Here is a 107,751-nt window from a genome sequence, read left to right as displayed (position 1 = left end):
GTGGTGTAGATCACAAGCTTCGGCGAGTGGTGAGCCAGCCTTTACTAATAGACCAACACATCGGTTCAGCCACTTACATAGAGACTATGCGCGATGAATTCATTTTCATCACTTTGAAATACACGACATGTACGATGATTTTCTCATTTTGAAATACTCCTAGTGTAAACTAGGTTTTTCATTTTTACAAAATAATTACACGACTATAGTTAACGAAATAGGACAACTGAAGTTACAACAAAAAAAGAAGCAACTAGAACATAACTCAAGGTAGGCACAAAAATCTGTTTTGTTGCTTGTCTTACTTCAGCCATTGATAATACTATATCAAAAAAATATATCAATAATTTTGATGACAAATTTTCTTTGAAATTTGCTATTTTTTCCTTATTTGTTCGTGAAATTAGTAGACATTATCTCACTCTGTTATTGAAAAATACACACAACCGCTTGTATTATATCAAATTAGAAATTCAATAGAGATTATGAGTATTAGTGACAAAAAAGAAAAAGAACTCAAGGACCGTCTTTTAGAATTAGAAGAAAAACTACTTGATCAGAACGAATCACTAAGAACTCAAGTTGAGCAAAAAAGTGCTGAATTGGTAAAATCTGAAAGATTGGCAACTATTGGTACAATGGCAAGCCGTGTTGCTCATGACTTGAAAAACCCCCTAACTATTATGCAAACATATGCTGATATGCTAACTCCTGAAATTATTGCAAAACTTGATGCTAAAGATAAAGAAAAGTGGTTTAGATTACAAAATTCAATTTTGGATATGAATAGAATCATTGAAGATGTACTTGATTTTGCAAGAACAACCGAAATCAAAAAAACATCAAATTCGTTATTGAGAATTTTCAAACTTTCATTAAATCATGTAAAATCCACATATGGAATTCAAATTCATCTTCCTGAACATGACATGAAAGTTAATTGCGATTCTAGAAAACTAGAAGGTGTATTCTCTAATATTCTAAATAATGCTGTTCATGCTATTGATGGTCAGGGGGAAATTGATATTTCACTTACATCTGATTCTGAATTTGCAATAATTGAAATCAAAGATTCAGGACATGGAATTCCTGAAGAAAATTTGGAAAAAATATTTGAGCCAATGTTTACTACTAAAAAAACTGGTACTGGCCTAGGATTAGTAATTTGTAAAAGTATCATTGAACAACATGGTGGAACCATTACTGTATCAAACAAACCAACCACATTCACTATTACTTTGCCTCTGAAATAAATTCAGATTATTCTACTGTGGTTGGAATTGGAAATGATCCTAAGAAATTACAAAGAAATTCTGAACCTCCAATTGTATCTGGCATCCAGAATGCCATATAGTAATCCCCAGGTGGTCCTGTAAATTCAAAATCTCCTTCCCACCCCATTTGGTTATCTAAGATGGATAATGGTTCTGGATTTAATGTGAACGAGCTTTCTCCAGTAACCTCATTTGTTTGGATAAAATCATCTCCTGTGTCAGGATAGCCACCCCACCAAGTTTTTCTTTCTTCAATAATTACTGGATCAATTTCTTGGTCAGGATCATTTGTCAAAAACCAGTCATTAGTCATATGGAATTCTTCATGAAATGAAACATCAGAAAATCTCTCTTGAGTTGAGAATCCAATTTTCATTCCTGCTAAATCATAGGTATTACCTTTAACACATTCCTGTGTGATTTTCAACTCCACTTTGTACGGGTTACCTTGTTTTTTTGGTTTTAGAATTTTGATATAGATGTCTTGTAATTCATCATCATCATTATCTAAATCATCAGTTCCTTCAAGATGAATTAATTTTAATTGTTTAAAGTGAGGATCTTTAAGTGATTTTTTTACTTGTTCCCAAGCCTTTTTGAATTTTTTTAATGCTTTGGTGTAATCTTCATTTTCTAAAAACTCGTTTCCTTTTTCAAGATTAGATGTAGCCTTTTCAATTTTTTTTAAACCTTTTTCACCCATAATTAATTCAGATAAATTACCAATGGTATTTTCTAATAGATTTTTGTTAATTTCTGTAATTCTTAAATTAATTTGAAACACCTGATCTTTTACCTCCTTGCTTGTTTTTTTATCTTTGAGGACTTTATCTAATTTTGAAATAGCATTAATGTCTAGATTGACAACTTTAATTCCATTTTTGTACTTTAAAGATGATTCGTCTTTCCAGAATTTTTCATTTAGACTTCTTTCAAGTTTGTGAATTGCATTGCTGATTTTTTTCTTTGATTTTTTACTTGTTTCAGAATTTTGTTCTAATAGTTTTAATTCATCAATTATTTCTTGAATTTGAGCCTGTGGTGTAATTGCAAAACTTTCAGAATTGCCAGAAAAACCCATTGATAGTAACAAGACCGAAAGTAGAATTGCTGAAGATTCTTTAATTCTAATTTTTTTTGTCATCTTAATCCGCTTATGTACTTACATCTGTTGACAGTATTACAACATTTTCTATTTTTCCCATTTTTGGGATTTTATTCTTCAAACTCAATATCTGCTTGGAGTTCTTCAGGTAACCCCAGCCACCATTGTTTGGAATTGTCTGACATCTTTTTGTGATGATCAAATCTTGCTAATAGATCTGTTGGTAAAATCTTCAAAGTAATTGTCTAACAAAATCTGACAAAATTCTAGTCTTTTTCATACTTGAATTCTGAAACTGTAGATTCTTTTTTTATTTTGATTACTATCGTATCGCCTAATTTGTTAAACACTCTTTGACGATGTTCATTAGTAAGAATCCAACCTAAAATGATGTCTAATGGTAGTAAAAACGCCTTTCCAAAACAACTAATCAAAACTCCTTTCAAAGTTGGTGAATGTCCCTCTAGATTTGTTACTCGTAAATTTAGAATTTTTTTTCCAATGGTTTGGCCTGTTTTATATTCTAGAATTGCCCAATAAACAAAAAATATGATGCTAGTTGGAATGTATGTACTATTTTCAGCCCAAAACCACTCATCCTCAAAATCATAATCAATGGAACCAACTGACGCAAAAATTATTGATGTGGTGATGATGGAAATAATTACAAAATCAATCAACCATGCCAAGAATCTATCTGTCCATTTTGCAAGTATGATTTTTGATGATAGATCTGATTCTGTCATAATGATTATGTGTATTTCAAATAATTAAAACATGTTAATCAATGGTCAACCATTATTCCAACCAAGAAATTTTATCATTAATCTATCAATACTTTGTATGAAAGCAAAATTTGCAACAGTATGCATAGCATGTGGAGATAAAATCCAACCTGGAAAAGAAATCTCCAAAAACCAGGATGAAAAATGGGTTCACAAACACTGTGCTGAAGATTCTGATGGGTTGCCTTAGAGATTAAATGTCTCCACCTCTAACTTATTTTGAAAATATTTTTGACTTCAATTAACCCTCTTGATGTATTATTATGGACTCTTCGTCGAAATGAAAAAGATGTAATCAATCTTTACAGTACAATGTCTCCAATGATGCAAACTGCTACTGGTGGTGAGATGTTAAATTTTGGTTATTGGGATGACGATCACAATACTCCTATTACTGCACAAGAAAATCTTTGTAATTATTTTGGCATTGTTTCTGAATTAGAAAATGCAAAAAATGTAATTGATGTTGGAAGTGGATTGTCTGCTCCTGCCAAATATTGGAAAAAACAATATGATAATTTATCAATTTACTGTGTAAACATCAATTATTCACAACTACACTCAGGAAAATCCTCAAACCATAATTCATTTAATTCATCTTCTACAATGATGCCTTTTTCAAGCAAATCTGTTGATAGAATTTTAGCTTTAGAATCATCACAACATTTCAAACCCTATTCTGATTTTCTTTCAGAATCAAAAAGAATTTTATCTGAAGATGGATTGCTTGTACTTGCTGTACCCATCACAATAAACTCCCCATCTGCAAATAAACTTGGAATTTTAAAATTTACTTGGTCCTCAGAACATTATTCATTAAAACAAATTCATGAGTTTCTAAATGATGCAGGATTTTCAATTTCAGAAGAAAAATTGATAGGCCCTTCTGTTTATGATCCTCTGGCTGATTATTATGTTGCAAATAGAGACAGGCTTCAAAAATTAATTATTAAAGAATACTCTCCGATGATTGAAAAAATATTATTCAAATCAATTCAAAAAATGAAGCAAGCATCAGAATCTAGAATAATTGATTATGTTTTGCTAAAATGCCATCTATGACACACATGAATTTCTAGGCTAGGTTTTTATTTTTGATATCTTGATTTGATATATGTCAAGTTCAGATGCTGGAATGAAATTGTATGGTGATAAATGTGCCCAATTACAAGAAGAGCCTGAAATTAGATTTGCAGGTATTGTTGACAAAGAAGGACAACTCATAGCAGGAGGCTTCAAAGAAGGATTAACCCCTCATGAAGGTGATGAAACCCGATTACAGGCTTTCTTGGAATTTGTCTCAAAGGCCTCTATCAGAAAGGAATATGATGAAAGTCTTGGACCGATAAACTATCTTGCTGCAAGACGAGATAAAGCTGTATTGGTTAGTTTCCCATTCCCAATCACCAAAATCCTACTTCTAATCTCTGCAGAACCAACGGCTAACATTGAAAATTTGGCAAAAAAAGTTGTTGAAATTTTCACTGATGTCAATTAAACATAATTGAACAATCTGGCGAATTCTTTAATTATCCACTCTTAAAATTTTGAATATGATATTGTATTATGCATTTTTCCTTTCTGTTCTTTTTGGATTATCTGTTCTTCCAATGATAAATGCAGAAATTGAAAATTTATCTACTGACAAATCTGTTTATTTTGAAGGTGAATTAATTACAATCTCTGGGACTGTTGTTTCTGAATCCTCTTCCCCTGCTGTAAATGTGGTTGTCTGGGATCCTCCTAGATATCAAATTGTTACTATTGTCTTTCCTCCTCCAACTCTGAATTCTAATGGAGATTTTTCAACAACCATCTTAGTTGGAGGTCCTACATGGAACACTTATGGTCATTATCCTGTTCAGGTGACATCTGAGGGTATTACTGAGGAAGTATTAATTGAATTCAAAAATTCTGAACCAACACCAGAACCAGAACCAACACCAGAACCACAACCAACACCAGAACCAACACCAGAACCAACACCAGAACCAACACCAGAAACTCAATTTGAAACTTTGAAATTCACCATTCCAAATTTCCCTTCTTTAGACAAATCTCCCCAATACTATATTGATAGATACAACAATGAGTATTCTTACAAATCCTGGTTTGATTCTCAATTCCCAAATTATTCTATTGTAGATGTTGTTGGATATTCTCTAACGAATATTGACGGTTTCCCTTCTTTAGACAAATCTCCCCAATACTATATTGATAGATACAACAATGAGTATTCTTACAAATCCTGGTTTGATTCTCAATTCCCAAATCAATCAATCTACAATGTTCTTGGATATGCAGATCCTATTTCTGTGCCTGAATGGGTAAAAAATAATGCAGAATGGTGGGCAATTGGAGAAATCGATGATTCTGCATTTGTAGCTGGAATTGAATTTATGATTGAAAATAATATAATAATGATTTCAAATATTTCCCCCTCTTCAAATATTTCAGATGAAGAAATTCCAGATTGGATAAAAAATTCTGCACATTGGTGGTCCCAAGAAAAAATTTCTGAAGATGAATTCATTAACGCATTAAGATTCTTAATTAGTGAAGGAATTATTGTCATAAAATAATGAGAATAGTTTTTAATTTGGTTTGTTCAAAGTATAATTGATTTGAAAGCAACATTTGGCGCAGGATGCTTTTGGCATGTTGAAGATTTACTTGCTAAAACAAAAGGTGTGAAATCTACCAAAGTAGGATACACTGGAGGTCAATTACCAAATCCTACATATGAGGAAGTTTGTACTGACAGAACTGGTCATGCTGAAGCAGTAGAAGTAGAGTTTGATCCTGAAGAAATTTCATTTGAAGAATTACTGGATGTTTTTTGGAATAATCATAATCCAACAACATTAAACCGCCAAGGACCTGATGTGGGAATTCAATATCGTTCGGCAATTTTTTACCATGACGAAAAACAAAAAGAAATTGCAGAAAAATCAAAACAATCCCTATCTGAATCAGGAAGATTTGATATTCCTGTGGTAACAGAAATTGTTCCAGCACCTACATTTTATGATGCTGAAGAATATCATCAAAAATATTTCAAAAAACACGGATTGTCCTAGTTATTTTACAATAACTACTGGAATCTTTGCAGCATGAATAACATAATTTGATACACTGCCAAAGAACATCTCTTTTGCTGCACTTCTTCCTCTTGATCCCATGACAATCATATCGAATTTGTCTTTACCTTGGGCTACTTTTACAATGTTATATCCAACATCTCCTCTCATTTTCTTTTCTTTGAAAACAATCCCATTTTGGGCTGCCAATACTTTAGCTGCACTTAACATTTTTTCAATTTCTTTATTCATCTTGTCCGTAACTGCTGCTACGCTCCTAAATTCTGAGCGTGGTTGTACATTTATTGAGTAAACTCCTGTGATTGTTGCTCCGCATTGTCTTGCGAGAGTGATTGCCATTTCTAATCCTCTCTGAGAATTTTTTGAGCCATCTAGAGGAACTAGAATCTTTGATATCTTCTTCTTAATCATATACTAGAGCAAACGTTTTGAGATTAAAAAATGTAGTTACTTGATTTGATCGTTTGAAAATCATCAAAAACCATAAATGCATTTGATCGCTAAATTAACTAAAACTTATCTAGTGAGGAGAATTGACGCAAAATGGTGGAAGAAAAATTCCTTCAAATTGATGGTAACAAGATTCGTTATCTAGAGTCTGGTAGTTCAAAAAACTCTCTTGTTCTAATTCATGGATTGGGTGCATCAGCTGAAAGATGGAATCAAGTGATTCCGCTGTTTGAAGAAGATTTCAAAGTAGTTGTCCCTGACCTTGTTGGATTTGGATATAGTGATAAACCTCTAGTTGATTATACTCCGGAATTTTTCTCTGATTTTTTAGAAAAATTTTTTCTAGCTGCAAATCTTAAAAGACCTAACATTATTGGCTCTTCTTTAGGAGGTCAAATTGCGGCAGAATTTGCAGCATCTCATTCTCAACATTTTGAAAAATTAATCCTTGTTTCTCCTGCAGGAATTATGAAGCAATCTACCCCTGCTCTTGATGCATACATTATGGCTGCAATGTATCCTAACGAGGAAAGCGCAAAAAATGCATTTGAAATGATGGAGGGCTCTGGCAGAAGTGTAAATGAAAATATCGTTAATGGTTTTATTGAAAGAATGCGTTTGCCAAATGCAAAATTAGCATTCATGTCAACTCTTCTTGGATTAAAAAATTCTGAAATAATCACTTCAAAATTGCAAACAATTTCTGCACCTACTTTGATAGTGTGGGGTTCCAATGATCCTGTAATTCCAATTACTCATGCAGATAGCTTTGTTTCATCAATCCAAGATTGCAGATTTTATCGTATGGATGGTTGTGGACATACTCCATATGTTCAAGACCCTCATACTTTTGCAGGCAAAGTACTTGAATTTCTAAATGGTACTTAGGTGCACTTAAATACCTCTATATGACATCAATTACCAATGAGTGGTAATAGCAACCAATATGATCCTTCTGTAATGTTCAAAGATTGGATTCAAAAAAGTGGTCGAGCTCAAGCTGAATTTATGAAAAATTTTGGCGCATTGATGGGCAACCAATCAAACCAGACTTTCAATCCTTTAGAGACTCTTAGAGAAGTTTCTGATAGTACCAGACAAACTCAATCAAACATGATGCAAAACATTTCTTCGATGCAAAACAAAAGCATGGATACAATGTTCAATATCGGTCAAATGCTTCCATCTTTCATGAATTGGGGTGCATACAAAACTACCATTAGTAGCAATGGACGAATTTCAATTCCTGAAGCTGAACGTAATGCCCTTGGTTTGGGTGAAGGTGACTTGGTTCAAGTCATTATCCTACCAATTGCAAAAAAATCAAAAAATAAGGAGGTGAAAAATTGAGTAAGAACGAAACAACACAAGGAAATTCTAAAGATGTATTTTCTGTATATCAAGAGAATGTAGACAAACTCTTCGATGGTATTAAACAATCAGTACCACAGTATCATCAATCAATTACTAATGTACAACAGGAATACTTGCAAGCATATGAAAATGTCGTAGATTCATCTATCACATTACAAAAAGAATTTGCAAAGAAAGCAGGTATTGCAACAAACATTCCTGAAGCAACATTAAAAGTAGTACGTGATACAACCGAAGAATGTGTAAAAGCAGCATCACTACAAAATCAAATTGCACTAGCAACTATTGATGCAACACAACAAAATATCAAAACATTCAACGATAATGCAAAATCTTTTGCTGATTTAAACAAAAACATCCTACAATCCTGGATTTCTGCATTCACAAACAAAAACAACTAAGTAATTTTTTTACTTTATTTTTCTTTTTTATGATCTTTCGGCTAACCATTCGCCTAATTCTGGTAATACTTTCTTTTGTGATAATCCACTAGCAATCATGCCTACATGTCCTGTTGGATACATACGTAAGGTCTTGTCTTCACTCCCAATGGCATAGTGTAATGGCATACTGCACTCTGGAGATACGAGATGATCTCCTACTGCGACCTGTGTGAAAATTGGCATGTCTATTTTTTTCAAATCTACATGTTCTCCTTCAATGTACATTTTGTTTTGAATTAGTAAATTATCTTGATAGATGTCCTTAATCCACTGTCTGAATAATTCTCCAGGAATAGGTGGAGTGTCTCCTAGCCATTTTTCAACTCGGAGGAAATTATCTACAAATCTCTTATTGTCTATATTTTTGAAAAAATTCACGTACTTTTCAATTCCCTGCTCAAATGGCTTTAGAACTGAAAAACAATAATACATGAACTCTGGAGGCATATTTCCAATTATTTGGACCATCTTGTCTACATCCATGTGTTTAGCGAGATTGCTAATCACTGTTGTATCTCTCCATCCGTCAATTACTGGTGCAGTTGCAATGTAGTTTTTCACACTTTCTGGATGCAATGAAGTGTATGCTGTTGCAATTGTTGCACCTGTACAATATCCTTGCAATGTAATTTTATCATTGGATGATTCATTTTTTACATACTCTACATATGTGTCAAGATACCCATTAACATAATCGTCAAAATCCAAATACTTGTCCATGCTAGTTGGAGTTCCCCAATCTAACATGTAGACATCAAATCCCTGTTCAAGTAAATTACGAACCCAGCTTTTTTCTGGATGAATATCTAAAATATGAAATCTGTTAATTAATGCATATGAAATTAACAATGGTGTTTTTTTCTGTTTGTCAGTTAATGGACGATAATGCAGTAATCTGGTTTTATCAATTTCTTGAACAACGTCATGAGGTGTAACTTCTAAACTAATTTCATCTGGGGCTGAAACAAGTTTTGGTGCATCAATTACGTTTTTACTAAATTTTAAAACTTCTTCAATAATTTTTGGATCTACTCTTGATTCACTTTGTATTTTTTTTCAACTCCTTTTTCTTTAATTGCAGCTCTAGCTTTCCAACTCGTTTTTTCAAAGAATGAATTTCTTTGTAAACTTCATCAATCTCTTCCTTGCTAGGGAGATTAACTGATTGTAAAATTACGTTTGTAATATTGTTCCAGTGTTTTGTTAATTCTAATTCTTTAGAAACTAATTTTCCATAATTTTCTCCAAATTTTTCTGAATCAAATAATTCTGTAAAGTCATTATCAAAAATATCAATCCAAATTCTCTTGAATGCCTCAATTTGTTCAATATCTTGAGGAACTTCTGGAGCTTTAAGATTAACTTTCTTTTGTGCTGTTGTCCATGTTTCTGTTAATTGTTTGTAATATTCACCAAGATGTTGGTTGAACTCCATCATGATTTCATTAATTTCAATCATTTCAGTTGAGATTTTCTTTGAATTTGCAGCAAATGCTCTCATAGGACCAATTGATGCAAGTGCCTGAGGCTTACTTGACATTAAATGAATAATATCTGTCCAAAATAGGGACAAATGTTTGTAATAATCGGAAATTTCTTTAGGTGATTCTGATTGCACAGATACCTATTCACACAGATCGCAATAAATAGATCGCTTGTTAAATTAGACCAATGGACAATGTTGAAGAGCTTGAAAAAATGTGTCAGGACATTATAGCCCTTGATTCTAAGATGCGCTCTGCTAGATTGATCAATAGTAGAGGACATCTTATTGCAGGAGGGATGAAGGAAGGATTGTTGTCATTAGAGGCACAAAAACAAGATGAAATGATGTTCATGGAACTTGCTTTACGTGTTAGAATGCGTCATGAATTTGATAAGGAATTTGGTGAAGTTCATTTTTCAATGTCTTATAGAGAAAAAGTGATTGTGATGAGTTTTCCACTAAACAATGATGATGTTATTTTAATTTCATGTGAAAAAGATGCTGATTTTGGAAAAATCCCATTTGATATTCTAAAAATTATTGCCCCTTTGAAATCGTCTCCAATGAAAACCTTCTAATTAAAATTTCTAAAAACTAGAACCATGAATTCTCAAGAAATAGATTGGAACGAAATTGAATCTCTAGTTTTTATATTATCTAAAAAACTAAAAAAATTACCTAGAACATTTTCTAGTATTACGACAATTAGTAGGGGCGGATTAATTCCTGCTAGATTAATTGCAGATCAATTAGATATTAAAAAAATCTATGTTGATAAAAGAAAAATCTCTTCAGATTCCTTGTTTGTAGATGATATTTTTGATTCGGGAAAAACATTTGAGAAAATAATTTCTTCTGTGGATAATCCTTCTAATTTTGTATTTGCTACTTTATTTGCACGACGAGGAAAAAAGTATCCTTTACAATTAGTTTATGCCAAAAAAACTCTAAATCAAACCTATGTTGTTTTTCCTTGGGATAAAATAGAATTTTTAAAAAATAATTAATCAGTTAAGATTTTTCTTAATCCTGCACATCTATTTCTAATTGTAACCTCTGTTACTCCTGATGCAATAGAGATGTCTTTTTGAGATTTTACTTCTCCTGTGCTTATACATGCAAGATAAAGTGCAGCAGCTGCAATTCCCATTGGGTCTTTTCCTGCAACCATTCCTAATTTTTTAGCTTTATCCAAAATTTGAATTGCCTTTCTTTTGCTTTTTTCACTCAACTCTGCAATACTTGCAATTCTAGAAACTCCTTTGACGGGATCAACTACTGGCATCTTTAACTCTAATTCTCTGAAAATTAATCTATAGCATCTTGCTACATCTTTTCTTCTAATATTGATGCCTTTTGCAATATCATCTAATGTTCTAGGCGTTTCTGTATTTCTACATGAAGCATAAAGACATGCTGCTACTAAGCCTTGAATGGAGCGGCCTCTTACGAGTTTTTTCTCCATAGCTTTTCTGTAAATGTATGCTGCTTTTTCAATAACTGCGTCAGTTAGTGCAAGTTTGTCTTTTAATTTGTCCATTTCATTTAGTGCTTGTCTTAGATTTCTATCAGCTGATGAATGAGCTTGTGTTCTACTATCCCATGTTCTTAATCTTTCAATGGAACTTTTTACACTTGCTGAAAGTGGTTTTCCAGTAGAATCCTTGTTTACTGCACCAATCACTGTTGATAATCCCATATCATGCATTGTTAGAGATGTACCGGCACCAACTCTGGTTCGATTTGTTTCATCATTTGAAAATGATCTCCATTCAGCACCAGTGTCTGCAATTTTATCAGTAACTACAAAACCACATTTTCCACAAAATAACTCTCCTGTATTTTCATCTGTGACCATTTTTTTGTCACCACAGGATGGACACTTTGGACCTGACATCATTGAATTTTTGAGCATAACTAAGAGAATTTTCTTATTTGCCTTATTATCCATTTTACCAAATTTCTGAAGGTTAATTGTGTGTAGGTTAAGCTAAGTCTTATTCTAAGTTCTTAGAATTTGTTTTGATTTTAGCTTAGTAGACAATATGCGTATGATGGAGTGTATGATGGATACATAATGCTAGTTTTGTCATCTGTATGTTGTAATCCAATTGAATGCCCTAACTCATGTGTCATGATTGTTTCAACACTGTTTACATCATACAATTGAAAACTTCCATCACAACTGTAATCTCCTAAAGCAACTTCAACAACTCCTTTTCCTAAATGAGCATGACCTAAAACTCCCTCTCCTAAGTTTCTAACAACCCATGTTACCCAAACATTTGCCTCATGTTTTAGATTTGTAACTTCGAATTTTATTTTGGCATTTTGGTTATTTGTGTTAAGAACTTGTGATTCCCAATATTGAAATGAATTTTGCAATGTACTTACATGATCTAATGGCAAACCTGATGGTTGTTCGTTAATGTATACTTTGTAATAGATAATGTACTCATTATCTACAATTTCATAAGTAGGATCAGGGAAATTCCCTGAAGCCTTTTTTACTTCTTCCTCAAAATTCCATTTTACATAATCTCTAAGGAATTTTTTGATAACATCCTGACTTGGATTGGGAAATTCAATGTATCTTTTTTCATTGGAAATATTTTTTGTAATATCTTTCAAGTATCTATCAAAATAGTAACTTTCACGGTCTAATTCCTCTTGGGTTTTCTCATTTGATTGAGCACTGACATTGACAAAACCATTATCAATTAACCATTGAATACTTTTGAAAAATTCTTCATCAGAAAGAAGATCTTCTGCCCACCAACCCGCATTATTTCTTAACCATGATGGTAATTCTGATTCAGATGTCTCTTCTGAACTACTATTCTGTGGAATTTCAATTATCTCATTTGCAATGAGATATTCAATTCCCTTTGCAAAGTCATCATCTGTAATTTGTGATGCAGCCCACCAATTAGCAGAATTACGTATCCAATCTGGAATTGGTTTTACTTTTGGATTGTCTAGCTCTAGAGGTTTTTGAGTTGACGTGTATGGGTATTTTGAAATGACATCGTTCACAAATTCTTTGTAATTTGCAAGAACTACACTGTTGGGCCTCTGTTCTATGGCTCTGTCAAAATATCTAAGTGATTCTTGATATTCTCCAAGATTCCCAAAGCCCAACCCCATTCCTGATAATGCAATAACATCATTTGGCCTGTGTTGTAAAATTGTGAAGAACTGTTTTAGTGATTTCTGATGTTCATCAGTATTGCTTTGAGCAATTCCTTTCATTTTTAGAGTTGAAATATTGTTTGGCGAAATTTCCAAAATATTATCATAAATTCTAATGGCTTCATCATAATCTCCATTAACAAAATGCCCATTTGCAAGATTGAACATCTCTTCAGCTTCTTTTTCTGTCTGTGCATAAACAGAACCTGTCAAAACTGTAACACTAAACAAAAAAACCAGTAAAATCTGAATTCCGTACATGATACATTTTCTCCATTTATTTTAGATATAGTTTGTTTCTATTTTCTACTAACTTGCGCACAAAGTTTACAATTTAAATCAATTAGAAAATCTTTAATTCATTCATGATGGGGGATTTTATATGACAAATATTGGTGCAGGAGAAATTGTCTATGAACTTCGAAAACGAATCCAACAAGTTCAAAATGAATTAAATGAAATAGGCTCTACTTCAGAAATTCCTGAATTAATTACTTCTGCTAATTTGATTCGTTCTAACGAGTATTTGTCAAAATCAAATGAAAAGAAAACTGAACTTCTTGAAGCCTATGAACAATATTCTCATGCTTTAGAAGAATTATTATCTTCTGTATTTGAAATTCAGGAGGATCTTAAAGAAATTGTAAAAGAACAATCATCCATGATTGCTGATTCAAAACCCAAAAAAACTAAAACAAAAGCTAAATCTAAAAAGTAATTATTTTGATAGATGAATGACATCTCCTGCAATAATTCTTGAATTACCATTCTTGCTTGAAACAACTAGGGCTCCGTCTTCATCAATTCTTTGTGCTTTACCTTTTACTTTCCCGTTAATTGTATTGATTTCCACTTCTTTTCCAATGGTTGATGATCTTTTTGTCCATTCTGAAATTATCTTCTTTGTATTTTTCTCATTGAGCAAATTATAGATTTTTTCTAATTCTTGGAGAAACTGTTGGACAAGTTGGATAGGTTTTGTTTTTTTATTTAAATCTCTTAGTGTTGCAACACCGTAAAAATTTGGTGTATTTTTTAGATTTCTCTCAATCTGTTTTACATCAACATCAAAATTAATTCCTACTCCTAACACTAGATTTTCTATTCTGTTTGATTCTAAAGAAACATCTACTAACATTCCTGCAACTTTTTTACCTTTAATTGTAAGATCGTTTGGCCATTTTAATTCTGGAGTTTTTTTGAAGACTTTTTCAATTGCATATGATAATGCAAGAGATGATGCAATTGGAAATAATGTAGTTATTGAAATATCAAATTTTGGCTGAAGTATAATTGACATCCATATTCCTCCTTTTGGAGAAACCCATTTTCTACCAGAACGTCCTTTTCCTCCAGTTTGACTATCTGCAATGATTATGGCTCCGTCATTTTCTGAATCTTCTGCCATGATGAGAGCTTGATTTTGAGTTGAATCTGTACTATCAAAATAAAATGCTCTTTGACCAATAATTTTGGTTTTTAATTCTGATGTAATTTCCCACGGAAGTAATAATTCTGAATTAGAGGTTAATTTGTAGCCAAGCTTTTGTTTTGATTCTACTGTGTATCCTAATTCTTGGATTTTTTTGATATGTTTCCAAACTGCTACTCTACTAATGTGTAATACATCACTCAAATCTTGTCCTGAAAGATATTCTGTGTTGTGAGTTTGAAGAAAAGTTAGAACTTTAACTAAACCCGGATTGTCAAACGAATTGTAAATCAATTACATGTCGTTAATTACTGAAGTATAAAATATACTCTAGAATCCAATGTCAAAGTCAAATCCACCATCGTCCATTCCGCCACCATCCATATCGCTACCACTGTCCATTCCATCAGGGATATCTTCAGCTGGCACATAGTCTCCCATAGATGACCCCATCATTGAAAACATCATTGAAAACATCATCATGTCCATAACTCCAAAAAACATCATCATTGGTAGAAATGATCTATTACTCTCCATCATATCCTTCATTTTCTCTTTATCTCCTGTTTTGTATACGGCAGACATTTGATTCCATTTAGTTTGTAATTCGTGAACTCTCTCATCTACCTCTTTATCTCCTCTTTCTGTAGATTTTATCTCGATTTTATTTCCTAACCAGCCTTTCTTTTCTTCAACTTTGATGAATTCCTTTTTTTCTAATTTTTGTAAAATTTCATCTAGTTCTTTAGGATCAACCTGTGTTGCTTTCTGAATCTTATCAAATTTTTTGATTCCGTTTTTAATGGCTCCTAAAACAATAAGCTCTTTTGGCTCTTCTTCCATGGAGTTAATTTCATTTAATTCCTAAAATATCCTTGCTTTGGTCTAAAAATTATATTCTCCATACTTTCACTTCATTTATGGAAAATGATCCCCATTCAGATGAAGAAATTAAAAAAATTCTCAATTTTAAAAAAGTTGCAGTTATAGGAATGTCAAAAAATTCATCAAAGGCTGCTCACTATGTTCCACAATATCTTTCAGATAATGGATACGATATTACCCCTGTAAATCCTACCGTAGATGAAATTTTAGGCAAAAAATCATACTCTTCAGTTTCAGAAATTGATGATGAAATTGATATTGTTGATATTTTCAGGCCTTCGGATCAAGTAATGTCTGTGATTGAAGAGGCAATACAGAAGAAACCCAAAGTAATATGGCTTCAGCAAGGGATTCATAATCCTGAGGCTGAAGAATTGGCAAAAAAAGCAGGTATCGATGTAGTTTTTAATCGATGCATGTTGGCAGAACATCAGAGATTAGTAAGAAAGTTAATTTGAAAAAATTTTCTAACGATTTTACTGAATGAGAAGAAAAATTTTGCAAACCTACAATTCATTAAAAATTGAAAATGGTCTTATGATTTTCTCAAACATTAGATTATGTCAAAATAAAAATTCTTAGGCAGAGATAAATATTCTGAACAGGCATCTATTTTATGCCAATCAAAATTGGATTAATTGGTAAAACCAATACTGGAAAAACAACTTTCTTTAATTCGGCAACTCTATCTTCTGAAGAGATTTCATCTTATCCATTTACAACAAAATCTGCTGTTTCAGGAGTTTCTCATGCTATCGCCATGTGTGTATGTCGTGAATTTAAAACAACTTGCAATCCGAACAACTCAAAATGTATAGATGGATGGCGATACGTTCCAATTGAACTAATTGATCTTCCGGGTCTTATCAAAGATGCATGGAAAGGTAAAGGTTTAGGCAATCAATTTCTTTCAATTGCTGCACAGTCTGATGCTTTGTTACATGTGGTTGATGCCTCTGGGGGCATAGATTCCACAGGAAAAATTACTGAAACTGGAACTGGTGACCCAATATCTGATTTTGCAGATATTGAAGAAGAATTAATCATGTGGTATCATAAAATCTTGGAAGGAAACCGAGACAAAGTTTCAAAATTAATTCGTGGCGGTTCTGATATTATTGATGCAATAACTGACCTTTATCGTGGAATTGGAGTAAACAAAAATCATGTTAAAGAGTCTTTGATTGCAACAAATCTTGAAGAAAAGAATTTTGATGATTTTGATATGACTGATAGCAAAAAATTTGTATCATATTTGAGAAAAATTTCAAAACCTACATTGATTGTTGCAAACAAGATTGATGTTGAAGGTGCTGATAAAAATTTTGCAAGATTAAGAGAGCGATATAATGACTCTATTGTAATTCCTGTAAGTGGTGATAGTGAATTTAGCTTGAGACGTGCAGAGCAAAAAGGCTTGATAAAATATTCTCCAGGCTCAGAACAATTTGAAATTATAAAACCTGATGAATTAAATGAAAAACAAATTCAAGCACTGGAATTTATCAAAAAAGGCATAATGGGTGAATATATGAGGACTGGTGTTCAATTTGCAATTAATGTGGCAGTCTTCAAATTATTGAAAATGAATTCAATTTACCCTGTAGCTGATGAGGCTAATATGGCAGACAAAAAAGGACGAATATTGCCTGATTTGATATTGCTAAAAGATGGTGCAACAATTAATGATCTGGCAAAAGAGATTCACACTGATTTGACAAAGGGATTACTATATGGAAAAGACTTGAGATACAATCTAAGATTACCTGTTGATTACCAACTAAGAGATAGGGATGTAGTATCTCTTGTTAGTGCCTCCAAAAATAACTAGGATCTCTTTTTACTTCTTGCCTTTGTTCTAAGTACTGCCCTACAACACATACACCTTGAATCACATGTTGACATGAAAATTCCACAGAATGTGCATCTCTTTTGGCCTATTTCGTACCTAATTTTGTTGGGAACTGGTTCTGCCTTATGCATTACACAAATTCCCTTACATGTTCTACCCACTAATTTCACCTCCTATCTTATTCTTGATTTCTTTTGTTCTGTCTCTGATTGTAACTGCGCTAATTCCTGAAACTTCTGAAATTCTAGTTTGCGAGACTTTTTCCTTATTTAGAACTGAGGCTAAGTGAACAGCAGCTGCTGCCATTGCCATGGGGTTTTTACTCGTTGATACATTGTTCTTGTTGGCAATCCCGATAATTTTGAAAGCCAACCTTTCTGTCTTTTCTGAAATCTCAACTGCCGTTGAAATTCTTGAAATGAATTCTTTTGGACTGAATACTTTTGGATATATCTCTAGTTCCTTTGCAAGATATCTGTAAATTCTTTGCAGGTTTTTTTTCTTGATGTTTCCTGCATCTGCAATATCTTGTAGTGTTCTAGGGGTGTTAGTTAATCTACATGCAATGTATACTGTGGCACATAATATTCCTGCAGTTGATCTACCTGCCAACATCTTCTTTGCTGAGATTTTTCTAAATAGATACGCAGCCTCCTCTGCAACTGATTCTGGAAGTACTAATTTTGAACTGATGCCATCCAACATTGTAAATGCCTTTTGAAATGATTTTGTTGTGTTAGCTGAACGACTATTTCTATCCCACATTCTTAGTCTGTAGAACATTCTTTTGTTTTCATGCGATAGCGATTTTCCCGTTGCATCTCTATCTTTTGCTTCAATAATAGTTGACAAACCCATGTCTATCATTTTTAAGGAAATCTTTCTGCCAACTCTGCTACTACTTTGATAATCTTCACCCGATAATCCTGTTGACTCTGGACCTGCATCAACAATTTTTTCTAATGATACTGCTCCACAATTACTGCAGGCAACTTCTCCTGTATCATAATCAGTAACAATGGAAAATTTTTTACAATTTTTTTGATGTACTAATTCTACCAACATACAAAATTTTAGTTTTGAAATTATTTAAGAGACCAAAAAATTTCATTATAGTGCTAATTCATTATTGATTTTTTAGCTGAGATAGAAAAAGTTGGCACTATGAAAATTTTTTTATTTTTTATAAATACTGAAAATTACTTTTCTATTTTATGCCTCATGTGACGTTAGATTCTAGAATAGATCTTCGTGAATTATCGAAAAATTTTGCTCCTATTTTCCAAAAATCACCTTTAATTAAAATCTCGGATATCTATGTTGATAAAAAAGGATTTTCTGCATTACTTCCAACTGTAGTAATTGATGATAAGCATCAGGAATTTTTCATTCAAATCTCAACCACTGAAGAGAAAACAACCATACGATTATGTGTCCAGACTGAAACCATTAAGACTGACGCTGTAAAATTGTCTCTAGTTTTACTTTACAAACAAGTTATAGAAATTTTCCCTTCATTAAACATTCTTCATTCAAATCTATTTGATTTTATTGAAATGGAGGTTAATTCATGAGTTCTTTTACTTTGCGTAAGTCTTCAATTTTATCTCGTGATGATCTTTTTAAAATTAGCACTGATGTTTCAAATTTCCATAATGTATTTCCAAAATATTTCAAATCAATAAAAATTATTGATGAATCTGATTATGTTAAAACTGCATATGAGACGATTCATTTTCTTGGAATGAAAACTCATGTTAAAACTAGACATGAAATATTTTCTCCTGACACCCATAATGTATACATTTTATCTGGTCCACTTAGCGGCACTTCATTTGTTGAAAAATATACTCAAGATTCTACTGGTTCCAAGGTTGAAATTAAAGTTCATTTGAATTATCAAAAAATTTTTTCAGTACTGCCTTTTTTTACAAAATTAATATTCAAAAGAATGAACAATGTTTTTGCTGAATTTATTACTGCTTCTGAAAACTATTTTGAGAAATCCATTCTCTCAAAATAGATTCATTTTTTTTCGTTAATTTTTAACTATATTCGGCTTTGATTATCAAATAATCATGCGTTTCGTAGCATCTTTGGAACTTCTTCCAATCCCACATCTCCGATAACTGTACCTTCAAATTTTCCTGGCTTTTCAATCTGCATTGCATATCCTCCTATCAACACGGGAATGTCAAATTCTGCCTTAATTTTTTTGACCAATCTTTGACCAGCTCCAATATTATCTGGTAGTGTGATTGAAATCAATACAACATCTGGTTTATTGTTGTTAATGAAACTCAAAATATCTTCTGTTGGAATTGATGTTCCCATATTGAATACTCTGAAACCTTTGATTGATAGATATGTCTCTAAAACATCACATCCCAAATGGTGCTCTTCTCCTAGGGGTACACAAATGAGAACTTTTTTCTTCTTACCTGATCCTGAAACTTGATCCATAATTATTCTTACAAGTGTTTGAGCAACGTTACTTGCTACATGTTCTGTAGCAATACTGATTTTCTCACTAGCCCAATCATCTCCAATTTTATACATTACGGGTTTGAGAATTTTATCAAAGAAACTAGAAGCACTAAACACCTTAATGTATTCATCATAAATTTTGATGCATTCTTGAATATTGCCGTCAGTTAGTTTCTTGTATAATTGCTGTTTTGATTTCTTGGTTGCATCCTCTCTCTTTTTGATGTCTTCTGGATTGTGAGCAGCTAGGGCAGATAATACCTTAGGATCATTTCTATATTCCTCTGGAATATCGTCTTTGATTACTTCAGAAGCCTTGCCCAAATATTTTATAATTTCTTGCTTTGATGTACTCTTTTTTGAGTCCCATACGCTTTTTACAAGATAGAGATACTGATCTGATTTTACTTTTTTAGCACGAATGTATACCATGCTATCTCTTTCCGGATTGGATATATAACTAATGCTAACTGCAAAAACTAGTGCCAAAATAAATTATTTTACTTACTTGTTTGGCCACTAGATAGTAAATTTATCACTAGTTAAATATGATTATTGAAAAAATTTTTCATGTACTATGGAGCAATGACATAATGATGTCCCAATCCGTGATGAATGAATCAAAATTGCCCCCTTTTTCTATTCTTGTTACTGGTTCAACCGGTTTTATTGGCTCTAGATTAATTTCAAAATTATCTGCAAATGGATGCACAGTTCGTGGTTTAAGCAGAAAAAAAATTGAAAATTCTAAAAATGTAAAATATGTTCAAGCAGATGTCTTTGATCTTGATGAATTAACTAAGGCTATGGAGGGGGTAGAGATAGCTTACTATTTACTCCATTCAATGGAGGGAAATAAAGACGAGTGGCAAGAGTTTGCTTCACGAGAGAAAATTCAAGCTCAAAATTTCTTAAAAGCTGCCACACATTCAGGTGTTAAAAGAATAATCTATCTGGGAGGATTGGTTAACGATGGCCCTGATTTGTCTCCTCACATGCAAAGCAGAAAAGAAGTTGGTGAAATCCTTGCATCTGGAAATATCCCTGTAACTGAATTTCGAGCATCAATAATCATTGGAGCACAAGGTGGCTCATATGCAATGCTTCGATATTTGGTAGAGAGGCTCAGAATAATGGTTTGTCCATCCTGGGTAAAATCATTGGCTCAACCAATAGCTGTTGATGATGTAATTTCATACCTTGTTGAAAGCATGTCAAATGAAAAAACAACTGGAAAAATTTTTGAAATTGGCGGTCCAGATAAAATGACTTATGAAGAATTAATGCGAGTCTATTCAGCCTATCTAAATAAAAATTTGTTCGTTTTGCAAATTCCTTTTTTGACTACTCGTCTATCTTCTTACTGGGTCGATTTGATTACTCCAGTAAAAGCATCTCTTGCTCGCCCTCTTATTGATAGCCTTGTACATGATACTGTTGTAACAGATGATTCAATTACAAAGATAATTCCTATTAAATTGAAATCAGTTAGAAATGCAATTGATATTGCAACCAAAGAAATGAAAGCCTCTCCTCCTGTTGCAGAACAAAAAGAAGAAAAAACTGGTTTTAAGATTAACCAAAAAATCATCCAAATTTCGTTAGTATTACTAGGAATTTGCGGCAGTAGCTACTATTGGTTAGATGATAGGCCTGAGGTTTACCAACCCCTTTGGATTTTGGGAACTTTGGCTTGGTATTCTGCTATTGGGGTATCTATTGCTTTTATTCATTATAAAACTAGATTAGGATATCTTATTGCAGGAGTGTTGTCCTGGGTGACCCTTGCATTTTGGATGTTTGATAATTTCTATGTTGTATTTGATACTTCCATAATTGCATCGCAACCAAATGAACTAATGACAATTCGAAATTTTGTTGGCATTGTAATTGCAGCAGTTACTGTGATTTCATCCCATAATTTGTTTCATAAGGTAATAGATTATCAATACAAAGGAAAACCCATCTAAGATTATTGAATCTCTTCTTTAATTTTGGCCATAATCTCATTTGTCCTTTTTAACAAATCATCCATACTTGATTCTCCTACGAGGGTCTTTGCCATGTAATTTCTTAATCAAAAATAAACATAACCTGTAGTGTGTTATTTTTTGTTACAATCTGTATTTTCGAGCCTAGATTCATTTTTTGATGATTCTTGAAAATGACTCTTCTGAAACTTTCAAATTTTCTGTTTTTGATGGATTCATGATTTTTGCTAGTATCTCGATTCCTTCTATTGTTCTAATACTTGGTTTGCTGAAAAATGAATTTGCATCAACTGCATAAACTTGGTTCTTTTTTACAGCCTCTAGCGAATTCCATTTTTCATCATTCATCAATATTTTTTCATATTCTGAAATTGTTCGCTTTGTATCAAATCCACATGGCATTAGGATTATCAAATCTGGCATTGCTTTTGAAATCTCTTCAAAGTCCATTCTTCTTGAATGCTCTCCAGTTTTACTGATCATATTTTTACCTCCTACGATTTCAATCATTTCTGGTACCCAATGACCTGCAGTAAAAAATGGTTCCATCCATTCAATTACTACCACTTTTAATTGCGAATCACTTTTAATTTTTTTAATTTCTTCAATTCTATTTTCTAATCCTTTGGTAATTTCTTTTGCCTTGTTTTCTAATTCTAAAATTTCACCTAATTTTGTCACTGATTCGATTATCTCTTGAACATTATGAGGGTCCATAGAATGCAATTCAGGTTTTTTCTCTAAAATCTGAACTGCTTTGTTAACCTGATTTGTATACGCGGCACAAACCTCACATGTTTCTTGTGATATAATTAGATCAGGATTTGCTTTTTTGAGATTTTCTTCATTAATTTGAAAAATATCTTTTCCTTCTGAAAGTAATGTACATGTAACTTTGTCAATTTCTTTACTGGATAAATTTTCTGAGTCAACTATTGAACTAATTACTTGAGGTTTTGTAATTGCTTCCTTAGGATATTTGCACTCATGAGTTACTCCTAGTAGTTTCTCTCCTATTCCAAACTCAAATAATAATTCAGTTGCACTGGGAAGAAATGAAACAATTCTATTTACTCTCATGCTGTTTTTTCTAAATTATCCTTTAAACATCATCCGTTCACTAATCGTCAATTTTGCTAATTAGTCACTTTAATAGGCTCAATTTAGGCATGAAAATCAATGTCTTCGGATTCTCAAGAGATTCGCCGTTCCATTTTGACAAAATGGCATGAGACACTTTCTAAATATGCAAATTTGTATTCCTCTGATTCTGTTTCTGGAACTAGTCCTCCTTCGGTTTTTGTTGGCTCTTATAGCTATCCCAAAGTGTTTGTGGGACCAATGGTTCCACCTGTTCACGGTGATACGAGTTTGCTTGATGCCCCTGAAAAATGGAAAGGCAAGTCATTAGAAGAAATAGTTAATTTTAGATTGAATCTAGTACGGGGAATTCAAAAGATCCCGATTGAACAGACTGATGGAAAATACATTGAAAATCTCCAAGAATTTTCAATGTCTTCAAAACCTACTGATTCTGAACTGTCTTTTTCAAAAGTAATTTCCTCCAATGTTTCACTAGATGGTGAAAGTGCGCCCTTTGGTCCAATTGGGGAATTGACATCTGCAAAATTCTCTTCCACTTCAGCTGTAAAACCTATTGAGAAAGTGTTCTATGATAAGGATCTAAAAGCTCAAGATGCAATTGTAAATCTATATAATTCTGGAATTGATATTTCTAAAATTCAAAAATGCTTTAGCATTGGAATGATGGGTCAAAAAAGAAAACTTGTTCCAACAAGATGGAGTATTACTGCCACTGATGATATTATTTCAAAATCTCTTCAAGAATCTGTTTTGGGATATTCTTTAATTGATTCTTGTCGAGTATTCTTCTATTCTCATTTGGGGAATTATTTTAGCGTCATTTTATTCCCTCACAGGTGGGTTTACGAAATGATTGAAGCCTGGTATTCAAACGGAGTTTTGGGATTTGGTTCTGACTTTGAGGATGCACGTGGAATAGATCATTCTCCTGCAATAGCTGGAGCCTATTTTGCTGCAAAATTAGGCGTTTTGGAATATTTAGAAAAAAATCATCTGCAAGCTGGTGTCGTAATTTTAAGAGAAATCCGACCTGAGTATGCTATTCCTGTTGGGGTTTGGCAGGTAAGGGAGGGAATACGAGAAGCAATGAATCAGTCTCCTATCATTGTAGATAGTTTTGAAGCTGCTCTGGATGTTGCTTCAGGCAAATTAAGCATTAGCAAAAATGAATGGCTATCTCATGGAAATATCTCTAGACTTTTGAAGCAAACTACAATGTCGGACTTTTTCTAGCTATTTTGATAAAAATGAAAAAATATTTCCTGGTTGAGGATCAGAGTAAAGCAAAAAGTATGTTTGACTTGCTAGATACGTATTGTTGAATCTGTAAATAATTGGATTAATTTCTGCTAGCGTTTTTCCAATTGTAATTTTATCTTCTTTAAATTCCTCAAGCAGTTTGAAAAATACTTCTTTCTCGTTTTGACTAAAGTATTTTGAGAAATATCCAAAAATATGCAATATGACATTTGCATGAGTTTTGGTTGTAGGCGCATTAACTAATGCCTTATTCAGATGAATTTCATATTCTCCGATAATTTCTTTGATTTTGCCTTTTTTGTATTTTGCAACAATGTTTCCAAGTATTTTTAACTGCTCTTGATCCTTTGACATGATCATATACTTGTTCATTGCTTGAAATGAAACTAGGTCCTTTATTTTACTGGATTTTTTTACTTCTGCAAATCTTTCCATAATGAAATCAGTGATTTCTTTTTCACTTAATCTGTGGATGTTTTCCTTTACTGTCATTTGTTTTTCAGTCACTTATGATGTTCGATTCTGTTTACATATAAAGCGGGAATCTCTTTTTTTCGTTTACCACTAGTAAAATCCTATTTTTACCACTAGTTTGATTTTTACCACTAGCTTATATACAATGAACGCAAATTTGCATTAATGAAAACCGCAATTACCGCAATCGCAGCAATTCTTCTAGTTGCTTCAACAGCATCTTATGCTTATGCCGAAGTTCCAGGATGGGTAAAGAATAATGCAGGTTGGTGGGCAGATGGAACCATTTCTGAATCAGAATTCCTCACAGGAATTTCATTTTTGATTAGTGATGGAATAATTCAAGTTCCTCCAACCACAGTATCTTCTGAAACCTCTGATGGAGTTCCAGCTTGGGTTAAAAACAGTGCAGCATGGTGGGCAGATGGAACCATTTCTGATGGTGAATTTGTAAATGGAGTTCAACATCTAATGTCCCTTGGTTTGATTTCTGTTTCAACCAGTGATGAATCTCAGGAATCGATGAGTGATACTTCATCTGATTCAGAACTCGCTGCTCTTGAAGCAGAACTTGAAAAATGCTCTGAAATAACCAAAGCATACAAACGAATTGATTGTGAAAAACCAGTTAAACAAGCAATTACTGTTTATCAATACAAACAGAATGCTGAAAAATTTGTTGTAGGACCAATTACTTACTATTGGAAAGGAATTGGATCTGAAGGAAATGAATTTGAAATCAGTCCAACTGGTCAACCAATCTTATCAATTAGAATGCTAGCAGAAAACAATAGTTCTGATATTGTTGCACTAAATTGTACAAGTCCATCAATCTGTAGTTATGATGTTTGGGATGGTTCTAAATCCTTCAAATATTCTGGAATGGACTTTACAAGTGGTCAAATTGTTCTAAATCCTGCAGATTCTAGAGAATTCAATATTCTTTTTGGTCCAAACATTGGATATGGTGGAACTCAATTTGAATATGACCCTTCAAAGTCATACATCTTTAGAATCAACGAACAATTTGGAAGTACCAACGTACCTCTCCCACTGGAGTAACAATACTCCTTTTTTATTTTTGATCCATTTAGATCCCTTCAAATGATAGGGCATAAATCCTAGATTTTTACAAAAATATTGGGAAATGAGTACAGATGATTCGTCAAATGAATTTTCAAAATATGGTGTTTATGATGTCTCTGAACGACTAGACTTATTCCTGCCAAATATATCGATAAAATTTGAACGAGTAAGTGAAAATGCATTTTTCTATTCTAGGGCTGATTCTGAAGGAAATGTTTCTGAAAAGATGATCCCTGCAAAATCTAATCAAATCCAAATTGAATTGGCTCCAATTAGGCCTCTAAATCATCCTGCAAGACGAACAAACTATGTCTTTTTGAAATTTGATAAGGAAATTTATCTAAGCGAAGACTCTGCTGCAACCATCTATGTTCATTGCCCAATTGAAATTGGTATATTTCTAATTCATGACCAGCACCGTGAATCTCTTGATTGGGTAACATGTAATCCCCTAAACTCTAGATTTGGATTGTATGGTCCTCCTGATACTGGAACGTTGTGTAAATTAGCAGAAGTTAGTTTAGCCACTGACATGTCTGATTCAATCTCATATGTTGAAGGAGTAATGAAAATTCTAATTGAAAACAGTTTGAATACTGGTCAAAATTTTAGTAAAGTAATTTTCCCAATCACTGACCATTCTGTTTACTATGATGATTCAAAAGCAATACTTGATGGACTAAAAGTAACTTTGAAAAAGCGAGCTGTTGTTAGTGTAGCTGATGTTCAACCAGAAAAAATCCAAACTGATTGGATAGAATCTCCTACATGGGAAACGTTTTCTAAACACACAACTGTGGAGATGGGTTTAGAATGACTCCTTTGGATTTCTTACAAAGTTTATCTGAAATAGAGATTGTTGGTGGTTTAACTGTTCTTTCACTATTGATTGGTGGAATAATTATGGCAGTTGGAATAATTGTTGCAAAAATTGCAAAGATGATATTTTACAAATACTATGCACCAACATTACCTCAAGATACTGCAAAAAATCTTAGCAAGATAATTTATTTTGGAATTATAATTATTGCATTTCTTACATTTACGTCAAGTCAAGGTCTTGATCTTTCTGGTCTGCTAGTTGCTGGTGGAATCTTTGCAGTAGTGATTGGATTTGCAACCCAATCCGTTGTATCTAATTTAATTTCTGGAGTTTTCTTGATGGTTGAAAAGCCCGCAAAGCATGGCGACACATTACAAATTCCTGACATGGGAATATCTGGAACTCTTTTAGATATTGGAACTTTTTCAAGTCGTGTTAGGAAATTTGATGGTACTGTCATTAGAATCCCTAATGAAAAATTCTTTACATCCAACATTCGTTCATTGACATCTTCCACTGTAAGAAGAGCAGAAGCAATGGTTGGTATCGCATACAAAGATGACATAGAACAGGCCATTGCTGCCATAAAAAATGAGATTAGGATGACCATGCCTTTTGTGTTAATGGTTCCTGAACCTGAATTTCGAGTTGAAGAATTGGGTGATTCGAGCGTAAATATCCAGGTATTGGTATGGCACCCAAGAGATGACTGGAGTCAAGCTCAACCAATTTTGCTGACCACTGTTAAGCGGGCATTAGACAAAACCGGAATTGAGATTCCTTTCCCACAACGTGTTATTTGGGAAGCAAAAGAGTAGATTATGCAGCAGAGGCTACAATATTCTTTTTCTCTTCTCTTTTCTTTTTGATAAGACTGAACATAATCATTCCAACATTTACAATTGAAACAATTTCAATCAAATCAACTCCATACAAAAACCAGTCAATCACTGGATGAACTCTTGAAACAAGTCCTGCTTCTAACATAATGTCTGCATTCCAAATCATATGTGGAACTTGAATGAATTGTATTATTGCAATAACAATAATGCTTCCAAGAATTTTGTTTTCATACCATTTCCAAAATTTATTCCATGCGTTCATGTATCTATTTTATTTTTTATTCTATTAAACACTCTGAAAATTAGATGAAACTAATTAGACTCTCCTAATTTTTTTAGGAACAAAAATTATTAGTTTGTACTAATTAGTTTGAACTAATTTTTGTTTTTTTATTTTGTATATGATAATTGGAATTAAAATTATGGATGAACAAACACTAAAGAAAATAATTACTGCATTAAAATCATTTACAAATAATTTTGTTTGTAACCATGCTGTTGGTAAAACTGTAACAAAATCTAATGCTGAAAAATCTTCAATTGTTCCAACAGCTAAACTATATTTTCCATTTTGATTCTTTTCATCAATTACTATTATGAAATATTTTCCATCATTTGGAAGTTCAAAATTTACTTCTTGTCTTTCCCAATAGGTTACTTGACCAAAGGGCTCATAGAATTCTTTACTTGGAAAATTTCCTTCATATAGAATTTTTTCTGTAAATGTCATTTTTTCATTTGTAACAATCATTGTAGGTGAATACTCTTCTAATCCAATTATCTTGGGAACTACGATGCTGGCATAAAATGAATCTCCTTTTTTGGCCTCAAAAGTATAGTATTTTGCTTCATTTACGCCTAAATTGTCGTAAATTGCCCAAGAAATCTTATGATCTGGAATTTCTAGCGCAAGTTCTTTTTCTATATGTGAACCGTCATGTGAAATTAGTTTATGGGCATAAGCTGGACTGAGACAAAAAATCATTACAAATAATATGATTAAAAATATCTTGGTGACAAAGAGTCTATTTTATCTAAAATTTTGAAAAAAATGTAAAAACTGAAGTCGCAATTGAAATTACTCCTGATAAAATATTTCATTATGATTATTCAATGAGAATGAGGGATATCTAGCATTGGATGAGGAATTATGTCCTACATGTGGCTCTAAAAATCATTACATGGAACCTGACTCTGAAGCAATGCATCGTTGCAGTAATTGTAAAAAATTTTGGTTCTCTTAACTAAGAATCTGCTTTGATTTTTTCTTTTCTTACCCAGATAGTTTTTCCTTTATGATCAATTAATTCGATATTCATTTCATTAATTTTATCTCTAATTTTATCTGCTTCCTCAAAGTGCTTTTCTTTTCTTAACTCTTCACGTTTCAAAATCAATGAATCGATTTCTTCTTTTTCTGCTGATGTTATTTCGGGAGTTTGTAATCCTAGAATTTGAGACATTCTTTGGAATTCTTTCATAATGTTATCTGCATTGAATTTGTTAAGGACGCCATCTGCTGCCATTCTGTTTGTTTCCTTAACAAGTTGGAAGAATGCTGATAATGCTAAGTGAGTGTTTAGGTCATCATCTAATGCATTATCAAAATTCTCTCTGTTTTGTTTGATGATGTCTACTGCATCTTCTCCTTCTTGTTCTTCAGCGTGAATTAATTCAAAATAGCAAGTTTCAGCTTGTCTCCACTTTGTAAGATTTTCTTTTAGCAACTCTTCAGAATAATCAATTGGTTTTGAATAATGACCTGATAAGCAAAATAGTCTGATAATATTAGGTCCCCAGTTTTCTAAGACATGTTTAATTGATTTGATATTGCCCAATGATTTTGACATTTTTTCTCCTTCGATGGTAACCATTCCTACATGCATCCAAGTTTTTGCAAATGATATTCCGGTACATGACTCTGATTGTGCGATTTCATTTTCGTGGTGTGGGAAAATTAGATCTCTTCCACCACCATGAATGTCAAAATTTTCCCCTAGATACTTTATACTCATTGCAGAACATTCAATGTGCCAACCAGGTCTGCCTTTGCCCCAAGGACTATCCCATATTGGCTCTATATCTGAAAATTTCCATACTGCAAAATCTAATGGATCTTTTTTTGCATCGTCTATTTCGATTCTTGCCCCGGTTTGCAACTCGTCAATTTTCTTTTTAGATAATTTACCATACTCTGGAAATTTAGACACTGAAAAATATACTCCGTTTTTTGATTCATAGGCAACTCCTTTTTGGATTAATTTTTCAATGAATTCTATGATGTCATCAATATGCTCAGTAGCTTTGGGATAATTTGTGGCTCTTTTGACATTTAGTCCATCAAAATCCTTAAAATAATTTTCAATGTATCTTGTACTGATTTCTTCAGCTGATGTATTTTCTTTTGAAGCCCTATTGATGATCTTATCATCTACGTCAGTAAAATTTTGTATGAATTCAACCTCTACATTTTTTTGCTCTATGTATTTCCTTAATACATCAAAAACAATTATTGTTCTAGCATGTCCTATATGTGATTCGTCATAAACTGTAACTCCGCAAAGGTAAATTCGTAGTTTTTTTGAAATATCTAATTCTTGTTCCGTGTTTGATAATGTATCTTGTATGATCATTTTATTCTCTGTCTGGTTTTTGAGGTAGTAATCTTTTGTGTTCACTGTTTTGATATAATTGGTAGATTTTACTTACTGTAGTCTCATCAATTTCTGTTTTTTTGGCAACTTCTTCTACAGTCATTTTTTTATCAATTAAACAATACAGAATTGAATCAATTTCTTCATATGTTTTACCTAATTCAGATTCAGCTTCATGATCTTTCCACAAGTGAGGACTACTTTTTTTGGTGATGATATTTTCCGGAACTCCTAAAAATTTTGCAATTTCTCTGACTTGAAGCTTGTAAAGTGAAATTATTGGAGTAATGTCAGATGCACCGTCTCCGAATTTTGTAAAATACCCTACATTGTATTCACTCTTGTCACTGGAACCTAATACCAGATAGTTTTTGGCATTTGCATAATAGTACAAAATATTTGTTCTAACCCTTGCTCTAAGATTGCCCTTTGCTTTTTCATTTGGTTCAAGGTACATTCCATATTCAGTCACAATTGGTTTGATGTCAATTAACTTGTATTCTATTCCTGTTAATGATATCATCTTCATAGCATCTTCTGTTTCTGAGCTTGGAGTAATTGATGTGTCTGGCATTATAATGGCAATTGTTTTTTCTTTGAGTTTTCTTTTGCAAATATAGGCAAGTACTGCTGAGTCAATCCCTCCACTTAATCCTAAAATCAACCCTTTTGCATTATTTTTCTCAATTTCATTTATCAGAAAATTTTCAATTTTTTCTGTTATTACATCATAATCTTGATTTTTAATTTCATCAATAATCTCTTTATTCAATAGCCTGATTTGGAGAATTTCAGAATAAAAATCCTGTCAAAAATTAGTTCATTTTGAACACACATTATTCCAAATACTAATTCTGTGTGGTAATATTACAGAATAATCTGTGCCCAACATAACCCATACCTAGCACAAGGGAGGGGAACTTTGTCCCTTCTCTTTTTGCTTAAATTTTGAAATAATTCTAAACGTCTAGGTAAATGCCGTCATCTCTTGCTTCAACAGGGTATGTCTCAAGCTTGACGTCTTTTAGATAATCAGTAAGTTCACCTGTTTTGATGTTGTAATGCCAAAAATGAAGTGGACACTCAACAATATCTCCTTCTAATTTTCCTGGTGCAATGGAGCCATCCTGATGGACACATAGATCATCTATTGCATGGTATCCGTCTTGGTTGAAAATTGCAATTTGTTTACCGTCAATCTCAAAAGCTTTACCTTTTCCTGAGGCAATATCTCCTTTTTCAGCAATTTTCTTCCATGCCATGATTTTTTCTAACATCTGTCATTTATTTAGATTCGCATGATAGAATTTTATAGTCTAATTCATGTGTTTTTACATTGAGTAAAGTAAAGTCTAGTGCAAAATTGATCAAAGAAGGAAAATTGTCCTATGAGTGGGCAAGATCTCACATGCAAATTTTAGATAATACCATTAACCGATTAAAAAAATCAAAACCTCTTAAAGGCATAACTTTGGGATTTTGTCTTCACATTACTAAAGAAACATCTGTTTTACTAATGGGTGCTAAAGAATTAGGAGCAACAGTGGCTTGCTGTGGTGGAAATCCTCTAACTACTCAAGACAATATTGCAGCATTTTTGGCATCTCAAGGAATTCATGTTTATGCCTGGAATGGCCAATCTGTCAAAGATTATGATTGGTGTATTGATCAAGTTCTAAAACACAAGCCAACTATTTTGACAGATGATGGTGCTGACATGAATGTTAAAGCTCATTTTGATAAACGATTTAAGAATATGAAAATTCTTGGTGCAACTGAAGAAACTACTGCAGGTGTTACAAGAATTCGTGCAGTTGAAAATCAAGGCAAATTACGTTATCCTGTAATTTTGGTAAATGAAGCATACACAAAACACATGTTTGATAATCGATACGGAACTGGACAAAGTACCATCGATGGATATCTTAGAGCTATGAACTTACTAATGGCATCAAAAAGAACAGTAGTAGTTGGATATGGCTGGGTAGGACGTGGTGTTGCAGCAAGATGTCACGGCATGGGTTCCAAAGTCATTGTAACTGAAGTTGATCCTGTCAAAGCTCTTGAAGCTCACATGGATGGCTTTGAAGTAATGCCAATGTCTCAAGCCGCAAAGATTGGAGATATTTTCATTACTTGTACTGGAATGACAAGTGTAATTAGAAAAGAGCACATCTTGCAAATGAAAGATGGTGCAATAATGGGAAATGTTGGTCACTTTGATGTGGAAATTGACAGTGAATTTTTGTTAAAGAAATCAAAATCTGTGAAAGAAGTTCGTCCAACTCTTGATGAATGCGTTCTAAAGAATGGAAAAAAGGTTTACTTGATTGGGCAAGGTCGTCTAGCAAATCTTGTTGCAGCTGAAGGACATCCTCCTGAAGTTATGGCACAATCATTTTCAAATCAAATTTTATCTGTCATGTACATTTTGAAAAACCACAAAAAAATGGAAAATAAAATTATCAATGTCCCTGAAGAAATTGATAGACAAGTGGCCGTTGATGCTCTCAAAGCAATGGATGTTAAAATTGATAAATTAACTCCAGAGCAAATCAAATACGCTAATAGCTGGTAATTTTCTTAGGCTCAAAATTTTGGGACTTTAGATCTTTGTTTATATTCTAATTTTTTTACGAATTTTTGTGAAACTAAAACAAAATCTTGGATTGACTTTCCTTGCAATTTCCATGTTTATTGGGGCATTAGGAATAGTTACATTGTTTGAATTAAGTGAAATTACAAAACCCCTAAACAATGAAATTCCTGAAACATTTGAATCTCTATCTCTTTCCTCTGAAATGGACACTCATGCACTAAACATTCGATATTATGATGAAGTGATGAGACAATCTGTTAGAAATTATGCTTTTACTGGTGATTTGGTTTGGAAGGACAGATACTATGACACAGTAGCTTCATTAGATTATGAGATTGAACAGGCAATTCGTAAAGGTGACTCTGTTGATGCAGCATTCTTTGATAATGTTCAATTTGCAAACAAACAACTAATCGATATTGAAACTCGTTCATTGTTTGCAGTAATCAATGGTGATCAAACAACAGCCATTGAATTACTAGATAGTTCAGAATATGAAAATTATAAACAAGTCTACAAAATGGGATTGCAAAATTATGCTGATAGACATGAATTGTCTTATGAGGATTCAATCTTATCTGCAAACCAAATAATTGATAAAATTGCAAAGAGCACTAATGAAAAATTAGTTTCTGGAACCACTGTGATTATGATTATTGTTGTATCTGTAATTGCTGCATCAGTTGTCTTGGGAATCTATGTGTCTAATAGGGTTGTATCTCCATTACTAAAACTAAACTCTGCAGCAAAGCAAATCTCAGATGGTGAATTAGATGTTAATCTTCCTGAAATTGGTTATGATGAGGCAAAAGAACTTTCTCAATCATTTAATCAAATGTCTGCATCTCTAAAGAAAACTATTGAATTAGAAAAAAAATTGGCAATTGCTGAAACTCAATTAAAATCTGAAAGATTTGCTGCAATTGGAGAAGCTTCTTCACGTATTGCCCATGATTTGAAGAACCCATTGGCTGCAATGAAGGCTGAATTAGAGATTGTACAGCATTTTAATCGTGAAAATTTTGATGATAAAACAAAGAAAAGAATTCGTAATATTGAGGATTCTCTTGACATGATGTATGAGCAAATTGAGGGAATGATGAATTTTGTACGTGCAACAACTTTTGATATTCAATCAACTACTGTTTCAAATCTAATGTCTGCAATCATCAAAATTGTTGTAAAGCCTGAAAACATCAAAATGAATTTACCTAAAAATGACTTTACACTAAAATGTGATTTTAAAAAATTTGAATCTGTTTTATCTAATCTGATTAATAATGCTATTCAGGAACTTGGCAAAGAGCCAGGAGAGGTAACTGTTACTTTTGAAGAATCACAATCTAATGTGATTATCAATGTATCTGATTCTGGTTCTGGAATCCCTGAAGATAAATTAGAAAAAATCTTTGAGCCTTTATACACTACAAAAAATACTGGTACTGGCTTGGGACTAGCTAGTTGTAAAAACATAGTTGAACAACATGGAGGAACAATTTCAGCAAAAAATAACCCCACTACATTTACAATTATGTTGCCAAAAGAACCTGAAAAATCGTTCAAACAACTCACTAATGTTACTCACTAACCATTCTTCTGTCAATGAGTAAACTATTAAGATCAAATTGATTTCATTTCTGTATGACTAAAAGAGCAATAATCACTAGTGCTTTACCATATGCAAACGGGGAAATCCATTTGGGACATGTGGCCTCAACTTATCTACCAGCTGATGTAACTACTAGATTTTTGAAATTAACTGGTGTTGAAGCATACTATGTTTGTGCATCTGATGATTTTGGAACACCGATTTTGATTCAATCAGAAAAAGAAGGAAAATCTCCTGCTGAATATGTTGCTCATTGGAACAAACGTGATTATGAAGATTTTAGTTCATTTGACATTGATTTTGATTATTTTTACAAAACCAGTTCAGAAGAAAATATTACCTTTGTTCAAGATGTCTTTAACAAACTAAATGATGCTGGCCATATCTATGAGCAAGAAATCATTCAGTCTTATTGTACTGATTGCGAAAAATTCCTACCTGACAGATATGTAAAAGGCTCATGCCCTCATTGTAGTGCTGAGGATCAATATTCTGATTTATGTGAAGTCTGTGGTAGAATTCCAGAAGAGATCTTAAATCCAAAATGTGCAATATGTGGCAAGCCCCCAATTAAAGAAAAAACAAATCACTATTTCTTTAAACTAAAAAATTTTGGTGATTCATTGCATCAATGGTTAGAAGAAAACAATCATCTTCAAAAAGACGTAAAAAAATATGTCCAAAATTGGATTAAATCTGGTTTGATTGATTGGGACATCACTCGTGATATTTCTTGGGGAGTACCTGTCCCATTAGATGATGCAAAAGGCAAAGTTTTCTATGGTTGGTTTGATAATCACTTGGCATACATTTCAACTGCTATCAAATTCTTAAACGACAAAGGCATAGATGGTAAAGAATTTTGGAATTCTGCAGAAATTTATCATTTTATTGGAAAAGACATTGTATATCATCACTATCTGTTTTTACCTGCAATGCGATTGGGTATTGAAAGTGAATACAAACTTCCTGATTACATTCCTACACGTGGTCATTTAACACTGCAGGCAAAGAAAATATCAAAAAGTCGAAATTGGTATATTGGGTTAAAGGAATTTTTACAATTCTATCCTGCAGATTATTTACGATATTATCTTGTATCCATCAATCCTTATTCTCAAGATGACTTGAATTTTGATTGGGATGACTTTGCAACAAGAATCAACTCTGAATTGATTGGCAATCTTGGAAATTTTGTTAATCGAGCATTAGGATTTACAAAGAAAGCATTTGATGGAACAGTTCCAGAGCCAGAAACATTTGATGAAAAAGATTCTGAGGCAGAGCAAAAGATAAAATCACTATCAAGTGATGTTGGTACTCTAATGGAGCAAAATCATCTTGATAGGGCTCTCAAAAAGATAATGGAATTTTCTTCTTACTTTAACCAATATTTTCAGCATAAAGAACCTTGGAAGAAGGGTCCAGGCACTGCAAATTGTGTATATCTTTCTGTAAATGCTGCACGTAGTTTGGCAATTGCAATTTTGCCCTTCATGCCTACTTCTGCAAATAAGATTTGGAATCAACTGGGGCTGGGAGACACAATTTCTGCAAAATGGGTTGACATGTCTGAATTGGGAATCTCCGCAAATCATTCATTGGGTGAGGCATCTCCACTATTCTCTAAAGTTGAAAGTGAAGATATTGAAAATCATAAAAAGCAATTAGGACCTTCTGAATAAAATGAAACCAATCCCACGAATTTCTACCAGAGGCTACTATGATCTTGGGACAGGTAAAACTCTAAAAAATAATAAGTACTATTTGTATCCAAAAAAAGATTTTCAAAAATTCATCGGTTCTAAAGAATTAACCATAATGATTCATGGGTTACGAAATGACAATGCTGGGGCCGTAGCTAAAGTTCAATTGGCAAGAAACAAACTTCGAAGATTAGGTTATTCTCATCCTGTAATTGGTTTTAGTTATGATTCTAATACTACTGGGGCTCATCTAATTAAGCACGCCAAACATGCCCTTGCAGTAGGTCAAAGTATAGCAAGAAAAAATGGCAAAAACCTTGGACGATTTATTGAAGATTTCAAAAAATCTAGCCCTGAAACCAAGATTCGATTAATTGGCCACTCTCTTGGCTCACAAGTTATTTTGAGTACATTGGAATATCTTTCAAAGAAATCTTCTAACAAAGAGATTGTTGAAAGTGTCTATTTCTTTGGGGCTTCCATTACAGAAGATGTTCCATCTTCTAGAAAATATGGAAAAATCCTACAGAATACTGTAAATAAGAAAATTCTAAATTATTTTGCTCCCTCTGATGAGGTTCTAAAATGGGCTGATAAAGAAGAATATGTTATGGGACCATTAGGGCTAAATGGCGCAATTGGCAAACCTATCAAAAAATACTCTCAAAGGAAGGTTGTCCCAAAAAATCATAGATTCGCAAACTATGCTGCAGTCTTGAAATCATTCCCCTAGTCTAAATTGTTCGTTAGTCTTTTATAGAAAAAATGATCTTCATACTTTAGTATGAAATTAGGCATGAATTTGTCCAAAAGTAACCATTTGATTCTATACCATCTACATATTCTAGATGAGAAAATAGATTCTACAAATGATTTGTCTGAGTATCCTTGCTAATTAGTGTCTAATTTGGTTTTAATTTTTTGAAAAACTTCATTTGTCATTTCTAACAAGCTGTCAATTTCTGTTTGAGTCAATATACTGAATCTCCTTTTTCCCATGATAGGTCAAACAAAGTATGCATCATATCTACCAGGGTCTCGGAATCTGACCACCATGCAAACATTTGTCTGGTTGGATGATTTGCATTTCTCATAAAAATGAGCACTTCCTTTTTGTCGTTAATAATAAAACACTTGTTCTCAGATGGCGTATCTACTGTCTTTATTTTTGAAGTATCCAAATCTTCTAGGAAATCTGGCTTGTTATTCATTGGAGATATTAATAATTTGAATTCTGCAGATGATTCTTTTACCCAATCAAAGATTTCTGAATAGTACATTCTGTGAACATCACTAACACTTCCATATACCTTGAAGTCTTCTGTGCTTGAAGTAATCATATCTTTGATTTTCTTTGAAATTGGACCGGTACCATGTAGTAATTGCATTTTTTCAGATTTTGATTCATCTGTTTCTACTACAAAAAATGGAATTTGATTCCACATTTCTGAAAGAGATTCTTCTTTTGTTGCTAGGTTGTTTACTCTTTCTTGTTCTTGCTTGACTAAAGTTGAAATTGCTGTATTCATCTCCATTGCTGTATATTTTGTTGGATGGGACAACTCTGCAACTACCAATCCCATATTTTGTAATGAATTAACTAGGTGGTATGTCTCAGTTCTGGGTAATTGAAGGGCTTTTGCTATTTCTGAGGCTGTTTTTGAGCCATATTTTCCTAAATAAATGAAAACTTTGGCTTGACTTTTGGTTAGTCCGAAATTAATTAACTCGTTTCTAATTTTTTCTAATGTTATCTTGTGTTTGTATAGTGCTGTGTCTGTTTCGTTATCAAATAGGTTGATTGATTCTCCCATACTCATTGTTCTATAATGTCTATAATCTTGTTTGATATATGAACGGGGGAAATTATTAGTGATTACAGGTTCCAAAATGGTAATTTGAGAAATTTTTTAGTCCTACGAAAAACTTCGTAGTGGATTTCAAAACTTCATAAAGTCTATTCAAAAGCAATCATCATGGTAAAATCTGTCAATTTTGTAGTGTTAGGAAAACAAGATATTGCTGCAGATTTTGGAAAAAAAGGAACAGTAACTGATCTTTCTCTATTTGATAGGAAGGAAGCTGATATTATCAAGACTTGGGTTACTCCAAGCGGGTTTCCTGACAAAATCCAACCCTTGTTTCAAGCCATAAACTTGGCCGAATATGTAATATTTCATGTTGACAAACTTGATAAATTCACTGGGGAGCAGATTATAGCTCTTGATTCTCTAAAAAAAGACAAAGGGATACTCTCTCACACATTTGAAGTTGATGAGACAAAACTGGATGCAATGATCAAAGGAACTGTAGTTGAAAATTATGTTAAAGTTGACCAAGATAAAATCAAAGAAGAGATGGATAAATTAGAACCAATAATCACTGATGGCCCTTCTGAAATGGTAATTGATCACTGCTTTGATGTTAAAGGCGTTGGCACTGTAATTTTGGGCAAAGTAACAAATGGTAAAATCAAACAATATGATAATTTGAAATTATATCCTGCTGACATTGAAGTTTTGATAAAATCTATCCAAATGCACGATGATCCTGTAGAAGAATCTGTGTGTCCTGCTAGGGTAGGCTTGGCAGTAAAGGGAGCCAAGCCTGATGAGGTAGGACGTGGAGATATAATTTCTGAATCCGGAGTAGGTGATGTTGTCTCTGAAATAGAACTTGATTTTACAAAAAGCCCTTTTTACAAAAGTGAGATTTCAGAAAATCAGGGATGTCTTGTCAATGTTGGCCTGCAAATAAAGGCAGCAAAATTCTCATCAATCTCACCACTAAAACTAACTTTTGAAAAACCCATTATCTGTAAAAAAGGTCAGATTGCAGTAATTTTGAAACCAGAATCTCCAACAATTAGGATTCTTGGTAGTGGTGCAATCCAATAGACTATAATAAAATTAGATTTTAGATTTTGTATGCGCGGTTTAATGATGGGTAGATTCCAACCCTTTCATTTAGGACATCTGGATTTAGTAAAACAAATTCTAAATGAATGTGATGAAGTAATTATTGCCATCACTAGTTCTCAATTCAATTATCTAGAAAAAGATCCTTTCACTGCTGGAGAAAGAATTGAAATGATTCACAATTCTCTTACAGAATCTTCCATTGATTTGAACAAGTGCTTTTTAATTGCAATAGAAAATCAAACAAACATTTCCACATGGGCATCATATCTCAAAGCATCACTTCCAAAATTTGACAGGGTGTATAGTGGAAATGAATATGTCTCAATGTTGTTATCTGATTCTGATATCTCTGTATCAAATCCTGATTTCTTGAATAGAAATGATTACAATGCAACAAAAATCCGTTCCATGATAATTCATGATGAAAATTGGAAAGACAGCGTTCCTAACGCCGTATTTGAATTTCTAAATAAAATAAATGCTAAAAATCGCTTATCCGTAATTTCTAAATCTGATACCAATCCTACTGAACATTGATGGAACCTGTACGTGCTTGCCCAGTTTGCCCTGATTGTGGTTCAAAGAGATTCACCCGTCTACCTGGTGAAAAAGTAACTGTCAAATGCAGGTCTTGTGATAAAATCATTGAAATTTAGATTCTATAGTTAATATTTGCAATATTTGTGCAAATGATCATGGCACAAACATGGAAAGATAACGATATCAGCCTTGACCCAATAAAGGATCAAACAATTGCTGTAATTGGTTATGGAATCCAAGGTGACGCACAGGCAAATAACATGAAAGACTCTGGTCTGAATGTTATCATCGGTCTTAAAGAAGGTGGTAATAGCTGGAAAAAAGCCGAAGCTGATGGTCACAAAGTAATGTCTGTTGCAGAAGCAACAAAAACTGCAGACATTATTCACATACTAATTCCAGACATGATTCAAGGTCAAGTATACAAAGATGAAATCGGACCAAATCTTTCGGAAGGAAAAGCATTGTCATTTTCTCATGCAGCTGCAATCTATTGGAAATGGATTGAAGCACCATCAAATGTTGACCTTATCATGCTAGCACCTAAAGGACCTGGTTCAAAAGTTAGAGAAACATATCTTGATAACTTTGGAACTCCTGCAATTGTTGCAGTTGAACAAGACTTTACAGGAAAGGCTTGGGATAGAACTTTAGGACTTGCAAAAGCAATTGGTAGTGCAAGAGCAGGATTAATCAAAACTACTTTCAAAGAAGAAGTAGAAACTGATTGGTTTGGTGAACAAGCAGACCTCTGTGGAGGCGCAGCTTCTATGGTAACAAATGCATTTGAAACTTTAGTTGAAGCAGGATATCAACCAGAAATTGCTTACTTTGAAGTTTTACATGAACTCAAACTCATTGTAGATATGATTCAAAGATACGGAATTAATGGAATGTGGAGACGTGTTAGTGAGACTGCCAGATATGGTGGATTAACTCGTGGTCCAATGGTAATGGATGCTGCAAGTAAAGAAAACATGAAAAAAGTCCTTACTATGATTCAAGATGGTACATTCAACAACGAATGGATTTCTGAATATCAAAAGAACGGTAAAGATGCATTTGACAAATACATGAAAGAATATGACGCACACCAAATTGAAAAAGTTGGTAAAGAAATGCGTAAAATGATGTGGCCTGATTCCACAGAATAATCTTTTTTCTTATATTTTTCTTAATTTTACTACGCCTGTATTGATATGATCAATAATTGTTGGTAATGGTGTACCTGGACCAAATACGTGATCAACTCCTGATTTGATTAGTTCTTTATGGTCTATTTCTGGAATTACTCCTCCTCCAACAACGAGAACATCTCTGATTCCTTTCTTTTTGAGGGCCTTTACGACTCTTGGAAATAATGTTCCATGTGCACCATTAAGTAAACTCATAGCAATTGCATCTACATCTTCATCTTCTGCAATTTGTGCAACTCTTTCTGGAGTAGCAAATAATCCTGAATAGATTACTTCCATTCCTGCATCTCTAAATGCTCTACATAGAACAAGAGCACCTCTATCATGTCCATCTAGTCCTAATTTTGCTACTAGAATTTTGACACTTCTTGATGCAGTTTTTTGCTTCATAATGATTATCGTATTAGCAGATATTTTAAAAGCTTTATTTTTCAGTATTCGTGTTCGTTAAAATCTTCGCCTAGTGAAATTGTTGCAATGACTGTAGTTTCTGTTGATTCACATTTCATTTCTACATCTGGCAAGAATTCATGGAAAATCTCTTGCAATAATTGTTCAGTAAATTTAGACCAGTTACTTCCCAATTCATGTTGGATAATAAAGTGATGTAATGGTCCTTCTACTCTGTGGTCTGATTTCATTCCAGATGCTCTCATGTAATCTTCTAATGTCTCAATACATCTTTTCAAATCATATCCTCCTTTAATGAATAGAACTGTATCTTTGATTACTGGTTTTATGACATTGATAACTTCATTAATGTCCTCAGCAGACATGTCGATTCCCAAAATATCCAAAATTTTCTTTGGGACTGGTATGATTCCAATTTTGTTAGCAAATCTATCCCATTGAATATATTTCTCTAAAATTTGTCTGGCCATTACATTATGGGATACATTATTGTTCATGGCTTCAGTTTCAATTTCTTCAACTAGTTTTACTGGGAGACGATATGTCACACTGCGTGTCTTTTCTTTTTTCATAGGATGTTTCTGACTTTTGATAGTGTCTGAATCCAACGTAACTTTTTCTAACTTGGGACATTATAAAGTTGGTTTACTAGGGTATTCCTGTCTTTCGTCATTTTCCTTAAGAAATTGTAATTTTTCTTTAAAATAGAATTGCTTTATCCCCATCGTAAGTCATAGAAAATATTCTTAAGGGCTATACAAAATCACTTTCTTGTGGACGTTACTCCAATTAATTACGAATTAACTTTTGAGCCTGATCTAAAAAAATTCATTTTTGATGGTACTGAAAAAATTTCTGTAAATTGTAAAAAATCTACTTCAGTAATTTCAATGAATTGTGCTGAGATCAAGATCAAAACTTGTTTTGTCACTCAATCTGGTAAGGCAATAAAATCGTCCTTCAAAAAAAATGAGAAAAAAGAAGAATTACAAATCAAACTTTTTCAAAAAATTAAAGGTAAGGTCACAATTGACCTTGAATTTCAAGGAATCTTAAATGATAGATTGCTGGGATTCTATAGAAGTCAATATTCTCAAGGTGGAAAAACAAAATATCTTGCAACCACACAATTTGAAGCAGCTGATGCTAGACGTGCATTCCCATGTTGGGATGAGCCTGAAGCCAAGGCTACTTTTGATATTTCAATAATTGCTGATAACAAATTTACAGCAATTTCAAACATGCCTGTAAAATCAAAAAAGAAACTTGGTTCTAAAACTCTGTATCACTTTGCAAAAACCCCTGTTGTTTCAACATATTTGATTTATCTTGGTGTAGGTGAATTTGAATATCTTACAGGAAGAATTGGAAAAATACAACTCCGTGTTGTTACCACTAAAGGAAATAAAACAAAAGGAAAGTTCTCATTTGAATTAGGAAAGAAATTACTTACCTCTTATGAAAAATATTTTGGAATAAAATATCCTCTGCCAAAACTTGACTTGATTGCAGTGCCTGATTTTGCAGCAGGTGCAATGGAGAACTGGGGAGCAATTACATTTAGAGAAACTATTCTTTTGTATGACCCAAAAACATCATCTACTAGAACAAAACAATTCATTGCTGAAGTAATTTCTCATGAAATTGCACACCAATGGTTTGGAAATCTTGTAACCATGAAATGGTGGAATGATTTGTGGCTCAATGAAAGCTTTGCAACTTTTATGGCAACAAAATTTGTTGATAAATTCTATCCTGAATGGGATTTGTGGAATCAATTTGTTGAAGATGCAATGAATGTGGCAATGGGGCTTGATTCATTAAAAACAACTCATCCAATTGATGTTAAAGTAAATTCCCCTGCTGAAATTCGTGAAATTTTTGATGCCATATCTTATGATAAAGGTGGATGTGTTTTGAGGATGCTTGAACATTATGTTGGAGAACCAAATTTCAGAAAGGGTCTCAAAAAATATCTCTCAGATTTCAAATACAAAAATGCTGAAGGTGAAGATTTGTGGAAAGCAATTGGAAAGGCATCAAAAATGCCAGTTTCTTCTATGGTCAATACATGGCTAAAGCAGCCTGGTTTTCCACTTGTTGAAGTTACTCAAGATGGAACTAATCTAAAATTAAAACAAAAAAGGTATCTCTTAGAGCATGACAAGAAATTCTCAAAGGGTTTATGGTCAATTCCTCTTTCCATTGGTCTTGACAAAGAAATTTCAAAAAAACTTGTTACAAAGAAAGTGACTAACGTCAAAATCCCAAAAAATACTGTGGGTTTTGTTGTTAATTTTGGAAGAAAGGGATTCTATCGTGTCAAATACGATGAAGGAATATTACTTGATCTCAAGATGCTTGTAGATGAAAAGAAGCTTCCTGCAATAGACAGGTGGGCAATACAAAATGATCTCTTCTCTCTATGTGTTTCTGGTGATGAGGATGTTAGAAACTATTTGGACTTTTCAGATGCATATTTTGAAGAAGATAGTTATCTTGCATCAGTAAATGTTGCCCACAATCTTGGTTCATTGTACTTTAGAGCATTTAATGAAAAATTCTCTTATGAAATCAAAGATTATGCAATTAACTACTTTAGAAAAATTTTACATAATCTTGGTTGGGAGGCAAAATCTTCTGATAAACACACAGATGCATTACTTCGTTCATTTGTAATTTCTGCATTAGGAAAAATGAATGATGAATATGTAACTGAGGAAGCTTTAAGACGTTACAATAAATTCCTAAAATCTCCTAGCACATTATCTCCGGATTTGATAGAACCAATTTGCTCAATTGCAGCTTGGAATGGAAACTCTGCCACTCATTCACAATTAGTTAAACTATACAAAAATGCAAAAACCATGGAAGAAAAATTACGTTTCTTAGGTGCAATGTGCAGCTTCCAAACTCCATCCTTGTTGATAAAATCACTAAATTTCTCACAAACTTCTCAAGTTCGTTCTCAAAATATGCAATTACCTATCATGAAAGTTGCTGCAAATCCTTATGGAGATAAAGTATTGTGGCCATGGTTAAAGAAAAACTGGAAGAAATTAAATAAAAAAGTTGGACATGGAAATCCTTTGTTTAACAGAATTGTTGCAAGCATTTCATCTGTAGCTGATGACTCTATGGAAAAAGAAATCAAACAATTTTTCAAAAAGAATCCTACTCCTGGAACAGAAAGAACTCAGGCACAAACTCTGGAACGTATTAGAATTAATTCAAAGTTCATGAGAAAAATGAGAAAAGAATTCAATGGCTAAAAAACTCGGGGCCCCTATTTTTCTAGGAGTGTTTACAGTACTAGCAATCTTATTACTCACAAGTGGAGACTCTGATGACAAAGATGTCTATCGTCAGACATTTGACGTGAATGCTGTTTACTATGATACTGGTCACATCGAAGTTTCATTTTCTGATAAATCTGAACAAACAGAATCCGTTGTAATGGAAATTCTTGGAATGGAAGAAACCTTTCAGAAAAGTTTCTCTGAACATGAGTTTATTGAAATTATCCCATTCCCTGCTTCTCCAAAATATGGATGGGAAGTTCATCCTGTTGTATTAGAGGTTGAGCATTCTGAACTTGGTCATGTACAAATCAAAACTGAGATTCGTCCATACGGCGAACCCTCACCTCCAGTAATTTACTCTGTTCCGTAGATCAGAAACAAGATTTTATTGCACCTCTGAAGTCTAGTTTGTATTGGACTTGCTTGCTGACCTAAAGAAAGGAAAACGAGGTGCCATAGCAAAGGCAATAACAATTGTTGAAAACGATCCAAAGGAAGCAAAAAAACTCTTAAAGAAAATTTACAAAAATACTGGAAACTCTAGTATCATTGGAATTACTGGACCTGCAGGTGCAGGAAAAAGTTCTTTGATTAACAAAACTGCTGTTGCAATGAAAAAACTACGCACAAAACCTGCAGTTTTAGCAGTTGATCCTACCAGTCATGTTACTGGTGGTGCAATCTTAGGTGATAGAGTTCGAATGACAGAATCTACTGATTCTGGAACATACATCCGAAGTATTGCATCCCGTGGTGCAACAGGTGCAGTTTCCCGTTCATTACGAAATAGCATCCGCGTTTTAGAATATGCTGGATTCAATCCAATAATAATTGAAAGTGTTGGTGCAGGACAAACTGAAGTTGAAATTTCAAATATTGCTGATATCACTGTTGTTGTTTTTAATCCTCATACTGGTGATAGCATTCAAACAATCAAAGCTGGACTAACAGAAATTGGTGACATTTATCTTGTTAACAAAAGTGACTTGAGTGGAACAAATCAACTCTTTGATGCAGTTAGGGATTTTATTGGTGATTCTGAGAAAAATCCTCCTATTCTAAAAACCTCTGTAAAGAAAAATACAGGAATTAAAGAATTTGCAAAAACCCTCAAAGATATGATGATAGTTAAAAAGAAAATTAAAAAACAGAAAGACCAAGAACGATTAGAAGCCGAACTAAAAGATATTGTTTTAAATAACATTAATGAAAAGATTGATGATATGTTGGAATCAGACAAAACATTTTCAAAATATCTTACAAAATTACAATCAAAAACTATGGACCCTTATCAAGCAGGAGATAAAATAACAAAATCGTTGTTAAAGTGATGAAATATGGCAGCAAAGAAAGCAACAAAACCAAAAGAACCTGAAAAGAAAGTTTTCACTGATTCAAATTTTCCAGTAAAACGAATTTATCAAAAATCATCAAAGAAACGTCCAACCGAAGATTCTGGTAAATTCCCATTTACTAGAGGCATTCATCCTGGAATGTATCGTGATAGATTCTGGACTATGCGTCAGTATTCTGGGTTTGGAGATGCAAAACTAACTAATGAACGATTCAAGTTTATGCTTGAAAAAGGACAAACTGGTCTTAGTATGGCATTTGATTTGCCAACTCAAATTGGATATGATTCTGATTCTCCACAAGCTGAAGGTGAAGTTGGTAAAGTTGGTGTATCAATTACATCTATTAAAGATATGATGACTGCCTTTGATGGTATTCCACTTGGTAAAGTTAGTTCTTCAATGACAATTAATTCCACAGCATCAACTCTGTTAGCATATTACATTGCAGTTGGTGAATCACAAGGTTTCAAAAGCCATGAATTACGTGGAACAACTCAAAATGATATTCTCAAAGAATACATTGCAAGAAATACCTACATCTATCCACCACAACCTTCAATGAGATTAATTGGTGACATGATTGGATATTGTGCACAAAAGGTTCCTTCCTGGTACCCTGTTTCAATTTCTGGTTATCATATGAGAGAAGCTGGTTGTACTGCCACTCAAGAAGTTGCATTCACATTAGCAAACGCCATTGCATACATTCAGACTTGTATTGATCAAGGCTTGAAAATAGATGACTTTGCACCAAGATTATCTTTCTTCTTCTGTTGTACAATCGAATTCTTTGAAGAAGTTGCAAAGTTTAGAGTCGCAAGAAAAGTTTATGCAAAAATACTAAAAGAAATGTTCCATGCCAAAAACCCACGTTCATTACAATTAAAATTCCATACACAAACAAGTGGTGAATCACTTACTGCCCAACAACCTGATAACAATATTGTAAGAGTTGCAATTCAAACAATGGCCGCAGTAGCTGGTGGAACTCAATCACTACACACCAATTCTAGAGATGAGGCACTAGCACTTCCAACTGAAGAATCTGCAAAAATTGCACTTAGAACACAGCAAATTGTTGCACATGAAAGTGGTATTACAAAGACTGCAGACCCTCTTGCAGGCTCGTATTATCTTGAAGAATTATGTGACCAAATTGAAGATGGTGTCTGGAAATATTTGAAAAAGATCCAAAAAATGGGTGGTTCTGTAAAAGCAATCGAAAAGGGATTCTTCCAATCTGAAATTAGACAAAATGCATACCGTCTAAAGAAAGAAACTGATGATGGTGACAGAATTCTTGTTGGTGTAAACAAGTATGCTGAAAAAGAAAAACAACCTGATTTACTTAGAATTGGTGGTAAAGTTGAGATTCAACAAAAGAAAGCACTCAAGAAATTAAGAGCAGAAAGAGATTCAAAGAAATTAGAAAAAGCACTATCTGCTATGCAAAGTGCAGCTGACACTGATGAGAATTTGATGCCTTACATTATTTCTGCAGCTAAAGCATTTGCAACTACTGGTGAAATTAGTAATACATTCAGAGAAGTCTTCGGTGAATACCGTCCAAAGGAGGTATTCTAGATGAAAATTGATCATATTGCTATTGCAGTAAATGATGTTGAAGAATCTGCCAAAATCTATCAAGAAGCACTAGGTGTTGATAGCGTAGAATTTGAAACAGTTGAGAGTGAAGGTGTTAAAGTTGCAATTATTCATTTAGAAAATGGTCGTGTAGAATTAATGCAGCCAACAAATGACAATAGTCCTATCAAAAAATTCCTAGAGAAAAAAGGACAAGGTCTACATCACATGGCATTAGAAACTGACAACATTGAAGATGAAGTTGAGAGAATGGAAGGATGTGGTGTTCAATTCCTAGGCAAGATTCGTCCTGGCTCTGCAGGAACAAAGGTAACATTCATTCATCCAAAATCACTTCACGGTGTTTTGGCAGAACTTTGTGCTCATCCTAAAGAGTAATTTTTAGGAATAATTCTAAATCTATTCTAGTCCTTTTTCTTGTTTGATCTTTTTTATTACATCTTGAACTAGTTTTTCATCTTTCTTCACTAGTTCTTCTAGCTTGATTTTGTATTCTCCATCTCCCCATTTGTTTAATCGAAACATCTCTTTGACTAAATTGACAATATCTGATTTGTTTCTCTGATGATCTAGCTTTATTTTTTCAGATTCGTCCATCATTCCATCATCTTTAGTGTATCTGAAGCTGTAATGATTCCTACAATCTTTGATTTCTTTGATACTAGGATACATTTTGAATATCTGATTAATGGCACCAAAACATTTGCAGGTGTTTCAAAATCTACTATTGGCGGAACAGGATCCATAGTGTCTGCTAATTTTGCTTTCTTTAGTTCTGCTTCTCCCAAATCTGCAAGATGTTTTACAATTCCGTCTTCAGATACAACGCCTACCACATCAGCACCACTGAAAACTGGAATTTGACTAATTGATAATTGATGCATCTTTTTGATGGCATCATGTAATGTGTTTGATGGTTTTAATTTTACAATATCTTTACTACAAAAATCTCCTGCAGTATGAGATGATGATTCTCCTTCTAATTTGGCAAGATTATCAAAAATTTTCTTTGCAGTATCATAACTTGGTTGACTCCTACCTGATTCAATTTGATTAATCATTGAAGTACTAACACCAGTCATCGTTGCAAGTTTTTTTTGTGTAATTCCAATTTTTTGACGAATTTGCTTTATGGAATCGATTCTTGGAAGCATTTAGTTTTGAATTAAAGTGGTTAGTTTTAAAATGTATTATTTTCTTTTAGGCTGCTCAATTGCTGCTTGTGCTGCTGCTACTATTGCAATTGGAATTCTGTGTGGTGATGCACTGACATAACTGAGTTTTGCTCCGTGGCAGAATTTTATAGAATCTGGGTCTCCTCCATGCTCTCCACAAATGCCAATTTCCATGTTCTTTCTTATTCCACGACCATTAGCAATACCAATTTTCATTAGACTACCAACACCGTTTACGTCAATTGATTGGAATGGACTTCTTTCGAGTAATTCTTTTTCCATATATTCTGGCAAGAATTTTCCTTCAACATCTTCTCTACTGAAACTAAATGTTCCTTGTGTAAGATCATTTGTTCCGAAACTAAAGAATTCTGCAGTTGAAGCAAGTTCATTTGATGTCAAAGCTGCTCTTACAACTTCAATCATCGTTCCAAAGTTAATTTTCAATTTCATCTTGTGTTTTTTCTCAGTTTCCTTCTTAATTGAATCATAGATTTTCTTAATGTGGTTTAGTTCTGCAATACTGCTAATTTGTGGAATCATAATTTGAGGATGTGCCTTTACTTTTTGTTTTGTTAAATCAACTAGAGCATCAAAGACTGCTTGAATTTGCATCTCATAGATTTCTGGGTATGTAACTCCAACTCTAACTCCTCTATGGCCCATCATTGGATTGACTTCTGCAAGTTCTCTTGCTCTTTTTAGAACAACTTCTGCCTTTTTGATTTCTTTTGTTGCTTTCTTTGCTTTTAGTTTCTGAATCTTTTCTGATAATTCTTCAGGATTTGGCAAGAATTCGTGTAATGGCGGATCAAGTAATCTAATTGTTACTTCATACCCTTCCATTGCTTTGAGAATTTGTTTAAAGTCACTTTTTTGTAATTGTCCTAATTTCTTTAGCACTTTGGCTCTCTGTTCAGCGTTTTCTGCCATAATCATATCTACAAACAGACCAATTCTGTCATTTGCATTGAACATTCTCTCAGTTCTACATAGGCCAATTCCCTGACCTCCAAACTTTCTTGCAAGTTTTGCTGCCTCTGGAGTATCAGCGTTTGCTCTAATTCCTAGAACTTTGGTTTTTTGTGCCCAATCTAAAATTTGTTCAAAGTCTTTTGTGACTTTAGGCTCTACTGTTGGAACTTCTCCAATGAATACAGTTCCTACACTTCCGTTAATTGAAATTGTTTGTCCTTCTTTTACTGTCTTACCATTTGCAAAACAAATGTTTTTGTCATAATCGATTTTTAATTCTGAACATCCAACAATACATGGTTTACCCATTCCTCTAGAAACGATTGCAGCATGAGATGATTTTCCACCTAAACTGGTTAGTACTCCTTCTGATGAAAAGAATGCTGGAACATCTTCCGGTTTTGTTTCTTTTCTAATTAGAATTACTTTTTTTCCTGCTTCTCCTAACTCAATTGCCTTTTTGACATCAAACACAGCAATTCCGCTTGCTGCACCTGGAGATGCTGCAATACCTTTTGCAAGTTGTTTGAAGTTTTTGAGTTTAGATTCATCCATTGTTCTATGAAGTAATGCTTCTAATTGTTGTGCAGGAATTCTTGTAAGTGCTTTATTTTTATCAATTAATTTTTCTTTTACCATGTCTACTGATGTTTTAACTAATGCCCCTGCACTCATCTTTGCAGTCCTAGTTTGTAACAAGTAGAATTTTCCTTGTTCAATTGTAAATTCAATATCTTGTGGTTCTCTGAAGTGTTTTTCTAATTTGGCACAAGCATTGCTTAATTCTTTATGAGATTTTGGCATCTCTTTTTTTAGTAATGCAACATTTTTTCCAGTTCTAACTCCTGCAACAACATCTTCGCCTTGTGCATTAATTAGATACTCGCCTTCAATCTCTTTTTTACCATTATGCCCGTTTCTTGTAAAAACTACTCCTGTAGCACTATCATCACCCATGTTTCCAAATACCATCGTTACAACATTAACAGCAGTACCATTTGCAATGTCTTTTGTAATGTTGTTTTTCTCACGATAAACTATTGCTCTTTCTCCCATCCAACTCTTAAAGACAGCCTCGATTGCTAATCCTAATTGTTCATTTGGTGAATCTGGGAATTTTCTTTTAGTGTGTTTTTCACAAATTTTTCTATATTCTGATACGATTTTCTTTAATGATGCAACACTTAGTTGGCTATCGTCTTTTACACCTTGTTTTTCTTTTGCAGAATCTAGAACATGATCAAATTTTTCATCATTGACTCCGAAGACAACTTTTCCAAATAGTTGAATGAATCTTCTATACGAATCCCATGAAAAACGTGGGTTCTTTGTTTGCTCAGATAACCCTTCTACTGTTTTTTCATTTAATCCTAAATTCAAAATTGTATCCATCATTCCTGGCATTGAAATTGCTGCACCAGAACGAACAGAAACTAGTAATGGATTTTTAGTTGAATTCCATTTTTTACCTGTCTTTTTTTCTATTTTTTCAATATTTTTCATAACTGATGGCATTACATCTTTTGGAAGTTTTCTGCCATTTTCATAATACTTGTTACAAACCTCAGTAGTAATTGTAAATCCTGGTGGAACTGGAAGCTTTAATCTGGTCATTTCACTTAATCCAGCTCCTTTTCCTCCTAACAGCATTCTTTTTTTGCTATCTGCTTCTTCAAACGCATATACTGGTTTCATTTTTACGATTAACCAATCCCAAAAAGGGGGTATTAAACCATTGACTTGGCAAATTCAGACATTATCTTGTCCCAGTTCTTTGCTTTGACAATTCCACTGGCAACAAGTATGCCTTTAGATCCTAACTCAATTGCTTTGGATACGTCTTCTCCTGATACAATTCCTGCTCCGCAGAGAAGTTTTGTTTTATTTTTTGAACTTTTTACAGCCTTTGCGGCTTTTTCAATTAATTCTGGCTGTTCTTTTGATACTGCTTTTCCAGATCCGATTAATTCTGGAGGCTCAATTGCAATGTAATCTGGATTTAATTTTGAATATTTTCTTGCCTCTGCAACATCTTTTACGCACAATACTGAAATCATTTTTAGATCTTTTAGTTTTGCAACTAATTTTGAAATTGTTTTAGAATCAATTCTATGTTCACTGTGATTGATTAATGATCCATTCACTTTGGATTTTTTTAACAGTTCTGGAACCATGAATCCTGTTGTACTACCAACCTTTGAATCATCTACATGTTGTGCAAGAATTGGAATTGAACTATTTGACACTACTCCAATGAGATGTTGTGGGGGCGCAATTGCGATTTTTACTTTGTATTTTTTTGAAATCTTTTCTGCAGTTTTGACAAATTTGATAATTTTTTCACCTGAAATTTCCTCGTAATTTTTACAGTTTATTATGAACATAATTTTTGGCTCCTTTTGATTGTAATTAACCTTTCACTATTGTTCCATTTTTTTATCATATCTTCGTTTCATTCCCAACACAATCATCATCAAAACAATGGCTGCAATATTTGTGCCAATGATAAAAATATCATTAACAATGAAACCATAGATTAACCAAAGAATTGCCCCTGCCGAAATGAAAATCATCAAAAATCTTGAAACATCCTTTAGACTCTTTGTTTTGAATCCTTTGTAGATTTGCTCTACCCATCCAGTTAGAATTAAAATTCCTGCCGCAATTCCTAGGATTGTTAATGTTGTTGGATCTACTTCCATTTCTTATCTTAATTCCAAAAGAATTCGTCTAAACCTGTTTGTTTTGGTTTTCCTAAAATTGTATCAAAGTCCAAGTCCATTGAAGATGTGATTTGCTCTAATGTTGATTCCATAAACTCCATGTATTTTTTAGAATCAATTTCCTCTTTCTTTGCCATTTCTACTGGCTTTACTCCTGGTTTGTTGAGAATTTTGATAAATGAAATTCTGTCTCCTTTTTTGACTTCTCTGATTGTTTCAAGTTGTTTTGCAGCACGAATATGCTGAGGAATTGTCTTTACGTACTCTGAAGGTGCCTTACTGAGCATAACGTTGAATGTTAAATCTTCTAATGGGATTTCTTTGGCCTCTACTTTCTTTCCACAATCTGCAATTTTTGCTGAAATATCCTTTTTTGCTTTCTCGAAATCTTCAATTGTTTCAACTTTGGATAGTACCTCTAGTAAATCATAGAATAATTTTTTGATAAATGGAGGCGTATGGGATTTCTTTCCAGTTAGTCCTTTGACATCAACTTTTCCTGAATTTGTAACTCCAAGATAATTTTTCTTTCTGTTGCTTAATACACAATACCTGTATGTTTTATCAATTTCTAAATCTACGCCATGATCTTTTTTTGCTTGCTCAATAACAATTTTAATTTGTTCTTCTGTTGGATTTTTTATAAATAATGAATCTGTATCTCCATATAGAACTTCGATTCCTGCGGCTTCGCATTTTTTGATAGTTTCTAAAATTGTATGTCTTCCAATTGCAGTGGTAGCTTCTGCTGCTGGAAGAAAATACAATGGGAAAATCTCTGCACCCATTACGCCATAGCTTGCATTTAGGATGACCTTAAGTGCTTGACTAACTACTGTGTATTGTTGTCTTTGTGCATCAGTTAATGTTTCTTTTTTAGATAAGCTCTTGTAATAATTTACTCTTAAATCTCTTAATGATCCAATGATCATTGAAGTTAATCCGTTTCTTTTAGAACATGTCCAATGGTTTGTTTGAGGAATTGTATTCTTTTTACATTCTTCATGTGAACATCTAACCGTTTCATAAGACAAATTTCTAACTTTGATAATACTTGGATACAGACTTGCAAAGTCCATTACAACTACGTTAAAATGAATTCCTTCTTTTGGTTCAACAACTAACCCTCCTCGATATTTTTTATCCTTGATTACTGCATCAGACATTACTCCTTCTGATCTTCTCTGAAGTTCCTCTCGTTTTGGAATCAAGCAATTTCTGTGTCTGTGCTCATAGTAGAGTAGACTTCTAATCCACTGTGATACTCCCATTCTGGCAATATCATCAATTGGCATTCTACCTATTCTTGCTATAATTACAAGTAGATTCATCAACAAATCGCTGTTGAAACTGGTTAATTCGTAGGTCAGCAGAGCGTCATTGTAACAATAATTGGCTGTCTGATATAGCGTAAGTTCGTCAAATTCTAAGCCATAGTCTATCTTCTCTTTTCCTAAAAGTGCTTTTGAGACACTGTTTAATGAAAAATCAGTGTATTTTTGGCTAAATGCATAGATTTGAAATGATCTATTTGATAATGTTCTGTACAAATCAAGATGAACTCCTTGTTTGAGTGTTGCAGAATCCCTCATCATGTAAAATGGGTTTTCAGAATTTGGAATTCCTAACCTTTCAGCCCTGTTAAACAGATATGGTAAATCAAATTCATCACCATTGTATGTGACTACAAAAGGAAAGCTCTTGATTATCTCAAAGGCATCTTTTATCATTTCTTTTTCTTTGTCTAAATCATAAAACACCACTTTGATGTTTTCATCTAATTCATTTTTTCCTTCTTCAGTATCTGTAGTTCTAAGAACAAATATTTGATCAAATCCATCACTTCCCTTAAGACCTATAGCTGTAATTTTTTTCTCTGCAACTTTTGGGTCTGGAATTCTGCCAATTTCAGCTTCAACTTCAATGTCCACACTTAATCGTTTAATTTTTGGAATTGGCTGATTGAGTAAATCTGCCCATTCTGAAATAAATTTTTTAAATCCTTCAGCATCTACCATCTTTTCACTATCGACTTTGTCCCATAGCAAACTTTTCAAAGCAATTTTTACTTCATCAGAAATTTCTAAATCATGCTGAATGATTTTTCCATCTTTGACCTCATAATATTTTCCAACAATTAATTTTCTATCATAAAGATAGTTTTCATAATATTTGATGTCAGATTCCCATGTCTCAATTATGTTTCTAATACTCTTGTCTCCTGCTGTTCCTCCAATAGCTAACGGATCAGCAGCAATAATTTGTGACATGTCTATTTCTTTATCTTTGATTAAATCATAACGTTGTACTGTTTTAATTTCTAAAATATCATCTCTTTCTTGAAGAAAATCTAACTCATCTGGTGATAATCTAGAATAACAATATGGTTTGTGCCCAATTTCATCTTTCCATAGGAATAATTTTTGAGATTCAGGCTCGTAAAATTTCAAAACTGCTGATTTTGAATTGTTATCATATGTTGCAGATACCAACATTGATGGTGGCATAGTTTCAATTTTTGGTGTTTCTGCTAAATTAACTTGCATTTTATCACTCAGATTTTTCGTGATTAGTTGAGAGTTTTTTTACCCATTTTGTAATTTTCTCTTTATCTAATTGAACGACTTCCACTCCTGCCTCTCGAAGCAAATCAAAGTCTGTTTCCGGATATGAATCAAGACACACAAATTTTCTTATTCCAATTGTTATTGCCATTTTCGAGCATTCTAAACATGGAACAAATGTTGTATAGAGAATTGCTCCTTCAATTCCAGCTTCAATTCCTAATATGGCACAATGCATTATAGCATTAGCTTCTGCATGATTGCACAGACATCTATCCAATGATGCTCCAGCTTCCATTTTCCCCTCCATTCTTAATTTACATCTAGTGCATCCGCCATCAAAACAATTTGTAATTCCTGGAGGTGTTCCATTATACCCTGTTGCTAATTGTCTATGATTCCGTACAATTACTGCACCGACTTGTCTTGTCATACAATTTGATCTTAATTTTGCTAATTCTGCTTGAATCATGAAATATTCGTCCCAATTGGGTCTCTCAAATGTAGTCACACAGTTGTTCTAGTTCTGTTCAATATATGGATCACGTTATCAAAATTTGCTTGCCGATCAGTTTGTCTGTCATTTTGAATAATGTTTGAACAATCTTCTATCAAATCCCTTAGGTGATTTGGCTAATAGCAAGTTATTAATCTCAAGCATCATCCACAAAAATTTCAAAATCCTGTAAAAAGAACAAAGACTAAAAAATCTTTGAACTGGATATAGTGTTCACAAAAAAATCATGAGCATTTACTGAAAAAGCATCCTAGTGAAAAGACAGCCTTAGTCAACAAATTAAAGAAAAAGCTGGATTAGCATCAATTTCTTGTCTTTTTAGGCTCAATTCTTTGATGTTTTCAATATTGAGCTTTGACTAGTCTTTTACAACACGAAAGCATAAAATCTGTAAATTTGGATTTTTCTATAATTGACTCAGTATATTGAGAGAAAATATGTACAGAAAGATTCTATTGAAAAACGAGATTATCAGGTTAATTTAGCAAATCAGGCCATTGATGAAAATTGTATTGTAGTTTTACCTACTGGACTAGGAAAAACTGCAATTGCATTACAGGTGATAGCTGAGTATCTATCCAAAGGAACAGGTGGTGTTTTATTTTTGGCACCTACACGTGTTCTTGTAAACCAACATTATGAATTTTTAAAAAACAATCTTACTTTAGATGATATTTCATTAATTACTGGCGAAGATACTGTTCAAAAAAGAACTAAACTTTGGAACAATAGTGTAATTTGTGCTACTCCTGAAATAGCAAAAAATGATTTAGACAGACAGATTGTTTCTTCTGAACAATTTTCACTTGTGATTTTTGATGAGGTACATAGAACTGTAGGCGATTACGCATATTCTGGAATTGCTGAACGATTTGAAAATAATTCTGCTAGAATAGTTGGCATGACTGCTACACTTCCAAGTGAAAAAGAAAAAGCAACTGAAATTCTAACCAAATTGAGAATATCTAGTGTTGCAGAACGTACAGAAGAAAGCCCTGATGTAAAACCCTATACTCAAGAAACTAACACTGAATGGATTAATGTTGAACTTCCACCAGAACTCAAATCAATTCAAACATTACTGAAAATTGCGTTAGATGAAAGATACGACACACTAAGAAAAAATGGTATCAAATTAGCAGAGCAACAATCATTGTCTGCATTATTGCGAATTAGACAATTTGTATTAAATCAAAATCGACGTTCTGCAAAACCACTGTTTACTGCAATTAGAATTCATTATGCTCTAAACATCTTAGAAGCACATGGCATTACTCCTTTCTTGAAATTTTGTGAGCGTGCACAGGCCAAAAAAGGTGCTGGGGTTAAAGAACTCTTTGAGGTTGATCCAAATTTTACAAGGGCTGTTCATTTGGCAAAAGAAGCACAATCACGAGGAATTGAGCACTCTAAAATTCCAAAACTAAAAGAAATTATCGAATCTGTCCCTGGAAAAGCATTGATCTTTACTAGTTATCGGGATTCTGTAGATTTGATTTTTAGTAAACTAACTGAGATGGGAGTTTCAGCTGGAATTCTGATTGGAAAAGCTGGTGAAACTGGATTAAAACAAAAAAAGCAAATTGAAACCGTTAGAAAATTCCGTGATGGTGAGTTTGATGTTTTAATTGCAACTAGAGTGGGTGAAGAGGGCCTCGATATTGCAGAAGTCAATCAAGTAATTTTTTATGATAATGTTCCTAGCTCCATTCGTTTTGTTCAAAGACGTGGAAGAACTGGAAGAAAGGATACTGGTAAACTAGTTGTTCTCATTGCCAAAAACACTATTGATGAAACATACTATTGGATTGGAAGAAGAAAAATGACTGCAGCAAAATCTATGGGAAATAAAATGACTAAAGTTCTTGAAAAGAATCAAGAACAATCTGGTCTTGATGCCTTTCTTTAATTTTGATATTCTTTTGCAATATCATTCATGATTTTTGCCTTACGTTGAATGATTTTATTTTTAATTCCTGATTCTAAGTGATGTGTACTACTCTTTTTTGCAACAAGCAGATTTTCTAATCTTATGTCAAATTGATTGTCTAAAAAATTCTGAACTCCTTGAAACCCTCCTTCAAGCTCCAAATTTTCAAATGATTCTTTTGCAAGATTGTTGATTGATTTTTCTAAGTAATCTAATAACTCATCTAGCACTTTTTCTGTAATAACTGTCATGTTCAATTTTTAATTTCTTCTTGAAAAAAATGTTGTGTATTTTATTTTGGTATTTTAGGCATGGAATTTGATAATAATCTTCTAAACTCTATCCACGAACTTACATGTATGACTGATAAAGATCAATCAAAAGAAATGAAAAATTTGTTACAAAAAGAAAAGAAACTGCATAAAGAAATTCATTCTGATTATGAAAAAATTAGTCAAAAAATCAATGATGACCTTGATAAAATAAAGAAAGCAAAAAATCTGTAAATTTATCCAAATCTCTTGATAATATGATATCCGAATTCGGATTTCACTGGTTCTGAAATTTCTCCAACTTGTAATTTGAATGCAGTCTCTTCAAATGGTTTTACCATCATTCCCTTAGTAAAATAGCCTAAATTTCCATCTTTTTTTGCACTTCCTGTATCTGTTGACAGTTCCTTTGCTAATTTTCCAAATTTTTCCCCTGCCTTGATTCTATCTAAAACTGCTAGGGCCTCACTTTGCTTTGCCACTAGGATGTGTGAACATTTGATTTTGTTTGACATGATTTTCAGAATTATTAATTGCGTTTATTTGTTATCAATTCCCAAATTGAAGCCCATAGTTCAAAACGATAGTAATACTTGAATAAGAAATATTGATAATTAATGAGAAAAACATTTTTCAGATAAATCTTCTAGTTTGTTCAAATGGGCAAACTTTCTCTTATCAATTTTATCCTGATATGTAATGTGTGAGAATCTTACATGTAGAGGATATGCAAGAGATTAGTCAGATATTTGCTGATATTCTTTCTACAAAAAATTATCATTTTGATAGTATTTCTGATGGTCGTGCAGGATTGGAACTAGCTGTTAACAAGACCTATGATTTGATTTTGCTAGACATGTGTATGCCAAAATACAGTGGCGTTGATTTTTTACTTGATTTGAAAGCACGACGCCCATCTGAATTATCTAAAGTTGTAATTGTTAGTGCCTTGGAAATGAGTGCTTATCAGGAACAAGAACTACTGAATCTTGGAATACGCACCATCTTGAAAAAACCAATTTCTGTTCAATCCTTATTGTCTCAGGTAGAACAAGAAGAAGTTCCCTTTAGTTAATTCCCCAACTGATCTTATTTTTTGGATTAATTCTCAAAAAAGGGGCTTCGTTTTCTTTCCATGGGTCTTTTCTCACCCATTCAAATTTTTTGTAAAAAATTTTATAATATTCTTCAAAATCTGGCCCATTTTCAATTATTTCCACAGGACCTTGAACGCAAACTGCTTTATGCGCACCGTGTTTGTAAATATCTACTACGATACCTGAATTGGAATTTACTTTGATATTTTCATAAGTTCTTGTTTTGTAATCTGTGGCAACAAGAATTGCATCTCTATGAAATACAAATGAGACTGGCTTTACATGTGGAATATCATTATGTGATGTAGCAATTCTTGCTTCTTCCATTGATTCTAAGAATGTAATTTCTTTAGATGTAAATTCTGTCAATTGAAAATCTTTTCTCTGATATCTGGAATGTACTTGTATACGATATCTCTTACTTTGATTTGATCTTCTTGTGTTGGCATCTCTTTTTGTGCACTGAGAATTGCACCACTCATTCCTAATGCCATGCCCATCACAACTCCGTACACAAATTCTTTAGGATTATCAACTTTCAAAATTTCTTTGTTTTCTTCAATTTCTTCAAGATATGATGGAATTGTTGCAATTGCACCGTTAATTGTCTGCGTAATTAACATCTCTAGCTGATCTTCACTCATGAGTCATTTCTGAGCAAATTCCTAATAAATCTGCGCCTAAGATTTTTAATTAACAATTTTTCAGCAAGACTATGTTTTGCTTTTTTACTACAAATGAGGCAAATGAAGCACTTCCTGATGTAATTAAAAAATATGAATATTCATTGGCAAAACAAAATGAAGTAAAAAAATTAGAACAACAATTGCAAATGAGCGTATCTACTACAAACACCTTTGAAGAATATGTTACACTAAAACAGCAACTTAATTCTGCAATCACAAAATTCTATGAATCTGTTGAAATTCTAGAAAATACTGGTGTGGTTGTAAAAAGTATTGATCAAGGATTACTTGATTTTCCTTCAAAACGTTTTGATGAAGAAGTTTGGCTTTGTTGGAAATATGGTGAAACCGAAATAAAATTTTGGCATGAAAAAGATTCTGGTTTTATGGGTAGAAAACCAATTGAAGTTGATGATGAATCTCTAGTTTAATTTTGAATTACACACATTGATCTAACGTTGTTCCAATTTTCAACTATATGGATACAAAATTCTTCTTTATGTTCTGAAGAAAAACCACAACTACATCTTCTGGTCATTGAAATTCCTCCTCATTTGAATCTGTTTTTGACCAAATACTGTTGAACAATAATGCCTTTGAATAGATAATTGTCTCAGAATTTGTCCAAATTGCTCTCATTTCTTTATTGTTGCCTTCATTTTTGATAAAGAATAGAACTTCATCATCATCTTTAATCAAGAAACAGAGATTTTCTTTAACTGATGAGCATAATTTTTTGATTTTTGATTTTTCAATGTCTTCAAAAATGTGCATTGATTTTTTAGAAATTGGTGTTAGTAATTTGTAATCAATTTCTCTTTCTTCTAATGCTTCTAAAAAGTTGGCATGATAAAATTTCATGAAATCCTTTTCTGAACCTAAAATTCTACATTCTTTTTTAGCATTTAGAATCATGTCAAAAATTTTACTGTTTACTTGATTACCTCCCTGTAAGACCTTGAATTTTTCCTCCTCATCATCATCTTGTTGTGTAGTAGCTTCAGGAACTTTACTCCAAATTTTTTCGAGTTCTGGTGCTGATTTCTTTAATTTGTTTAATCGTTCTGTTTCTGTTCTAATAAGAACATTAACAGCCTGTTTAATTGGTAATGCTGAAAATTGAATTGGGTGTTGGAATGATGCTTCCACGATTCCTTTGTTTTGAAGTGCAGTTAGAAGATGATATGTTTCACTTCTTGGAACATTTACTGCCTTTGCAATGTCTGAAGCTGTTTTTGCACCAATCTTTCCAATATAGAAAAAGACTTTGATCTGATTAGGAGTTAATCCAAATGTTGTTAGGTATTCTTTAATCTCTTCAAAATCTGCACGATCTACTGGAAACATGCCTAATTGAACTGTATTTGGTGCTATTTCCATAGTTGGAAATTTGCTTTTTTTGTTTAAAAGACTGATCGTTCAATTGTATACTAATGATTACAAACAGCTACATTTCTAAAATTTTTGTGCGTAAAAAATTTTAAAATTTTAAAAAATAATTTAGAAATAAAATTTTACTAACACTAATTTTCTTTTTTTGAAATGAGTGGGAATAACTAACCTGCTCCTACCCAACCTTGGAAAATAACCTCATCTTCAATTCTCTTCCGAACTGAAATTTTAGGCGTGAATTTTGCTCTTTTCCTAGATTTTGATCTTCTTGGAGGCGCCTCGTGTTCTAGAACTTGTTTCTCTTCCTCAGGTCCATGTTCTTCAGTTGCTGCAAGTTTATTCCTTAACATGTAGATTCCACCAAGCACAAGCGCCAATGAAATAATGTCAAGCATAGTTATTGCTTCTCCAAGAAATATTCCCGAAAATATTACACCAAACATTGCTGTAGTCGAATACAACAACACTGTTCTTACTGTACCTATCATCTTTAGGGCCATTAAGAAGAATAATGTAGACATTCCAGTTCCTAAAATCGAAATGACTGCTATTCCTGGTAATTGCATCAAATCCACATCAAATGGAATTTCTAAAACAACAATCATTGATACGGCTACTGCTGCACAAATGAATGATGTTACTTGTGTTACTCTTCTTGCATCAAATCTATCGCTAATGTATTTGCATAATGTAATATCGATTGCATATAGTATTCCTGATAATACAATTAACAAGTCACCTGTTACCATATGTCCTAAACTGAAATTGTTTTGCACAAGATCATTACCTATTGGGATAATCATCATGCCTACAACAATCATAGAAAATGGAATACATTCTTTCATGCGTAATCTTTCTTTGAATATCAGCATTGCAATTACAAGTGAGAAAATAATTTCATTATTGCTAAAGATAGATGCGTTGACTGCAGTTGCTGTTGATAGACCGTAAAAATAAGCAATGAGTGCTGCCACTTCTGTAACTCCAATAACACTCATGAAAATCCAATCCTTTTTTCCAAATTTGGAAATAGAATGAGTCTTTCTAGATATTGGTGTGAAAAACATTCCTCCTATGAAATAAACTAAAAATGCCAAGACAATTGGGTTGATTTCTATCATATTTTCTGAATGTTCAAGCATGGGTTTTGAAATTACGTGCACAAGTGCAGCTAATGCTGCCGCTATTACGATGAGATAATATCCATACTTGGATTTACTTTTACTGAGCCTTTGTGAAATCAATGATTCCCATATTTGGAAATCAGTTGATCCTTAATAGGCATATCTTGCCAATTTTGGAAATTTCGTGCGTAGATTCTTTTTTCTTTAGATCTCCTCTATTTTTGCAATTTCAAAGGAAAATCCCTGTTTATTGAATTCTTCATCAATGATTCTATATCCAACTTCATTTAGGATTTCGTTCATTTGATAAACCATGAATACTGGCCAATTTTTTCCCAAATCATGCTGAATGATTATTTTGTTTCTACCATTGATTTTAATTTCTCTAAATTGAACATTCATGTTCAAACATCCTTTTTTGAAAAAATCTAAAACAGAATCTAAATCAATGAAACCGTAAATGTAATTTAATGCATTTTTCATATCGCTAATACCTGTAGTTTCTGCGATTTTTTGAATTTCTTCTTTTGAAAGTGAATCTGACATTTCTCTAAATGTGGATCTGTACATTGTTATCCACCCCATCTCGGTAACTAGACCATGCCAATTGATCTGCTTGTCTAGTAAATGATTGATCAATGTGTTGAGACTAATTTGTTGTTCTTGACATTTCTCATGTAGTTTTCTACTTAACTCAGAATCAATTCGTATTGATACATTATCTGTTTTCTTTAGGATCTGCTTTTCTTGAAGCGTCATGCTGATCTCTCCTTACCATATTTGGAAATGAACATTTACAATTAGACTATCCTAATTTTTAGTCATATTGTTTAGTATGTTATTTTTGACACATACAACATTGTACAAATAATTACAATGCAATTAATTGTAATTTTTTAAAATGACGTTTCTTTTTAAGATCGATGCTTAGATCTATTAGCTATAAAACATACTGTTTGTCATAATTGTTTTTAACAAATTGTTTATAATGCATATTTTCATTAATTGTATGATGGAAAACGGTCTGGATAATCTTTTAGTTCCTTCACTTAGAAGATCTATTGAGGAAAATTTAGGTAAAGAATCTTTGAACAAGATTGAACAAAGACTAATGGAAAGACATGGACTCGGTTTAGTTCAAGCAATTAAAAATTTCAATAAACTTGATAGTGTTTTGAGAGAATTTTTTGGAGCAGGTGCAGATGGACTTGAACAAAAATTCTTACAAGAAATTATTGATGTAGAAAAATCCAAACCATCTGAATCAAATTGGGTTCACATTAGAGATCCTGAACTTTCAAGAATCTTTTTGGAATCCTTTGCTGATCAAGATAAGAAAGCCGTTCTTGGTTCCGTTTCTGATGAACCATTAATTATTGCAAAAATCTTAGACACTTGTGGAATTCCTCAAACTTCTGGTTACAGAAAAATCAATTTCTTGATAAACAATGGTTTACTAATTGCCAATGGATTTGAATTATCTCAGGATGGAAAGAAAGTAAAAAAATATGAAACTATCTTTGATAACGTTAAAGTTGATATTGTAAAAAATGATGTTGCAGTTAAAGTTCAACTAAAAAGAGCACTATTATCTGAGAGCTCCATCATACAAACGGTTCATGTAACTGTTTAATTTTTCCGTATTCCGAAAATAATTAATTCTATGTTTAATTTCTTACTGCATGTTTGAGAGTTTATGTGGAAAATGTGATCATAAAAACTGCTGTACCAATTCTGCTGTTCCTTTAGTTTTTCAGGATGATCTTAAAAAATTAAAAAATATTGATCCAAACTGTGAAGAAAATCTAAAATTTGTTAATATTGATGGCGTAAACGTTTCTGCAATAAAAAAGAAAACTGATTCTTTAGAATGTATTTACTGGGATGCTGAAATGGGTGGATGTACAGTCTATGACGGAAGGCCTATGGATTGCAGATTGTATCCTTTTGACATTTTGTTTCTTAATGGCTCATATCATTGGATTGTATATTCCTGTAATGACAAAAGTGATTGGAAATGGAGTGAAACCCATCTTTCATCGCTAGAATCAGAAGATGGCTTTCCTGATTTAATGAGAAATATTGAGCTTTTTTCAAAACATACTGATATGATTCTTCCAAATGAATCTGAAAAAACACCTTATGTTGTACTTAGAAAAGTTTCCTGGAATTCTAAATAATTTTTTTATGTTTGATTAATGCATATGTAATTCCCCAGTATCCTGCATACCAAAACATGTTTACTGGATGTGTTAAGTCATATCCTTCAAACAATTCTAAATTATAATACCAAATATCCCCCATAGTCAATAACAAAATTCCTGATACCAAAACAATCCATGCTTTACCGATAACACCTTCTTTTAGATTGATTGCCCCAACTACTGCAACTGCGAGTGTTAATGTAACAATGTACACAAAAATAACACCATAGTAGAAATCAAATTCAAAAATGGATATCTCTCCTTCTGTTGTTGATAGAATTGAATAGCCTAATAGTACAATTAATGGCATAATGGCAATCCAAACTTTTGCCTTTTTACTTAATTTTGGAATAAAGAATTTGATGTTTAGAAACAGGTATACAAGTAGCAATGGATATAGCATGAAAAAGAATACATCTGCAATTGATGGGTAAGGTTCTATGTTGTATACAATGTCATACAACATGTAGGTAACTTCTGCTAGGAATATGCTGAGGAATCCACCTGCTAATGCCAAGTTAGCTTTTCCAAACACTTGTGACTTTCCATATCTACTAGCTACATAGAAACCAATTATTGCAACAATTAATGGATTGATGAAAGAAAATATTGACACAATTAGGTCTGAGCTATCTGGGTCAACAAAATAATTTGTAATGACATGAAATGAAATTACTAAAATTGCAATTCCTATGATTGCTTTGTAATCAAATGGACTTTTAATTTTCTCTGGAACTACTTCTGGAACTTCGTTAGGATCCATCTCTGGCTCTTCTTTACGCTCCGACATGTAATATTCATGAATCTCTGATAGATAAATCTCTGTTGGAATAAAAAAAACTACACAAAATTGGTGTTTTCTTTTTAGTTCTATAGGATGTTAGATGGTTGATATTCGCCTTGATCTTTTAGTCTTTCAAATCTTTTTAGAACAAATCTTGCTGTTTCCCGAACATCAATACTTGGATCAACTTCAGCATCTCTGATCATATCAGCTACATGAAATGCTCTCATTAATCCTAAAGATTCTAAGGCTTCGTGTTTTGTTAGCACACTTTTATCATTTAATGCAGCATCAACTAATGCTGGAATTTTACTTTTCATATTTCTACCTGCAATCTGATAACAAACTTCGTGTTTGACAACTCCGTTTGAATCATTTTTCAAAGACCACTCCATAATGTCAGCAATTTTTTCAAAAATTGGATCTCCGCTGGTTCTATTTTCAGCTATTTCTCCTAGTAGCCAAACTGCATCCCATCTTTTTGATTCATCTGATTCATTTTTCAAAATTCTTTCACAAACTACTAATCTGTCTTCTTCAGATAATTCTCTTAACTTATTCTCATCATACACTTCAATTGCCATTTCCAAATCTGGGAATTACTGGTTTTTAATCATTTCTGATCTTTTAGGCTCATATGCCATTTTTTCATATCTTATGCAGCCCTTGATTTTTTAACAAAATTCTTGACATCAATGGTTTTCAGTGGTTTTGATGCATTCCACAAAAATGAGCATAATGTGAATATGTTTTCTACCATTTCAGTGGAATTTGTACAAAGTGAAAAGTCTGTATCTGAACTTGCTTGTTGAACCGAAGATGCAGAGTCCGACATAATCATTTTTTTATTTTGTTGCACAACCATTCTTCCTTTGGATGGTAGTTCTCCAATTTTTGTTTCAGTTGCATTGAATCGTTTAACAAATGGTGTAAGCTTTGGGTCTGTCATATCTACTAGTAATCTAACTTTACCACCATTCTTTTCACAAACGCTAATTTTTTCTGGAATTGTACTATGATACATTCTTGATACATCATCAAGTGTTGTTGCAATGTAAATTGTATCAGTTGTTTCTTCAATCATTTGTGCAATATCTGCATAGATGTTTTGTCTTCCTTGAACAACTCTAAATGTTGGAACTGTACTGATTTGATTTGTTGTTATTTCGTTATTGATTTTATCAATAATTGCTTCACCTGATTTTTTGATTTTATTTACTTCATCTTCTTTTTTACCTAATGCAATTTTTAATGCATCATGAGGATCAGCTGCAATACATAATTTTGGACTAGACAAAGTGGTTGAGATAATATTTCTGCTAACAAGCTTGTCTACTGTTCTATACATTCTTGCTCTGTCAATGTCTAATTCTTTTGCAAGTGCACTTGCAGTAATTGGTCCTGCTCTTAGTAAGTTGAGATATACTTTTGCCTCTAGATCATCTAAGTCTAAAATCTCTTCTAGTTCTGCTGCAATGCCACTGACTTGATCCTGATAAGACATCATTTTCAAACTCTAATCTCCTCTAACCTAGGCTCATTTTGCGTGATTGCATTTAGCACTTTCGAATAAATTCTTAGTATGATGCTTTGATTCATTCCCATATCTGGAAATAGTAAAAACAAATGAGAACTAAAAGATCTGCTTGTGCTAAAACTAACACACAAAATTCTGTTGTGATTTATTTTACAGACAAAATATTATTTTTCATAAATTATTAACATGAGAAATATAATTTGCATTTTGAACAATTCTTTTTGAAAAATGTCTAAAGTGTAATCTACATTACATTAAATGCAATTACTGAGATAATTATCATTACAACTACATGTTTTGTACCTGCAACATACGATCCTGATCCAATTTTTCCTGCCGCAAGACCTCCAAACACTGCTTCAATAATTGCCATGTTGAACAATGCAGATTCTAATTTTTCAATCTCCATTGTAGCTAATGAACCAAACAAACTACCTTGAGCGTTTGGCATTGTGTTTAGACTTTCTTGTACTTTTTCAATTTCTGTAAAGAAACTAGATGTCAGTAATACTGAAACTGCAAGAAATACTCCAAATGAAATGTAAATTGTGTAAGTGTATGGTTGAAGAGCTGACTTTCTACTCTTTTCTAAATTCTGCATTTCTGAAACATGCTTTTGAATCATTTCCAAGTTTTCAGTTACATCTCCTCCAATCTTCATTGCCATCTCTAACAATACAGTTACACGTCTAGAAACTCGAGTCCCAGTTCTTGATGCAAAATTCTCAAAGGCTTCTTCAGGAGGTGTTCCCCAACTCAAATTTGCTCTCAAATTCCTTAATTCAGGCGTCAATGCTCCTAGATTTCTGTCTGCAGCCTGCTCAATGGCCTTGATGAGGTTTGCACCACTTTGCACAGAACTTAGTAATGCTAGTAAGAACACTGGAAGATTTCTATCTATACTATCTTTTCTTTGAACTTCTCTTAGTTGATGAATTGTTAGTGGAATAACTCCTACTAAAATTCCAAAAATTAATCCTACATCTCTAATAGTTGTAGATTCTGAAAATTCTGAAAAATAGAAACTCATTGCAATTACGCTGATTGCTGCAACAATTGAAAATCCTGCAGTCTTTACAATATTATTTTCAAGAATAGATTTTTTTGGTTGAATTTCCCTTAATTTTTTTCTTGGTTTATCTGATCTTTGCATCTTCTACCTCTTTGGAACCATCGTATCCATCATTACCAGCATCAGTACTCCACTAAGTGGAATTACTGCAAATGTTAGAATGTTCATTAGTGTAAGCAAATCAAATCCTGCAAGATCAGGACTCATAATTCCCATAATTGATAGCATAATTACTGCAAGAAGTGGAAAAACTATCAATAGAATTGTGTAAATTTCAGCAACACTACCTAATGATTCGGTAGTTTTTTGCATTAACATCTTTTTTTCTTCTAACTGAACCTTTGCAGTTGCGTTAAAGTATTCTTTAAGATCTCCTCCTGATTGAACTGTGACAATTGCACCCTCTAACAATTCTGAATATGGTCCAGTTGGAGTCCTGTGAATCAAATCTTTGATTGCACTGATCAAATCCATTCCCAAAATATCGATATTTCTTACAATGAATCTTGCATCTTTTACAATATCCTCATCAGTCTCTTCTTTTGCAATTGCCTTGAAAATTCCTTCTAATGTTAATCCACTTGTAGCTAGAGTTGACATGTATCCAATAAAATGTGGAATTTCTTCAACTAGTTTTGATGCTCTGTTTTTTACTCTAATGGCAGGAATTGCTTGGAGCACACCAAATGTCATTCCAAATAACATCAAACCTGTCAATAATGGTAGAATCAAGCCTATGCTAGCAGGTTGAATGTTGATAAACTGTGAGGCAACAAATCCCATTACTGCACCACATGCAGCTGCTATCATACTGAAAAAAACCATGCTTGCAACATACACCTCAAATGGGATTGGCATCATTGCTTGCTTGATAGATTTTTCCAGTGTTCTTAATTTTGGATGTAAAAATTTTACATGTTCATTGAGAATCTTGTAGCTAAACACATGGATTTGCCCAACTGATTCTTCGTTGTTTTTGTTTTTTTGTTTAGCTCCTGCTAAATTCATAACTCTACCTCTAGTCTTTTATGTTCATAGAATCTTTCAGGATCCGCATAATAATCCATAATATTTGATGTTACATCTTTATGGTCTCTGATGTCATTTTTGACCATCCATTCTAATGCTGCTCTTCGTTTAGTTAGTTCATAATTGATTTTTTCTTCTGAATCTCCATCTCTTTCAGTGATTTTTTTGAAAACAACACTGTCTCCCAAATAGTCATGTGTATCAGTACGTGGATTCCATTTGAAAATTTCATGTGTTTTAATTTGACCTGTGTTTTCATCAATTCCATCAATTTCAGAAACCTGAATGATTCTTCTAGCTGATTTATCTCCAACTCTAATTTTTAATTGCAAGGTAATCAAATCCAAACTATTTGAAATCAATGCTTTTGGAACATCCATTGGAGATGACGTTAATCTTGTTAATGTTGCATCAACAGAATCTGCGTGAATTGACGAGAATCCTCCGTGTCCTGTTGCCATGGCCTGGAATAATGTATAGGCCTCTCTTCCTCTTGTTTCTCCTACAATAATGATATCTGGTCTTTGCCTTAGTGCTGCTCTTAGAAGATCGAATTGATTAATTTCACCAATTTGAGTATCTGTAAAATTCTGACGAGATACTGCTGGAATCCAATTCTCATGTGGGAGATTCAATTCCTGAGTATCTTCAATACTGACAACTTTTTGCCCTGGTCTGATAAATGATGCAAGTGCATTTAGTGCAGTAGTTTTTCCACTGGCAGTACCTCCTGCAATAAGCATTGTAGCACGTTTTTCAGCGAGAAACCACATGTAGGCTGCGATATCCACTGAAATTGTTCCGAATTTGATCAAATCAATAATTGTAATAGGATCGGCTCTAAATCGTCTGATTGTAAATGTACTACCTCTTTTTGTGATTTCATGACCTAAAGTGAGATTTATTCTACTTCCATCAGGTAATGATGCATCAATAATTGGGTCTGCCATGGACACATGTTTTCCACAGATGTATGCCATCTTTCTTGAAAAATTGTTCAACTCTGAATCTTTTTCAAAAATAATGTTTGTAGGCATTGATTCAAATTCTCTGTGCCAAATGTAGATGGGAATATTTGTTCCATCACAGCTAATTTCTTCTATCATATGGTCTCTCATTAGAGGTTCAATTTTTCCAAGATGTACAAAATCCCTAATTGCAAAATAATTGATTTTTGCAATATTTTTTGGTGGAATGTTTAATCTGTATTTTTTTACCATGGATATGATTTTCTTTTTGAGTCTTCTTTCAGCATCTTTTTTTGATTTAATGTCATTTAGAGATACTGTTAATTCTGTAATGAGTAATTTTTTGATTATTTCAAATGCTTTTAGTTCTCTTTCAGATAATACTGGTTCGATAATTTGATATCTTAATCCTCCTTTTGCAGTAGGATCTTTGATTACTCCTGCATGAATTTCATTTCTATCCCAATCTAATTTAGATAATGTCATGAATTGTGGAACTTTTTTTTCTTTTTGATTTGAATTTACTCTCTTTGGTTTTTGTAATGTCTTTTTAGATTTTGTGAATATTTTAGAATCTGTCTGTAATTTTTCTAACACAGACAATTTATCCTTGATTATAGTAAACTTCAATTCAGGTATCTGTGAGTAAATAATGCGTTTTAACGCTTGTTCGTCCAAATGAACAACATTTGCCTTTTACTCTTCTTTCAAGTAAAATACACACCATGGTAAGTTATGTGATCATATGTTATGAGGGGTGTCTATAACGTTCGGAAGAAAATCTGGCAAGGATACTGGGAAATTAGAATCAAAATCTGAGCACAAAATTGGTGGATTGGACAATATTTCATCCATTTTCAAAGGACATCCTAACGAATCTGAGGCTAAAACTAAAGATCCTCCAATTGAGGAATTGATTACATCTGAGCCTGATTTGCCTAAACCATCTACTAGCAAATCTGTACAATTAATTCAAGAGATTCAAAAGTTAGATGATAAAACTATCAAACCTTTTGTGGACTACAACGAGGGTCGTATGTTTTATCCACTCCTTTCAAAAATTGGTGAAGTTCAAGACAATGTAGGTTACCTTGATGGCCTTGTTGCTGATGGAATCTTAGAAAAGCAAGTTTATGAAAAATTAATTGTATGTCCAATACATCCGGATACTTTTTCATCTAGTGTTCGATTGTATTGTCCAAAATGCCATTCAATGAGTGTAGAGAAACTGAATTTATTTGAGCACAAGGCTTGTGGGTTTATTACTGAAAGCACTAATTTTGATTTTGCTGATCCGGAAAATTCTATTTGTCCTTCCTGTAAAAAAACTATAAAGAATTTTGATAAAGAAATTAGAATTCCTGCCATGTGGTATCAATGCAATGATTGTTCTGAAAAATTTGATAATGCAGTAATCAAACTACACTGTAGAAAACATGAACATGATTTTGATACAAATTCTGGACAATTTGTTACTACATTTAGCTACAAATTAAAGAATTCAGATATTTCTGTCAATTCAGATACCACACAAATCAAAGATGAATTGCTGAAACTTCTACAAGGATTTAATTTTAATGCTAAACTTAATGTCTCAATTAAAGGAAAAAGTGGCAATGTACATGAAATTCCAATTTATGGAAAGAGCAAGGAAACAAACCAAACAATTCTGATATTCATAAAAAATCAATCTAATGGAATTGATCAATCTGACATGAATTCTATTCTGGTGCCAAAATTAGACATTGATCCTACAAACACATTGCTTGTTACAGTTTCTGGAATCAATGATGGTGTTGAAAGTCTTGGTGAGCATTATGGAATTAATTTGATTTCTGAATCTGATTTCTCTCAAATAATTTCACGTGTTGAAGAATATGTCAAAAAATCATATGCAAAAAAAGGTGGTAAAAAGTGAGAAATGTCTCAAAATTTGCACGAAATAGGCGTGCTGTTAGTCAAGTCATGGGCAGTGTAGTCATCCTAGGAATTGTAAGTTCAGTTGGTTCTGTAATCTTGTTTAATGGAATGGATAGCATTAGTGCATTTACCTATGATTTGTCATTTCACGAACCAGTAAAAAATGAAATTCATAGAGAGGATATTGTTTTTGAACACATTCGTTTTGAGCCTAATACTGATAATTTGATAATGAACTTGGCCAACATTGGAACTGTAGAATCTTCAATTTCTACCGTTACCATAATGAAAGTTGATAATCAAGAAATAATTGCAAATTGGGTTGATGTTAACCAAATAATCCAAATCAAAAATACTGAACAAATAACAATTGACGGTGCAGATGATTCCGAAATTGTTTTACAAGGAACAGGTGTATGGAACGATGCATCTTATGTAGATTCAGATTATAAAATATCCTTGACTACTAATCGAGGAAATTTCTTCACAACTGTGGCTAGTCCATTTAACACATAGGTGATTTAACAAAAATGTTTCAGAAAAAATCTACTAGAAAAAATATTTTTTCCACCCGTCGTGGAGTTACGGATATTATTAGTACCATGATGTTGATGGGAATCACTGTGACTGGTGCAAGTACCTTAACTTATTTTATGAATGATGCATTTGTTGACGGAAATCTTGGTACTATCTCTACATTGGATTCTTCATCTCTGAATATTTTATTATTAGCATATGACACACGTGATTCATCTACGTTGTTGATGATTCCAGATGTGGATAATGAAAATGCAATTAATTCGTTTTTGTGTGGTACTACATGTGCAATTGATGTAAATGAGATTCCGGAAAGCGGAGGAACTGAGTTCATTGTGATGAGAATTCAAAATAATAGTTTAGAATCAATGTTTCTAGAAGACGTTGTAATCAATAATGTTCCCCATTCTTGGGATTCTGCTACATCTGGTGTACAGTTAGATGCATCAACTAATGATTTGTCTGGTCCAACTCGTGATTACCCGGCAGATGGAATGTTTTCAATTTTACCAACTGGAAGTACTCCAATAATTCAAAATGAAAATACTGAAATTCAAAGTGGAGAAATTGTACATATCCTTGTAAAATTAGGACCTGATGATGCTGATATTGCTCTCAATAGTGGAATTGGAGTTTTACTAAATGTTGGAAGCGTTCAACCTGTAGAGTTCTTACTTGAGAGTGGTAGCGCTCAATGAAATCTTGTTATTTTCCTCAAAACAGGCGTGGATTATCCTCTGTAGTAGGAGCATTATTCTTCACAGTACTCATGGTAGCTGGATTCTCTGTACTAAGTTTGGCATTAGATGCCCAGACTGATATTGTAACAACTCAACGAATGGTAACAGATGTTGAAATCAAAAAATTCCAAGAACGTTTTGGAATAGCAGTTTCAACTGATGCAAATAATCATTTGGATATTGCAGTAACTAATCTTGGTCAAAACCCTGTTGAAATATCTAGTATGTGGATAATTAACAAAACTTTGTCAGATGCACCTGCTGCAAGATATACAATTGATTATGCTGATTCATTTGTTACGGGCGGTTCAACAACCCAAATTTTAAATTCTCAAATTTTACAAATGACTCCTGATACATATGATATCAAAGTTGTTTCTTCACTGGGAACCATTGAAATTGCAGAATTAGAAGTTGGACCTGGTGGTTCATCATCAAATGCTTTACGTTCTGTACTTGTAACTGATCCTCCTGATGTAGTATTGGGACAAAATGTGACAATTGGAATGGTAGTAACTAACATAGGTCAACTCCCAATTGATGATGTAACTCCTTCTACTATCTCTGCTAATCCTCCTGCAGCTGTCACTGCTTCATCTACACCAAATTTGGCATCAGTTGATTTGATTCCAGGAGAATCATTTTTGTTCTTATGGGATTATACAATTGATGGAACTGCTGACACTCAAGTAGATTTTTCAAATTTTGCAACAGGTCTAGATGCAAACAATAATTTTGTTCAAAGCAACACTGCATCTGACACAAGTGTTTTACGTGAAGATGAAAGTGGTGATACTTCATCTACTCCAACGATTGTTTTAACACAGGATTTACTTTCTCGTCCTGAAATTTTCTTGACAGTTCCTTCTCCTCTGGGTGATGGAACTTCTGAAACTCATAAGGCATTATGGGGTGCAAATATTGTAAATCCTACTGATCAGGACATGTATGTTAGCAAAGTTGTCATCAGTCTCATCAGTCCTAGAACGAACAACAATGACATTATGTTCAGAGCTGGAAGTGGTTCTGACCTTTGTAATCCTGAAACAGTGTCACCAACACCTGATAATTGGTCTTGTCCTGAACATAACCAATTGGTTTGGACAGATACGACTAATCCAGTCAGAATTCCTCCATTTTCAGTATTCCCATTTAATGCTCTGGTAAATGCTGATAGACTTGCAGGATCCTCTGATACATTATCATCTGTCATTGTTCATGGAAATGTATACACTACAGTTGGACAATTTGGAAAAGCTGGATATGGATCATCCTTTGATAATGGACAGACTGCATTAGCTAATGTCTATTTGTCAGAAGTAGTAGATTCTGTAAGCAAAGATGATATGATATCTAACAAAACTGGAATCGTTTCTGGCACTTCTACTTCGTTTAATGTTGTCTTAGCTGATTTGGAAGCTGGTACATCTCATAAAATCGATGATACCTCTAGACTAATCATTAACATTCCTAAAGGATGGGTTGTAAATGAGCCCAGTATTGATGGACATGGGGATTTTACAACTAGTTATCAGCAATTCGGAGATACTTCATCACAAATTATTGGAGATGTTAGTGCAGATTTAACAAATGGTGGAATTACTATTTCATTTGATGCAACTGCCCCGACAGTTACTACTGAACAAATGTATGTCATGTATTTGTTAGCTGAGGGTTCTGTAGATGATAATTCATTTACTATGGGGCCCCTACAGGAAGCAATATTACAAGTAGTGCCTCCTTAGAAAACTTAGGATAACTAATGAATTTTTTCGTTAATATTTACGACTTAAAATTATTTTAAAAAAATAAAAAAAGAAAGTGTGGTTATAGTTCATTACCTGGTAACAGAGTTTCAATTAAAGCATAACTTGCTCTAAATTTGTCTGAATTTGCAGATAAATTACTACATTGGAAACTGAATGCTGCGTTTCCATTTGGTGATGTTGCCAAACCGTTATAGACACATTCAGTTGTTGCCTCTGGGTCTTGCATGGTATCGTCTCCATCAGCTAATCCCACTGCACTTAGTAGCACTAATGTTGAAACTCTAAGTTCTCCATCAACATCTAGATTTGGTGCAATATGGAATAAATCGTTTTGAATAAATACACATGGTAATTCGGTTTCGAATTCATCACATACGTCGTTTTGACCTTCTGTTACAGCTCCATCAAACTTTACTGTGTCAAAGTGGAAAATTACACCTGGTTCGATGCTTCCACCACTGCCATCTCCGTTGTCATCATTGTAGATTGTACAAGAAACAGTCTTGTCTTTTTTAATCAGAAATGATTCATTGGTTGTAGCTGGGCATTTTTTGTCTCCAGTAATTAGAACTTCAGTGTATGATTCTGTAATTTCATCTGCAATAGTCTGCATTAAGACATAGGGTCCTTTTGGAACTTCTCCAACATGAATAGATGGATCTAATGTATCGGGTGTAAGTGGAAACTCTACTCCTGATTCATCTACTACTTTGTATGAAAAGTCTGCAAATTCTGCTTGACCACCATTGTCTACAGTTAGTGCATTTCTAACTACTATTGTACCTGTTTGTTCTGGCTCTGGTTCATCTCCACATGTTAAAGGATTTGATGCTGAAATTGATGTTTCTCCATCTTTCAATCCGTCAGTGATTTCAAGAGTGTATCCGTTATCACTTACAGTTTGTCCAATGTAAAGATCTTGTGAACATGATGTGTGAATTTGAAGTGTTGAAACTAATTCATCACTGTCTACTTTGTAAACAGCAAATACTGTGTTTGAATGAAGTTTGTCTTTGTGATAACTTGTAGAAGAAAGTGTAATTGGTTCCTCTAGGTTATGCATTACTGAATTAATCTCAGTTAGTATTTTGTCTTCATTTCCAACATGGTCTGTTTTCTTGTATACTTCAATTCTAAATTCACTGTTTACTTCACTGCCGGGAGCAGAAAATGTGAATTTTAGAGTATCTGGTCTTTCACAATCACATGGATCTCTTGGTTCATTATTTCCACAATTGTCATCGTCATCGTCATCATGCCATCCATGATTCCAATTTCCACAATTGTCATCGTCATCGTCATCATCATGCCATCCACCATATGTGGAAAATGCATTTGGAGTTGCTGCTGCAAATCCACCAATTATCAAAATTGATGCAATTGCAGAAAATGTCAAAGTCGTCGATAGTTTTGTCATTGGCAAATTGACGCCTACAATGTATAAACACAAAGTGTTGTATTGTATGAACAACAATTTGAATTGCTGTGCAAATTGAACATCGGCCACTTTAACATCTTTTTGGATTCTTAGAAATCAGAAATGACAAAACTACAGTCAAAACAAAACAAGTTGACATCAAGAAGAGCAGTTGCTCCAGTTATTGCAACCCTTCTTTTGGTAGCAATCGCAGTCGTTGGTGGAAGTATTGTCTTTGTGTTCTCACAAGGATTTTTCAGTTCTGCTCAAATCAGTGGTGCTCCACAAATAGAATCTCTCCAAGTTGTTGGATATGATGCTAGTGATGTGGCTAACCTACAGATTCATGATGGCAGTTTAACTGACAATGCAGGTCCTGCAACAATTGCAGACGGTAACGCAAATGACGGTTTATTAACAACGGAAAGAGTTGCCATCTACGTAGTTAACCAAGGTGTTTCACAAGCAGCATTAACTGAAGTTAGATTTGGTGGTGCAGTTTACAACTATGTTCCAGGTGGAACATTGGAAGACTTTGCAGCCACAGCACTTATGGATGCACAAGACTTTGTGATAGTAACTAGAGGTACTGCTGGAATTGCAGATCTTTCCACAAACCCAACAGCCGTTATTGAACCAGGTCAACAAGCAACAATTCTACTTGAATTAGAACAAAATGTTCAGTTTGGTAGAGATGTTCAAGTCAAATTGACCACAGCACAAGGTGCAGTATTTGCTGGAACCGTTGTAGCAGGTCAACAAAGTGGATAACTCCACCCTTTTTTCATTTTTATGGAAATAAAATGGAGTAAAAAATGGAAAATGGAAAAAAATGATGACACAAAAAAAATCCGTAATTGTCTTACTTTCAATAACCCTACTTTTAGGAGGAAATCTCCAAACAGCTTTTGCTCAGAATTTAGATGCATTAAATGAATACTCTGTTAAATTAGCAATTACACCTGATCACTTAGAAAGTGGTTCCGGAGACCACAATGTTGGATACTTTTTTGTGCTTAGCAAACACGGAGTCCCAATTACATCTTCATATGATGTAGCAGTAAGTTTGAATTCAGATGATCCTGAAATCGCCTCTGTTCCATCAAAAATTATCTTAAAAGCAAATGAAGAATTTGTTACTTTTCCTATTACTGTTGGTGATGAAACTGGGAAAACCACGATTACAGCTACATTAAACGGAAAAACAACCTTTCAAAAAATAGAGGTTGGAACTGACAAATCTTATCTTCCTGACGAACTTTCATTAGAACTTCATATTCCTACAGATGAAATGCACGTAAATTCCAAAATGCCTTTTTCTGTTTTCTTTAAAACTACCGATGATGTTTTAGTGAGGGCACCACATGATGTTGAAATTAGATTAGAGTATGAAAACCGACTTGGTTCAGCTGACTCTGAATCTCTTATCATTAAACAAGGAACCTATTATGCCTGGGGCACATTTTATGCTCATGAAAAAACTGGAAATACGTTTCTAAGAGCAATTCATGATGAATCCGGATTAGATACTGCAAAGAGTATTCATATTTCATCCACTCTACCTACGGCTTTGAAATTATCAGTATTTCCAAAAATGATTCCTGCTGAAATTGATAGAACTTTGGATATTTTTGTAACTGTTGTTGATTCTGAGGGGAATCCTACGAAAACTCCAGATGAAATTCCTTTGGAATTCTTTTCAAGCGAACAATATCCAATTGGTGAAACTTTATCAGACTATGTTTTATCTGAAAGACCTGTAATAAAAAAAGGTGAATTTGGATTTTTATTGCAAGAAAAATTTAGTTTACAAAATCTACTAGAAAATAATATCTTGATTGGTGTTACTGCAGAAGGATATGGTACAGCAACTGATACTTTTAGAACAGTTGGAACATCTATTGAAGGAATTAACAACGTAAAACGAACTGTAAACAACTATGTTGATTTTGGATATGATGTAAAAGACTATCAACACACTGTGAATGTATTTGGTTTGGATATGATTCCAAGTAACGCAACTACATTTTTCACATATCAATTATCAATAATTGAAGATGATGAAGATGATGACGGAATTCTTCCTGATGGCAGAACCGTAGAAATTCATCCTGAATGTGCAGAACAAGAAGATGAATCATCCGGTCTAATTGATGATGATGAAATTACTCATAACAGAGATTTAGATTCTGATGAAATTATTCTTTACTCTGTTGATTGCCTAGCAGAAGATGAACTATACCCTGTCCAAGCTAAAGAAAGTCAATACAGTGATGGCTATGTTCAACAGATCAATGTAATTTCTAGTGATGATGAACTTGCTGAAATTACTGATGGTGGAAAGATTACAAGTTCTTATTCATTTGGTACTGCTGAAATTTCCACTGGTCAAAAAACTGGTCCTTTGACCATTTCTGCATCAGTAAACGGTGTTGGAACTGGTTCTTTTGAAACTCAGGTTGTAAATACCCTTGAACAAAAAGAGGTCAGAATTTTCTCTCCTACAGGTGAGGATAGCCTCATTTTTGATAGAGATGGATTTTTTGATGTTTTCCTTGTTGCACTTGATGGTAGTGAGCGTCCAAAAGTCATGAAAGAAGATGGGAAATACCTGGTTACTCCTACCAATGGTTTAGTAGAAATTCCAAAAGAATCCACCTTTGCTTTTGCACAGTTACGTAGTGATACCTTCAATGTTTCAATTGAAGAAACTAAGGTGACTTTAACAGTAGAGCCTATTGGTGAAAAAGCTAATTTAGATTTGGAAGGAAGTAAAACCTTTGTCACTCAACCTTCATCCCAAATGCAGGTTACATTACCTTTGCAAAAAATCAACGCAAATCATTTACATAATTTTGGAGTAGTGCAATTAGTTGATTTACAGGGAAATCCTGTAATTCCTAAATTTGATGTGAAATCCAAAATTACCTCTTCTGAAGATGGCGTAGTTCAAGTTCTTGATGATGCTGTAATTCCAACAGGTACATCTTATTCAACATTCCCAATTAAAACAACTGGTTCAATTGGAAATACAATGATTCATGCAAGTGCAAAAGGTGTTAATGGTACATCTTCTTATTTGAATACTGCATCATCACAAACACAATTGAACATCTTTACTGGTGGATTATCGACTGAAGTAAAAGCAGATGAGCCAATTGAATTTAGATTATTTGTAGATGATGAAAATGCTGAATCAGTTCCAAATGCATCTCTAAAAATTGTTACAGCTGATGATGCCTTGATTACTCCCGCTGAAGTCAGAACAAGTTCTGATGGTAGCGCAGTTGTAAGCTTGACTGCATTTGATGGACCTTCTATTTCATTTGATATAATTGCAACAGCTGAAGGTTATGCTGAAGGAAAAGATTCCTTTACAGTAAATGTGGATGCCCCTCAACAAACTTTTGATGCCATTGATCTTGAACTTCCTGAATGGATAATCTATATCGTAATTGGTGGAATTTTGATGGTAGGCGTCGTTGTCTTTATGTTCCTCAAAAAATCAAAATCTCAAATTGAAGAAGAATGGGAAGAAGAGGAAGAACTCTAATTTATTTCTGAACTCTTTTTTTATCTCTACAAATTCCACATAGGTAATTTTCTTTTAATTCCTTCAAGTCATGTTGAAATTCTGCAGACTGGGCATATTTTTCTCCCGTCTGTATTCCTCCTGGTACCTGCTTACCACATTTTGTACAATGAATTTCAATTTCGAGCCTAATTCTCCTCTCAGAATCTGGAAAATTCCCTATTTTCATGCCTATCCTTGAAGATTTTTTGATATAAACAAACCTCAATCAATCTCATGGATATTATACCGAAAAACTGTCTTAGAGTATTATGCTATCTGTTTGGTTTAGAGTGATTAGAGTTAGGTTTCTCTTAGCTTCTGTAATTGCAGTTTCAGTTGGATTGTCTTTGAATTGGTGGCAACATAATTCATTTGATATTTTTGATGGTATTTTGACATTTGCTGGAGTTATGGCACTCCACGCTAGTGTTGATTTACTAAATGACTTTTGGGATTTTAAGCGAGGAATTGATACTCAAACCCCAAAAACAAAAATGAGCGGTGGCACTGGTGTATTACCTGAAGGTTTACTCAAACCATCTTCAGTATATAGAGCAGGTATTGCTTTTCTAATAATTGGTTCAGTTATTGGGGGATACTTTGTCTTAACAGATGGAATTATTATTGCAGTAATTTTGGGATTTGCAATTCTTTCAATTTACTTTTATTCTACAAAAATTGTTGACTCTGGTTTGGGTGAATTTTTTGTTGCAGTTAAAGGTTCAATGATTGTACTAGGAACATATTTCATTCAATCTGATCAATTAACTGTTGAAGCTGCAATGGCAGGAACTGTTGTTGGATCATTATCTGCTCTGGTTCTTTTTATTGCATCTTTTCCTGATCATGATGCAGACAAATCTAAAGGAAGGAAGACTCTGGTTATTGCTGTAGGCAAACAAACTGCTTCAAAATTAATTTGGATTTTCCCACTAGTCTCATATTTTGTAATTATTACTGGAGTTGCTTTGAATCTTTTTCCAACTATTTCTTTGATTTGTCTTGTTACAATTCCCTTGATGATAAAGTCGGGAATTGGTCTGAAAAAATATTATTCAACTGTTGATGAACTAATTCCCTACATGTCATCAACCCTGATGTTTAGCCGGATTACGGGAGCTCTATTTGTGGCAAGTTTTCTCATAGGCTTGTCTCTTTAGACATAAATTTAACATCCTAAAACACTCTGTATGATTTCTGGCTTTGCAACACCTGAAGGAACCAAAAAATTTGCTTCAAAATCAGGCGTAAATGAGGCAAATTTTAGAAATTTTGCCGATTTGACTTTATCAAATGTTGGTATTGGAACCTATCTTGGGGATCCAACAAATGAGACAGATTCCATTGTAACTAGTGCTGTAAAACAATCAATTGAATCTGGTGTAAATGTTGTTGATACTGCAATCAACTACCGATCCCAAAAAGCAGAGCGTTCAGTTGGTAAAGCCCTAAATGAGTTAATTGAAGAAGGTAAAATCACTCGCGATGAAATTTTTGTCAGTACTAAAAATGGATATGTTACAAATGATGCAGATGTTCAATTAGAATTTTGGGAATATGTAAAACAAGAATATACTGATAATGGAGTTGTAAAAGAAGGTGATATTACTTCTGGTTATCACTGTATGACAGCATCATATCTTTCTGATCAACTTGATAGAAGTTTAAAAAATCTGGATCTTGAAACAGTAGATTTAATGTATTTGCATAATGCAGTTGAAGGTCAAATTAAAGATGTTGATAAAGAAACTTTTTTGAAGAATCTAAAATCTGTTTTTGAATTGTATGAGCAAAAGCGTGATGAAGGAAAAATTAAATTTTATGGAATGGCTACATGGGAATGCTTCAGAGTTACAAAAGAAAATCCACAGTATCTCTCATTACAGGACACTATAGCAATGGCAAAATCAGTAGGTGGAGAAAATCACGGATTCAAGTTTATCCAATTACCATTTAACATGTATTATGATCAAGCCCTTTTAGGTAAAACACAAACATTTGATTCAGATACTATTTCTGCATTAGATGCTGCATCTCGATTGAATCTTGGAGTGTTTACTAGTGTCCCATTTATGCAAGGGCGATTATTGCAGCCTGGTGTGATGCCCGAATTCGTTGATATGAAACCTTCTATGAGAGCAATACAATTCATTCGTTCTTCTCCTGGAGTATTGGCTCCTCTAGTTGGTCAGAAATCATCTGCACATGTAACTGAAAACCTGGAAATCATGAAGGTTCCCCCAATTCCTGAAGACGAGTTTCTTGGTCTAGTGAAAAAACTCACATCATAGAATTTTTGATTTTTAGTCTCAAAATTTTATAGAAAGATAATAAATGAGCTGATCTTAGGAATTTCGATTAATTTGTCTGCCAAGATATATGATTATACAACAATTTGTAATTCTATTTTATCAATTGACTCTAAAATCCGATTTGCTGGAGTGATAAATGAACGAGGTAGATTGGTTGCAGGTGGCATGAAAGAAAATGTCGAACCTCTAGAAAATGAAAAAGATGATGAAATGATTTTCATGGAACTTGCATTGCGTGTCAAAATGAGAAAAGAGTTTGATAAACAATTGGGGCCAGTAAATTTTGCAATGGCCTCTCGTGAAAGAGCCTTGGCAATTAGTGTCATAATTAATGATGACATTTTGTATGTTGTTGCAGAGCCTGACACTGATTATGGCGTTCTGCCAAAAAAAATCTTAGAAATAGTTCATTCCTAAGTATCTATTTCCATATTTGGGACTTTATGATCTTCTTAATTAGTAATTGCGATCAGAAAATTTCTGTATGAATACTGGTGAAAAATCAAAAACTGATTATTTGGCTATTTCTGAATTAACAAAAGAAATTGGAACTGTAGTTTCAAAATGTTTTGATGAAGGAAGAGAAGATTTGAACAAAGATGAAATCGAACACATTCTCAAAATGACTACAGATGTTACATTGAAAATCAAGTCTCCTGCAAAGGAGTTGACTGTATGAACAAATGCCACGATAGACACGAATCAATTTACAAAATAAAATACAAACCACTTAGTCCTAAACAACCATCACCAGAATGGTATGTTTGTGAGAAATGTTTTGGAAAACCTGAATTTTTTGGAGCAGTAAATGAAATTGAAGTAATTACTTCACTGAAAAATTGTCTTGAGGTAAAATTGGAAATTGAACATCTATCAATAATGACTAATACTGTTGCCTCTAAAATCTATCAAAAACTTTCTGCCTAGTTTTCATTGCTGAATCTATAAATAGAATCCAAAAGTGGACAATCTGTGCCAGTAGATCCTGTATGTGGAATTGAACTTGAAGAGGATTTAGCTTTACTTCATGAATATGATGGAAAGAAATTCTATTTTTGCTGCAATGGCTGCAGAAGAATTTTTATCAAAAAACCTAGAAAATATAAAAATAATGTCTAGATGGGAAAAGCCCCGCACATTCTACAAAATTTAGAGTCTTTTACTTCATGTTTACAATATGGACATGGGTGTTCTGGATTTTTTGAGACAGGAGATCCAAACATTTTCTTGAAAATTTCATAATAATGCATTGATTCTCTAGTTCGTATTACCACATTCTCCTTAACTTCTACTGTGAGTTTCTTTTCAACAAATTTTTCTTCATCAACTATTGATTCAAACAAATTTGTCAATCCTGCTGTTCCAGAGCCATCCTGCATTGGAGATTTTGCTCTCCATGCGATTTGTTTTGGAATGAATTTTTCAAATGTTTTTCTTAAAATCCATTTGCCATGCCTCCTATCATTTTCATTTTTTACTTTAAGATTAGCAGGTATGTTTTTTGCAAATTCCATAACATTTTCATCCAGAAATGGTGATTCGATTTTGATGTCTAATGCTTTGCCTATCTCTTGAGTTGGAAAATGCATTACAGAGCACACCCTTTTGATTTCTGATTCTAGTTCATTTTCAGGTTTGTTAACTAGGAAGTTATATCCTGCAAACAGCTCATCTGCCCCATCTCCTGAAATAATAGAGTTAAATCCATTGTCTTTTGCCCATTTTATTGCCAAATACATCACAACATTGTTTCGAATTTCAATATCGTTGAAGTTTTTCAAAATCTTGATGGTACTTTCTATTGCCTCCAAAATTTCTGCAGTTGTTACATTGAAAATAGATAATTCTAATCCTAGTTCTTTTGAGATCATCTGTGAATATGTCAAATCGGTTGATACAAAATCTTCTGCAATGATTGCAATTGTCTTTGGATTTTTGTTTTTTAGAAAATATGCTAGGATTGAGCTATCTAGTCCTCCTGATAATGAAAGTAGATTTGCCTCACACTGATTACATGATTCTTCTAAAAGTGAGTATAGTTTCTTGGAGATTTCATCCAACATTGTTGACATTGTTTTGAAATTAAAATAGCTATGCCTAATTGCATTTTGCAAACTTTAAATTCTTTGTTTAATTCTTGGGAAATATGCTACTGCCAGCTGAGATTGAATCTAAAACATTGATCCCAGCATTACGTGCAATTCTTGCAAAAAAATTAGCCGAAGACCACAACATTAGAGAAGATGAAATTTCAAAAATGCTTGGTGTAACTCAGGCTGCAGTTAGTAACTACATTCGTGGCACTCGAGGTGATCCTTCTTTAATTGCAAAACTATTAGCTGAAAAACAAGTAGCAGAATTAATCGATGAACTATGTGAAAACCTTTCATCAGACATGGCATACACTCCATCCAGTCTTTCGAAATTCATTGGATTGTGTAACTACATTAAATCAAGTCTTTTGATTTGCGAAATTCACCACAACTTGGAAACTGATATTGATGAACAAGTTTGCAAAGAATGTGAAAATATGCTTCTTAAAGGCCCAGGCAGTGTCTACTAGGTTTTTGATAAAATAATCTCAATTGTTGATAACATTCTTCCTATTCCTGGTTCTTGAGCAGTATCTAATTTGATGTTGTCAACTTTGGAATTTCCATTTAGCATTTTTTCAGTGATAATATTTGCAACAGCAACTGCATTTGGAATTGAATTACCTCTAGCTCTTAAAACTACTTGACTCTTGTTACCTAACATTGTAAGGACATCAATAGCTGATTGCATTACAGGGTTGTTTCCAATATTCATGATATTGTCCTCAGACTTTTCGGTCTGCTCGTGACCATATCGTTCACTTGTCTCGTCCATGAGCATTATTCAACAATCAGCAATTTTTTGTTCTTTTAAGTTTTATCGACCATTGATTCATTTTTCAAAATAATCAATAGGGATATTTTGATAATCTCCGTTTGGAAGAACCCTTCTAATAGTAATAGGGATCACTCTCTGATCTAATTCTTCCATTGAAATATCTAATGAAATTCTAGCAGTTTTTGGAATTGGGATAAATGGTGGTGCACCTAATGATAGTTGCAGTGCTCTTGCTCCCATAATTCTTGCTTTTTCAAATCTTGTTAGTGTTGGAGGACCAATTGTGATTTTGTTTTTCTCACATGGGATTTCTACTGGGTCATGTTCTTCGACTCTTTCTACTACTTCACGTTCTTCAATTTGTTTTAGTTTCTTTTCTAAATCTTCTTGCTCTTTTTCAGTAAGAGCTTCTACTCCATCTTTTTTCTCAATTAATTTTCGATAAGTATCAAGTGCTTTGTTTAATCCTGCATTTTCTTCAGTTTCTTCAGCTTCGGCGACTTCTGGTGCTTCAACTACTTCAGTTTCTTTAGCGCTAGACAAGTACCGGATTTTTCTTAAAACGTTATATAATCTAATCATTTTAAAGTACGAATTGAGTACTTCATCAGTCTCTAGAAAACAACTGATTTTAGAAATTAGGGGAAAATCAAAAATTACATGTGATCTTAAACGGCATTTGTCTCCTCGAACTGTTGGTACCATAATGAGATCTTTACCATTAGAAGGACATGCTCATCTTTTAGGTCAAAGCATCTTGTATTTTGAAACAAGCATTGATTCTGGAATTGAAAGATCACGTTCCGAATTCAAAAAAGGCGATGTTGCTTTCTTACCTTCTACAGGAAGTGTATGTTTTTTCATGAAAGATGTTGCATCTGCAAAAACTATGACTCCAATTGGAAAATTGGGTGACAACATTGATGCATTAAATGATGTAAAATCTGGAGATGTACTTTGTATCTATGAAGATGCTACTTGATACAAATGATGTCCTGAATAACCGCCAACTCTTTTTACAGTACCTTTTTCAGCTGATTCTTTGAGGAATCTATTTGCTGCAGAAATTTTAACACCTGTTTGTCTTGCAAGATCTTGTACTGTAATTACTTTAGCACCCTGAATGATTTTCATTGCTTGTTGCTCATTGACCATGACTGTGATCTCAGCTTTCTTTGGACCGCCTTCGCCTTTGTCCTTCTTTCCTTTTTTGGAATCTTTAGAACCTGCAGGTTTGTCAGTCTTTGCTGCAGTTGGTTTCTTTGCTCCGCCCATGAGACCTGAAAAAAATATTCCTCTTATAAACGATGAACCATCTCTGAGGAGAATTCAGAAAAATTTTTTCAAATATAAATAACATCTTTGTTCAGTTTTTTCATGGGCGTTATCTCTAAAGGTGCCAAATGCAATGTAGAAGGCTGTGACGAAGATGGCATTCGATCTTTGAACACTACTAAAGTTGAGAATGCTGGACTTAGAGTAGATTCTGTTGGTAAAAAAACAGTTCTTTGTAAGAAATGCTACAAAGAATACAAGAAAAATTCTAAAGATGATAGAGACCTTGAACGTGCCAGATATGACAAGTTTTAGTTTTTCTTTTTTGATTTCTTTGTTTTGATACTGGGGTTTTTCGAATAATCTTTACTTAATTTATCATATAATTTTCCTAATTTTTTGTACAGTCTTTTTGGTTTTCTAGGTTTTTGATTGCTAAGAGCATACAAAGCTAATATTGGAAATGCAATTGTTGCATCTGCATAAACTGTAACTACTCCTTCATGTGAATTCTGAACTTTTCCCCAACTTTTTCCTTCTTGCAATGTAGCTCCGGATAATCCTCCAGTATCTGGACGAGCATCTGTAATCTGAATGATGTAATCTTGTCCTCCATCATCTCGTCTTAGAATTTGATCAAGAAGTGGACCCGTTTGCTGAGCCGTGTTTTTTGGAACTCCGCCACCAAGTTCTAAAATTCCTGATTTTTTTGAATCATAAAGAATTGCAGCTTGCTCTATAATTTCCCTAACAAAGTCTAGATTGTAATTTTTACCTGCTAGTCTATGTACTGCAAGATTTAGTGCCAGTGATGAGTCTTTGATTGTAGAAATGTAAACTGGAACATCATATTCGTATGCGGTAGTTACAAAACTTTTTTCTGGATGTTTAGAATTTTCTTTACTTAATTTTCCCATCAAATTGCAAAATTCTGCTGTTGTAAATGGTTCATCTGGAAATTCTTTTCCAAACATCTTCTGAACAACTTGGTCCTGGGCTTCTAAAGTTTCATAAAATTTAATGTAAACGTCTCTAATTCTAACAATTTCATTTTCGTACAATTTCATATCGTCAACATCAAAGTGACCTTGTTTTACTGGTAAACCCCAAGCAAAATGATCTTCGTGATAAACATTAGCCCCTGTTGTAATTATCCAATCAACAAAACCTCTTTCGATTAAAGTTTTAATGATGCCTCCAAATCCTACCGGAGTCATTGCCCCTGAAACCGTTAGACAAATAGTTGCGTTTTCTTTAATCATCTTGGCATAGAGCTTTGCAGCTTCCCCAAGTTGTCTTCCATTAAATCCAGAACTTGCATAAACATCTACAAGTTGCTCTATGGTCATTTTTGGATCTAGTTTGATGTGTGGGATGTCTTTACCATGAAATTTGTGATGATCCAATTTAACAAAAATAAATTTCTGTCGTAATTAACACTTACGCAATTCTCTACGAGTTTTCAATAATTATCATTTATGTACTAATCATGTAATCTAATTTTCAATGGATATTGTTGATTTGCATGACCCTTCACGAGTATCTAAAACTCCAGATGAAGTTAAGGAATTACTATCTGGAAAATTTGTTCAAGATGAATTTACAGTTACTAAAGTTGAATTAAGATTGTATAATGAAAAAACAGATGAAAAATTAGGTGTTTATTCTTTGATAACTTCTTTTGTTCAAACTGATTTAGGTTCAGTCGAAATGATTTATGATGAAGGTTTTAGAGGAGAAAATTCTCTTACTAGAGCCGTAGAATTTCTTACAAGTAATTTAGGAATTTCAGGTTTAATTTTACGCTCTGTAATCACGTTACGTGGTAAGCAGTAAGCTTGTGAGATATTATGTTATTTCAATAACAAACTAGTTGATTTATGGTCTTTTTTCCAATTATTGGTAATGAGCCTACCAATGCAGAATCTGAATTCTGATGATATACTTGAGAATGAATATTCTCAAGTACAAGAAGAACTCAGATCTGCATTAGAAAACTGGAAAAAACAATTATCCTCTAAGCCAAAGTTTGAATTTTAATTTCTGTAATTTACTTTCATGACACAGAGAAATTATACTGATAATTTCTGCTTGTTCCTTAAGTAGAATTTTTGGATTTTTGCATTCATGAAACGACAAAACACAAAACATCCGCTGTTACTAGCACTCCCTGTATTAGCAGCACTTGTTTTAGGTTCATTTGCAACAACTGATGCATTTGCTGAAGATGTATTGGGCGTTGCACCTGATGCTGTTTCATCACCTGTTACAGATGCATTTTCTAATGTAGCTGTAGCTTCTCCTGACCAACAAGCAGAAGTACAATTTGATGGAACCACTGCTGGATGGGCAATCATTGCCGGTCAAGCATATGATGCAAAAATTGCACTAGATGGAAATGCCATTCACAACGGAAATGGTGTTTGGAAAGTAAAATCAACTGCTGATATTTCTGTTGAAGACAGAGATGCAACATTAGAGTTGAAAGGAAAAGCTGTAAATGGAAAACTTAGACTACATGGAACAGGAACTCTTGAAAGCGGAGATACTTTTAGAATTATTCTAAGAGGTCATTACGCTCCAATTCATGATCAACCTGGTCAATTTGTTCTAGACTTTTCTATGGCAAAAATCCAAAACATGGAAAATGGCCTTAGAATTCCTTTAGTCCAGAGCGGAGTAATTGATGTAGAACCAGTTCCAGTTGCAAACGAAATTGATGAACGCACAAACGAACTAAATTCTGAGGGTTAATCTCCCTTCTTTTTCTCTATTTTTTGTAATTTCAATCTCCAAAGTGAAAGGTTTAATTCAATTATCTTATTTGTTGGATGTTATGAGAATACTCCAACTTCACTGTGATAGTATAGAATACACTCCTACAAAAAAAGAGATCAAAGTTGCCGAAGAAATTACAAATACTGAGACTCAAAGATTAGAGGAAGTTGTTGTTGCATTTGTAGCAATAGAAGATGGTGATGACTCTTCAGTGGCACAAAATGCAATTTCTCAAATAAAATCTTCTATGGAAAAAATTGGCTGTAAAAAATTACTATTGTATCCTTATGCTCATCTTAGTTCTAATCTTGCAAAACCTTCTACTGCAATGTCATTACTCAAAGAAATGGAAGAAAACGCATCTGAACTTGATGTATCTCATTCTCCATTTGGTTGGACAAAATCATATCATGTTCAAGTAAAAGGACATCCATTAGCTGAAAGCTCCAAAGTTGTAACTAAAGATTCTTCAAAACAAACTGAAACAGAAGAAGATACTTCAGATGCTCTCAAAGGTGAATCAACAATTCGTTCCTATTGGAAAATAATGTCACCTGATGGAACCATGACTAACATTGGTGATTTTGATTTTAAAGACCATAAAAAATTAGAAATTCTTGCAAAGTATGAATCTGCAAAATCACGAAAAGTTGATGAACCTCCTCCACATGTTGCTTTGATGAAAAAACTCGGAATAGCTGATTATGAACCAGCTTCTGATTCTGGAAATATGAGATTCTTTCCAAATGGAAGATTGATCAAATCATTAATTGAAAATTATGTTAATGATAGAGTCAAAGCTTATGGTGGTTATGAAGTAGAAACTCCAATCATGTATGACTCTGAGCATCCTAGTATGGTCAGTTACTTTAATCGATTCCCAGCACGACAATACAATATTGATTCAGAAGGCAAGAAATTATTTTTGAGATTTGCAGCTTGCTTTGGACAATTCTTAATGGCAAATCACTTTCAAATGTCATACAAGAATTTACCTTACAAACTCTATGAACTCACTCGATATAGCTTTAGACGAGAACAATCTGGTGAATTAGTCGGTCTTAGAAGATTACGTGCATTTACAATGCCTGATTGCCATGCATTCTGCAAAGATTTGCCACAAGCAGTAGATGAAATCAAAGTTAGATTCGATTTATCTCAAAGTGTACTCAAAGAGCTAGGAATCGAAGAATCTGATTATGATATGGCAATTCGTTTTACTGAAGACTTCTATAATGAAAATAAATCTGCAGTTGAAGAACTAGTGAAAAAACATGGAAAACCTGTTTTAGTAGAAATGTGGAAAGAGAAATTCTTTTACTTTGTTCTAAAATGGGAATTTAATTTCATTGATAATCTTGGAAAAGCATCTGCATTATCTACTGATCAAATTGATGTAGAAAATGGAGATAGATATGGAATTGAATTTGTTGATGAAAACAACAACTCAAAACATCCTATAATTTTACACAATTCCCCTAGCGGTGCAATTGAGAGAATTATCTATGCTCTTCTAGAAAAGGCTGCCAAAGATTCCAAAGAAGGCAAAAAACCAGTATTTCCATTATGGTTGGCCCCTACACAAGTCAGAGTTATTCCTCTCAAAGAAGAATTTTCTGATTATTGTGAATCCTTGGAACAAAAAATTTCATCTCATAACATTCGAGTTGACATTGATGATAGAAATGAAAGCATTGGTAAACGGATTAGAGAAGCTGAAAAGGAATGGATTCAGTATATTCTTGTAATTGGAGAAAAAGAAGCCAATTCTGAAAATCTAAGCATTCGTGACAGAAAAACTGGAGATGTTAGAGAAATCTCATTTGAAGATTTCATAAAGGAAGTTGATGGCCAGACAAAAGGTAAGCCATTCACAGGCTTGAATTTACCAAAACACCTATCAAAAAGACCTCAATTGATGGTATAGGTGATAGTATGAGCTTTATCGATTTGTATATGAATAACAATCCTATGATTACTAGTTCTGATGATGATTCTGAACCAATAGCAACAGTATTTGGAATTCCATTTGATGCAACTCATTCATACAAACCAGGTTGTCGTTTTGGTCCTGATGCTATACGCGATTCTTTTAACAATATTGAAATTTTTCACCCAGAATTACAAGTTGATTTAGAAACTGTTAACATTGAAGATTTGGGAAATACCACACATACAGTTGTTTCATCTGAAATGGTCGATATGGTAAAAAAAATCACTACTGAACTTGTTGCAAAACAAAGACAGTTGTTCATTTTAGGTGGAGAACATTCTATTACGTATGCAACTTTTACCAGTTTTCCAAAAGATACTGCATACGTAGTATTTGACGCACATTATGACTTGCGTGATGAATTTGCTGACAGCAAACTTAGTCATGCATCCTACTTGAGACGAATTGTTGAAGAACAAGGTTCTGAAAATATTTTACATGTTGGGGCTAGAGCATTTGTAAAAGAAGAACTTGAATTCTTAAAAGAACATAACATCAAAACAATTTCTGATAGAGAAGTTCGTGAAGGTAAAGGCCCAGAACTACTTTCAACTTTCCTTAGTTCATATGATTCTGTTTACACTAGCTATGATCTTGATGTATTAGATCCTGCATTTGCACCTGGTGTTGGAAATCCTGAAGCAGTTGGCATTACTTCAAGAGAATTATTTGATATGATTGATTCTCTAAAAAATTCCAAAGTTACTGGAGTGGATATTGTAGAATTAAACCCATATCATGATAATGGGGCAACTGCTTCTTTGGCTGCTAAAATCATGTCAACCTTGATTGCACAAAATCTATCCCAAAATTCCTAATTCTTTCTTCGAGCCTGATTTCATAATTTTTGACTTAATCTGAGCATGAATTTACTTCTATTCACTTTATTAGCAAGTGTTGGTGGGGATATCTCGTGTTAAATAATCTCAGAGATACACTCAAACCAACATTAGAAAAGATTGGTAAAGGATTTGCATCTACAGGACTGTCTCCAAATTTCTGGACTTCAGTTGGTTTAGGATTTGCAATGATTTCCGCAATCGTATACGGTCTTGGAATTGAATTTGGATTAATTATTGGTGGTGTTTTGTTGTTAATCTCTGGATTTTTTGATATGGTTGATGGTCAAGTTGCAAGAGTTACAGGAAAAACATCCAAGAAAGGTGAATATCTTGATTCGATGTTTGACAAGATTGCAGAGGTTGCAATCTTCATGGGGATTTTAGTTGGTGGTTATGCAGAACCATATCTTGTGTTTCTTGCAATTACTTTGTCATTGTTGGTAAGTTATGCTAGAGCAAAATCTGATATCATTAACATCAAATTACAAGGAGTAGGAATTGGTGAACGAGCAGAACGATTACTAGTTATTGCAATAATTGGAATAATTGGATTTATGGAATATGCAGTAATTATTGTTGTAATAATTGCTGGAATTACTCTAATTCAAAGAATGATTACAACTGCCAGAAACATAAAGGATTAGACTATCGTAGTTTTCCACGTTTTCTTCTGTTATCTGCAGATCTAATTTTTAGAATCTTAAAGTGAATTGCACAGGAAATACAGTACCATTTTAGAACTGTAGGTGATGCAATGTATGCTCCTTGTGCACGTAGTTCTTTTGCTAAGGTATGCTCAACAAGATTTAGTCTTGATGTAACTTTCTTTGCTTTGTCTTTAGGAACTGTTTGACCGCAGTTTGTACATTGTACAACACCTGATGATCCTTTTCCTCCTTTTGTACGACCTCTACTTGCACGCTTAAGTGGCATGAAAATAAGCTAATTTGCCTACTTATATTCTTGTATAATTCAAGGAAGCCCTACTTATATGAAAAAGAGATCCTCCCAAAACATGGCTCAAAAACGATGTTTAGTGATGTTTCTTCAGGCCCTAGGCTCCCCTGTTACCAGAGAGAACTACAAGTACCAACTAGACCGCTTTATGGAATGGAATAAGACCCATGATTATGATGATTTGCTCAAAGCAGATGAAAAAACCCTTCAAAGAAATTTGGAGGACTATCTAATCTATCTAAAAGACAACTTTTCTCCTAACTACATTCCATCGATCATGCAACCTGTAGAGTTGTTCTATACCATGAATGATGTAAATCTCAATACAAAACGCCTTCACAAAATGTTTCCAACTAGAACAAAGAAAGGAGGATACGGAACTTACAAGAGAGAAGATATTCAAAAAATGCTTCTAGCAACAAAAAAGAAGAGAACAAGGGCATTGATTTTGTTTCTCTCATCTACTGGATGTCGTGTTGGGGTGATTCCAGAGTTAAAGCTAGGACACATTACAAACATTGATGACTGTAAGAAAGTTGTTTGTTATGCTGGCGATAAAGAAGAGTACGTTACTTTCATGACTCCTGAATCTTCTAAAGCATTTGATGATTATCTTGATGAAAGGCAACAAGACAATGAAAGATTGACTCCAGAGTCCCCTGCATTTAGAAAAGATTACGTGATAGGATCTGCTCCGGCAGAAACAATGTTGCAGGGAACTGTAAGAAATGCATTGACAATTACTCTAAAAGATGTTCAAAAAACAAAAACAGGAAATAGATTCAACATTCCAACACTTCATGGCCTAAGAAAATACTTCAACATTACATTAAAGTCAAGAGCAAACGCTAATCTTTCAATCTGTGAAAAATTAATGGGACATTCTGTTACGATTCCATTGGATAATCACTATGCTCCATTTTCAGACGAGGCTTTGTTTGAAGAATACAAAAAAGCAATACTTGATTTGACTATTTCCAATGAGGACAGACAAAGACAAGAGATCGAATCAAACAAAAAGGAAATTGAGAACCTCAACAAGGAAAAATCAGAATGGGAGAAAGAACGGGCTGAAAAAGAGCATGAATATGCAAAGAGAATCAAAGAAGAGATACTAAAGGAACTAAAAGACCCTAGTAATTCAGACAAATCTCTCAAAGAACAACTAGATTCCAACAGAAAACAGTCTGAAAAAATAAAAGATGATGTGGGTTTCTAAGAAATTCTACAGCGTTTGATAATTTCTTCTACTAACTCTCTATCATTTCCAAATATGACTTCATTTCTTCATTAGTCATGTCAATCAATTGAGTTTTTGATATGGGATTCTTAATTTGAACATGTCTAAACATAATGTTTGTTCCTTTTTGGAAATTTCCATTCTCATCATTTAATGATGATAAAAAACCATCCAATTCGTGTTTTGTAAAGAATCTGAAAGCATAATTGTTTGAAATCCAGAACTCTGTAATTTCATCATCCATGCTCATATAACCACTATTTTTTATACTGACTAAAGTATTTCATTGAATTGCTCCTACTCTTTTCATCAAATATCAGGATAAATCCTTCACTTCTTCTAATGCAGTTTAATGTAACAATCTGTATTTGGAGAAATTTAGTCATGATTTTTTTAGTTCAAAATATCTCCAGTTATAACTTTCGTGAGTAATAGAATTCCTTAAACTATATACTCGTGGGAATGCGTTTGTTTTTAATTCCGATATAGTAGTATTGTCGACCTGTCGATAATTGAGGGTTCTGAGTTATTTCAGTACGTCATCAAAAGAAATGTTGTTTTCTTTGCAAATTTTCAATATTGCATGTATTTTCCCACTTGCTGACTCATCTGAGAACTTTCTACGGACATACAGAATATACTCTCTTAACACTTCTCGCAGTTGATAATCATCTAACTCCAATATCTCCTCTAAAGACTTGTAATTGGTGTGATTAACAAATTGTCTGATTTCTTTAGTATTCTTCAGTGTTCTCCTCATCTCCATCATTCTCATAATACTTCATATCTCTGAAATATTCAGAAGTCAACTCATTAAAGATGAACATCTCATTAACTGAAAAAAACATTACAACACTGTCGACTTTTTGAATGATAGTACATTCTGTGTTTTTGTCCTGAAGAGACTCCACATACTCATTCAATAGCAATTCAATCTTGGCAGGGTTGAGATTAGTTAACTCGTCTAATGTCTCACATTTGCTAAACTTTAGGAACTGCTTGATTCTCCCTGAATGCTGATTTTTTTGCATTATCCATTGATTCTTCTTCATTGGTATTCCTCCAAGGTCTTTTGAGAATGGTGTAATTTGGGAATCTCCCTCCATCCTGTCACTCTATTTCCACATTGAGAACAGGCTGGAAGTAATGTTATTTTGGCGTTGCAGCAATGAGACCTAGTTTCAATCAAGCAATCAACTTCCTTATTTCTTTGAAGATGGGGTCTGATTCATCAAGGTGATTAAGTTTCTTGAGAACCCTACCCTTTGGAGTCTGATCAATTCTTTCTTGGTTTTCTTTCTCATCAACTGTCTTTAGTCTAATTCCAGGATAACCATAGAATGTAATGTCATCCTCTCTGATTTTGGTTGAAGTGTTTCCTATGATCTCATTAAACTTGTCATAGAATTGATTTTTACCTCTTGGCTTGACTCCTCTCATGCTAGATTCATTGAAGAATTTTTCCCAAATTTTTGAAGCCTCTTCTTTGAATGAAATATCCTTTTCAATCCATTCATCAATGAATGCTCTTACTTGATTTCCAAATTCATTCCATAATGATTCTGTCTGCTCTGTTGTCTGTGGATACTTGATGGATTTGTTTTTGTAAATTTTTGTTGCATTTTTTAGAAGATATGAGATAAATGAATCAAATTCTTTTTCCTTGATGTTTTCAAATACGTTTTTGATTTCTTTCTTTGTATGTCTGAATTTTTGAGTGAGTTTGATTAAATGAGTTCTTTCATACATTGCTAAAGCATCTTCAGGATTTGTTATTTCATAAATTGTGTTTGTTGCAAACATGAGTCTTGATGTTGGCCTGAAGTTTGTGTTATGCCCATAAATGCTTCTAGCTGTAAATCTTCCTTGAGTAATCCACTTTTTCAAAGTTTCAATGTTTCTTACGTCATCACTTCTTAATTCTTCATCAATGTTTAGAAAAGAGTAAGCTACATCTTTCTGAGTCGTTTCATCTTTAGCTATACTATGAGTTGTTGCATTTGTTACATTGTCAGAACCTAAAACATATTGAAGTAATGTAATCAACTGGGTTTTACCCGTTCCTGGAATTCCAACCTCTCCCAATTGGATATCTATTCCAGTATACGGATGTAAACAGGTTGAGCCAAAATCAAAATATGATTGTCTGTCTTTGTCATCAGGAGCTATTTCTTTTACTCTCTTTTCAATTGTAGAATGTTTTCCTTTCTTTACAAAGTTGTGAGGTATCTGATTTAGAATGATGTTTTCAGGACTGAAACTTTCTTCAAAGGTCCCCTTGATGATGTTAAAAGTTCCATTGAGCAAACATTTTAGATGAACATATTTTTCAATGTCATCACTTTTAATTATCTTACATGAATCCTTAATGTAATTTACAACTTCATTCATGTCAACGTTCTTTGATTTAGAAATACACTTTCTTGCAGTTCTTCTGATTAACTGTTCAGCATCATTGTCATAATACTGATCATTGAAGAATAATAACTCTCCAGTTAATTCCACACGTTTAATGTGGTATCTTCCTTTAATCCATTCAGAAACTTCGATGAATTGATCTCGTTCCAAAAGAATCTCTTTCTTTTCTAATCCCATCTTGAATGCAGTTTCCTTTATTGCATTGAAACTATCATTATCCTCCCAAACAGCATTGATAATTTTCTCAATGTCTTTTATTTCAAATTCATAGCCTTTGAAGTCAGACCATGATTTGATTTCCTTTGCAATTTTCTTTTTATCAATTACTTGTCTGTTAACAGCAAGAAACTCAGTTATTCGTAGTCCACCAATGAAAGGATCTAAACTTTCACACTCTTCTTTGAATTCCTCTAAAGACATGTCTATTTCTTCCCAAGGACAGAATTTTGATAGGTAGAATGTTTTCTTTCCAGTTGTATCTACTAGTTTGGATTCAATAGGGCTGTTCTTTGAATTGTATTCTTTACCCAATGGACAATTCTTAGGATTTTTACAATTCTCATACCTCCCAGATAGGCATTCTTTACAGTTAGTGATTGCTACCAATTGTCGGTCCTCCCTAGGTGTAAGTGACAAGCAGAGCAGTAAATGTAAACTTCTAAATCTCTGCTTATCTTTGATGTAGTTTCATGGAGAGTATAGAGTCCACATTTAGGACATGGAATCATACTGTTTTCTTTCTTTAATTTTCCATTGACACATTCTTTGCATGTCTTTTGATATGTTGTATGATTTGCATGGTTTTCAGTAACCTTCTTGATTAATCCTAATGGATTGCTCTGTGTTCTATTCAAAAAATTACCCCCTTTTCATAACATAATTCAATGAAAGACTTCTTTTTATCAGATTTTAGATATGCTTTTGCTATAGTTTTGATTTTCTTCTTTCTTTCTTCAGTTAATGTATGGGATTTAGTAAGATGGTTACTAAAGGAATTCATATCTTTGAAGATCTTTAATTTTCTATTTGCATACATTTGATTCCAATGGCACTCACAACATTGTAATCCCTCGTAACGTCTTAAAAATACCAACTGTCTATTGATCAGTATCAGAAACCTCCCTTCTTGGTTGGCTTGGACGTTTCTTTTAGCATAGTCTGAGAGGATTTGGACCCTCTCAGATTTTTTTCTATAAATAATTTAATTAAATCATCAAATGATTTGTTTTTAGGTTGGGAATTTACAAACTCTGTAAATAATTCTTCTAAGATTTCAACAGTCTTACTTCTTAATAATCTTGGAACAACATTATTGAAATCTTGTAAAGTTTTAATCTTTAAAGTATAATTTGCAGGAGCTCTCAGAATCCAAAACCTCCAAGTACCGAACAGAACAAATTATTTGTGATGTCCTCCTCAGAAACTTGGCTACCACTTTGACAGTAAGACTTCATGTCTTTGTTTTCAAAGTTTATGGTATGTTTCAACGTCACTATATGTATAGTGACATAGTTGTTTATAACTATTATGAATATCGTACAAAACACACATTATATCAGCGATTATAGTATCTATACTATCTAATATTACCTATATTCGTAGTATGTATACTATCCAGAATAGGAGAATATTATGTTCTATTTATTTCCAAGACTTTTTTATTATTCAGTTTTGATTTTGTTTTTTCATATTTCTCAGAGGAGTTCTGAGAAAATAGAACAAACAGAACACACTTTTTCGTTTCATTTGGACATTTTTATTTTTGATGTTTTTAGAATAATTTTCAAATAAAGAATTTAATAATTCACTATTCAAATTATTTTTGTATCTACTGTGCAAGTAAGAAAGAGAGAAAAAATATTCTATTGTTTCTTCATCTCTCTTTCTTTTTTTAATTTACGTTCAACGTCTTAAAAATACCAACTAGGTTTACATTGTTGATATGAAAGTCTCCAAATTGGAAATTAAAAAAATTGTAATTACAAATTTCTTGAAAACTTCTGTTGACGAATTAACAAAGATGGAAGCTGTAACTCCAGATCCTAGTTTGTATTGGTGTAATGGTTTTTTGTTTACTACAACTTCATTGATTAATGATTATACAATTAAAAAACAACATGAAGGAATAATGTTACTCGACATTTTCTATTATGCTTTATCAGAAAAAATATCTGAATCAAAATGGAATGGATACTCTATTGAAGTAATTGATTTAACTGGACATTCAATCTTTGAACAACTAACACAACAAATCAAGGAGGGTAAAATTGAATAATCCTTCTAAACTTTGGCAAATCTCAATTATTTTTGCTGGAATTGTTATGATTTTGTTTAGTGTTGCAATGGAAAGTCCTGAAGCATTTGTATTTTCATTAGGATTTGGATTTTTCTTATGGGTTGTCTTTGGTTACATTGAAGGAAAACCAGAACTCAAACAATCAATTCAAAAGAGGTTGAAGGTGCAATAATAGACAAAGCTCTCATCATTATGATTTTCATGTATGTTTTAGGCTTCATGTTTATCGGTTTTCAATATACTGTGGCTGATGTATATCATATTGACATTGTTTCTCCTGTGACTGGTGAGCCTATCAAATCTTCTATTGTAGGGTATCTGCAAATAGACGAATTCAATGAAAGAACGACAAATATTGTAACTGCAAACTTTACGACTAATTCGACATTTTATGACCGCGTAGAAACAGCAATTACTGCCCAAAGCTATGTTATTTGGGAACTGATTGCACTTATCACCGGCACCTACCCCTTCTGGATGCTAGCCTTATTTGGGATTGATCAATGGTTCGTTACAATGTTGGTTAGCATATACGCTATCCTTGTTGCTCGTTCGGTCATCGGTTGGTTGAGAGGCGTGTAGTATGAATAGTATCTCTAGCACACCTTATGAAAATTATTCATCAGGGGATTCACATGAGTAAAAAATCTGGTCCTATAGGATTGACAACAAAATGCAGAGGTTCAGCAATTTGTGATGTGTGTACTATCCCACTATCCAATAGTTTTTGGAAAGATGTTCATGTGTTCTTGTCCATAAGCAAAAATTGTGTACGTGGATTTTATTGTGTAAAATGTGCATTAAAGAGTCAATCCAAATATTCGATAACTGAAAATGAACTAGATTCCTATGTTGAAAGGTTAGAACCAACTGTCTCTGCATAATGATTCACATCAAATTTCCATTAGGAATGCCTGTTAGAGAAGATGGATTGTTAAATTACTCCTGTGATCCGGAAATAATTGAACAGTTGCCTCGTTCATGGAGGAAGTATTGGTCCTACATTGATTTTGATATTGTCTTTGAACCCGAAGAACCCGAATCTCCTGATAATCCACTATCAAATACGCTGAGAGAATCTGAAAAGGAAGTCAGTATTTTAGATTTGAATAAGGATAGAAAAACAAAACTTACAGCAATTGCACTAGAAGAATTATCTGATCAGGAGAAAGAAGAGAAACCAAAAAACGATATTCTGAAAAGTATCAAGGATTCAATCAAAGATTAATGAAACATTTTCATTTCTTTGATCAATGTATTTCCTTAGAAACTGTTTTACCAAAAATCTCATATAGTTAATTTGACTTTTTACAAATTATGTGGAAACTCATACAACAAAATAAAAAACATGTGGTCGGGTATCCATTGACAGGCATTTCAGGATTTCTGGTCTTGTTATTGCAAGTCTCAGGGTGTATGAATCTTGGAGGTTAATCCCTCCTACACTCTTGTTATAATCAAATAACTGTCATATTATCTATAACAATCATAAAATCCCTCTAGCAGTAAGTAGAACCAATTTATGAAAATTCTATTACTTTCATGATGTAATTTATGGGTTCCAAAGAAATGATAGTTATTCCTTGATATGGTCAGAACCTATTTTTGATTATTTTTGTTGATGTTGTACATAATGTCTTGTAGTTGTTTATCTGGTTCGGATTCTATAATGTTATTTTCATCACAAAATTTCACAAATTCAATACTATCGGGTTCATTTCTGTGCCTTTCTTCCATTCTATTCAGGATCCACAATGCATCAGAAAAATCATATTTGTATGTTTGAATCAAAAATTTTTTTGGAATGATTTTCATATCAATTAATTGTTTCATGAATTGACCAAAATTCACTCTATGCATTAGTTGTTTATGAGGATCATCATAATACTCTTCAATTTGATGATGTCGTTCATCAATATCTTTCAGAATCTGATAGTATTGTGATTTTGTGTTTTGTTTCAGCTTTAAAGCATTGTAAAAAATTGCCCCTGAAATTCCTCCTGCACTAATGATGACTCCTAATAACATCAAAATTTCCTGTGTAATTTCAGCCATTGTTCTTATTCCTACTGCAATATTTCTGCAATTTGATCAGTCAATGGTTTAAAGTTTGCAAAAACAGTGGGATCTTTTTCAGTATTTACTTTTTCTCCAAGAGTTTTTTTATTTATGTCGTTGAAGCTTTTTGTTACATTTCCTGTTACTTCATTAGTAACAGAAATTAAACATCCTTCAAATGCAGAATCTGGAAGTACACTTTCTATTCCTCTGTCTTTGTATGAGTTTCCAGCACTTTTCAATTTTGTCACAAAAATCTTTTTTTCTTCATTTGTTTCTACTTTTATCTCTGCTTCAGGATCAAATACAATGAGAATTTTTTTCTGTAAATCTACATTACTTAGCAATTCGTATAGCATAGATAGCTGTCCTACACTACTTTTTCCTTCGATTCCTTCCCAAACATGTACCTTTGGCAGAAGCTCGTTATGTTGTAATTCCATTGCAGTTTTTATGTATTTTACATTATTTCCTTCAGAAAATATAGTGAGATCATATCTGTTAATTGCATCAAAAATGATATTGCTATCTTCAAGTATCATGAATCCTTGCGTTAGTATCTTTAATGCCTCTTGGCGTTCTGATTTTTCTATTAGATTCTCGGATGTACTGTCCACAATACAAACAGATTCTTCTTCTGCAAACGCCACAGTTGAAGGGGAGTGAGTTACTAGTATTACTTTAATTCCATGATTTTTGAATATGTTTTGTAAAGTAAACAGTAGATCTTGAGTCATTGATGGGTGTAGCGCTGAATCTATCTCATCCAACAACACCAATTTTGGAAAATGTTTTGTAAGAACTGTGTTAAACATCATGAGTGCCATAGCCAATAGTGTTTTTTCACCTGATGATAATTCATCAAAATTGATGTTCAGATCATCTTCTGCATTGTGTAATATTGCTGTAAATTGTTTACTTTGTGTATCATCTAAATCCTCTAGTTCAAATTCATTTGGTTTGGATATCTTATACTTAAAATCTTCAAATGATTCAAACAGATTGTTAAGATAATCCCAAGGATAAGTATCAGCATATTTTTTTAAGACGTTTTTTACTGCAACGTCTTTGAATTCTTTTGGAATAATTTGGTGCCCTTCATTTTCTTTGATTAATTTTGCATATTCTATACTACATAAATTATTGAAATTAACAAATATTTTGCTTATCTCCTGTGCAAAAAAATGATGTTCAGATGAATGAGCATTAATTTTTTCCATGAATTCTTCTTGTGTAATCTCATCAACAAAACTATTGAGGTTAAATGCTAATTCTATTATTCGATGATCAAAGTGATTTTGATTTTTTATCGATTCAATCTCACGTTCGTATTGTACTAAATTATTGAATAACTCTTGATTATTTTCAACATCTTCTAATTCCAATAACAGTATGGGTTTGTTTTTTTCTTTTGACAAATCTTCAATTCTTTGTGTATTTTCTCCAAACGATGCATTTTTTGCTCGTATTAAGGTGTCTCTGGGGGATAATCGATTTGCAGGAGTAGTAATGAATGAAGTCCACATGGATAGTTTTTCTCTTTTGATAGATTCATTAGATATTTGACTTTCTTTGGGAATTTGAAAAGTTGCAGCGTTAAAATATTTTATTTTATCTGAATCAATTCCTTCCACTATTACTTTTCCGTCCATAATGGCTTCAAGTAATTGTGTTTTGCCTGAACCATTTTTTCCTGTAAGTATGGAAAAATCCGATATTTCAATATCTTCAAATGATTTAATCGATTTATGCTCTTCATTAAATTTTAGCTTCACACAAGACTATTCTTCAATGTTTATTAAAATAATTCGAATTCAAAACATCATATTTTGTATTAAATTCATATCTCATCATTTTTATCTTTTGATCAAGTATGCAAACTCTTATTTCTACACCGTTTTCAAATGTATCCATGGTTTCTACTGTGTTAACAACTGTCATTCTGCTAACCAGTTCAATTGTTTTAGGTTCCGGAGTGGTTCTTTATGGGACGGCTATTTTTCCATCAGAAAATTTGTATCAAACAATTGAGACATATGATGAAACAGCTAATACATGTGATCTTGGAGACCGTGATAAAGAAATTAAAAATAAAATCTTCACAGCTAAAAAAGAATTTGAATTAAACAACAATTCTGTAAAGGCAAAAGAAATTTTGAATGATGTGAAACCTGTATTGCTTGAATGTGAATTAAAATATGAGCCTGTTTATTTTGGAATTTCTTTTGATTCTGCTCTTACAACAATTGGTGCAATTGTATTCATAGTAGGATCGTTGGTTGCAAGTGGTATTGCAATTCTAAAATACGTCAAAGGAAGTCCAAAAGATTAGTCTATTTTTATACTCCAAAATTTTTACATGCTGTATGATGCATTTTGAAATTCAAATGTTGGATGGAAATCATGTTGTAATTGAACAGCCACAATGGACTATCCAACAATTTCAAAAAATTGTTGTAGGCATGGTGACTCGATTAAAACTCACTAAAGACGGAAAAACAGAATATTATGGGGGAGAAATAATTGAACGTACACAAATTAATGAAACTGACGGGATTATCAAAATGATTGAAAGGTCAAATATCGATTTTAACAAACCTAGCAAATCGTAATTGCAATAATTGAATAAATGATATATTACACAATTCATATCTTGAATGTGCATGATTTAGCAAATATTGAAAATATTTTTAATTTAATTGGAATTGGATTGGAGATTATTGGTTTTGTGATACTTTTGTCTGGATTTCGAGAATGGTATGTTAAAAACAAAGGATTAGATACTGAAAAGGAGAAAAGAATAGAAAAAATATTTGTAAATATGGAAAAAATCAGAGCAAGTCAAGAAGAACTTAAGATAAATTCTATTCTAACAAAAGAATACATTGAAGGATTAAAAGATGAAAATCTGGCAATGATCCCCAAAATGAGATCCAAATATTTCAAAAAAATTGAATATGTTGGAATTCCTTTAGTCATTCTTGGATTATTTTTCCAAGCTCTCTCGATAATTCATCATGCATAAACAGAGAAATTACCAACACAAATCAAGCATTGTAATATCAGGTAAAATTAACTAGTAGGATTTTTCTATATTACTATGGTTAATCCCGAAGAAATTGCAAAGAAAACTGTGGGTATGCTAAAACTGGCCTTTGAAGATACGGAAAATCAACATAAACATTTTGAAAAATTACAAACATATCTTGAAGGATTGGGCGATCTTGCAACAAGTGATTTGGATAAAATTGGATTTCCTATGTTGAGAATGATTTTGGCACTAAGTCAATCTACAATTCATTTGAAACAACAACAAGATAATCAACTTCACGAAATGACAAAAAATGTAAACAGTGTTTTAGAGAAAGTTATACGACTGGAAAAAGAATTTGAGGCCATGAAAAAGGGCAAATAATAGACTATCTTCATCTAGCCTGTTGTTGAATAAATTTTTCTACGTATTATGATTCTGAATTGAATTTAATCTCTAAGTAGGCTTTTCTTGATCTATATTCTTGCGGTTAATTACCCAAAAAAATCAATTTTGAGCCTAAATTGGGCATAAAATCACTTTATCTTTTAATCATAGATCGAGTATTTTCTATTGATAGTATTGAAGGGTTTGTGTCATTCCTGTCATAGTTCTGGAGTTGAATTAGTTATTGAAAAAGGAGTGATTCTCTGCCATGATTGTGCAAACAAAAATAATGCAAAAAACTAAATCTGTAATATCTCGAGTTAAGAAAAATGAAATTATCTGTTTTCTCACATTGTGCAATTGATACTATTACAATAGGTGATTCTAATTATGAGCAAATTGGTGGTGCTGCATGTTATTGTGGGATTACTGCAAAGCAATTCAAATTTGATGTTGACTTGTATTCAAAATTTGGCCCTGATTTTCCTAAACAATATCTTTCTGAAAATAAGATTAATTTTGATAACTGTGAATCAGAGACAAAAACTACAAAATTTGCAATAAACATTACAGGTGCAGATCGTACACTAAAACTTGAAAATGAATGTGCTCCAATAGAATATGCAGGTAATGATGCTGACTGTCATCTTGTAAGTCCAATATATCATGAAGTATCTGATGATATTTTCAAACAAATCAAAAAGGATTCAAATTTCCTTTTTGTAGATCCTCAAGGATTTTTACGAACTATTGATTCTGAAAAAAATGTTTCACTTCAAAACAAAGACATTGATTTGACTGATGTTAATGCTATCAAAGTTAATCCTGAAGAAGCTGCTTGTATGGTAAACGGCTCACATGATGAAATGATGGTTGCATTACAAAAAAAGGGTGCTGAATATGTTCTTCTTACAAACAAAACAGATGTTTCATTGCTTGTAAAAGACAAAGTATATTCGATTACTCTTCCAAACAAAGAGATTCATGATACAACTGGCATCGGAGATATTTTCTGTTCAACTTTTTGTTGTACTATGTTAAAGGAAAAAGATTTCTTGTGGGCATTATGTTTTGCAGGAGGTGCTGCTCAGGCTGCTTTAGACTCTAAGAATGTAGGTTTGCAAAAAATTCCTAGAAAAAGTACCGTTCAAACTAATGCTTCTTACTTTTACAATCTTGTAAAATTTCGTGATTTATAGAGAGTATTCTTTTATTGTACTGAGAGTTTGTTTCAACTATGCAAATAGGAATCTATGGTTCAGGTACTGCAGATAACGCAGCAAAAACAATTAAAAAAATTCTTGATGAAAATGACATCAAATCATTTACAATTACTAAATCAAAGAGTAAACAAGCAGACTGTATCATTGTCTTGGGTGGAGATAAGGGTGTTAGAAATTATTTTCACAGAACATTTGATTCTACATCACCTGTTTTAGGAATTAATGAAGGAGAAGCCAGTGGCTTCTTGGCACAAATTGAATTAAGAGAATTCTCGTCTTTTGTTAATATTCTCAAAAAACAAAATTTCACTATAGAAGAAGTTCCTCGATTGGGAGTTAAAATTGATGGCAAGAATGTTTATCCTGTATTGAATGACGTTGCAGTTTTTTCATCAAAGAGTGCCATGTTGATGGAACATACTTTACGTGTTAATGGCGAAGAAGTTTGGCACGATAACAGTGATGGAGTTATTGTTTCTACTCCTATTGGTTCTTCTGCATACTCTATGTCTGCTGGTGGACCTGTACTCTTTCAAGATTCTGCAGTTTTTGAAATTATATCTGTAAACTCTCTAGATGTGACAAGACGTCCTATTATTGTCTCAAATGAGAGTTCTATTGAAATTGATGATATATCTGCTCGATTGCATTGTGAAGTAGTTCTTGATGGCTTGGATAGATACAAGGTAAACAAAACCGTTGAGTGTACCCAATTTTTACCTCCTGCAAAAATTATTCGATTAAAAAAAGACTCTACTGCAATCTCTGCATTAGCCAAAAAAGTTCATCTTGCTGAAGAATTACTTAGCATGCCTCCAAGCTCAAAACTTTTACTGAAAACTCTGGAATATGAGGGTGCATTAACACAAAAAGATCTTGCAAACAAAACTCTATTGCCTGACAGAACAGTAAGATTGGCTCTTAGCCATTTATTAAAAAAAGGATATGTCAAAAAGAAAGTGTCTATTCGTGATGCTCGACAAAAAATTTATGAAATTTCCAAACTAGAGTAACTATTCTGTTTTTGAAAAATTAGTAGTATGTGACTTGTCTTCTCTTGTTGCTTTGATTGATCTTTCCTTGATATTTTTCTTAAAACATTCTTCAGAGCAGCAATCTTTTACTCCTAAAGTGAACTCCTTCCCACACTCTTTGCATACTGTCATCTGATTACATTAGCTGTTTTTGTAAGCTATTTACGCTATTTTGAAATTTCCCAATCTTGGGATTTTACTCAGAGGCTGCTTTAACAAACGCAGCAAATGATTCTTCTGGAAATCCTGGTCTACTGTTGAATTCTGGATGGAATTGAACTCCCAAATAGAATTTGTGTTCTGGAATTTCTAACATCTCCATTCTTTTTCCATTGTCACTTTCTGCAGAAAATATCAAACCATTCTTTTCAAATTCTGGAATGAATTCTTTGTTGATTTCATATCTGTGTCTGTGACGTTTACTAATTGAATTTGAATTGTAGATTTTTTGTGCATTAGAGTTTTCTTTAATCTGTATGTCGTTAGCTCCCAACCTTAATGATCCGCCCATATCTGAAACATCTTTTTGTTCGGGTAGTAAATCTACAATTGGTGCTTTAGTGTCGGCATTAATTTCAGTAGAGTTTGCGTCTTCTAATTTTAAGACACTTCTTCCAAATGCTACAGCTGCTAGTTGAAATCCAAAACATATGCCAAGATAAGGTATGTTGTTTTCTCTGGCAAAATTAGCAGTTTGAATGATTCCTTCTGAGCCTCTTGTACCAAAACCTCCAGGAACAAGAATTCCATCATATTTTGAGAGAACACTATAATCAGAAATGGATTCTGAATCTATCCAATCAATATCAACTGACTTTCCAATTTGTGCTCCTGCGTGCTTTAAAGCATGATTTACACTGACATAACTATCAGCCAATGTCACATATTTTCCAACCATTGCAATCTTGACTTTTTGGTCTTCGTGGTTTACCATGTTTTCAGCAATTTTATTCCATTTGTCCCAATTTGCTGAGGCATTGACCATTCCTACTTTGTTGAATTTGGTAAATATCGCATCCATAATTCCCTGATCATATAGAATCTGTGGAACTTCGAAAATTGATTTTGCATCATGACATGAAAGAACATCCTTTGTAGTGACATTTGTGAACATGGCAATCTTCTTTTTTGTTTTTTCTTCTAAAGGTAAAGTACATCTAACTGCAAGAAAATCAGGTTGAATACCAATTCTTCGTAATTCTTGAACACTATGTTGTGTTGGTTTGGTTTTTTGTTCCCCTACAACATCAAGTGACGGTGCCAATGTAACATGAACAAAAATCACTCCTTCTGGTCCTTCTTCTACTCTCATCTGCCTCAATGCTTCTAAAAATGGAAGTGATTCAATATCTCCTACAGTTCCACCACACTCTACAATCAGAAAATCTAATTCTTCATTTTCTGCAATACTTCTGATTCTGTTTTTAATTTCATCTGTGACATGAGGAATTATTTGCACACATGCACCCAGGTATTCGCCCTTTCTTTCAGCATCAATAACTGAAGAATATACTTGTGCAGTTGTAATGTTGTGACTTTTAGCAATATTTTGATTCAGAAATCTTTCATAATTTCCAATATCCATATCACATTCGCCTCCGTCTTCAGTAACAAAGACTTCACCATGAGCAACTGGATTCATTGTTCCTGCATCATAATTTAGATACGGATCTATTTTGATACAAG

131 protein-coding genes (1 of these 131 cut by a window edge) are annotated in these 107,751 nt (G+C 33.2%); 71 read left to right on the top strand and 60 right to left on the bottom strand.

All coding sequences use genetic code 11. The annotated features are described in order from the left end of the window. The first annotated feature begins 485 nt into the window (after positions 1-485). A complete protein-coding gene (locus tag Q0941_RS01735; protein ID WP_299290745.1) occupies positions 486-1,253 on the top strand; it encodes a PAS domain-containing sensor histidine kinase in 768 nt (255 codons plus the stop codon). A 7-nt stretch (positions 1,254-1,260) separates the two neighbouring features. Here the strand turns inward: Q0941_RS01735 and Q0941_RS01730 are convergent, their stop codons facing one another. From Q0941_RS01730 to Q0941_RS01720, 3 genes are all read right to left on the bottom strand, one after another. Beyond that, complete coding sequence (locus tag Q0941_RS01730; protein ID WP_299290743.1) at positions 1,261-2,418, bottom strand: hypothetical protein; 1,158 nt, start codon at positions 2,416-2,418, stop codon at positions 1,261-1,263. 71 nt (positions 2,419-2,489) lie between these two features. Beyond that, the gene (locus tag Q0941_RS01725) at positions 2,490-2,615 is read right to left on the bottom strand and encodes a hypothetical protein (RefSeq protein ID WP_299290741.1); all 126 of its coding nucleotides are present in this window, start codon (positions 2,613-2,615) and stop codon (positions 2,490-2,492) included. A gap of 30 nt (positions 2,616-2,645) precedes the next feature. Continuing rightward, entirely contained in the window at positions 2,646-3,125 is a 480-nt protein-coding gene (locus Q0941_RS01720) for an RDD family protein (RefSeq protein ID WP_299290739.1), read from the bottom strand. A 97-nt stretch (positions 3,126-3,222) separates the two neighbouring features. Between Q0941_RS01720 and Q0941_RS01715 the strand changes: the two genes are divergently transcribed. The 5 genes from Q0941_RS01715 to msrA are packed head-to-tail and all read left to right on the top strand — an operon-like array spanning position 3,223 to position 6,244. Next, complete coding sequence (locus Q0941_RS01715) at positions 3,223-3,354, top strand: hypothetical protein (RefSeq protein WP_299290737.1); 132 nt, start codon at positions 3,223-3,225, stop codon at positions 3,352-3,354. A gap of 41 nt (positions 3,355-3,395) precedes the next feature. Further along, entirely contained in the window at positions 3,396-4,226 is an 831-nt protein-coding gene (locus Q0941_RS01710) for a methyltransferase domain-containing protein (RefSeq protein WP_299290735.1), read from the top strand. 52 nt (positions 4,227-4,278) lie between these two features. Continuing rightward, entirely contained in the window at positions 4,279-4,662 is a 384-nt protein-coding gene (locus tag Q0941_RS01705) for a DUF6659 family protein (RefSeq protein ID WP_299290733.1), read from the top strand. A gap of 55 nt (positions 4,663-4,717) precedes the next feature. Beyond that, on the top strand, positions 4,718-5,746 hold the full coding sequence (locus Q0941_RS01700) for a carboxypeptidase-like regulatory domain-containing protein (RefSeq protein WP_299290731.1): 1,029 nt from the start codon (positions 4,718-4,720) through the stop codon (positions 5,744-5,746). A gap of 42 nt (positions 5,747-5,788) precedes the next feature. Beyond that, a complete protein-coding gene (msrA, locus tag Q0941_RS01695) occupies positions 5,789-6,244 on the top strand; it encodes a peptide-methionine (S)-S-oxide reductase MsrA (RefSeq protein WP_299290729.1) in 456 nt (151 codons plus the stop codon). On the opposite strand, the gene Q0941_RS01690 is transcribed toward msrA, so the two are convergent. Then, on the bottom strand, positions 6,245-6,676 hold the full coding sequence (locus Q0941_RS01690; RefSeq protein WP_299290727.1) for a universal stress protein: 432 nt from the start codon (positions 6,674-6,676) through the stop codon (positions 6,245-6,247). It abuts the gene before it with no gap. Positions 6,677-6,808: 132 nt separating this feature from the next. On the opposite strand from Q0941_RS01690, the gene Q0941_RS01685 reads away from it, so the two are divergent. The 3 genes from Q0941_RS01685 to Q0941_RS01675 are packed head-to-tail and all read left to right on the top strand — an operon-like array spanning position 6,809 to position 8,490. Continuing rightward, positions 6,809-7,603, top strand: a complete 795-nt coding sequence (locus Q0941_RS01685; protein WP_299290726.1) for an alpha/beta hydrolase — start codon at positions 6,809-6,811, stop codon at positions 7,601-7,603. Positions 7,604-7,639: 36 nt separating this feature from the next. After that, a complete protein-coding gene (locus Q0941_RS01680) occupies positions 7,640-8,065 on the top strand; it encodes an AbrB/MazE/SpoVT family DNA-binding domain-containing protein (protein WP_299290724.1) in 426 nt (141 codons plus the stop codon). Beyond that, positions 8,062-8,490, top strand: coding sequence for a hypothetical protein (locus tag Q0941_RS01675; RefSeq protein WP_299290722.1), 429 nt, complete (start codon positions 8,062-8,064; stop codon positions 8,488-8,490). Before Q0941_RS01680 ends, Q0941_RS01675 begins: the two co-directional genes overlap by 4 nt. A 27-nt stretch (positions 8,491-8,517) precedes the next feature. Here the strand turns inward: Q0941_RS01675 and phaC are convergent, their stop codons facing one another. Beyond that, complete coding sequence (gene phaC / locus Q0941_RS01670) at positions 8,518-9,582, bottom strand: class III poly(R)-hydroxyalkanoic acid synthase subunit PhaC (RefSeq protein WP_367277456.1); 1,065 nt, start codon at positions 9,580-9,582, stop codon at positions 8,518-8,520. Further along, positions 9,572-10,150: a poly(R)-hydroxyalkanoic acid synthase subunit PhaE gene (locus Q0941_RS01665; protein WP_299290720.1), complete on the bottom strand. Its 579-nt coding sequence runs from the start codon at positions 10,148-10,150 to the stop codon at positions 9,572-9,574. The genes phaC and Q0941_RS01665 overlap by 11 nt, the downstream gene beginning before the upstream one ends. A gap of 53 nt (positions 10,151-10,203) precedes the next feature. On the opposite strand from Q0941_RS01665, the gene Q0941_RS01660 reads away from it, so the two are divergent. Both Q0941_RS01660 and Q0941_RS01655 read left to right on the top strand, forming a co-directional pair. Continuing rightward, positions 10,204-10,596 carry a DUF6659 family protein gene (locus tag Q0941_RS01660; protein ID WP_299290718.1) on the top strand — a complete coding sequence of 131 codons (393 nt, stop codon included), beginning with the start codon at positions 10,204-10,206 and terminating at the stop codon, positions 10,594-10,596. Positions 10,597-10,620: 24 nt separating this feature from the next. Then, positions 10,621-11,025: a phosphoribosyltransferase gene (locus Q0941_RS01655; RefSeq protein WP_299290717.1), complete on the top strand. Its 405-nt coding sequence runs from the start codon at positions 10,621-10,623 to the stop codon at positions 11,023-11,025. Here the strand turns inward: Q0941_RS01655 and Q0941_RS01650 are convergent. Continuing rightward, entirely contained in the window at positions 11,022-11,933 is a 912-nt protein-coding gene (locus Q0941_RS01650) for a TFIIB-type zinc ribbon-containing protein (protein ID WP_299290754.1), read from the bottom strand. The two genes, Q0941_RS01655 and Q0941_RS01650, sit on opposite strands and share 4 nt — an antisense overlap. Before the next feature lie 113 nt (positions 11,934-12,046). After that, positions 12,047-13,471, bottom strand: coding sequence for a M57 family metalloprotease (locus tag Q0941_RS01645; protein WP_299290715.1), 1,425 nt, complete (start codon positions 13,469-13,471; stop codon positions 12,047-12,049). A gap of 121 nt (positions 13,472-13,592) precedes the next feature. Here Q0941_RS01645 and Q0941_RS01640 point away from each other — a divergent pair, with 121 nt between their 5' ends. Then, complete coding sequence (locus Q0941_RS01640) at positions 13,593-13,928, top strand: hypothetical protein (protein ID WP_299290713.1); 336 nt, start codon at positions 13,593-13,595, stop codon at positions 13,926-13,928. Here the strand turns inward: Q0941_RS01640 and Q0941_RS01635 are convergent, their stop codons facing one another. Then, positions 13,929-14,936, bottom strand: coding sequence for a biotin--[acetyl-CoA-carboxylase] ligase (locus Q0941_RS01635; protein WP_299290711.1), 1,008 nt, complete (start codon positions 14,934-14,936; stop codon positions 13,929-13,931). Between the two features lie 36 nt (positions 14,937-14,972). Beyond that, positions 14,973-15,485: a hypothetical protein gene (locus tag Q0941_RS01630; RefSeq protein WP_299290709.1), complete on the bottom strand. Its 513-nt coding sequence runs from the start codon at positions 15,483-15,485 to the stop codon at positions 14,973-14,975. A 77-nt stretch (positions 15,486-15,562) separates the two neighbouring features. Here Q0941_RS01630 and Q0941_RS01625 point away from each other — a divergent pair, with 77 nt between their 5' ends. Together Q0941_RS01625 and Q0941_RS01620 are read left to right on the top strand one after the other, a co-directional pair. Next, positions 15,563-15,985, top strand: a complete 423-nt coding sequence (locus tag Q0941_RS01625; protein ID WP_299290707.1) for a CoA-binding protein — start codon at positions 15,563-15,565, stop codon at positions 15,983-15,985. Between the two features lie 158 nt (positions 15,986-16,143). Then, complete coding sequence (locus Q0941_RS01620) at positions 16,144-17,358, top strand: redox-regulated ATPase YchF (RefSeq protein WP_299290705.1); 1,215 nt, start codon at positions 16,144-16,146, stop codon at positions 17,356-17,358. On the opposite strand, the gene Q0941_RS10420 is transcribed toward Q0941_RS01620, so the two are convergent. Both Q0941_RS10420 and Q0941_RS01615 read right to left on the bottom strand, forming a co-directional pair. Continuing rightward, positions 17,355-17,540 (bottom strand): hypothetical protein, encoded by a 186-nt coding sequence (locus Q0941_RS10420; protein WP_367277454.1) that lies wholly within the window; start codon positions 17,538-17,540, stop codon positions 17,355-17,357. The two genes, Q0941_RS01620 and Q0941_RS10420, sit on opposite strands and share 4 nt — an antisense overlap. Next, positions 17,533-18,444, bottom strand: a complete 912-nt coding sequence (locus Q0941_RS01615; RefSeq protein ID WP_299290703.1) for a TFIIB-type zinc ribbon-containing protein — start codon at positions 18,442-18,444, stop codon at positions 17,533-17,535. Before Q0941_RS01615 ends, Q0941_RS10420 begins: the two co-directional genes overlap by 8 nt. Before the next feature lie 149 nt (positions 18,445-18,593). Between Q0941_RS01615 and Q0941_RS01610 the strand changes: the two genes are divergently transcribed. Then, the gene (locus Q0941_RS01610) at positions 18,594-18,953 is read left to right on the top strand and encodes a hypothetical protein (RefSeq protein ID WP_299290701.1); all 360 of its coding nucleotides are present in this window, start codon (positions 18,594-18,596) and stop codon (positions 18,951-18,953) included. After that, the gene (locus Q0941_RS01605; RefSeq protein ID WP_299290699.1) at positions 18,950-19,402 is read left to right on the top strand and encodes a hypothetical protein; all 453 of its coding nucleotides are present in this window, start codon (positions 18,950-18,952) and stop codon (positions 19,400-19,402) included. The genes Q0941_RS01610 and Q0941_RS01605 overlap by 4 nt, the downstream gene beginning before the upstream one ends. Positions 19,403-19,455: 53 nt before the next feature. Here the strand turns inward: Q0941_RS01605 and Q0941_RS01600 are convergent, their stop codons facing one another. Further along, a complete protein-coding gene (locus tag Q0941_RS01600; RefSeq protein WP_299290697.1) occupies positions 19,456-20,298 on the bottom strand; it encodes a cobalamin-dependent protein in 843 nt (280 codons plus the stop codon). A gap of 164 nt (positions 20,299-20,462) precedes the next feature. Between Q0941_RS01600 and Q0941_RS01595 the strand changes: the two genes are divergently transcribed. Next, entirely contained in the window at positions 20,463-21,836 is a 1,374-nt protein-coding gene (locus Q0941_RS01595; RefSeq protein WP_299290695.1) for an NAD(P)H-binding protein, read from the top strand. Between the two features lie 171 nt (positions 21,837-22,007). Here Q0941_RS01595 and Q0941_RS01590 read toward each other — a convergent pair whose 3' ends face one another. Beyond that, a complete protein-coding gene (locus Q0941_RS01590) occupies positions 22,008-22,937 on the bottom strand; it encodes a cobalamin-binding protein (RefSeq protein ID WP_299290693.1) in 930 nt (309 codons plus the stop codon). A gap of 99 nt (positions 22,938-23,036) precedes the next feature. On the opposite strand from Q0941_RS01590, the gene Q0941_RS01585 reads away from it, so the two are divergent. Next, entirely contained in the window at positions 23,037-24,194 is a 1,158-nt protein-coding gene (locus tag Q0941_RS01585) for a hypothetical protein (protein WP_299290691.1), read from the top strand. Here the strand turns inward: Q0941_RS01585 and Q0941_RS01580 are convergent, their stop codons facing one another. Next, the gene (locus Q0941_RS01580; protein ID WP_299290689.1) at positions 24,195-24,728 is read right to left on the bottom strand and encodes a YbgA family protein; all 534 of its coding nucleotides are present in this window, start codon (positions 24,726-24,728) and stop codon (positions 24,195-24,197) included. Between the two features lie 132 nt (positions 24,729-24,860). Between Q0941_RS01580 and Q0941_RS01575 the strand changes: the two genes are divergently transcribed. The 3 genes from Q0941_RS01575 to Q0941_RS01565 all read left to right on the top strand — a co-directional run bounded on the left by Q0941_RS01575 (position 24,861) and on the right by Q0941_RS01565 (position 27,422). Further along, positions 24,861-25,757 (top strand): peptidase, encoded by an 897-nt coding sequence (locus tag Q0941_RS01575; RefSeq protein ID WP_299290687.1) that lies wholly within the window; start codon positions 24,861-24,863, stop codon positions 25,755-25,757. Positions 25,758-25,842: 85 nt separating this feature from the next. Beyond that, a complete protein-coding gene (locus tag Q0941_RS01570) occupies positions 25,843-26,598 on the top strand; it encodes a DUF432 domain-containing protein (protein WP_299290686.1) in 756 nt (251 codons plus the stop codon). After that, positions 26,595-27,422 carry a mechanosensitive ion channel family protein gene (locus Q0941_RS01565; protein WP_299290684.1) on the top strand — a complete coding sequence of 276 codons (828 nt, stop codon included), beginning with the start codon at positions 26,595-26,597 and terminating at the stop codon, positions 27,420-27,422. Before Q0941_RS01570 ends, Q0941_RS01565 begins: the two co-directional genes overlap by 4 nt. Before the next feature lies 1 nt (position 27,423). On the opposite strand, the gene Q0941_RS01560 is transcribed toward Q0941_RS01565, so the two are convergent. The 5 genes from Q0941_RS01560 to Q0941_RS01540 all read right to left on the bottom strand — a co-directional run bounded on the left by Q0941_RS01560 (position 27,424) and on the right by Q0941_RS01540 (position 31,362). Then, a complete protein-coding gene (locus tag Q0941_RS01560; RefSeq protein WP_299290682.1) occupies positions 27,424-27,708 on the bottom strand; it encodes a hypothetical protein in 285 nt (94 codons plus the stop codon). A gap of 99 nt (positions 27,709-27,807) precedes the next feature. Next, positions 27,808-28,431 (bottom strand): hypothetical protein, encoded by a 624-nt coding sequence (locus Q0941_RS01555; RefSeq protein WP_299290680.1) that lies wholly within the window; start codon positions 28,429-28,431, stop codon positions 27,808-27,810. A 259-nt stretch (positions 28,432-28,690) separates the two neighbouring features. Next, positions 28,691-30,079, bottom strand: a complete 1,389-nt coding sequence (gene cysS, locus Q0941_RS01550) for a cysteine--tRNA ligase (RefSeq protein ID WP_299290678.1) — start codon at positions 30,077-30,079, stop codon at positions 28,691-28,693. Between the two features lies 1 nt (position 30,080). Next, entirely contained in the window at positions 30,081-30,872 is a 792-nt protein-coding gene (locus Q0941_RS01545) for an NAD+ synthase (RefSeq protein ID WP_299290676.1), read from the bottom strand. Between the two features lie 187 nt (positions 30,873-31,059). Beyond that, a complete protein-coding gene (locus Q0941_RS01540) occupies positions 31,060-31,362 on the bottom strand; it encodes a Rieske 2Fe-2S domain-containing protein (protein ID WP_299290674.1) in 303 nt (100 codons plus the stop codon). Positions 31,363-31,436: 74 nt separating this feature from the next. On the opposite strand from Q0941_RS01540, the gene Q0941_RS01535 reads away from it, so the two are divergent. The 4 genes from Q0941_RS01535 to Q0941_RS01520 all read left to right on the top strand — a co-directional run bounded on the left by Q0941_RS01535 (position 31,437) and on the right by Q0941_RS01520 (position 36,747). Continuing rightward, a complete protein-coding gene (locus Q0941_RS01535) occupies positions 31,437-32,678 on the top strand; it encodes an adenosylhomocysteinase (protein WP_299290672.1) in 1,242 nt (413 codons plus the stop codon). Positions 32,679-32,745: 67 nt separating this feature from the next. After that, the gene (locus Q0941_RS01530; protein ID WP_299290670.1) at positions 32,746-34,287 is read left to right on the top strand and encodes a HAMP domain-containing sensor histidine kinase; all 1,542 of its coding nucleotides are present in this window, start codon (positions 32,746-32,748) and stop codon (positions 34,285-34,287) included. A 53-nt stretch (positions 34,288-34,340) separates the two neighbouring features. Then, the gene (metG, locus tag Q0941_RS01525) at positions 34,341-35,993 is read left to right on the top strand and encodes a methionine--tRNA ligase (RefSeq protein WP_299290668.1); all 1,653 of its coding nucleotides are present in this window, start codon (positions 34,341-34,343) and stop codon (positions 35,991-35,993) included. 1 nt (position 35,994) lies between these two features. After that, complete coding sequence (locus Q0941_RS01520) at positions 35,995-36,747, top strand: DUF726 domain-containing protein (protein ID WP_299290666.1); 753 nt, start codon at positions 35,995-35,997, stop codon at positions 36,745-36,747. 238 nt (positions 36,748-36,985) lie between these two features. Here Q0941_RS01520 and Q0941_RS01515 read toward each other — a convergent pair whose 3' ends face one another. Then, on the bottom strand, positions 36,986-37,828 hold the full coding sequence (locus tag Q0941_RS01515) for a TrmB family transcriptional regulator (protein WP_299290664.1): 843 nt from the start codon (positions 37,826-37,828) through the stop codon (positions 36,986-36,988). A 162-nt stretch (positions 37,829-37,990) separates the two neighbouring features. Between Q0941_RS01515 and Q0941_RS01510 the strand changes: the two genes are divergently transcribed. From Q0941_RS01510 to ilvC, 3 genes are all read left to right on the top strand, one after another. Then, positions 37,991-38,911, top strand: a complete 921-nt coding sequence (locus Q0941_RS01510) for an EF-Tu/IF-2/RF-3 family GTPase (RefSeq protein WP_299290662.1) — start codon at positions 37,991-37,993, stop codon at positions 38,909-38,911. A 30-nt stretch (positions 38,912-38,941) separates the two neighbouring features. Then, a complete protein-coding gene (locus Q0941_RS01505; protein WP_299290661.1) occupies positions 38,942-39,472 on the top strand; it encodes a nicotinamide-nucleotide adenylyltransferase in 531 nt (176 codons plus the stop codon). Between the two features lie 158 nt (positions 39,473-39,630). Then, positions 39,631-40,629, top strand: a complete 999-nt coding sequence (gene ilvC / locus Q0941_RS01500) for a ketol-acid reductoisomerase (RefSeq protein ID WP_299290659.1) — start codon at positions 39,631-39,633, stop codon at positions 40,627-40,629. A 9-nt stretch (positions 40,630-40,638) separates the two neighbouring features. Here ilvC and Q0941_RS01495 read toward each other — a convergent pair whose 3' ends face one another. Both Q0941_RS01495 and Q0941_RS01490 read right to left on the bottom strand, forming a co-directional pair. Further along, a complete protein-coding gene (locus Q0941_RS01495) occupies positions 40,639-41,061 on the bottom strand; it encodes a cobalamin B12-binding domain-containing protein (RefSeq protein WP_299290657.1) in 423 nt (140 codons plus the stop codon). Between the two features lie 41 nt (positions 41,062-41,102). Beyond that, on the bottom strand, positions 41,103-41,654 hold the full coding sequence (locus Q0941_RS01490) for a hypothetical protein (RefSeq protein WP_299290752.1): 552 nt from the start codon (positions 41,652-41,654) through the stop codon (positions 41,103-41,105). 201 nt (positions 41,655-41,855) lie between these two features. Between Q0941_RS01490 and Q0941_RS01485 the strand changes: the two genes are divergently transcribed. Genes Q0941_RS01485 through mce form a run of 5 tightly spaced genes read left to right on the top strand, consistent with a single transcriptional unit; the run spans position 41,856 to position 47,722 of the window. Further along, on the top strand, positions 41,856-44,354 hold the full coding sequence (locus tag Q0941_RS01485; RefSeq protein ID WP_299290656.1) for a M1 family metallopeptidase: 2,499 nt from the start codon (positions 41,856-41,858) through the stop codon (positions 44,352-44,354). Beyond that, positions 44,347-44,754 (top strand): hypothetical protein, encoded by a 408-nt coding sequence (locus Q0941_RS01480; protein WP_299290654.1) that lies wholly within the window; start codon positions 44,347-44,349, stop codon positions 44,752-44,754. Before Q0941_RS01485 ends, Q0941_RS01480 begins: the two co-directional genes overlap by 8 nt. A gap of 43 nt (positions 44,755-44,797) precedes the next feature. Beyond that, a complete protein-coding gene (gene meaB, locus Q0941_RS01475; RefSeq protein ID WP_299290652.1) occupies positions 44,798-45,715 on the top strand; it encodes a methylmalonyl Co-A mutase-associated GTPase MeaB in 918 nt (305 codons plus the stop codon). A gap of 6 nt (positions 45,716-45,721) precedes the next feature. Further along, positions 45,722-47,323, top strand: coding sequence for a methylmalonyl-CoA mutase (locus Q0941_RS01470; RefSeq protein ID WP_299290650.1), 1,602 nt, complete (start codon positions 45,722-45,724; stop codon positions 47,321-47,323). Beyond that, positions 47,324-47,722: a methylmalonyl-CoA epimerase gene (mce, locus tag Q0941_RS01465; protein WP_299290648.1), complete on the top strand. Its 399-nt coding sequence runs from the start codon at positions 47,324-47,326 to the stop codon at positions 47,720-47,722. It abuts the gene before it with no gap. A 21-nt stretch (positions 47,723-47,743) separates the two neighbouring features. Here the strand turns inward: mce and Q0941_RS01460 are convergent, their stop codons facing one another. The 7 genes from Q0941_RS01460 to Q0941_RS01430 are packed head-to-tail and all read right to left on the bottom strand — an operon-like array spanning position 47,744 to position 55,253. Beyond that, the gene (locus tag Q0941_RS01460; RefSeq protein ID WP_299290646.1) at positions 47,744-47,941 is read right to left on the bottom strand and encodes a hypothetical protein; all 198 of its coding nucleotides are present in this window, start codon (positions 47,939-47,941) and stop codon (positions 47,744-47,746) included. Continuing rightward, positions 47,941-48,498, bottom strand: coding sequence for a CBS domain-containing protein (locus Q0941_RS01455; RefSeq protein WP_299290644.1), 558 nt, complete (start codon positions 48,496-48,498; stop codon positions 47,941-47,943). Before Q0941_RS01455 ends, Q0941_RS01460 begins: the two co-directional genes overlap by 1 nt. A gap of 36 nt (positions 48,499-48,534) precedes the next feature. Then, entirely contained in the window at positions 48,535-51,189 is a 2,655-nt protein-coding gene (gene ppdK, locus Q0941_RS01450; RefSeq protein WP_299290642.1) for a pyruvate, phosphate dikinase, read from the bottom strand. Positions 51,190-51,221: 32 nt separating this feature from the next. Next, positions 51,222-51,878, bottom strand: coding sequence for a triose-phosphate isomerase (tpiA, locus tag Q0941_RS01445; RefSeq protein WP_299290640.1), 657 nt, complete (start codon positions 51,876-51,878; stop codon positions 51,222-51,224). A 36-nt stretch (positions 51,879-51,914) separates the two neighbouring features. Continuing rightward, the gene (locus tag Q0941_RS01440) at positions 51,915-52,196 is read right to left on the bottom strand and encodes a SemiSWEET family transporter (protein ID WP_299290639.1); all 282 of its coding nucleotides are present in this window, start codon (positions 52,194-52,196) and stop codon (positions 51,915-51,917) included. 8 nt (positions 52,197-52,204) lie between these two features. Beyond that, positions 52,205-54,763, bottom strand: coding sequence for a DNA-directed DNA polymerase I (locus tag Q0941_RS01435; protein WP_299290637.1), 2,559 nt, complete (start codon positions 54,761-54,763; stop codon positions 52,205-52,207). Between the two features lie 4 nt (positions 54,764-54,767). Further along, positions 54,768-55,253 carry a cytidine/deoxycytidylate deaminase family protein gene (locus Q0941_RS01430; RefSeq protein WP_367277455.1) on the bottom strand — a complete coding sequence of 162 codons (486 nt, stop codon included), beginning with the start codon at positions 55,251-55,253 and terminating at the stop codon, positions 54,768-54,770. Positions 55,254-55,710: 457 nt separating this feature from the next. On the opposite strand from Q0941_RS01430, the gene Q0941_RS01425 reads away from it, so the two are divergent. Continuing rightward, positions 55,711-57,207 (top strand): DEAD/DEAH box helicase, encoded by a 1,497-nt coding sequence (locus tag Q0941_RS01425; protein WP_299290633.1) that lies wholly within the window; start codon positions 55,711-55,713, stop codon positions 57,205-57,207. On the opposite strand, the gene Q0941_RS01420 is transcribed toward Q0941_RS01425, so the two are convergent. Then, the gene (locus Q0941_RS01420) at positions 57,204-57,479 is read right to left on the bottom strand and encodes a hypothetical protein (RefSeq protein ID WP_299290631.1); all 276 of its coding nucleotides are present in this window, start codon (positions 57,477-57,479) and stop codon (positions 57,204-57,206) included. The two genes, Q0941_RS01425 and Q0941_RS01420, sit on opposite strands and share 4 nt — an antisense overlap. A 108-nt stretch (positions 57,480-57,587) precedes the next feature. Between Q0941_RS01420 and Q0941_RS01415 the strand changes: the two genes are divergently transcribed. After that, a complete protein-coding gene (locus tag Q0941_RS01415) occupies positions 57,588-57,734 on the top strand; it encodes a hypothetical protein (RefSeq protein ID WP_299290629.1) in 147 nt (48 codons plus the stop codon). 2 nt (positions 57,735-57,736) lie between these two features. On the opposite strand, the gene Q0941_RS01410 is transcribed toward Q0941_RS01415, so the two are convergent. Next, entirely contained in the window at positions 57,737-58,015 is a 279-nt protein-coding gene (locus tag Q0941_RS01410) for a peptidylprolyl isomerase (RefSeq protein WP_299290627.1), read from the bottom strand. Positions 58,016-58,203: 188 nt separating this feature from the next. Here Q0941_RS01410 and Q0941_RS01405 point away from each other — a divergent pair, with 188 nt between their 5' ends. After that, positions 58,204-58,575 carry a two-component system response regulator gene (locus tag Q0941_RS01405; protein WP_299290625.1) on the top strand — a complete coding sequence of 124 codons (372 nt, stop codon included), beginning with the start codon at positions 58,204-58,206 and terminating at the stop codon, positions 58,573-58,575. Here Q0941_RS01405 and Q0941_RS01400 read toward each other — a convergent pair. Both Q0941_RS01400 and Q0941_RS01395 read right to left on the bottom strand, forming a co-directional pair. Next, entirely contained in the window at positions 58,568-58,966 is a 399-nt protein-coding gene (locus tag Q0941_RS01400) for a pyridoxamine 5'-phosphate oxidase family protein (RefSeq protein ID WP_299290623.1), read from the bottom strand. The two genes, Q0941_RS01405 and Q0941_RS01400, sit on opposite strands and share 8 nt — an antisense overlap. After that, positions 58,963-59,241, bottom strand: a complete 279-nt coding sequence (locus Q0941_RS01395) for a hypothetical protein (RefSeq protein WP_299290621.1) — start codon at positions 59,239-59,241, stop codon at positions 58,963-58,965. Before Q0941_RS01395 ends, Q0941_RS01400 begins: the two co-directional genes overlap by 4 nt. Positions 59,242-59,312: 71 nt before the next feature. Here Q0941_RS01395 and Q0941_RS01390 point away from each other — a divergent pair, with 71 nt between their 5' ends. After that, the gene (locus Q0941_RS01390) at positions 59,313-59,714 is read left to right on the top strand and encodes a DUF2203 domain-containing protein (RefSeq protein ID WP_299290619.1); all 402 of its coding nucleotides are present in this window, start codon (positions 59,313-59,315) and stop codon (positions 59,712-59,714) included. A 103-nt stretch (positions 59,715-59,817) separates the two neighbouring features. Here Q0941_RS01390 and Q0941_RS01385 read toward each other — a convergent pair whose 3' ends face one another. The 3 genes from Q0941_RS01385 to Q0941_RS01375 form a co-directional block, all read right to left on the bottom strand. Then, the gene (locus Q0941_RS01385; RefSeq protein ID WP_299290617.1) at positions 59,818-60,663 is read right to left on the bottom strand and encodes a TrmB family transcriptional regulator; all 846 of its coding nucleotides are present in this window, start codon (positions 60,661-60,663) and stop codon (positions 59,818-59,820) included. Positions 60,664-60,839: 176 nt separating this feature from the next. Beyond that, positions 60,840-61,919, bottom strand: a complete 1,080-nt coding sequence (locus tag Q0941_RS01380; RefSeq protein ID WP_299290615.1) for a DMT family transporter — start codon at positions 61,917-61,919, stop codon at positions 60,840-60,842. 84 nt (positions 61,920-62,003) lie between these two features. Then, positions 62,004-62,558, bottom strand: a complete 555-nt coding sequence (locus Q0941_RS01375) for a toxin-antitoxin system HicB family antitoxin (protein ID WP_299290613.1) — start codon at positions 62,556-62,558, stop codon at positions 62,004-62,006. Between the two features lie 253 nt (positions 62,559-62,811). Here Q0941_RS01375 and Q0941_RS01370 point away from each other — a divergent pair, with 253 nt between their 5' ends. Together Q0941_RS01370 and Q0941_RS01365 are read left to right on the top strand one after the other, a co-directional pair. After that, the gene (locus Q0941_RS01370; protein WP_299290611.1) at positions 62,812-63,432 is read left to right on the top strand and encodes a transcriptional regulator; all 621 of its coding nucleotides are present in this window, start codon (positions 62,812-62,814) and stop codon (positions 63,430-63,432) included. A 49-nt stretch (positions 63,433-63,481) separates the two neighbouring features. Beyond that, positions 63,482-63,979, top strand: a complete 498-nt coding sequence (locus tag Q0941_RS01365; RefSeq protein ID WP_299290609.1) for a YkgJ family cysteine cluster protein — start codon at positions 63,482-63,484, stop codon at positions 63,977-63,979. Here the strand turns inward: Q0941_RS01365 and Q0941_RS01360 are convergent. The 6 genes from Q0941_RS01360 to Q0941_RS01335 form a co-directional block, all read right to left on the bottom strand. After that, positions 63,972-64,793 (bottom strand): histidine kinase, encoded by an 822-nt coding sequence (locus Q0941_RS01360; RefSeq protein WP_299290607.1) that lies wholly within the window; start codon positions 64,791-64,793, stop codon positions 63,972-63,974. The genes Q0941_RS01365 and Q0941_RS01360 overlap by 8 nt on opposite strands. An 80-nt stretch (positions 64,794-64,873) precedes the next feature. After that, entirely contained in the window at positions 64,874-65,371 is a 498-nt protein-coding gene (locus Q0941_RS01355) for a HEAT repeat domain-containing protein (RefSeq protein WP_299290605.1), read from the bottom strand. Positions 65,372-65,442: 71 nt separating this feature from the next. Further along, positions 65,443-66,294 (bottom strand): TrmB family transcriptional regulator, encoded by an 852-nt coding sequence (locus Q0941_RS01350; protein ID WP_299290750.1) that lies wholly within the window; start codon positions 66,292-66,294, stop codon positions 65,443-65,445. Between the two features lie 274 nt (positions 66,295-66,568). Next, entirely contained in the window at positions 66,569-67,477 is a 909-nt protein-coding gene (locus Q0941_RS01345) for a type II secretion system F family protein (RefSeq protein WP_299290603.1), read from the bottom strand. Between the two features lie 3 nt (positions 67,478-67,480). Beyond that, positions 67,481-68,404 (bottom strand): type II secretion system F family protein, encoded by a 924-nt coding sequence (locus Q0941_RS01340; RefSeq protein ID WP_299290601.1) that lies wholly within the window; start codon positions 68,402-68,404, stop codon positions 67,481-67,483. Next, a complete protein-coding gene (locus tag Q0941_RS01335) occupies positions 68,401-70,023 on the bottom strand; it encodes a type II/IV secretion system ATPase subunit (RefSeq protein WP_299290599.1) in 1,623 nt (540 codons plus the stop codon). Before Q0941_RS01335 ends, Q0941_RS01340 begins: the two co-directional genes overlap by 4 nt. 127 nt (positions 70,024-70,150) lie before the next feature. On the opposite strand from Q0941_RS01335, the gene Q0941_RS01330 reads away from it, so the two are divergent. Genes Q0941_RS01330 through Q0941_RS01315 form a run of 4 tightly spaced genes read left to right on the top strand, consistent with a single transcriptional unit; the run spans position 70,151 to position 74,335 of the window. Continuing rightward, positions 70,151-71,311, top strand: coding sequence for a hypothetical protein (locus Q0941_RS01330; protein WP_299290597.1), 1,161 nt, complete (start codon positions 70,151-70,153; stop codon positions 71,309-71,311). After that, positions 71,308-71,829, top strand: coding sequence for a hypothetical protein (locus Q0941_RS01325; RefSeq protein ID WP_299290595.1), 522 nt, complete (start codon positions 71,308-71,310; stop codon positions 71,827-71,829). Before Q0941_RS01330 ends, Q0941_RS01325 begins: the two co-directional genes overlap by 4 nt. A 14-nt stretch (positions 71,830-71,843) precedes the next feature. Continuing rightward, positions 71,844-72,548 (top strand): hypothetical protein, encoded by a 705-nt coding sequence (locus Q0941_RS01320; RefSeq protein WP_299290593.1) that lies wholly within the window; start codon positions 71,844-71,846, stop codon positions 72,546-72,548. Continuing rightward, positions 72,545-74,335, top strand: a complete 1,791-nt coding sequence (locus Q0941_RS01315) for a hypothetical protein (RefSeq protein ID WP_299290591.1) — start codon at positions 72,545-72,547, stop codon at positions 74,333-74,335. The genes Q0941_RS01320 and Q0941_RS01315 overlap by 4 nt, the downstream gene beginning before the upstream one ends. 82 nt (positions 74,336-74,417) lie before the next feature. On the opposite strand, the gene Q0941_RS01310 is transcribed toward Q0941_RS01315, so the two are convergent. After that, on the bottom strand, positions 74,418-75,776 hold the full coding sequence (locus Q0941_RS01310) for a hypothetical protein (protein WP_299290589.1): 1,359 nt from the start codon (positions 75,774-75,776) through the stop codon (positions 74,418-74,420). Positions 75,777-75,899: 123 nt separating this feature from the next. On the opposite strand from Q0941_RS01310, the gene Q0941_RS01305 reads away from it, so the two are divergent. Together Q0941_RS01305 and Q0941_RS01300 are read left to right on the top strand one after the other, a co-directional pair. Continuing rightward, positions 75,900-76,547: an archaellin/type IV pilin N-terminal domain-containing protein gene (locus Q0941_RS01305; RefSeq protein WP_299290587.1), complete on the top strand. Its 648-nt coding sequence runs from the start codon at positions 75,900-75,902 to the stop codon at positions 76,545-76,547. A gap of 64 nt (positions 76,548-76,611) precedes the next feature. After that, entirely contained in the window at positions 76,612-79,329 is a 2,718-nt protein-coding gene (locus Q0941_RS01300; RefSeq protein ID WP_299290585.1) for a hypothetical protein, read from the top strand. A 1-nt stretch (position 79,330) separates the two neighbouring features. Here Q0941_RS01300 and Q0941_RS01295 read toward each other — a convergent pair whose 3' ends face one another. Then, positions 79,331-79,537 (bottom strand): hypothetical protein, encoded by a 207-nt coding sequence (locus Q0941_RS01295; RefSeq protein WP_299290583.1) that lies wholly within the window; start codon positions 79,535-79,537, stop codon positions 79,331-79,333. A gap of 82 nt (positions 79,538-79,619) precedes the next feature. Between Q0941_RS01295 and Q0941_RS01290 the strand changes: the two genes are divergently transcribed. The 6 genes from Q0941_RS01290 (at position 79,620) to Q0941_RS01265 (ending at position 82,781) form a co-directional block, all read left to right on the top strand. Next, complete coding sequence (locus tag Q0941_RS01290; protein WP_299290581.1) at positions 79,620-80,510, top strand: prenyltransferase; 891 nt, start codon at positions 79,620-79,622, stop codon at positions 80,508-80,510. A gap of 30 nt (positions 80,511-80,540) precedes the next feature. Further along, positions 80,541-81,641 carry an aldo/keto reductase gene (locus Q0941_RS01285; protein ID WP_299290579.1) on the top strand — a complete coding sequence of 367 codons (1,101 nt, stop codon included), beginning with the start codon at positions 80,541-80,543 and terminating at the stop codon, positions 81,639-81,641. A 72-nt stretch (positions 81,642-81,713) separates the two neighbouring features. After that, positions 81,714-82,079 (top strand): DUF6659 family protein, encoded by a 366-nt coding sequence (locus Q0941_RS01280; protein ID WP_299290577.1) that lies wholly within the window; start codon positions 81,714-81,716, stop codon positions 82,077-82,079. Between the two features lie 67 nt (positions 82,080-82,146). Next, on the top strand, positions 82,147-82,341 hold the full coding sequence (locus Q0941_RS01275; RefSeq protein WP_299290575.1) for a hypothetical protein: 195 nt from the start codon (positions 82,147-82,149) through the stop codon (positions 82,339-82,341). Further along, a complete protein-coding gene (locus tag Q0941_RS01270) occupies positions 82,338-82,589 on the top strand; it encodes a hypothetical protein (RefSeq protein WP_299290574.1) in 252 nt (83 codons plus the stop codon). Before Q0941_RS01275 ends, Q0941_RS01270 begins: the two co-directional genes overlap by 4 nt. 45 nt (positions 82,590-82,634) lie before the next feature. Then, positions 82,635-82,781, top strand: a complete 147-nt coding sequence (locus tag Q0941_RS01265) for a YHS domain-containing protein (protein WP_299290572.1) — start codon at positions 82,635-82,637, stop codon at positions 82,779-82,781. Here the strand turns inward: Q0941_RS01265 and Q0941_RS01260 are convergent. Beyond that, positions 82,778-83,734: an asparagine synthase-related protein gene (locus tag Q0941_RS01260; protein ID WP_299290570.1), complete on the bottom strand. Its 957-nt coding sequence runs from the start codon at positions 83,732-83,734 to the stop codon at positions 82,778-82,780. The two genes, Q0941_RS01265 and Q0941_RS01260, sit on opposite strands and share 4 nt — an antisense overlap. A 74-nt stretch (positions 83,735-83,808) precedes the next feature. Between Q0941_RS01260 and Q0941_RS01255 the strand changes: the two genes are divergently transcribed. Next, positions 83,809-84,225: a transcriptional regulator gene (locus Q0941_RS01255; protein ID WP_299290568.1), complete on the top strand. Its 417-nt coding sequence runs from the start codon at positions 83,809-83,811 to the stop codon at positions 84,223-84,225. On the opposite strand, the gene Q0941_RS01250 is transcribed toward Q0941_RS01255, so the two are convergent. Beyond that, positions 84,222-84,536, bottom strand: a complete 315-nt coding sequence (locus Q0941_RS01250) for a DNA-binding protein (RefSeq protein ID WP_299290566.1) — start codon at positions 84,534-84,536, stop codon at positions 84,222-84,224. The two genes, Q0941_RS01255 and Q0941_RS01250, sit on opposite strands and share 4 nt — an antisense overlap. 51 nt (positions 84,537-84,587) lie before the next feature. Further along, complete coding sequence (locus Q0941_RS01245) at positions 84,588-85,115, bottom strand: DNA-directed RNA polymerase subunit K (protein WP_299290565.1); 528 nt, start codon at positions 85,113-85,115, stop codon at positions 84,588-84,590. Between the two features lie 13 nt (positions 85,116-85,128). Between Q0941_RS01245 and Q0941_RS01240 the strand changes: the two genes are divergently transcribed. Next, positions 85,129-85,515, top strand: a complete 387-nt coding sequence (locus Q0941_RS01240; RefSeq protein ID WP_299290563.1) for a cyclophilin-like fold protein — start codon at positions 85,129-85,131, stop codon at positions 85,513-85,515. On the opposite strand, the gene Q0941_RS01235 is transcribed toward Q0941_RS01240, so the two are convergent. Continuing rightward, positions 85,497-85,808 (bottom strand): MarR family transcriptional regulator, encoded by a 312-nt coding sequence (locus tag Q0941_RS01235; protein WP_299290561.1) that lies wholly within the window; start codon positions 85,806-85,808, stop codon positions 85,497-85,499. The two genes, Q0941_RS01240 and Q0941_RS01235, sit on opposite strands and share 19 nt — an antisense overlap. 102 nt (positions 85,809-85,910) lie before the next feature. Between Q0941_RS01235 and Q0941_RS01230 the strand changes: the two genes are divergently transcribed. Then, positions 85,911-86,123: a hypothetical protein gene (locus tag Q0941_RS01230; protein ID WP_299290559.1), complete on the top strand. Its 213-nt coding sequence runs from the start codon at positions 85,911-85,913 to the stop codon at positions 86,121-86,123. On the opposite strand, the gene speY is transcribed toward Q0941_RS01230, so the two are convergent. After that, entirely contained in the window at positions 86,120-87,214 is a 1,095-nt protein-coding gene (gene speY, locus Q0941_RS01225) for a deoxyhypusine synthase (protein ID WP_299290557.1), read from the bottom strand. The genes Q0941_RS01230 and speY overlap by 4 nt on opposite strands. A 100-nt stretch (positions 87,215-87,314) precedes the next feature. Between speY and Q0941_RS01220 the strand changes: the two genes are divergently transcribed. The 5 genes from Q0941_RS01220 (at position 87,315) to Q0941_RS01200 (ending at position 92,065) form a co-directional block, all read left to right on the top strand. Further along, positions 87,315-87,644: a hypothetical protein gene (locus Q0941_RS01220; RefSeq protein ID WP_299290555.1), complete on the top strand. Its 330-nt coding sequence runs from the start codon at positions 87,315-87,317 to the stop codon at positions 87,642-87,644. Between the two features lie 291 nt (positions 87,645-87,935). Beyond that, on the top strand, positions 87,936-88,562 hold the full coding sequence (locus tag Q0941_RS01215; RefSeq protein ID WP_299290553.1) for a hypothetical protein: 627 nt from the start codon (positions 87,936-87,938) through the stop codon (positions 88,560-88,562). A gap of 82 nt (positions 88,563-88,644) precedes the next feature. Beyond that, positions 88,645-90,513, top strand: a complete 1,869-nt coding sequence (locus Q0941_RS01210) for a threonine--tRNA ligase (protein WP_299290551.1) — start codon at positions 88,645-88,647, stop codon at positions 90,511-90,513. A gap of 8 nt (positions 90,514-90,521) precedes the next feature. After that, positions 90,522-91,397, top strand: coding sequence for an agmatinase (gene speB / locus Q0941_RS01205; protein ID WP_299290549.1), 876 nt, complete (start codon positions 90,522-90,524; stop codon positions 91,395-91,397). Between the two features lie 95 nt (positions 91,398-91,492). After that, positions 91,493-92,065: a CDP-alcohol phosphatidyltransferase family protein gene (locus Q0941_RS01200; protein ID WP_299290547.1), complete on the top strand. Its 573-nt coding sequence runs from the start codon at positions 91,493-91,495 to the stop codon at positions 92,063-92,065. 1 nt (position 92,066) lies between these two features. Here the strand turns inward: Q0941_RS01200 and Q0941_RS01195 are convergent, their stop codons facing one another. After that, positions 92,067-92,354 (bottom strand): 30S ribosomal protein S26e, encoded by a 288-nt coding sequence (locus Q0941_RS01195; protein ID WP_012215306.1) that lies wholly within the window; start codon positions 92,352-92,354, stop codon positions 92,067-92,069. 82 nt (positions 92,355-92,436) lie between these two features. Here Q0941_RS01195 and Q0941_RS01190 point away from each other — a divergent pair, with 82 nt between their 5' ends. Further along, a complete protein-coding gene (locus tag Q0941_RS01190) occupies positions 92,437-93,597 on the top strand; it encodes a tyrosine-type recombinase/integrase (protein WP_299290540.1) in 1,161 nt (386 codons plus the stop codon). Between the two features lie 31 nt (positions 93,598-93,628). Here the strand turns inward: Q0941_RS01190 and Q0941_RS01185 are convergent, their stop codons facing one another. The 5 genes from Q0941_RS01185 to Q0941_RS01165 form a co-directional block, all read right to left on the bottom strand. Continuing rightward, a complete protein-coding gene (locus tag Q0941_RS01185) occupies positions 93,629-93,862 on the bottom strand; it encodes a hypothetical protein (protein WP_299290538.1) in 234 nt (77 codons plus the stop codon). Between the two features lie 490 nt (positions 93,863-94,352). After that, positions 94,353-94,724: a hypothetical protein gene (locus tag Q0941_RS01180; protein WP_299290535.1), complete on the bottom strand. Its 372-nt coding sequence runs from the start codon at positions 94,722-94,724 to the stop codon at positions 94,353-94,355. A 79-nt stretch (positions 94,725-94,803) separates the two neighbouring features. Further along, the gene (locus tag Q0941_RS01175; protein ID WP_299290534.1) at positions 94,804-96,642 is read right to left on the bottom strand and encodes a DNA primase family protein; all 1,839 of its coding nucleotides are present in this window, start codon (positions 96,640-96,642) and stop codon (positions 94,804-94,806) included. Further along, positions 96,636-96,890 carry a hypothetical protein gene (locus Q0941_RS01170; RefSeq protein WP_299290532.1) on the bottom strand — a complete coding sequence of 85 codons (255 nt, stop codon included), beginning with the start codon at positions 96,888-96,890 and terminating at the stop codon, positions 96,636-96,638. The genes Q0941_RS01175 and Q0941_RS01170 overlap by 7 nt, the downstream gene beginning before the upstream one ends. Next, on the bottom strand, positions 96,887-97,072 hold the full coding sequence (locus Q0941_RS01165) for a hypothetical protein (protein WP_299290530.1): 186 nt from the start codon (positions 97,070-97,072) through the stop codon (positions 96,887-96,889). The genes Q0941_RS01170 and Q0941_RS01165 overlap by 4 nt, the downstream gene beginning before the upstream one ends. A 921-nt stretch (positions 97,073-97,993) precedes the next feature. Between Q0941_RS01165 and Q0941_RS01160 the strand changes: the two genes are divergently transcribed. The 5 genes from Q0941_RS01160 (at position 97,994) to Q0941_RS01140 (ending at position 99,560) form a co-directional block, all read left to right on the top strand. Beyond that, positions 97,994-98,311: a hypothetical protein gene (locus Q0941_RS01160; protein ID WP_299290528.1), complete on the top strand. Its 318-nt coding sequence runs from the start codon at positions 97,994-97,996 to the stop codon at positions 98,309-98,311. After that, positions 98,304-98,504 carry a hypothetical protein gene (locus tag Q0941_RS01155; RefSeq protein ID WP_299290526.1) on the top strand — a complete coding sequence of 67 codons (201 nt, stop codon included), beginning with the start codon at positions 98,304-98,306 and terminating at the stop codon, positions 98,502-98,504. The genes Q0941_RS01160 and Q0941_RS01155 overlap by 8 nt, the downstream gene beginning before the upstream one ends. Before the next feature lie 71 nt (positions 98,505-98,575). Next, positions 98,576-98,914 (top strand): hypothetical protein, encoded by a 339-nt coding sequence (locus tag Q0941_RS01150; RefSeq protein ID WP_299290524.1) that lies wholly within the window; start codon positions 98,576-98,578, stop codon positions 98,912-98,914. Between the two features lie 53 nt (positions 98,915-98,967). Next, complete coding sequence (locus Q0941_RS01145) at positions 98,968-99,216, top strand: hypothetical protein (RefSeq protein WP_299290522.1); 249 nt, start codon at positions 98,968-98,970, stop codon at positions 99,214-99,216. Further along, positions 99,216-99,560 carry a hypothetical protein gene (locus tag Q0941_RS01140; RefSeq protein ID WP_299290520.1) on the top strand — a complete coding sequence of 115 codons (345 nt, stop codon included), beginning with the start codon at positions 99,216-99,218 and terminating at the stop codon, positions 99,558-99,560. The genes Q0941_RS01145 and Q0941_RS01140 overlap by 1 nt, the downstream gene beginning before the upstream one ends. A 371-nt stretch (positions 99,561-99,931) precedes the next feature. On the opposite strand, the gene Q0941_RS01135 is transcribed toward Q0941_RS01140, so the two are convergent. Both Q0941_RS01135 and Q0941_RS01130 read right to left on the bottom strand, forming a co-directional pair. Next, positions 99,932-100,387, bottom strand: a complete 456-nt coding sequence (locus tag Q0941_RS01135; RefSeq protein ID WP_299290519.1) for a hypothetical protein — start codon at positions 100,385-100,387, stop codon at positions 99,932-99,934. 11 nt (positions 100,388-100,398) lie between these two features. Beyond that, positions 100,399-102,165, bottom strand: coding sequence for an ATP-binding protein (locus Q0941_RS01130; protein WP_299290517.1), 1,767 nt, complete (start codon positions 102,163-102,165; stop codon positions 100,399-100,401). Between the two features lie 98 nt (positions 102,166-102,263). On the opposite strand from Q0941_RS01130, the gene Q0941_RS01125 reads away from it, so the two are divergent. The 6 genes from Q0941_RS01125 (at position 102,264) to Q0941_RS01100 (ending at position 106,044) form a co-directional block, all read left to right on the top strand. Continuing rightward, entirely contained in the window at positions 102,264-102,722 is a 459-nt protein-coding gene (locus tag Q0941_RS01125; protein WP_299290515.1) for a hypothetical protein, read from the top strand. Between the two features lie 34 nt (positions 102,723-102,756). Then, a complete protein-coding gene (locus Q0941_RS01120; RefSeq protein ID WP_299290513.1) occupies positions 102,757-103,002 on the top strand; it encodes a hypothetical protein in 246 nt (81 codons plus the stop codon). Positions 103,003-103,049: 47 nt separating this feature from the next. Further along, positions 103,050-103,415, top strand: a complete 366-nt coding sequence (locus Q0941_RS01115; RefSeq protein ID WP_299290511.1) for a hypothetical protein — start codon at positions 103,050-103,052, stop codon at positions 103,413-103,415. 75 nt (positions 103,416-103,490) lie between these two features. Beyond that, positions 103,491-103,805 carry a hypothetical protein gene (locus Q0941_RS01110; protein WP_299290509.1) on the top strand — a complete coding sequence of 105 codons (315 nt, stop codon included), beginning with the start codon at positions 103,491-103,493 and terminating at the stop codon, positions 103,803-103,805. A gap of 332 nt (positions 103,806-104,137) precedes the next feature. Beyond that, a complete protein-coding gene (locus Q0941_RS01105) occupies positions 104,138-105,007 on the top strand; it encodes a PfkB family carbohydrate kinase (protein WP_299290507.1) in 870 nt (289 codons plus the stop codon). Between the two features lie 38 nt (positions 105,008-105,045). Then, the gene (locus tag Q0941_RS01100; RefSeq protein ID WP_299290506.1) at positions 105,046-106,044 is read left to right on the top strand and encodes an NAD(+)/NADH kinase; all 999 of its coding nucleotides are present in this window, start codon (positions 105,046-105,048) and stop codon (positions 106,042-106,044) included. On the opposite strand, the gene Q0941_RS01095 is transcribed toward Q0941_RS01100, so the two are convergent. After that, positions 106,045-106,197, bottom strand: coding sequence for a hypothetical protein (locus tag Q0941_RS01095; protein ID WP_299290504.1), 153 nt, complete (start codon positions 106,195-106,197; stop codon positions 106,045-106,047). Positions 106,198-106,261: 64 nt separating this feature from the next. Continuing rightward, positions 106,262-107,751: the 3' portion of a glutamine hydrolyzing CTP synthase gene (gene pyrG, locus Q0941_RS01090; protein ID WP_299290502.1), read on the bottom strand. 109 nt of this gene lie beyond the right edge of the window; 1,490 of the gene's 1,599 nt are visible here — the last part of the coding sequence; its start codon lies off the right edge, out of view; the stop codon is at positions 106,262-106,264.

It is taken from the genome of Candidatus Nitrosopumilus sp., from assembly GCF_028278985.1.
GTDB lineage: Archaea > Thermoproteota > Nitrososphaeria > Nitrososphaerales > Nitrosopumilaceae > Nitrosopumilus.
This window is presented reverse-complemented; position numbering and strand designations above follow the sequence as displayed.

Bases quoted from the DNA above. Each gene is read 5' to 3' on its own strand.
- Q0941_RS01735 (WP_299290745.1), top strand. From the start codon at position 486: ATGAGTATTAGTGACAAAAAAGAAAAAGAACTCAAGGACCGTCTTTTA.
- Q0941_RS01730 (WP_299290743.1), bottom strand. From the start codon at position 2,418: ATGACAAAAAAAATTAGAATTAAAGAATCTTCAGCAATTCTACTTTCG.
- Q0941_RS01720 (WP_299290739.1), bottom strand. From the start codon at position 3,125: ATGACAGAATCAGATCTATCATCAAAAATCATACTTGCAAAATGGACA.
- Q0941_RS01715 (WP_299290737.1), top strand. From the start codon at position 3,223: ATGAAAGCAAAATTTGCAACAGTATGCATAGCATGTGGAGATAAAATC.
- Q0941_RS01705 (WP_299290733.1), top strand. From the start codon at position 4,279: ATGTCAAGTTCAGATGCTGGAATGAAATTGTATGGTGATAAATGTGCC.
- Q0941_RS01700 (WP_299290731.1), top strand. From the start codon at position 4,718: ATGATATTGTATTATGCATTTTTCCTTTCTGTTCTTTTTGGATTATCT.
- Q0941_RS01690 (WP_299290727.1), bottom strand. From the start codon at position 6,676: ATGATTAAGAAGAAGATATCAAAGATTCTAGTTCCTCTAGATGGCTCA.
- Q0941_RS01685 (WP_299290726.1), top strand. From the start codon at position 6,809: ATGGTGGAAGAAAAATTCCTTCAAATTGATGGTAACAAGATTCGTTAT.
- Q0941_RS01680 (WP_299290724.1), top strand. From the start codon at position 7,640: ATGAGTGGTAATAGCAACCAATATGATCCTTCTGTAATGTTCAAAGAT.
- Q0941_RS01660 (WP_299290718.1), top strand. From the start codon at position 10,204: ATGGACAATGTTGAAGAGCTTGAAAAAATGTGTCAGGACATTATAGCC.
- Q0941_RS01655 (WP_299290717.1), top strand. From the start codon at position 10,621: ATGAATTCTCAAGAAATAGATTGGAACGAAATTGAATCTCTAGTTTTT.
- Q0941_RS01650 (WP_299290754.1), bottom strand. From the start codon at position 11,933: ATGCTCAAAAATTCAATGATGTCAGGTCCAAAGTGTCCATCCTGTGGT.
- Q0941_RS01645 (WP_299290715.1), bottom strand. From the start codon at position 13,471: ATGTACGGAATTCAGATTTTACTGGTTTTTTTGTTTAGTGTTACAGTT.
- Q0941_RS01640 (WP_299290713.1), top strand. From the start codon at position 13,593: ATGACAAATATTGGTGCAGGAGAAATTGTCTATGAACTTCGAAAACGA.
- Q0941_RS01630 (WP_299290709.1), bottom strand. From the start codon at position 15,485: ATGGAAGAAGAGCCAAAAGAGCTTATTGTTTTAGGAGCCATTAAAAAC.
- Q0941_RS01625 (WP_299290707.1), top strand. From the start codon at position 15,563: ATGGAAAATGATCCCCATTCAGATGAAGAAATTAAAAAAATTCTCAAT.
- Q0941_RS01620 (WP_299290705.1), top strand. From the start codon at position 16,144: ATGCCAATCAAAATTGGATTAATTGGTAAAACCAATACTGGAAAAACA.
- Q0941_RS01615 (WP_299290703.1), bottom strand. From the start codon at position 18,444: ATGTTGGTAGAATTAGTACATCAAAAAAATTGTAAAAAATTTTCCATT.
- Q0941_RS01610 (WP_299290701.1), top strand. From the start codon at position 18,594: ATGCCTCATGTGACGTTAGATTCTAGAATAGATCTTCGTGAATTATCG.
- Q0941_RS01605 (WP_299290699.1), top strand. From the start codon at position 18,950: ATGAGTTCTTTTACTTTGCGTAAGTCTTCAATTTTATCTCGTGATGAT.
- Q0941_RS01600 (WP_299290697.1), bottom strand. From the start codon at position 20,298: ATGGTATACATTCGTGCTAAAAAAGTAAAATCAGATCAGTATCTCTAT.
- Q0941_RS01595 (WP_299290695.1), top strand. From the start codon at position 20,463: ATGTCCCAATCCGTGATGAATGAATCAAAATTGCCCCCTTTTTCTATT.
- Q0941_RS01590 (WP_299290693.1), bottom strand. From the start codon at position 22,937: ATGAGAGTAAATAGAATTGTTTCATTTCTTCCCAGTGCAACTGAATTA.
- Q0941_RS01585 (WP_299290691.1), top strand. From the start codon at position 23,037: ATGTCTTCGGATTCTCAAGAGATTCGCCGTTCCATTTTGACAAAATGG.
- Q0941_RS01575 (WP_299290687.1), top strand. From the start codon at position 24,861: ATGAAAACCGCAATTACCGCAATCGCAGCAATTCTTCTAGTTGCTTCA.
- Q0941_RS01570 (WP_299290686.1), top strand. From the start codon at position 25,843: ATGAGTACAGATGATTCGTCAAATGAATTTTCAAAATATGGTGTTTAT.
- Q0941_RS01565 (WP_299290684.1), top strand. From the start codon at position 26,595: ATGACTCCTTTGGATTTCTTACAAAGTTTATCTGAAATAGAGATTGTT.
- Q0941_RS01560 (WP_299290682.1), bottom strand. From the start codon at position 27,708: ATGAACGCATGGAATAAATTTTGGAAATGGTATGAAAACAAAATTCTT.
- Q0941_RS01555 (WP_299290680.1), bottom strand. From the start codon at position 28,431: ATGATTTTTTGTCTCAGTCCAGCTTATGCCCATAAACTAATTTCACAT.
- cysS (WP_299290678.1), bottom strand. From the start codon at position 30,079: ATGATCATACAAGATACATTATCAAACACGGAACAAGAATTAGATATT.
- Q0941_RS01540 (WP_299290674.1), bottom strand. From the start codon at position 31,362: ATGGCATGGAAGAAAATTGCTGAAAAAGGAGATATTGCCTCAGGAAAA.
- metG (WP_299290668.1), top strand. From the start codon at position 34,341: ATGACTAAAAGAGCAATAATCACTAGTGCTTTACCATATGCAAACGGG.
- Q0941_RS01520 (WP_299290666.1), top strand. From the start codon at position 35,995: ATGAAACCAATCCCACGAATTTCTACCAGAGGCTACTATGATCTTGGG.
- Q0941_RS01515 (WP_299290664.1), bottom strand. From the start codon at position 37,828: ATGGGAGAATCAATCAACCTATTTGATAACGAAACAGACACAGCACTA.
- Q0941_RS01510 (WP_299290662.1), top strand. From the start codon at position 37,991: ATGGTAAAATCTGTCAATTTTGTAGTGTTAGGAAAACAAGATATTGCT.
- Q0941_RS01505 (WP_299290661.1), top strand. From the start codon at position 38,942: ATGCGCGGTTTAATGATGGGTAGATTCCAACCCTTTCATTTAGGACAT.
- ilvC (WP_299290659.1), top strand. From the start codon at position 39,631: ATGGCACAAACATGGAAAGATAACGATATCAGCCTTGACCCAATAAAG.
- Q0941_RS01495 (WP_299290657.1), bottom strand. From the start codon at position 41,061: ATGAAGCAAAAAACTGCATCAAGAAGTGTCAAAATTCTAGTAGCAAAA.
- Q0941_RS01490 (WP_299290752.1), bottom strand. From the start codon at position 41,654: ATGAAAAAAGAAAAGACACGCAGTGTGACATATCGTCTCCCAGTAAAA.
- Q0941_RS01480 (WP_299290654.1), top strand. From the start codon at position 44,347: ATGGCTAAAAAACTCGGGGCCCCTATTTTTCTAGGAGTGTTTACAGTA.
- Q0941_RS01470 (WP_299290650.1), top strand. From the start codon at position 45,722: ATGGCAGCAAAGAAAGCAACAAAACCAAAAGAACCTGAAAAGAAAGTT.
- mce (WP_299290648.1), top strand. From the start codon at position 47,324: ATGAAAATTGATCATATTGCTATTGCAGTAAATGATGTTGAAGAATCT.
- Q0941_RS01460 (WP_299290646.1), bottom strand. From the start codon at position 47,941: ATGGACGAATCTGAAAAAATAAAGCTAGATCATCAGAGAAACAAATCA.
- Q0941_RS01455 (WP_299290644.1), bottom strand. From the start codon at position 48,498: ATGCTTCCAAGAATCGATTCCATAAAGCAAATTCGTCAAAAAATTGGA.
- ppdK (WP_299290642.1), bottom strand. From the start codon at position 51,189: ATGAAACCAGTATATGCGTTTGAAGAAGCAGATAGCAAAAAAAGAATG.
- tpiA (WP_299290640.1), bottom strand. From the start codon at position 51,878: ATGTTCATAATAAACTGTAAAAATTACGAGGAAATTTCAGGTGAAAAA.
- Q0941_RS01440 (WP_299290639.1), bottom strand. From the start codon at position 52,196: ATGGAAGTAGATCCAACAACATTAACAATCCTAGGAATTGCGGCAGGA.
- Q0941_RS01435 (WP_299290637.1), bottom strand. From the start codon at position 54,763: ATGCAAGTTAATTTAGCAGAAACACCAAAAATTGAAACTATGCCACCA.
- Q0941_RS01430 (WP_367277455.1), bottom strand. From the start codon at position 55,253: ATGATTCAAGCAGAATTAGCAAAATTAAGATCAAATTGTATGACAAGA.
- Q0941_RS01420 (WP_299290631.1), bottom strand. From the start codon at position 57,479: ATGACAGTTATTACAGAAAAAGTGCTAGATGAGTTATTAGATTACTTA.
- Q0941_RS01415 (WP_299290629.1), top strand. From the start codon at position 57,588: ATGACTGATAAAGATCAATCAAAAGAAATGAAAAATTTGTTACAAAAA.
- Q0941_RS01410 (WP_299290627.1), bottom strand. From the start codon at position 58,015: ATGTCAAACAAAATCAAATGTTCACACATCCTAGTGGCAAAGCAAAGT.
- Q0941_RS01395 (WP_299290621.1), bottom strand. From the start codon at position 59,241: ATGAGTGAAGATCAGCTAGAGATGTTAATTACGCAGACAATTAACGGT.
- Q0941_RS01390 (WP_299290619.1), top strand. From the start codon at position 59,313: ATGTTTTGCTTTTTTACTACAAATGAGGCAAATGAAGCACTTCCTGAT.
- Q0941_RS01385 (WP_299290617.1), bottom strand. From the start codon at position 60,663: ATGGAAATAGCACCAAATACAGTTCAATTAGGCATGTTTCCAGTAGAT.
- Q0941_RS01375 (WP_299290613.1), bottom strand. From the start codon at position 62,558: ATGACGCTTCAAGAAAAGCAGATCCTAAAGAAAACAGATAATGTATCA.
- Q0941_RS01370 (WP_299290611.1), top strand. From the start codon at position 62,812: ATGGAAAACGGTCTGGATAATCTTTTAGTTCCTTCACTTAGAAGATCT.
- Q0941_RS01365 (WP_299290609.1), top strand. From the start codon at position 63,482: ATGTTTGAGAGTTTATGTGGAAAATGTGATCATAAAAACTGCTGTACC.
- Q0941_RS01360 (WP_299290607.1), bottom strand. From the start codon at position 64,793: ATGTCGGAGCGTAAAGAAGAGCCAGAGATGGATCCTAACGAAGTTCCA.
- Q0941_RS01355 (WP_299290605.1), bottom strand. From the start codon at position 65,371: ATGGCAATTGAAGTGTATGATGAGAATAAGTTAAGAGAATTATCTGAA.
- Q0941_RS01350 (WP_299290750.1), bottom strand. From the start codon at position 66,294: ATGATGTCTTATCAGGATCAAGTCAGTGGCATTGCAGCAGAACTAGAA.
- Q0941_RS01345 (WP_299290603.1), bottom strand. From the start codon at position 67,477: ATGCAAAGATCAGATAAACCAAGAAAAAAATTAAGGGAAATTCAACCA.
- Q0941_RS01340 (WP_299290601.1), bottom strand. From the start codon at position 68,404: ATGAATTTAGCAGGAGCTAAACAAAAAAACAAAAACAACGAAGAATCA.
- Q0941_RS01320 (WP_299290593.1), top strand. From the start codon at position 71,844: ATGTTTCAGAAAAAATCTACTAGAAAAAATATTTTTTCCACCCGTCGT.
- Q0941_RS01315 (WP_299290591.1), top strand. From the start codon at position 72,545: ATGAAATCTTGTTATTTTCCTCAAAACAGGCGTGGATTATCCTCTGTA.
- Q0941_RS01310 (WP_299290589.1), bottom strand. From the start codon at position 75,776: ATGACAAAACTATCGACGACTTTGACATTTTCTGCAATTGCATCAATT.
- Q0941_RS01305 (WP_299290587.1), top strand. From the start codon at position 75,900: ATGACAAAACTACAGTCAAAACAAAACAAGTTGACATCAAGAAGAGCA.
- Q0941_RS01300 (WP_299290585.1), top strand. From the start codon at position 76,612: ATGACACAAAAAAAATCCGTAATTGTCTTACTTTCAATAACCCTACTT.
- Q0941_RS01295 (WP_299290583.1), bottom strand. From the start codon at position 79,537: ATGAAAATAGGGAATTTTCCAGATTCTGAGAGGAGAATTAGGCTCGAA.
- Q0941_RS01290 (WP_299290581.1), top strand. From the start codon at position 79,620: ATGCTATCTGTTTGGTTTAGAGTGATTAGAGTTAGGTTTCTCTTAGCT.
- Q0941_RS01285 (WP_299290579.1), top strand. From the start codon at position 80,541: ATGATTTCTGGCTTTGCAACACCTGAAGGAACCAAAAAATTTGCTTCA.
- Q0941_RS01275 (WP_299290575.1), top strand. From the start codon at position 82,147: ATGAATACTGGTGAAAAATCAAAAACTGATTATTTGGCTATTTCTGAA.
- Q0941_RS01270 (WP_299290574.1), top strand. From the start codon at position 82,338: ATGAACAAATGCCACGATAGACACGAATCAATTTACAAAATAAAATAC.
- Q0941_RS01260 (WP_299290570.1), bottom strand. From the start codon at position 83,734: ATGTCAACAATGTTGGATGAAATCTCCAAGAAACTATACTCACTTTTA.
- Q0941_RS01255 (WP_299290568.1), top strand. From the start codon at position 83,809: ATGCTACTGCCAGCTGAGATTGAATCTAAAACATTGATCCCAGCATTA.
- Q0941_RS01250 (WP_299290566.1), bottom strand. From the start codon at position 84,536: ATGCTCATGGACGAGACAAGTGAACGATATGGTCACGAGCAGACCGAA.
- Q0941_RS01245 (WP_299290565.1), bottom strand. From the start codon at position 85,115: ATGATTAGATTATATAACGTTTTAAGAAAAATCCGGTACTTGTCTAGC.
- Q0941_RS01235 (WP_299290561.1), bottom strand. From the start codon at position 85,808: ATGGGCGGAGCAAAGAAACCAACTGCAGCAAAGACTGACAAACCTGCA.
- Q0941_RS01230 (WP_299290559.1), top strand. From the start codon at position 85,911: ATGGGCGTTATCTCTAAAGGTGCCAAATGCAATGTAGAAGGCTGTGAC.
- Q0941_RS01220 (WP_299290555.1), top strand. From the start codon at position 87,315: ATGGATATTGTTGATTTGCATGACCCTTCACGAGTATCTAAAACTCCA.
- Q0941_RS01215 (WP_299290553.1), top strand. From the start codon at position 87,936: ATGAAACGACAAAACACAAAACATCCGCTGTTACTAGCACTCCCTGTA.
- Q0941_RS01210 (WP_299290551.1), top strand. From the start codon at position 88,645: ATGAGAATACTCCAACTTCACTGTGATAGTATAGAATACACTCCTACA.
- speB (WP_299290549.1), top strand. From the start codon at position 90,522: ATGAGCTTTATCGATTTGTATATGAATAACAATCCTATGATTACTAGT.
- Q0941_RS01195 (WP_012215306.1), bottom strand. From the start codon at position 92,354: ATGCCACTTAAGCGTGCAAGTAGAGGTCGTACAAAAGGAGGAAAAGGA.
- Q0941_RS01190 (WP_299290540.1), top strand. From the start codon at position 92,437: ATGGCTCAAAAACGATGTTTAGTGATGTTTCTTCAGGCCCTAGGCTCC.
- Q0941_RS01185 (WP_299290538.1), bottom strand. From the start codon at position 93,862: ATGGATGATGAAATTACAGAGTTCTGGATTTCAAACAATTATGCTTTC.
- Q0941_RS01180 (WP_299290535.1), bottom strand. From the start codon at position 94,724: ATGGAGGGAGATTCCCAAATTACACCATTCTCAAAAGACCTTGGAGGA.
- Q0941_RS01165 (WP_299290530.1), bottom strand. From the start codon at position 97,072: ATGTATGCAAATAGAAAATTAAAGATCTTCAAAGATATGAATTCCTTT.
- Q0941_RS01145 (WP_299290522.1), top strand. From the start codon at position 98,968: ATGAGTAAAAAATCTGGTCCTATAGGATTGACAACAAAATGCAGAGGT.
- Q0941_RS01140 (WP_299290520.1), top strand. From the start codon at position 99,216: ATGATTCACATCAAATTTCCATTAGGAATGCCTGTTAGAGAAGATGGA.
- Q0941_RS01135 (WP_299290519.1), bottom strand. From the start codon at position 100,387: ATGGCTGAAATTACACAGGAAATTTTGATGTTATTAGGAGTCATCATT.
- Q0941_RS01125 (WP_299290515.1), top strand. From the start codon at position 102,264: ATGCAAACTCTTATTTCTACACCGTTTTCAAATGTATCCATGGTTTCT.
- Q0941_RS01120 (WP_299290513.1), top strand. From the start codon at position 102,757: ATGATGCATTTTGAAATTCAAATGTTGGATGGAAATCATGTTGTAATT.
- Q0941_RS01110 (WP_299290509.1), top strand. From the start codon at position 103,491: ATGGTTAATCCCGAAGAAATTGCAAAGAAAACTGTGGGTATGCTAAAA.
- Q0941_RS01105 (WP_299290507.1), top strand. From the start codon at position 104,138: ATGAAATTATCTGTTTTCTCACATTGTGCAATTGATACTATTACAATA.
- Q0941_RS01100 (WP_299290506.1), top strand. From the start codon at position 105,046: ATGCAAATAGGAATCTATGGTTCAGGTACTGCAGATAACGCAGCAAAA.
- Q0941_RS01095 (WP_299290504.1), bottom strand. From the start codon at position 106,197: ATGACAGTATGCAAAGAGTGTGGGAAGGAGTTCACTTTAGGAGTAAAA.